Source organism: Variovorax sp. GW822-FHT04A09 (assembly GCF_058801005.1).
This window is the reverse complement of the sequence record NZ_JBXAMV010000004.1, coordinates 1-110,000: the sequence shown is the minus strand read 5'-3', so window position 1 is coordinate 110,000 and position 110,000 is coordinate 1. Positions and strand designations below refer to the sequence as shown.

General features: G+C 69.1%; 108 protein-coding genes and 1 tRNA gene (1 of these 109 running past the window's edge). 38 read left to right on the top strand and 71 right to left on the bottom strand.

Annotation, left to right across the window (positions count from 1 at the left end; genetic code table 11):
• Window positions 1-631 carry the 3' end of an SEL1-like repeat protein gene (locus AC1RLW_RS20600; RefSeq protein ID WP_493194809.1) on the top strand. Its footprint begins 2,285 nt before the window's first position, so the window shows 631 of its 2,916 coding nt (coding positions 2,286-2,916); its start codon lies off the left edge, out of view; its stop codon occupies window positions 629-631.
• 24 nt (window positions 632-655) lie between these two features.
• Here AC1RLW_RS20600 and minE read toward each other — a convergent pair whose 3' ends face one another.
• The 5 genes from minE to AC1RLW_RS20575 all read right to left on the bottom strand — a co-directional run bounded on the left by minE (window position 656) and on the right by AC1RLW_RS20575 (window position 4,591).
• The gene (gene minE, locus AC1RLW_RS20595; protein ID WP_056574726.1) at window positions 656-928 is read right to left on the bottom strand and encodes a cell division topological specificity factor MinE; all 273 of its coding nucleotides are present in this window, start codon (window positions 926-928) and stop codon (window positions 656-658) included.
• A gap of 2 nt (window positions 929-930) precedes the next feature.
• Entirely contained in the window at window positions 931-1,746 is an 816-nt protein-coding gene (gene minD, locus AC1RLW_RS20590; protein ID WP_062481817.1) for a septum site-determining protein MinD, read from the bottom strand.
• Window positions 1,747-1,814: 68 nt separating this feature from the next.
• Entirely contained in the window at window positions 1,815-2,591 is a 777-nt protein-coding gene (minC, locus tag AC1RLW_RS20585; RefSeq protein WP_070061420.1) for a septum site-determining protein MinC, read from the bottom strand.
• A gap of 131 nt (window positions 2,592-2,722) precedes the next feature.
• The gene (locus AC1RLW_RS20580) at window positions 2,723-4,009 is read right to left on the bottom strand and encodes a solute carrier family 23 protein (protein ID WP_070061419.1); all 1,287 of its coding nucleotides are present in this window, start codon (window positions 4,007-4,009) and stop codon (window positions 2,723-2,725) included.
• A gap of 159 nt (window positions 4,010-4,168) precedes the next feature.
• On the bottom strand, window positions 4,169-4,591 hold the full coding sequence (locus AC1RLW_RS20575; protein ID WP_095948453.1) for a hotdog fold thioesterase: 423 nt from the start codon (window positions 4,589-4,591) through the stop codon (window positions 4,169-4,171).
• Between the two features lie 87 nt (window positions 4,592-4,678).
• On the opposite strand from AC1RLW_RS20575, the gene AC1RLW_RS20570 reads away from it, so the two are divergent.
• Window positions 4,679-6,013: an AsmA family protein gene (locus tag AC1RLW_RS20570; RefSeq protein ID WP_493194805.1), complete on the top strand. Its 1,335-nt coding sequence runs from the start codon at window positions 4,679-4,681 to the stop codon at window positions 6,011-6,013.
• A gap of 150 nt (window positions 6,014-6,163) precedes the next feature.
• Here the strand turns inward: AC1RLW_RS20570 and AC1RLW_RS20565 are convergent, their stop codons facing one another.
• From AC1RLW_RS20565 to AC1RLW_RS20555, 3 genes are all read right to left on the bottom strand, one after another.
• Window positions 6,164-7,507, bottom strand: a complete 1,344-nt coding sequence (locus AC1RLW_RS20565; protein WP_493195329.1) for a tripartite tricarboxylate transporter permease — start codon at window positions 7,505-7,507, stop codon at window positions 6,164-6,166.
• 41 nt (window positions 7,508-7,548) lie between these two features.
• The gene (locus tag AC1RLW_RS20560; RefSeq protein ID WP_493194804.1) at window positions 7,549-8,004 is read right to left on the bottom strand and encodes a hypothetical protein; all 456 of its coding nucleotides are present in this window, start codon (window positions 8,002-8,004) and stop codon (window positions 7,549-7,551) included.
• Between the two features lie 93 nt (window positions 8,005-8,097).
• Window positions 8,098-9,384: a hydroxymethylglutaryl-CoA reductase, degradative gene (locus AC1RLW_RS20555; RefSeq protein ID WP_487850385.1), complete on the bottom strand. Its 1,287-nt coding sequence runs from the start codon at window positions 9,382-9,384 to the stop codon at window positions 8,098-8,100.
• 137 nt (window positions 9,385-9,521) lie between these two features.
• Here AC1RLW_RS20555 and AC1RLW_RS20550 point away from each other — a divergent pair, with 137 nt between their 5' ends.
• Complete coding sequence (locus AC1RLW_RS20550; protein WP_062481803.1) at window positions 9,522-10,910, top strand: aminotransferase-like domain-containing protein; 1,389 nt, start codon at window positions 9,522-9,524, stop codon at window positions 10,908-10,910.
• Between the two features lies 1 nt (window position 10,911).
• Here AC1RLW_RS20550 and AC1RLW_RS20545 read toward each other — a convergent pair whose 3' ends face one another.
• The 5 genes from AC1RLW_RS20545 to AC1RLW_RS20525 form a co-directional block, all read right to left on the bottom strand.
• Complete coding sequence (locus tag AC1RLW_RS20545) at window positions 10,912-11,697, bottom strand: crotonase/enoyl-CoA hydratase family protein (RefSeq protein WP_493194802.1); 786 nt, start codon at window positions 11,695-11,697, stop codon at window positions 10,912-10,914.
• 82 nt (window positions 11,698-11,779) lie between these two features.
• Complete coding sequence (locus AC1RLW_RS20540) at window positions 11,780-13,588, bottom strand: feruloyl-CoA synthase (RefSeq protein WP_493194800.1); 1,809 nt, start codon at window positions 13,586-13,588, stop codon at window positions 11,780-11,782.
• A 1-nt stretch (window position 13,589) separates the two neighbouring features.
• On the bottom strand, window positions 13,590-14,537 hold the full coding sequence (locus AC1RLW_RS20535) for a 3-hydroxyacyl-CoA dehydrogenase NAD-binding domain-containing protein (RefSeq protein ID WP_493194798.1): 948 nt from the start codon (window positions 14,535-14,537) through the stop codon (window positions 13,590-13,592).
• Complete coding sequence (locus AC1RLW_RS20530) at window positions 14,534-15,742, bottom strand: ABC transporter substrate-binding protein (RefSeq protein WP_493194796.1); 1,209 nt, start codon at window positions 15,740-15,742, stop codon at window positions 14,534-14,536. Before AC1RLW_RS20530 ends, AC1RLW_RS20535 begins: the two co-directional genes overlap by 4 nt.
• A 37-nt stretch (window positions 15,743-15,779) precedes the next feature.
• Window positions 15,780-16,700, bottom strand: coding sequence for a beta-keto acid cleavage family enzyme (locus AC1RLW_RS20525; protein ID WP_493194794.1), 921 nt, complete (start codon window positions 16,698-16,700; stop codon window positions 15,780-15,782).
• 169 nt (window positions 16,701-16,869) lie between these two features.
• Between AC1RLW_RS20525 and AC1RLW_RS20520 the strand changes: the two genes are divergently transcribed.
• Window positions 16,870-17,250 (top strand): DUF1090 domain-containing protein, encoded by a 381-nt coding sequence (locus tag AC1RLW_RS20520; RefSeq protein ID WP_493194792.1) that lies wholly within the window; start codon window positions 16,870-16,872, stop codon window positions 17,248-17,250.
• Window positions 17,251-17,264: 14 nt separating this feature from the next.
• Window positions 17,265-17,975 (top strand): Crp/Fnr family transcriptional regulator, encoded by a 711-nt coding sequence (locus tag AC1RLW_RS20515; RefSeq protein WP_070061409.1) that lies wholly within the window; start codon window positions 17,265-17,267, stop codon window positions 17,973-17,975.
• A gap of 43 nt (window positions 17,976-18,018) precedes the next feature.
• Here AC1RLW_RS20515 and AC1RLW_RS20510 read toward each other — a convergent pair whose 3' ends face one another.
• Entirely contained in the window at window positions 18,019-19,821 is a 1,803-nt protein-coding gene (locus AC1RLW_RS20510; protein WP_493194791.1) for an NAD(P)-binding domain-containing protein, read from the bottom strand.
• A gap of 231 nt (window positions 19,822-20,052) precedes the next feature.
• On the opposite strand from AC1RLW_RS20510, the gene AC1RLW_RS20505 reads away from it, so the two are divergent.
• Together AC1RLW_RS20505 and AC1RLW_RS20500 are read left to right on the top strand one after the other, a co-directional pair.
• The gene (locus tag AC1RLW_RS20505; RefSeq protein WP_493194789.1) at window positions 20,053-20,697 is read left to right on the top strand and encodes a TetR/AcrR family transcriptional regulator; all 645 of its coding nucleotides are present in this window, start codon (window positions 20,053-20,055) and stop codon (window positions 20,695-20,697) included.
• On the top strand, window positions 20,694-21,908 hold the full coding sequence (locus AC1RLW_RS20500; protein WP_493194787.1) for a glycosyltransferase: 1,215 nt from the start codon (window positions 20,694-20,696) through the stop codon (window positions 21,906-21,908). The genes AC1RLW_RS20505 and AC1RLW_RS20500 overlap by 4 nt, the downstream gene beginning before the upstream one ends.
• Here AC1RLW_RS20500 and AC1RLW_RS20495 read toward each other — a convergent pair.
• The 3 genes from AC1RLW_RS20495 to AC1RLW_RS20485 all read right to left on the bottom strand — a co-directional run bounded on the left by AC1RLW_RS20495 (window position 21,905) and on the right by AC1RLW_RS20485 (window position 25,016).
• Window positions 21,905-23,857, bottom strand: a complete 1,953-nt coding sequence (locus AC1RLW_RS20495) for a sigma-54-dependent Fis family transcriptional regulator (protein ID WP_493194786.1) — start codon at window positions 23,855-23,857, stop codon at window positions 21,905-21,907. The genes AC1RLW_RS20500 and AC1RLW_RS20495 overlap by 4 nt on opposite strands.
• Before the next feature lie 162 nt (window positions 23,858-24,019).
• A complete protein-coding gene (locus AC1RLW_RS20490; RefSeq protein ID WP_070061404.1) occupies window positions 24,020-24,244 on the bottom strand; it encodes a tautomerase family protein in 225 nt (74 codons plus the stop codon).
• Window positions 24,245-24,275: 31 nt separating this feature from the next.
• Window positions 24,276-25,016, bottom strand: a complete 741-nt coding sequence (locus tag AC1RLW_RS20485) for an SDR family NAD(P)-dependent oxidoreductase (RefSeq protein WP_493194785.1) — start codon at window positions 25,014-25,016, stop codon at window positions 24,276-24,278.
• A 107-nt stretch (window positions 25,017-25,123) separates the two neighbouring features.
• Here AC1RLW_RS20485 and AC1RLW_RS20480 point away from each other — a divergent pair, with 107 nt between their 5' ends.
• Window positions 25,124-26,035, top strand: a complete 912-nt coding sequence (locus tag AC1RLW_RS20480; protein WP_493194783.1) for a LysR family transcriptional regulator — start codon at window positions 25,124-25,126, stop codon at window positions 26,033-26,035.
• A gap of 16 nt (window positions 26,036-26,051) precedes the next feature.
• Here the strand turns inward: AC1RLW_RS20480 and AC1RLW_RS20475 are convergent, their stop codons facing one another.
• The 9 genes from AC1RLW_RS20475 to AC1RLW_RS20435 all read right to left on the bottom strand — a co-directional run bounded on the left by AC1RLW_RS20475 (window position 26,052) and on the right by AC1RLW_RS20435 (window position 35,082).
• Entirely contained in the window at window positions 26,052-26,753 is a 702-nt protein-coding gene (locus AC1RLW_RS20475; protein ID WP_493194782.1) for an ABC transporter ATP-binding protein, read from the bottom strand.
• Complete coding sequence (locus AC1RLW_RS20470; protein ID WP_493194781.1) at window positions 26,753-27,505, bottom strand: ABC transporter ATP-binding protein; 753 nt, start codon at window positions 27,503-27,505, stop codon at window positions 26,753-26,755. The genes AC1RLW_RS20475 and AC1RLW_RS20470 overlap by 1 nt, the downstream gene beginning before the upstream one ends.
• The gene (locus AC1RLW_RS20465) at window positions 27,502-28,485 is read right to left on the bottom strand and encodes a branched-chain amino acid ABC transporter permease (RefSeq protein ID WP_493194779.1); all 984 of its coding nucleotides are present in this window, start codon (window positions 28,483-28,485) and stop codon (window positions 27,502-27,504) included. Before AC1RLW_RS20465 ends, AC1RLW_RS20470 begins: the two co-directional genes overlap by 4 nt.
• Window positions 28,482-29,354, bottom strand: coding sequence for a branched-chain amino acid ABC transporter permease (locus AC1RLW_RS20460; RefSeq protein WP_062470301.1), 873 nt, complete (start codon window positions 29,352-29,354; stop codon window positions 28,482-28,484). Before AC1RLW_RS20460 ends, AC1RLW_RS20465 begins: the two co-directional genes overlap by 4 nt.
• A gap of 105 nt (window positions 29,355-29,459) precedes the next feature.
• The gene (locus tag AC1RLW_RS20455; RefSeq protein WP_493194777.1) at window positions 29,460-30,635 is read right to left on the bottom strand and encodes an ABC transporter substrate-binding protein; all 1,176 of its coding nucleotides are present in this window, start codon (window positions 30,633-30,635) and stop codon (window positions 29,460-29,462) included.
• Window positions 30,632-31,456: an alpha/beta fold hydrolase gene (locus AC1RLW_RS20450; RefSeq protein WP_493194776.1), complete on the bottom strand. Its 825-nt coding sequence runs from the start codon at window positions 31,454-31,456 to the stop codon at window positions 30,632-30,634. Before AC1RLW_RS20450 ends, AC1RLW_RS20455 begins: the two co-directional genes overlap by 4 nt.
• Window positions 31,453-33,006: a benzoate-CoA ligase family protein gene (locus AC1RLW_RS20445; protein ID WP_493194774.1), complete on the bottom strand. Its 1,554-nt coding sequence runs from the start codon at window positions 33,004-33,006 to the stop codon at window positions 31,453-31,455. Before AC1RLW_RS20445 ends, AC1RLW_RS20450 begins: the two co-directional genes overlap by 4 nt.
• Window positions 33,007-33,040: 34 nt before the next feature.
• Window positions 33,041-34,591 carry a 3,4-dehydroadipyl-CoA semialdehyde dehydrogenase gene (locus tag AC1RLW_RS20440; RefSeq protein ID WP_493194772.1) on the bottom strand — a complete coding sequence of 517 codons (1,551 nt, stop codon included), beginning with the start codon at window positions 34,589-34,591 and terminating at the stop codon, window positions 33,041-33,043.
• On the bottom strand, window positions 34,588-35,082 hold the full coding sequence (locus AC1RLW_RS20435; protein ID WP_493194770.1) for a 4-hydroxylaminobenzoate lyase: 495 nt from the start codon (window positions 35,080-35,082) through the stop codon (window positions 34,588-34,590). Before AC1RLW_RS20435 ends, AC1RLW_RS20440 begins: the two co-directional genes overlap by 4 nt.
• Before the next feature lie 168 nt (window positions 35,083-35,250).
• On the opposite strand from AC1RLW_RS20435, the gene AC1RLW_RS20430 reads away from it, so the two are divergent.
• The 5 genes from AC1RLW_RS20430 (at window position 35,251) to AC1RLW_RS20410 (ending at window position 41,554) form a co-directional block, all read left to right on the top strand.
• Window positions 35,251-36,198 carry a helix-turn-helix transcriptional regulator gene (locus AC1RLW_RS20430; protein WP_070061393.1) on the top strand — a complete coding sequence of 316 codons (948 nt, stop codon included), beginning with the start codon at window positions 35,251-35,253 and terminating at the stop codon, window positions 36,196-36,198.
• 432 nt (window positions 36,199-36,630) lie between these two features.
• Window positions 36,631-38,304 (top strand): 2,3-epoxybenzoyl-CoA dihydrolase, encoded by a 1,674-nt coding sequence (gene boxC, locus AC1RLW_RS20425; RefSeq protein WP_493194769.1) that lies wholly within the window; start codon window positions 36,631-36,633, stop codon window positions 38,302-38,304.
• A gap of 34 nt (window positions 38,305-38,338) precedes the next feature.
• A complete protein-coding gene (boxB, locus tag AC1RLW_RS20420) occupies window positions 38,339-39,766 on the top strand; it encodes a benzoyl-CoA 2,3-epoxidase subunit BoxB (RefSeq protein WP_062470322.1) in 1,428 nt (475 codons plus the stop codon).
• A gap of 50 nt (window positions 39,767-39,816) precedes the next feature.
• Window positions 39,817-41,097 (top strand): benzoyl-CoA 2,3-epoxidase subunit BoxA, encoded by a 1,281-nt coding sequence (boxA, locus tag AC1RLW_RS20415; RefSeq protein WP_095948536.1) that lies wholly within the window; start codon window positions 39,817-39,819, stop codon window positions 41,095-41,097.
• Window positions 41,098-41,107: 10 nt separating this feature from the next.
• Entirely contained in the window at window positions 41,108-41,554 is a 447-nt protein-coding gene (locus AC1RLW_RS20410) for a MaoC family dehydratase (protein WP_493194766.1), read from the top strand.
• A 97-nt stretch (window positions 41,555-41,651) separates the two neighbouring features.
• Here AC1RLW_RS20410 and AC1RLW_RS20405 read toward each other — a convergent pair whose 3' ends face one another.
• Window positions 41,652-42,125, bottom strand: coding sequence for an adhesin (locus AC1RLW_RS20405; RefSeq protein ID WP_307582592.1), 474 nt, complete (start codon window positions 42,123-42,125; stop codon window positions 41,652-41,654).
• A 249-nt stretch (window positions 42,126-42,374) separates the two neighbouring features.
• Here AC1RLW_RS20405 and AC1RLW_RS20400 point away from each other — a divergent pair, with 249 nt between their 5' ends.
• From AC1RLW_RS20400 to AC1RLW_RS20390, 3 genes are all read left to right on the top strand, one after another.
• Window positions 42,375-42,836, top strand: a complete 462-nt coding sequence (locus AC1RLW_RS20400) for an RrF2 family transcriptional regulator (RefSeq protein WP_493194764.1) — start codon at window positions 42,375-42,377, stop codon at window positions 42,834-42,836.
• On the top strand, window positions 42,826-43,728 hold the full coding sequence (locus tag AC1RLW_RS20395; RefSeq protein ID WP_493194763.1) for an NAD(P)/FAD-dependent oxidoreductase: 903 nt from the start codon (window positions 42,826-42,828) through the stop codon (window positions 43,726-43,728). Before AC1RLW_RS20400 ends, AC1RLW_RS20395 begins: the two co-directional genes overlap by 11 nt.
• 63 nt (window positions 43,729-43,791) lie before the next feature.
• Window positions 43,792-43,867, top strand: a tRNA-Gly gene (locus tag AC1RLW_RS20390).
• Between the two features lie 54 nt (window positions 43,868-43,921).
• Here AC1RLW_RS20390 and fahA read toward each other — a convergent pair.
• Genes fahA through AC1RLW_RS20355 form a run of 7 tightly spaced genes read right to left on the bottom strand, consistent with a single transcriptional unit; the run spans window position 43,922 to window position 50,153 of the window.
• Window positions 43,922-45,244: a fumarylacetoacetase gene (fahA, locus tag AC1RLW_RS20385; RefSeq protein ID WP_493194762.1), complete on the bottom strand. Its 1,323-nt coding sequence runs from the start codon at window positions 45,242-45,244 to the stop codon at window positions 43,922-43,924.
• 2 nt (window positions 45,245-45,246) lie between these two features.
• Window positions 45,247-46,053: a cyclase family protein gene (locus AC1RLW_RS20380; protein ID WP_095743084.1), complete on the bottom strand. Its 807-nt coding sequence runs from the start codon at window positions 46,051-46,053 to the stop codon at window positions 45,247-45,249.
• A 49-nt stretch (window positions 46,054-46,102) separates the two neighbouring features.
• Window positions 46,103-46,897 (bottom strand): ABC transporter permease, encoded by a 795-nt coding sequence (locus tag AC1RLW_RS20375; RefSeq protein ID WP_493194761.1) that lies wholly within the window; start codon window positions 46,895-46,897, stop codon window positions 46,103-46,105.
• Window positions 46,894-47,664, bottom strand: coding sequence for an ABC transporter permease (locus AC1RLW_RS20370; RefSeq protein WP_493194760.1), 771 nt, complete (start codon window positions 47,662-47,664; stop codon window positions 46,894-46,896). Before AC1RLW_RS20370 ends, AC1RLW_RS20375 begins: the two co-directional genes overlap by 4 nt.
• A complete protein-coding gene (locus AC1RLW_RS20365) occupies window positions 47,657-48,442 on the bottom strand; it encodes an ABC transporter ATP-binding protein (protein ID WP_493194758.1) in 786 nt (261 codons plus the stop codon). The genes AC1RLW_RS20370 and AC1RLW_RS20365 overlap by 8 nt, the downstream gene beginning before the upstream one ends.
• Window positions 48,439-49,386 (bottom strand): ABC transporter substrate-binding protein, encoded by a 948-nt coding sequence (locus tag AC1RLW_RS20360; protein WP_139703483.1) that lies wholly within the window; start codon window positions 49,384-49,386, stop codon window positions 48,439-48,441. The genes AC1RLW_RS20365 and AC1RLW_RS20360 overlap by 4 nt, the downstream gene beginning before the upstream one ends.
• Window positions 49,383-50,153, bottom strand: a complete 771-nt coding sequence (locus AC1RLW_RS20355) for a TetR/AcrR family transcriptional regulator (RefSeq protein ID WP_493194756.1) — start codon at window positions 50,151-50,153, stop codon at window positions 49,383-49,385. Before AC1RLW_RS20355 ends, AC1RLW_RS20360 begins: the two co-directional genes overlap by 4 nt.
• A gap of 100 nt (window positions 50,154-50,253) precedes the next feature.
• Here AC1RLW_RS20355 and AC1RLW_RS20350 point away from each other — a divergent pair, with 100 nt between their 5' ends.
• Window positions 50,254-52,248, top strand: a complete 1,995-nt coding sequence (locus AC1RLW_RS20350; RefSeq protein WP_493194754.1) for an acetoacetate--CoA ligase — start codon at window positions 50,254-50,256, stop codon at window positions 52,246-52,248.
• A gap of 31 nt (window positions 52,249-52,279) precedes the next feature.
• Window positions 52,280-52,723, top strand: coding sequence for a YbaY family lipoprotein (locus AC1RLW_RS20345; protein ID WP_095747385.1), 444 nt, complete (start codon window positions 52,280-52,282; stop codon window positions 52,721-52,723).
• Between the two features lie 31 nt (window positions 52,724-52,754).
• On the opposite strand, the gene AC1RLW_RS20340 is transcribed toward AC1RLW_RS20345, so the two are convergent.
• Window positions 52,755-54,719 (bottom strand): adenylate/guanylate cyclase domain-containing protein, encoded by a 1,965-nt coding sequence (locus tag AC1RLW_RS20340; RefSeq protein ID WP_493194752.1) that lies wholly within the window; start codon window positions 54,717-54,719, stop codon window positions 52,755-52,757.
• 226 nt (window positions 54,720-54,945) lie between these two features.
• A complete protein-coding gene (locus tag AC1RLW_RS20335) occupies window positions 54,946-55,659 on the bottom strand; it encodes a 2OG-Fe(II) oxygenase (RefSeq protein ID WP_493194750.1) in 714 nt (237 codons plus the stop codon).
• Between the two features lie 114 nt (window positions 55,660-55,773).
• Between AC1RLW_RS20335 and AC1RLW_RS20330 the strand changes: the two genes are divergently transcribed.
• Window positions 55,774-56,280, top strand: coding sequence for a GFA family protein (locus AC1RLW_RS20330; protein ID WP_493194748.1), 507 nt, complete (start codon window positions 55,774-55,776; stop codon window positions 56,278-56,280).
• A 35-nt stretch (window positions 56,281-56,315) separates the two neighbouring features.
• Here AC1RLW_RS20330 and AC1RLW_RS20325 read toward each other — a convergent pair whose 3' ends face one another.
• The gene (locus AC1RLW_RS20325) at window positions 56,316-57,248 is read right to left on the bottom strand and encodes an AraC family transcriptional regulator (protein WP_493194746.1); all 933 of its coding nucleotides are present in this window, start codon (window positions 57,246-57,248) and stop codon (window positions 56,316-56,318) included.
• Window positions 57,249-57,259: 11 nt separating this feature from the next.
• Complete coding sequence (locus AC1RLW_RS20320) at window positions 57,260-58,162, bottom strand: LysR substrate-binding domain-containing protein (protein WP_493194745.1); 903 nt, start codon at window positions 58,160-58,162, stop codon at window positions 57,260-57,262.
• A gap of 185 nt (window positions 58,163-58,347) precedes the next feature.
• Here AC1RLW_RS20320 and AC1RLW_RS20315 point away from each other — a divergent pair, with 185 nt between their 5' ends.
• From AC1RLW_RS20315 to AC1RLW_RS20300, 4 genes are all read left to right on the top strand, one after another.
• Window positions 58,348-59,547 (top strand): acyl-CoA dehydrogenase, encoded by a 1,200-nt coding sequence (locus tag AC1RLW_RS20315; RefSeq protein WP_062470370.1) that lies wholly within the window; start codon window positions 58,348-58,350, stop codon window positions 59,545-59,547.
• 8 nt (window positions 59,548-59,555) lie between these two features.
• Entirely contained in the window at window positions 59,556-60,794 is a 1,239-nt protein-coding gene (locus AC1RLW_RS20310) for a CaiB/BaiF CoA transferase family protein (protein WP_493194744.1), read from the top strand.
• Window positions 60,795-60,807: 13 nt separating this feature from the next.
• Complete coding sequence (locus AC1RLW_RS20305; protein ID WP_493194742.1) at window positions 60,808-61,263, top strand: VOC family protein; 456 nt, start codon at window positions 60,808-60,810, stop codon at window positions 61,261-61,263.
• An 87-nt stretch (window positions 61,264-61,350) separates the two neighbouring features.
• The gene (locus tag AC1RLW_RS20300; protein WP_493194740.1) at window positions 61,351-61,926 is read left to right on the top strand and encodes a hypothetical protein; all 576 of its coding nucleotides are present in this window, start codon (window positions 61,351-61,353) and stop codon (window positions 61,924-61,926) included.
• 22 nt (window positions 61,927-61,948) lie between these two features.
• On the opposite strand, the gene AC1RLW_RS20295 is transcribed toward AC1RLW_RS20300, so the two are convergent.
• On the bottom strand, window positions 61,949-62,407 hold the full coding sequence (locus AC1RLW_RS20295; RefSeq protein ID WP_492729918.1) for a CopD family protein: 459 nt from the start codon (window positions 62,405-62,407) through the stop codon (window positions 61,949-61,951).
• A 56-nt stretch (window positions 62,408-62,463) separates the two neighbouring features.
• On the bottom strand, window positions 62,464-63,441 hold the full coding sequence (locus tag AC1RLW_RS20290) for a LysR family transcriptional regulator (RefSeq protein ID WP_493194739.1): 978 nt from the start codon (window positions 63,439-63,441) through the stop codon (window positions 62,464-62,466).
• Between the two features lie 113 nt (window positions 63,442-63,554).
• On the opposite strand from AC1RLW_RS20290, the gene AC1RLW_RS20285 reads away from it, so the two are divergent.
• The 6 genes from AC1RLW_RS20285 to AC1RLW_RS20260 all read left to right on the top strand — a co-directional run bounded on the left by AC1RLW_RS20285 (window position 63,555) and on the right by AC1RLW_RS20260 (window position 70,169).
• Window positions 63,555-64,904, top strand: coding sequence for a DUF3100 domain-containing protein (locus AC1RLW_RS20285; protein WP_070061375.1), 1,350 nt, complete (start codon window positions 63,555-63,557; stop codon window positions 64,902-64,904).
• Window positions 64,905-64,929: 25 nt separating this feature from the next.
• Window positions 64,930-66,099, top strand: a complete 1,170-nt coding sequence (locus AC1RLW_RS20280) for a M20 aminoacylase family protein (RefSeq protein ID WP_493194738.1) — start codon at window positions 64,930-64,932, stop codon at window positions 66,097-66,099.
• Window positions 66,100-66,103: 4 nt separating this feature from the next.
• Window positions 66,104-67,489 carry an L-serine ammonia-lyase gene (locus AC1RLW_RS20275; protein ID WP_493195327.1) on the top strand — a complete coding sequence of 462 codons (1,386 nt, stop codon included), beginning with the start codon at window positions 66,104-66,106 and terminating at the stop codon, window positions 67,487-67,489.
• Between the two features lie 115 nt (window positions 67,490-67,604).
• Complete coding sequence (locus tag AC1RLW_RS20270; protein WP_493194736.1) at window positions 67,605-68,717, top strand: serine hydrolase domain-containing protein; 1,113 nt, start codon at window positions 67,605-67,607, stop codon at window positions 68,715-68,717.
• Between the two features lie 25 nt (window positions 68,718-68,742).
• Entirely contained in the window at window positions 68,743-69,573 is an 831-nt protein-coding gene (locus AC1RLW_RS20265) for an isocitrate lyase/PEP mutase family protein (RefSeq protein ID WP_493194735.1), read from the top strand.
• Window positions 69,574-69,584: 11 nt separating this feature from the next.
• On the top strand, window positions 69,585-70,169 hold the full coding sequence (locus tag AC1RLW_RS20260; protein ID WP_493194734.1) for a uracil-DNA glycosylase family protein: 585 nt from the start codon (window positions 69,585-69,587) through the stop codon (window positions 70,167-70,169).
• Here the strand turns inward: AC1RLW_RS20260 and AC1RLW_RS20255 are convergent.
• Window positions 70,150-71,811 carry a hypothetical protein gene (locus AC1RLW_RS20255; RefSeq protein WP_493194732.1) on the bottom strand — a complete coding sequence of 554 codons (1,662 nt, stop codon included), beginning with the start codon at window positions 71,809-71,811 and terminating at the stop codon, window positions 70,150-70,152. The genes AC1RLW_RS20260 and AC1RLW_RS20255 overlap by 20 nt on opposite strands.
• Window positions 71,812-71,875: 64 nt before the next feature.
• Complete coding sequence (locus AC1RLW_RS20250) at window positions 71,876-72,070, bottom strand: YjiS-like domain-containing protein (RefSeq protein ID WP_159278979.1); 195 nt, start codon at window positions 72,068-72,070, stop codon at window positions 71,876-71,878.
• A gap of 90 nt (window positions 72,071-72,160) precedes the next feature.
• Between AC1RLW_RS20250 and AC1RLW_RS20245 the strand changes: the two genes are divergently transcribed.
• A complete protein-coding gene (locus tag AC1RLW_RS20245; RefSeq protein WP_493194730.1) occupies window positions 72,161-73,051 on the top strand; it encodes a LysR family transcriptional regulator in 891 nt (296 codons plus the stop codon).
• 6 nt (window positions 73,052-73,057) lie between these two features.
• Here the strand turns inward: AC1RLW_RS20245 and AC1RLW_RS20240 are convergent, their stop codons facing one another.
• From AC1RLW_RS20240 to AC1RLW_RS20180, 13 genes are all read right to left on the bottom strand, one after another.
• The gene (locus AC1RLW_RS20240; RefSeq protein ID WP_095948498.1) at window positions 73,058-73,711 is read right to left on the bottom strand and encodes an ANTAR domain-containing response regulator; all 654 of its coding nucleotides are present in this window, start codon (window positions 73,709-73,711) and stop codon (window positions 73,058-73,060) included.
• 180 nt (window positions 73,712-73,891) lie between these two features.
• Window positions 73,892-75,046 (bottom strand): transporter substrate-binding domain-containing protein, encoded by a 1,155-nt coding sequence (locus AC1RLW_RS20235; RefSeq protein ID WP_493194728.1) that lies wholly within the window; start codon window positions 75,044-75,046, stop codon window positions 73,892-73,894.
• Between the two features lie 66 nt (window positions 75,047-75,112).
• On the bottom strand, window positions 75,113-76,747 hold the full coding sequence (locus AC1RLW_RS20230) for a nitric oxide reductase activation protein NorD (protein ID WP_493194726.1): 1,635 nt from the start codon (window positions 76,745-76,747) through the stop codon (window positions 75,113-75,115).
• Window positions 76,744-77,562 (bottom strand): CbbQ/NirQ/NorQ/GpvN family protein, encoded by an 819-nt coding sequence (locus tag AC1RLW_RS20225; protein WP_492686859.1) that lies wholly within the window; start codon window positions 77,560-77,562, stop codon window positions 76,744-76,746. Before AC1RLW_RS20225 ends, AC1RLW_RS20230 begins: the two co-directional genes overlap by 4 nt.
• A complete protein-coding gene (locus AC1RLW_RS20220) occupies window positions 77,559-78,569 on the bottom strand; it encodes an alpha/beta fold hydrolase (RefSeq protein WP_493194724.1) in 1,011 nt (336 codons plus the stop codon). Before AC1RLW_RS20220 ends, AC1RLW_RS20225 begins: the two co-directional genes overlap by 4 nt.
• Window positions 78,570-78,580: 11 nt before the next feature.
• Window positions 78,581-79,618 (bottom strand): aliphatic amidase, encoded by a 1,038-nt coding sequence (locus tag AC1RLW_RS20215; protein ID WP_119556141.1) that lies wholly within the window; start codon window positions 79,616-79,618, stop codon window positions 78,581-78,583.
• Window positions 79,619-79,660: 42 nt separating this feature from the next.
• Window positions 79,661-80,350, bottom strand: a complete 690-nt coding sequence (gene urtE / locus AC1RLW_RS20210) for an urea ABC transporter ATP-binding subunit UrtE (RefSeq protein ID WP_493194722.1) — start codon at window positions 80,348-80,350, stop codon at window positions 79,661-79,663.
• Window positions 80,351-80,368: 18 nt separating this feature from the next.
• A complete protein-coding gene (urtD, locus tag AC1RLW_RS20205) occupies window positions 80,369-81,151 on the bottom strand; it encodes an urea ABC transporter ATP-binding protein UrtD (protein WP_493195325.1) in 783 nt (260 codons plus the stop codon).
• 14 nt (window positions 81,152-81,165) lie between these two features.
• Complete coding sequence (gene urtC, locus AC1RLW_RS20200; RefSeq protein ID WP_493194721.1) at window positions 81,166-82,218, bottom strand: urea ABC transporter permease subunit UrtC; 1,053 nt, start codon at window positions 82,216-82,218, stop codon at window positions 81,166-81,168.
• Between the two features lie 3 nt (window positions 82,219-82,221).
• Window positions 82,222-83,124, bottom strand: a complete 903-nt coding sequence (gene urtB / locus AC1RLW_RS20195) for an urea ABC transporter permease subunit UrtB (protein WP_493194719.1) — start codon at window positions 83,122-83,124, stop codon at window positions 82,222-82,224.
• A 5-nt stretch (window positions 83,125-83,129) separates the two neighbouring features.
• Window positions 83,130-84,323: an urea ABC transporter substrate-binding protein gene (urtA, locus tag AC1RLW_RS20190; protein ID WP_493194717.1), complete on the bottom strand. Its 1,194-nt coding sequence runs from the start codon at window positions 84,321-84,323 to the stop codon at window positions 83,130-83,132.
• Between the two features lie 400 nt (window positions 84,324-84,723).
• A complete protein-coding gene (locus tag AC1RLW_RS20185) occupies window positions 84,724-85,218 on the bottom strand; it encodes a hypothetical protein (protein ID WP_095948507.1) in 495 nt (164 codons plus the stop codon).
• A complete protein-coding gene (locus tag AC1RLW_RS20180) occupies window positions 85,219-86,175 on the bottom strand; it encodes a LysR family transcriptional regulator (RefSeq protein ID WP_493194715.1) in 957 nt (318 codons plus the stop codon).
• Between the two features lie 95 nt (window positions 86,176-86,270).
• Here AC1RLW_RS20180 and AC1RLW_RS20175 point away from each other — a divergent pair, with 95 nt between their 5' ends.
• Window positions 86,271-87,260, top strand: a complete 990-nt coding sequence (locus AC1RLW_RS20175) for an NAD-dependent epimerase/dehydratase family protein (RefSeq protein ID WP_493194714.1) — start codon at window positions 86,271-86,273, stop codon at window positions 87,258-87,260.
• A 7-nt stretch (window positions 87,261-87,267) separates the two neighbouring features.
• Here AC1RLW_RS20175 and AC1RLW_RS20170 read toward each other — a convergent pair whose 3' ends face one another.
• The 5 genes from AC1RLW_RS20170 to AC1RLW_RS20150 all read right to left on the bottom strand — a co-directional run bounded on the left by AC1RLW_RS20170 (window position 87,268) and on the right by AC1RLW_RS20150 (window position 91,174).
• Window positions 87,268-88,212, bottom strand: coding sequence for a glutaminase (locus AC1RLW_RS20170; RefSeq protein WP_493194713.1), 945 nt, complete (start codon window positions 88,210-88,212; stop codon window positions 87,268-87,270).
• Window positions 88,209-89,117, bottom strand: a complete 909-nt coding sequence (locus AC1RLW_RS20165; RefSeq protein ID WP_492742529.1) for a DMT family transporter — start codon at window positions 89,115-89,117, stop codon at window positions 88,209-88,211. The genes AC1RLW_RS20170 and AC1RLW_RS20165 overlap by 4 nt, the downstream gene beginning before the upstream one ends.
• Before the next feature lie 82 nt (window positions 89,118-89,199).
• Window positions 89,200-89,703 (bottom strand): BON domain-containing protein, encoded by a 504-nt coding sequence (locus AC1RLW_RS20160; protein WP_493194712.1) that lies wholly within the window; start codon window positions 89,701-89,703, stop codon window positions 89,200-89,202.
• The gene (locus AC1RLW_RS20155) at window positions 89,700-90,209 is read right to left on the bottom strand and encodes a flavin reductase family protein (protein WP_390347454.1); all 510 of its coding nucleotides are present in this window, start codon (window positions 90,207-90,209) and stop codon (window positions 89,700-89,702) included. Before AC1RLW_RS20155 ends, AC1RLW_RS20160 begins: the two co-directional genes overlap by 4 nt.
• A 50-nt stretch (window positions 90,210-90,259) precedes the next feature.
• Window positions 90,260-91,174 carry a LysR family transcriptional regulator gene (locus tag AC1RLW_RS20150; protein WP_493194710.1) on the bottom strand — a complete coding sequence of 305 codons (915 nt, stop codon included), beginning with the start codon at window positions 91,172-91,174 and terminating at the stop codon, window positions 90,260-90,262.
• A gap of 123 nt (window positions 91,175-91,297) precedes the next feature.
• Between AC1RLW_RS20150 and AC1RLW_RS20145 the strand changes: the two genes are divergently transcribed.
• Window positions 91,298-93,301, top strand: coding sequence for an alkyl/aryl-sulfatase (locus tag AC1RLW_RS20145; RefSeq protein ID WP_493194709.1), 2,004 nt, complete (start codon window positions 91,298-91,300; stop codon window positions 93,299-93,301).
• A 6-nt stretch (window positions 93,302-93,307) separates the two neighbouring features.
• Here the strand turns inward: AC1RLW_RS20145 and AC1RLW_RS20140 are convergent, their stop codons facing one another.
• A complete protein-coding gene (locus AC1RLW_RS20140) occupies window positions 93,308-94,537 on the bottom strand; it encodes a nucleoside recognition domain-containing protein (RefSeq protein ID WP_062470462.1) in 1,230 nt (409 codons plus the stop codon).
• A gap of 96 nt (window positions 94,538-94,633) precedes the next feature.
• Between AC1RLW_RS20140 and AC1RLW_RS20135 the strand changes: the two genes are divergently transcribed.
• The 3 genes from AC1RLW_RS20135 to AC1RLW_RS20125 all read left to right on the top strand — a co-directional run bounded on the left by AC1RLW_RS20135 (window position 94,634) and on the right by AC1RLW_RS20125 (window position 97,933).
• Entirely contained in the window at window positions 94,634-96,226 is a 1,593-nt protein-coding gene (locus AC1RLW_RS20135; RefSeq protein WP_062470465.1) for a phospholipase D family protein, read from the top strand.
• Window positions 96,227-96,311: 85 nt separating this feature from the next.
• Entirely contained in the window at window positions 96,312-97,481 is a 1,170-nt protein-coding gene (locus AC1RLW_RS20130; RefSeq protein ID WP_493194707.1) for an ABC transporter substrate-binding protein, read from the top strand.
• 101 nt (window positions 97,482-97,582) lie between these two features.
• On the top strand, window positions 97,583-97,933 hold the full coding sequence (locus AC1RLW_RS20125) for a hypothetical protein (protein WP_492742533.1): 351 nt from the start codon (window positions 97,583-97,585) through the stop codon (window positions 97,931-97,933).
• A gap of 4 nt (window positions 97,934-97,937) precedes the next feature.
• Here the strand turns inward: AC1RLW_RS20125 and AC1RLW_RS20120 are convergent, their stop codons facing one another.
• The 8 genes from AC1RLW_RS20120 to AC1RLW_RS20085 all read right to left on the bottom strand — a co-directional run bounded on the left by AC1RLW_RS20120 (window position 97,938) and on the right by AC1RLW_RS20085 (window position 105,712).
• Window positions 97,938-98,666: an ABC transporter ATP-binding protein gene (locus tag AC1RLW_RS20120; RefSeq protein WP_062470470.1), complete on the bottom strand. Its 729-nt coding sequence runs from the start codon at window positions 98,664-98,666 to the stop codon at window positions 97,938-97,940.
• Window positions 98,659-99,426, bottom strand: a complete 768-nt coding sequence (locus tag AC1RLW_RS20115; RefSeq protein WP_493194705.1) for an ABC transporter ATP-binding protein — start codon at window positions 99,424-99,426, stop codon at window positions 98,659-98,661. Before AC1RLW_RS20115 ends, AC1RLW_RS20120 begins: the two co-directional genes overlap by 8 nt.
• Window positions 99,423-100,385 carry a branched-chain amino acid ABC transporter permease gene (locus AC1RLW_RS20110; protein ID WP_493194704.1) on the bottom strand — a complete coding sequence of 321 codons (963 nt, stop codon included), beginning with the start codon at window positions 100,383-100,385 and terminating at the stop codon, window positions 99,423-99,425. The genes AC1RLW_RS20115 and AC1RLW_RS20110 overlap by 4 nt, the downstream gene beginning before the upstream one ends.
• The gene (locus AC1RLW_RS20105; protein ID WP_192194390.1) at window positions 100,382-101,242 is read right to left on the bottom strand and encodes a branched-chain amino acid ABC transporter permease; all 861 of its coding nucleotides are present in this window, start codon (window positions 101,240-101,242) and stop codon (window positions 100,382-100,384) included. Before AC1RLW_RS20105 ends, AC1RLW_RS20110 begins: the two co-directional genes overlap by 4 nt.
• Window positions 101,243-101,278: 36 nt before the next feature.
• Window positions 101,279-102,478 (bottom strand): ABC transporter substrate-binding protein, encoded by a 1,200-nt coding sequence (locus AC1RLW_RS20100; protein ID WP_493194701.1) that lies wholly within the window; start codon window positions 102,476-102,478, stop codon window positions 101,279-101,281.
• Window positions 102,479-102,575: 97 nt separating this feature from the next.
• Window positions 102,576-102,899, bottom strand: a complete 324-nt coding sequence (locus AC1RLW_RS20095; protein WP_062470484.1) for a 2Fe-2S iron-sulfur cluster-binding protein — start codon at window positions 102,897-102,899, stop codon at window positions 102,576-102,578.
• A gap of 11 nt (window positions 102,900-102,910) precedes the next feature.
• Window positions 102,911-104,356, bottom strand: coding sequence for a glutamine synthetase family protein (locus AC1RLW_RS20090; protein ID WP_493194700.1), 1,446 nt, complete (start codon window positions 104,354-104,356; stop codon window positions 102,911-102,913).
• 9 nt (window positions 104,357-104,365) lie between these two features.
• Complete coding sequence (locus AC1RLW_RS20085) at window positions 104,366-105,712, bottom strand: aromatic ring-hydroxylating dioxygenase subunit alpha (RefSeq protein ID WP_493194698.1); 1,347 nt, start codon at window positions 105,710-105,712, stop codon at window positions 104,366-104,368.
• Between the two features lie 297 nt (window positions 105,713-106,009).
• Between AC1RLW_RS20085 and AC1RLW_RS20080 the strand changes: the two genes are divergently transcribed.
• A complete protein-coding gene (locus tag AC1RLW_RS20080; protein ID WP_062470492.1) occupies window positions 106,010-106,744 on the top strand; it encodes a GntR family transcriptional regulator in 735 nt (244 codons plus the stop codon).
• A gap of 16 nt (window positions 106,745-106,760) precedes the next feature.
• Here the strand turns inward: AC1RLW_RS20080 and AC1RLW_RS20075 are convergent, their stop codons facing one another.
• Window positions 106,761-107,567 (bottom strand): metallophosphoesterase, encoded by an 807-nt coding sequence (locus AC1RLW_RS20075; RefSeq protein ID WP_492699867.1) that lies wholly within the window; start codon window positions 107,565-107,567, stop codon window positions 106,761-106,763.
• 129 nt (window positions 107,568-107,696) lie between these two features.
• Here AC1RLW_RS20075 and AC1RLW_RS20070 point away from each other — a divergent pair, with 129 nt between their 5' ends.
• Complete coding sequence (locus AC1RLW_RS20070; RefSeq protein WP_167394953.1) at window positions 107,697-107,870, top strand: hypothetical protein; 174 nt, start codon at window positions 107,697-107,699, stop codon at window positions 107,868-107,870.
• Between the two features lie 50 nt (window positions 107,871-107,920).
• Here AC1RLW_RS20070 and AC1RLW_RS20065 read toward each other — a convergent pair whose 3' ends face one another.
• Complete coding sequence (locus AC1RLW_RS20065) at window positions 107,921-108,892, bottom strand: LysR family transcriptional regulator (protein ID WP_062470498.1); 972 nt, start codon at window positions 108,890-108,892, stop codon at window positions 107,921-107,923.
• Window positions 108,893-109,015: 123 nt separating this feature from the next.
• Here AC1RLW_RS20065 and AC1RLW_RS20060 point away from each other — a divergent pair, with 123 nt between their 5' ends.
• Window positions 109,016-109,558, top strand: coding sequence for a hypothetical protein (locus AC1RLW_RS20060; protein ID WP_307638443.1), 543 nt, complete (start codon window positions 109,016-109,018; stop codon window positions 109,556-109,558).
• The last annotated feature ends 442 nt before the right edge of the window (window positions 109,559-110,000 follow it).

Sequence of the window (110,000 nt, the reverse complement as noted above, 5' to 3'; positions counted from 1 at the left end):
CACGCACGCCCATCTCGGCTACATGCTGAGCGAAGGCGAGGGGGGCGAGCGCGACCTGGAAGGCGGCGTGCGGCACTACGAACGGGCCGCCGAGCACAACAACACGATGGCGCTCTACAACCTCGGCCTGGCGCACAAGCTCGGCGAACCCGGGGAGCCCGACCTGGCGCGGGCGATCGGCTACTTCCGCCGCGGCCACGAAGCCGGCGACGTCAGCGCCACGATGCAGCTCGGTCGCACGCTGTGCCTGCACGCAGGGGCGCTGGCTGAACAGGGTCAGGGAGAAGCGGAAGTGAACGTGCTGTACGCCGAAGCCCTCTATGCGCTGCAGAAGGTGGCGGAAGACAGCACAAAACGCCAGCAGGGCTGGGCCTGCTACGAGCTGGGCTGGATGCGCATGCAGGGTCAGGGCGCGTCGGAAGATGCTGCGGCCGCAGAGCGCTGGCTGCTCACCGGCGCCGCGCTCGATGACTGCGAAGAGAACCTGGAGAGCCAGCGCGCCTGCGTGGAATCTCTGGCGGCGCAGTTCTACGGCGACCGCGAAAGTCCGCTCTTCGACGAGGACAAGGCCCGCGCGTGGACGCAGCGGCTGGAGGCGCTGCCCGCTGCGGCCCCGGACCAACCGGCGTGAGCCGGTTGATCGGGGCTCTGGCGCTCAGCGCGCCGGAACCGGATCGGGCAGTTCGATCTTGATGTCCAGCACTTCGAGGTTGTCCTGGGTTTCCAGGTGCACCTTGATGTCGTCGGCGTTGATCGACACGTACTTGGAAATCACCGCCACCAGCTCGCGCTGGAGCTCGGGCAGGTAATCGGGGCGCTTCTTGCCGCTGAGGCTGGAGCGCTCGTGAGCGAGGATGATCTGCAGGCGCTCCTTGGCGACGCTCGCAGTCTTCTTCTTCTCACCAAGCAGGAACGAAAGAAACGACATGCCTACTTGCTCCCGAAAATCCGTTTGAAGAAGCCCGGCTTCTCGGCTTCGACGAAGCGCATCGGCTTGTCTTCGCCAAGGAAGCGCGCGACCACGTCGCTGTACGCCTGGGCCACGTCGGTGTCCTTGTCGTGGATGGCGGGCACGCCCTGGTTGGAGGCGTGCAGCACGCTTTCCGACTCGGGGATCACGCCGATCAGCTTGATGCGCAGGATGTCCTGGATGTCTTCCAGCGAGAGCATCTGGCCGCCGGCCACGCGGTTCGGGTTGTAGCGGGTGATCAGCAGGTGCTCCTTGATCGGCTCGCCGCCGTCCTTGGCGCGCTTGGTCTTGCTGCTGAGCATGCCCAGGATGCGGTCCGAGTCGCGCACCGAAGAGACTTCGGGGTTGGTGACGATCAGCGCCTCGTCGGCGAAGTGCATCGCCATCATGGCGCCGGTCTCGATGCCCGCGGGGGAGTCGCAGACGATGTAGTCGAAGTCCATGGCGGCCAGGTCGGTCAGCACCTTCTCCACGCCGTCCTGCGACAGGGCTTCCTTGTCGCGCGTCTGCGAGGCGGCCAGCACGAACAGGTTGTCGCACTGCTTGTCCTTGATGAGCGCCTGGCTCAGGTTGGCCTCGCCCTGGATCACGTTGATCAGGTCGTACACCACGCGGCGTTCGCAGCCCATGATCAGGTCGAGATTGCGCAGGCCCACGTCGAAGTCGATCACGGCCGTCTTCTTGCCGGCGAGCGCAAGGCCCGACGCGAAGCTGGCGCTCGTGGTCGTCTTGCCGACGCCGCCCTTGCCCGAGGTCACCACCACAATTTTGGCCATCGCCATTCCTTCTTGTTTCGATTCAGTTGTCGATTGATGCTCAGCGCTGCCGCGTTCCTGGTTTTTCATCAGGGAATCGCGTCGATCGCTATTTTTTTGCCGTCCAGGCGCACCTGGGCGGGCTTGCCCAGCACGGGCTCGGGCAGCGGCACTTCGTTCGTGCGGTAGATGCCCGCAATGGCCACCAGCTGCGCTTCCATGCAGGTCGAGAAGATCCGCGCCTCGGTGTTTCCGCGCGCGCCGGCAATGGCCTTGCCGCGCAGCGGCGCGTACACATGCACGTTGCCGTCGGCGATGACTTCGGCACCGAAGCTCACGATGGCCGTCACCACCACGTCGCCGCCACGCGCGTAGATCTGCTGGCCCGAGCGCAGCGGCTTGTCGATCAGCAGCGTGCCGTTGGCCGGCACCGGCAGCTCGCGCACGATCTGCGGGGCTTCCGACGGCGCGGGCGCCTCGGCGGGCGGGGCCGGTGGGCGGGGCGCGGGGGCCGAGGGCATGGCGGCCACCGACAGGCCGGCTTCACGTGCCGCGGCATGCTGCTCGGGGCTGCCGCCGCGCACGGCGATCGGCTGGGTCTGGTGGCGCGCCAGCAGGCTGCGCAGGGCGGCAAAGTCGATTTCGGGGGCGTCGGTGCCGCCCTCGGCCGCCTGTTCCTGCAGCAGCGAGAGGTCGATCACCACCGGCTCCTGCTCGAAGAAGTCGGGCGAATCCGCCAACTGGGCGTCGAGCGCCTCGGCCAGCACGTCGAGGTCGGCTGTCTTGAGGATCACTGCGATCAGCGGCAGTGTGGCGCTCTTGAATTCGAAAACCGCCTTGGTACGAGCGGCGGAAACATCGGCCATTGGAAAACGTGTGTGAACGTCGGTGCGAAAAGCGTTGGAGTCTAACGGGCGCCGGCCAAAGCCCGGTGACCGGCGCCGCGTTCACTGACCCCGCACAACAGTTATTGCACGAGGTTTCACTTTGTCTGCGCTCAGGCGTTGCGCGAACGGCCCAGCAGGGCGTAGAGGATGATGGCCCCGAAAGTGGCGGTTCCGATGCCGCCGAGCGCGAAGTCGCCGAACTTCAGCGTGAAGTCGCCGGTGCCGATGATCAGCGTGATGGCGGCCACGATCAGGTTCTTGTTCTGCGAGAAATCGACCTTGTTGTCGACCCAGATCTTGGCGCCGGCAATGGCGATCAGGCCGAACACCACGATGCTCACGCCGCCCATCACCGGCAGCGGAATGGCCTGGATCAGCGCGCCGAACTTGGGGCTGAAGCCCAGGATGAGCGCAATGAAGGCCGCCACCACGAACACCGCCGTCGAGTAGATGCGCGTGGCTGCCATCACGCCGATGTTCTCGGCGTAGGTGGTCACGCCCGTGCCGCCCGCGGCGCCGCTCACCACCGTGGCAATGCCGTCGCCGATGAAGGCGCGGCCCATGTACGGGTCGAGGTTGCGCCCGGTCATGGCCGTCACGGCCTTCAGGTGGCCGAGGTTTTCCGCCACCAGGATGATCGCCACGGGCGCGATCAGCAGCATCGCGTTGGCCGTGAACACCGGCGCCGTGAAGGTCGGCAGGCCGAACCAGGCCGCGTTGGCGATGCCGCTGAGGTCGACCGGCTTGCCCAGGCCCATGCCGTTGGTGAGCGCGGCATACACCAGCGTGGCCAGGATCAGGCCGATGAGGATCAGCAGGCGCTGCACCATGCCGCGCGTGAACACCGCCACCAGGCCCACGCACAGGAAGGTCACGGCCTGCATCCACGAATCGAAGTTGCTGGCCGCCATGTTCTTGATGGGAATGCCCGCCAGGTTCAGCCCGATCACCGCCACCACGGCGCCCGTGACCACGGGTGGCATGAAGCGTTCGATCCAGCCCGTGCCCACGGCCTGCACGATGGCCCCGATCAGGATGTAGACCACCCCGCAGGCCACGATGCCGCCCAGGGCCACCGCGATGTTGGCGTTGGCCCCCTTGCCCGCGTAGCCGCTGGCCGCGATCACCACGCCGATGAAGGCGAAGCTCGAGCCCAGGTAGCTGGGCACCTTGCCGCCCGTCACGAGATAGAAGATGAGCGTGCCGATGCCGCTCATCAGGATCGCGATGTTGGGGTTGAAGCCCATCAGGATCGGCGCCAGCACCGTGGCGCCGAACATGGCGATCACGTGCTGGATGCCCATCGCGCCGGTCTGCAGCCAGGGCAGCCGCTCGTCGGGCGCGATGACCGCGCCGTTGGCCAGTGTGGACACCGGCTTTTCAGTCCAGTTGAACATGTGTTTTCTTCTCCTCGGTTGGTGTGTGTTTGGGGGGTCGACGCGCTCCCTGGGGCGAGATTGTGGTCGATCCACCCCGTGCTGAACACGGGTGCCACCCGCAAGAGGCGTACCAGCGGGAGAAGAAAGAAAAGAAGCGCCCGGAAGGCGCGCCCGCGCTCAGCGCGGCTGCAGCACCGCCATGGTGATGCGCGAGACGCAGGTCAGCTCGCCGGCCTCGTTCGTCAGGTCGATCTGCCAGACCTGCGTGGTGCGCCCGCGGTGCACCGGCCGCGCCGTGCCGATGACCCAGCCGCTGGTGGCCGAGCGGATGTGGTTGGCGTTGATGTCCAGGCCCACGGCGCGGTCGCCCTCGGGGGCCGAGTAGTGCGCGCCGCAGGAGCCCAGCGTCTCGGCCAGCACCACCGACACGCCGCCGTGCAGGATGCCGTAGGGCTGGCGGGTGCGTTCGTCCACCGGCACGCGGGCGCGGATGAAGTCGTCGCCCACCTCCAGGAATTCGATGCCCAGGGCGGCCACGGCCGTGCCCACGTGGTTGGCGGTCAGCGATTCGACCGAGATCTCTTTCTTCCAGATACGCATGCAGGGGTCTCCGATACAGGGGGTGCGAGGGCACTATAGCGACGACGGCTGACAACCGCAGTCGCCTTTGCGTGCTACCTTGGCCCGATGACCTTCCCTTCGGTGCGGCGGTGGCTCCTGGGCTCGGTGGCGGTGCTGCTGCTGGGCTTCGGCGCGCTGGCGCTCGTGGTGGCCGCGCGCCTGCCCGACGACGAGGAGGTGGCGGCCCGCATCGCCGCGGGCTTCTCGCAGCGCTACGGCGTCGAGCTGACCGTGGGCGGCGCCCACTGGTCGCTGTGGCCGGTGCCCGTGCTGGCGCTGTCCGAGCTGGCGACCGACCAGCCCCAGCCCATCACCCTGCGCCGCGTGAGCGTGCGGCTGCACCTGTGGCCGTTGCTGCTGCGCCGCGAGGTGGCGATCGACGAGATCGCGCTCGAGAGCCTGGTGCTGCCGCGCGCCTCGGTGCGCGCCTTCCGGGACAAAGGCCCCGAGCCGCAGGAAAGCGAGCGCATCGTGCCGCTGCCCGCGCCCTGGACCCTGGCGGCCGTGCCGGTGGAGCGCGTGCGCTGGCGCGACGTGGTCTGGATCGACCGCCGCGACATCGCGCTGGCCTACGACGGCGAGGTGACGTTCGACGACAACTGGCGCCCTCGCAACCTGCGTCTGGAGCGCGCCGGCGCCGCATCGCCCGTGCGCCTGCGGCTGGACCGCGAGGGCACGGAAGACCGCTGGCGCACCCGCATCGACGCCGGGGGCGGCACGTGGAACGGTGAATCGCGGCTCGAGGTGCTGCCTGAAGGGCGGGGCTTGCGCGTGTCGGCCGAGCTCGACCCGCGGCAGGTCGACATCGAAGCACTGGTGCAGGCCTTCGGGCGCCGCTCGGCGGTGGCGGGCAAGGTCTCGGGCCACACCTCGCTGGTGGCCGAGGCCCGCGAGGTGGGCGCGCTGATCCGCGGCCTGCACACCCGCACCACCTTCTCGGTGCAACCCGCCACGCTGACCCGGCTCGACCTGGCCAAGGCCGTGACCACCGCCGGCATCAGCCGCGGCGGCACCACGGCGCTGGACGAGCTCACGGGCACGCTCGACACCCAGGGCACCGAAGACGGCATCGTGATGCGCTACACGAACCTCAAGGCGCGCTCGGGCGTGCTCACCGCCAGCGGCAACCTGCGCCTCTTCAACCGGCAGATGTCGGGCGAGATGGCGGTGGACCTGGTCGATGGCGTGGTCGGCGTGCCGCTGAAGATCGGCGGCAGCGTGGCCGAGCCCGAGGTGTCGATGACCGGCGGCGCGCTCGCGGGGGCGGCCGTTGGCAGCGCGGTGCTGCCGGGGGTGGGCACGGCGATCGGGGCGCGGGTGGGGCAGCAGCTGGAGAAGCTGTTCGGTGGGGATGAACCGGCGAAGAAGACGCCGCCGAAACCCTCTGCATCGCAGCGCTGACTCGCTGGTTGCCGTCGCGTTCAGGGCGCGTGCCCAGGCCACCGGGTACTTCCCTCCGCGAATGTCCCCCGGCCTGCGGCCTCCTCCTTGATTTCGCTGCGGGAAGCACCCGGTGTCCTGGGCACGGGACACGCTGTGGGTGCTCGCCGATCAGGAGAACGCCTTGATCACCGCCGGCACCGTCAGCACCGCCGTGTAGTAGCCCATGAACTGCACGTCGGTGTTGAAGCCGATGGCACGCGACAGCAGGCCGCCGAGCAGGCCCATCGTGAGGATCACCAGGAGGCCGAGCAGCTGGCCTTCCCACACGCTGATCACCACGATCAACCCGACGAAGGTCGCGATGATTGCCTCGTGGCTCACCTTGCGCGAGACGAACAGCGCCGCGCGGCGCGCGAAGTTCATCGTGAAGGGGTAGGCCACCAGCGCCGCGAGCACCACGGCGAGCATGCCGTAGCCCAGGAACTCCCAGTGGTTCAGCAGGTTGTGCAGGTTGTGGGTCTGGCCCGTGGCCGAATCGATGGTGAACACCGGCGGCGCATTGAAGAGCGGCGCGGCGGGGCCGGCCGCCACCGGGCTCAGCGGCAGGCCGATGGCGATCAGCGGGATCAGCGCCTCGGCGATGTAGGTGGCCTCGGTCACGCCGTTGCGCGCGGCCAGCGTGGTCGTGAGGCGGTGGTACGCATGCTTGATGCGCGAGCCGACCAGCTCGCCCAGCACCACCGTCATCGCGACCGGGCTGAACACGAAGGTGGCGCTGGAGATCGCGGCGGTCGCGAAGGTCCATTTCACCTGCGCGCGGTCGAGCACCTTGAACGGGTTCGGGAAGTAGCCCGACCAGCCCTTCACGTCGGGTGCGAGCGAGAAGGTGCGGACCTTGTCGCGCTTCATGCGCGCACGCGCCGCGGGCGAGATCACCGAGAACAAATCGGCCACCAGCGGCCCGATGGCGATGCCCAGGAAGTAGCTGATGCTGAGCTTCACGCCGTACTTGCCGGTGAGTGCCTGCAGCGCCACGATGACCATCACGAACGGCACCAGCGTGGCCACCGAGGCCCAGCGCCCGCTCGAGAAGTACGCAATGGCTACGGCCGCCACCACGAAGATCCACGGCGCCGCCTTGGTGATGGCCGCGCCGTACGGCGCCAGCAGCACCGCGAACAGCACGGCCAGCGGCACCGCCAGGAAGGCCGCGATGATCGCGCCCGACACCATCTTGCGCAGCGCGATGTGCGGCACGCCCAGGTTGCGCAACACGTTGGCGTCCTGCAGCAGCGGCGTGGCCATGGTGTCGCCCGGAATGCCCAGCAGCGCGGTGGGCACCGCGTGCGTCATGTGCTTGGCCACGGCCGCCGCCAGGAAGAAGGTGAACACGCCTTCGGGCGGCACGCCCAGCAGCACCACCAGCAGGGTGAGCGGTGCGAGCGTGGTGGTTTCGTCGGTGCCCGAGACGAGGCCGATGGCCGCGAACACGATGGCGCCCACGAGGCCCATGCCGGTGGCGACGAGGATCTGGTTGAACAGGGCGGCGTCGATCACGAGGCGGCTCCTTCGGCGGCCTTGGCGGCCTGGGGCTTGTACGACGCGAACAGCTCGTAGATCTCGAGCTCCTTCATCTCGCGCACCACCACCGGCGGCAGGTCGTTCACCGAGCCCAGGTCGCCGTGCTCGGCGGCCAGCTCGGCCAGCACCTCCTCGCGCCAGCGCGGATCGGCGGCGGTGCCTTCGACCACTTCGCGCTTGGGCGTGAAGAGCTTCGCACAGATCACGCCCGAGACCACGCAGCCGCCCAGGCCCGCGAGCATCGCGTAGGCGCGCGCCAATTCGGGCGTGCTCACCACGCTCGCGAGCACGCGGCTCGCCACGAGGTAGCCCGTGAGGCTCACCGCGACGCCGATCGCGATCGACCACGCGAGGTGGCCCAGGTCGGCCGTGTCGCCCCATATCTCCACCAGTCGCCAGCGGGCGGGCGTTGCACTGTCTGCGTTCATTCGAGTTGTCTCCGTCTGTGGTTGTGTGACGGCCGCGTGCGCGACCGCCGCGGTGTCGGCCGCGGACCGTGGTGCGGGAGGCTCCCGCGTTGCTTACTTCTTGCGCAGCGCGTCGAGCAGCGCCACGGCGCGGTCGGTGCGCACGTCGTGCTCGGCGGCCATCTGTCTGGCGATGGCGTCGATCTCGTCGCCGGTGGCGCCCGCGACGAGCGCGATGTTGCGGGCGTGCAGCGCCATGTGGCCGCGCTGGATGCCTTCGGTGGCAAGCGCGCGCAACGCGCCGAGGTTCTGCGCGAGGCCGACGGCCACGGCGACTTCGCCAAGCTCTTGCGCCGACTTCACGTCGAGGATCTTCAGCGCGAGCCGCGCGAGCGGGTGCGTTTTCGTGGCGCCGCCGACCAGGCCCACCGGCATCGGCATCTCGATGGTGCCGACCAGCGCGCCGCCCGCGTCCTTCTCCCACGTGGTGAGCGAGGTGTAGCGCCCGCTGCGGCAGGCGTACGCATGCGCGCCGGCTTCCACCGCGCGCCAGTCGTTGCCGGTCGCGACGATCACCGGGTCGATGCCGTTCATGATCCCCTTGTTGTGCGTCGCCGCGCGGTACGGGTCGATGGCCGCGAAGGTGTAGGCGTCGATCACGCCCTCGACCACCTCTTCGCCGCTGCGTTCGCGCGTGGCCAGCACCGAGGGCGCGAGCCGCACGCGGGCACGCGCCAGCCGCAGGTCGGCCAGGTTCGACAGGATGCGCAGGCGCACCGTGCCGCCCGTGAGCTTCTCGACCAGCGGCGACACCGCCTCGGCCATCGTGTTGACCGTGTTCGCGCCCATCGCGTCGCGCACGTCGACGATCAGGTGCATCACCACCATCGCGCCGCGCGGCGTGTCGCCGAACACATGCACCTCGATGTCGCGGCAGCCGCCGCCCAAGCCGATCAGCACCTTGTCGCGGCTGTTCGCCACGGCCAGGATCTCGTCGCGCGCACGCAGCAGCGCCAGCCGCGCACCGTACGGGTCGGTGATGCCGATCACCTGCACCTGCGCGCGCATCAACGGGCCGGTGCTCGAGGCCTCGAAGCCGCCGCCTTCGCGCGCGAGCTTGGCCATGAAGGAGGCGGCGGCGACCACCGAGGGTTCTTCCACCGCCATCGGCACGAGGTAGTCGCGCCCGTTCACGGTGAAGTTGCCGGCCACGCCCAGCGGCAGCTCGAAGGTGCCGATCACGTTCTCGACCATGCCGTTGGCGCGCTCCACGCCCAGCGCGCCGGGTTGGGCGAGCAGCGCCACCTCGTCGTCGGTGAGCGCGGCGGCCTGTGCGATGTGGGCCAGGCGTTGGGCGGGCGTGAGTGCGCGGAAATTGGGAATGCGGGAATCGGCGGCCATCGGTGCGTGTCTCTTCGGAAGGTGAATTCGGGAGCAGGCAATTTAGGCCGGCTGTACCGCCCGCGGAAGGCACAGTTTGGCGGGACAGTGCGGACAGTGGTGCGCCGCCACGCCTCGCTGTGTCACAGTCCAAACCCATGACCACGATCGCCGATTCGCTCGCCGACACCCTCGCGCGCCAGATCGCGAGCGGCGCCTACAAGGCCGGCGACAAGCTGCCCTCGCTGCGCGAACTCGCACAGCTGCATGGCTACGCCAAGAACACCGTGGTGGCCGCCTTCGAGCTGCTGGTGTCGCGCGGCCTCGTCGAGCCGCGGCGCGGTTCGGGCTACTACGTGCTGGCGCAGGCCACGGCCACGCCCAAGCCCGCCGAGGACGACGCGGGCAGCCTCGGCCGCGCGATGGACATCGTGTGGCTCATGCGCGAGCAGCTCAAGACGCAGCCCGATGCGGTGGCCGTGGGCGATGGCTTTCCGCCCGTCGAATGGCTGGCCGATGTGCGGCTGGACAAGTACCACCCGAAGGTCGTGCGCACGGGGCTCGGCGCGCTGTTCCGCTACGGCAGCCGCTTCGGCTATGCGCCGCTGCGCGACCACCTCGTGCGCAAGCTGGCGGACTTCGGCATCGGCGCCGAGCCGCGGCAGATCGTGCTCACGCACGGCGCCAACGAGGCGATGGACATCGTCATCCGCTACTTCGTGCCGCCCGGCGGCAAGGTGCTGGTCGACGACCCGGGCTACTACCCGCTGTTCGGCAAGCTCAAGCTCGCGGGCGCGCAGATGCTGGCGGTGCCGCGCCTGGCCGACGGGCCCGACCTCGAGGTGCTGGAGCAGCTGCTCATCGCCGAACGGCCGCGCCTGTTCTTCACGCAGTCGCTCGCGCACAACCCCACGGGCTCCGACATCTCGCCGGCCAAGGCGTTCCGCGTGCTGCAGCTGGCGCAGAAGTACGACCTGCTGATCGTGGAGAACGACCCGCTGGCCGACTTCAAGCCGACCGCGTTGCCGCGCCTCTCCGCGCTCGACCAGCTCGAACGCACCATCTACATCGGCAGCTTCTCGAAGTCGTTCTCGGCCGCGCTGCGCGTGGGCTTCATCGCCTGCGGGGCCGACCTGGCGAGCGACCTCGCCGACCTGAAGGCGCTGATCCACGTGAGCAGCTCGGAGTACAGCGAGCGCACGGTCGACGTCATCCTGAGCGAGGGCCACTACCAGCGGCACCTCAAGCGGCTGCAGCAGCGGCTGGGCGAGGCCACGCGCGACGCGCTGAAGCTGTTCGACGCCGTGGACGCCGAGGTCTTCGCGCGCAGCCCGCAGTCGCTCTACATCTGGGCTGCGCTGCCCGGCGTGGACGACTCGCTGGCCTTCGCGAAAGAGCTGCTGCCGCGCAAGATCGTGATGGCGCCGGGGCGCATCTTCAGCGTCGACTCGACGCAGGTCTCGCGCTGGTCGCGCTTCAATGTGGGCGCCATGGCCGACCCGCGCTTTGCGAAGGCGCTGCGCACCGCGTTGCGGCGGCGCGCTTGAATCAGCCGGTGAAGGTGCCGTGCCGGCCCGCACCGCCGGCAAAGCGCGCGGCGCCGGCTTCGCCTTCGGCCGCGACGATCGGCACGCCCTGCGCGCCTTCGCGGCGCAGCGCCTCGGCCAGCGGCAGGTCCCACTGTTCGAAAGCGGAGCGGCGGTCGGCCAGCATGCATTGCTGCGGGAAGGCGGCGATCTGCTGTGCCAGTTCCTGCGCGGCGGCGAGTGCGCCGCCCGGCGGCGTGGTGCGGTTCACCAGGCCCATCGCCAGCGCCTCGGCCGCCCCGACCGGCCGACCCGTGAGGATCAGGTCGAGCGCGCGCCCCATGCCCACGAGGCGCGGCAGCCGCACCGTGCCGCCGTCGATCAGCGGCACGCCCCAGCGGCGGCAGAACACGCCGAACACCGCGTCGTCGTCGGCCACGCGCAGGTCGGCCAGCAGCGCGAGCTCGAGCCCGCCCGCCACCGCGTAGCCGTTCACCGCCGCGATCAGCGGCTTGGACAGCGCCATGCGCGTCGGGCCCATCGGGCCGGCGCCGCCGCCGTCGGGGTCGAGCTCGTTGCGGCGCGCCGGGTCGCCGACCGCGCCCAGGTCGGCACCCGCGCAGAAATGGCCGCCCGCGCCCGTCAGCACGGCCACGCGCAGCGCGTCGTCGGCCTCGAAGTGTTCGAAGGCCGCGCGCAACGCGGCGGCCACCACGCCGTCCACGGCGTTGCGTTTGTCGGGACGGTTCAGCGTGAGCGTGCAGACGGGGCCGTCCGCTTCGAAGGTCACGCAGGGTGGGGTGGACATGGGCGGCGTCTCCGGGAAGTTGAAATGGCGGGTGGCCCGGCCATCGTAGAAAACATTCCCGGGTTCTCCAACCCCGCCGCGTTCAGGTGGCGCGGATCACGTCCGCATCGCCCGCCGCCGGCGCATGCAGTCGCGCCACCTCGGCCGCACGCCGCGTGAGCACCGCGCGCTGGTTGATGTAGCCCTTGTCGGTGATCTCGCCCGCATCGAGGCTGGGTGGTTCGGCCAGCACCAGCGCGCAGGCCGGGCACTGCGACGAGCCCGCGCCTTCGTCGCGCAGGGCGCGCAGCACTTCGGCGATGCGCGCGGCCAGCGCCTCGGGCGCGAGGGCGGCGCCTTGCGGGCTGGCGAACACCAGCATGCCGATCGCGTCGCGGTCGTGGCCCGTGAGCACGATGTCCTGCACATGCGGTGCCAGCAGCGACACCAGCTTCACGCGCAGCGTGCCCACCGACACCCAGGTGCCGGTCGAGAGCTTGAAGTCTTCCGCCACGCGGCCGTTGAAGATCACGCCCTGCGTCGGGTCGCCGGGGTTCGCGAGGTAGCCCGCGTCGCCGATGCGGTAGTAGCCCTCGGCGTCGAAGGCACTGGCGGTCTCGCGTGGCGCGTCGCGGTAGCCGGGGAACACCGAGACGCCCTTGACGCGCATCTCCAGCTTCTCGCCGTTGGGCACGAACTTCAGCTCCAGCCCCGGCAGTGGCGCGCCGATGCAGCCGGCGCCGTCGAGCTGCCAGTGCGCCGAGGTGATGGCGGGCGAGGTCTCGGTGGCGCCCCACGAGGTCGTGAGCCACAGCGGGCGCGCGGGCCGCACGCGCCGCGCCACGGCTTCGAGCCGCTGCCAGGTCGAAGGTGCGAGCGCCGCCGCCGCGTAGAAGGCCAGGCGCAGCCGCGAGAACACTTCGGCGGCGAGTGCGTCGTCGGCTTCGAGAAAAGGCAGCAGCATGTCGAAGCCGCGCGGCACGTTGAACAGCAGCGTGGGTTTCACCTCGCGCAGGTTGCGCACCGTCTTCTCGATCAGGCCCGGCGCGGGCCGACCCTCGTCGATGTAGAGCGCGCCGCCGTGGCACAGCACCATGTGCAGGTTGTGGTTCGCGCCGAAGGTGTGGCTCCATGGCAGCCAGTCGACGAGCACCGGCTTCTCCTGCGCGAGGAAGCGCCAGGTCTGCGCCATCATCTGCTGGTTGGCGCACAGCATGCGGTGCGTGTTGATCACCACCTTGGGCTGGCCGGTGGAGCCGGAGGTCAGCAGGTACTTGGCGTGCGTGTCGGGGCCCACGGCGGCGAAGGCCTGCATGACGGCGGGCGTTTCCTTCGTCGCGCGCAACCGGTCGAAGGCCATCGCGCCGGGATGCGCCTCGGCGTTGCGGCTGAACACCGTCACGGCCTCGACGCCGCAGCCGGTGAGCGATGCGCCATACACCTTCGCGTCGGAGGCGTAGATCAGCCCGGGCTGCAGCGCCTTCAACATGCTGTGCAGCCGTGACGGGTCTTTCGCCATGCGCGAGTAGGCGCTCGACAGCGAGCAGGCCGTGCGGCCGATGTGCATCGTCGCGAGCATCAGCACGGCGTGGTCGATGGCGTTGTCCGAGAGGATCACGACCGGGCGGCCGGCGGGCAGGTCCAGGTCGAGCAGGCCCTGCGCGACGGCACCGACGGCTGAGCGCAGCGCACGGTAGTCGAGCGTGCGCCAGCCTTCGCCGCTGTCATCGCGTTCGGCAAACGCCAGCGCATCGGGCGTCTCGCGCGCCCAGCGCTCGATCCATTCGCCGATGCAGCGCGCATACGGCTGCAACGCCGTCGGCGAGCGCAGCACGAACGAGCCGTCGTCGAAGTCGATGCGCACCGTGCGGGGCGGCGCGACCAGGATGTCGTCGAGAAGGAAGTCGGTCATGTCAATCCAGCGTACCCGTCTCGGCCTTGGCGCGAATCAGGTTCAACAGCAGGGTGTCGCGCGCGGCTTCGAGGTCGGCGGTGTGGCGCGTGCCCAGGGCCTCGTCCACGCCTTGCACCACCTGCTGCTTCAACGCGTCCGTCATCGACGGCGCGCCCAGGTCCTTCCACCAGTCTTCGATCGGCCCGCCCAGGTGCGCGAGCAAATGCTCGATGCCGCCCGCACCACCCGAGAGGTGCAGGTTCATGAACGGCCCCATCACGGCCCAGCGCAGGCCGGGGCCGTGCGCGATGGCGGTGTCGATGTCGGCCACGCTCGCCACGCCTTCGTTGACGAGGTGGAACGCTTCGCGCCACAGCGCGGCCTGCAGCCGGTTCGCGATGTGGCCCTTGACCTCGCGCTTCACGTGGATCGGCCGCTTGCCGATGGCGGCATAGAAGGCCATCGTGCGGGCGATGGTGTCGGCCGAAGTTTGTTCGCCGCCGATCACCTCGACCAGCGGAATCAGGTGCGGTGGGTTGAACGGATGCCCCAGCACCACGCGCTGCGGGTGCACGCAGCCCGACTGCACGCCGCTGATCGCCAGGCCCGACGAACTCGACGCAAGGATCGTTTCGGGCGGTGCCGCCGCGTCCATGCGGCGGAACAGATCGATCTTGAAATCCATGCGCTCGGGGCCGTTCTCCTGCACGAAGTCGGCCACGGCCACCGCGTCTTCCAGGCTGTCGTGAAAGCGCAGGCGGTCGACCGAGGCGCCCTCGGCCAGGCCGAAGCGTTCCAGCGTCGGCCAGTGCTGCGCCACGGCGGCGCGCAGCCGGTCTTCGGCGCCGGGCGAGGGGTCGGTCGCGTTCACGTCGAGCCCGTGCGCGAGGAAGTGCGCGGCCCAGCTCGCGCCGATCACGCCGGTGCCGACGACGGCGACGCGCTTCACGTCGGTGGTGAGGTTCATGCTGATTTCCACCGCGCGCAGCGGCTCTCCGTCTTGGTGGTCCACGCGGCTTCGCCGGGGATGTTCTCGATCACCTTGTAATAGTCCCACGGCTCCTTCGACTCGGCCGGCGCCTTCACCTGCATGAGGTGCATGTCGTGCACCATGAGGCCGTCGTCGCGCAGCCAGCCGCCCTTGACGAACATGTCGTTGAACTTCGTCTTGCGCAGCTGCGCCATCACCTTGTCGGCGTCGTCGCTGCCCGCGGCCTTCACGGCCTGCAGGTACTGCAGCGCGGCCGAGTAGTCGCCGGCATGAAAGGAGGAGGGCATGCGCTTGTGCTTGTCGAAGAAGCGCCGCGCCCAGGCGCGCGACTCGGGGCTCTGGTTCCAGTACCAGCTGTCGGTGAGGTACATGCCCTGCGAAGCCTTCAGGCCCAGCGCGTGCACGTCGTTGATGGTGATGATCATGCCGGCGAGTTTCATGTTATTGCTGATGCCGAACTCCGCCGCCGACTTGATGGCGTTCACCGTGTCGCCGCCCGCGTTGGCCAGGGCCAGCACCTGGGCCTTCGAGCTCTGCGCCTGCAGCATGAACGAGGAGAAGTCGCTCGCGCCCAGCGGGTGCTTGACCGAACCCGCCACCGTGCCGCCGCTGGCCTGCACGGTCTTGGTGGCGTCGCCTTGCAGCGCGGCGCCGAAGGCGTAGTCGGCCGCCACGAAGTACCAGCTCTTGCCGCCGGCCTTGACCACCGCGCTCGCGGTGCCGCGCGCCATGGCCACGGTGTCGTAGGCGTAGTGCACGGTGTAGGGCGAGCAGTACTCGTTGGTGAGGCTCGACGCGCCCGAGCCCACCACGAAGTACGGCTTCTTCTTGTCGGCCGCCACGCCGGCCATGGCAATGGCCGCGCCCGAGTTCACGCCGCCGATCAGCATGTCGACCTTGTTCACGTCGAACCACTCGCGTGCCTTGGCGGCGGCGATGTCGGGCTTGTTCTGGTGGTCGGCCGTGACCAGCTCGATCTTCTTGCCGTCGATGGCGCCTCCCATGTCGGCGATGGCCATGCGGATCGCCTCGGCGCCGGCCGGGCCGTCGTAGTCGCGGTACAGGCCCGACATGTCGCTGATGAAGCCGATGCGGATGGTGTCGTCGGACACCTGGGCCGATGCGCCCGATGCGAATGCGGCGGCGAGTGCGAGAGCCAGGGCGGTGCGGGGAATGTTCATGTGCGGTGTCTCCGTTCGTTGTCGTTGTTGTCTGTCTTCAACCGAGCGCGAACTCGGGCCGCGGGCCGCCCACGCGCGGCAGGCCCATGATCTGGCGCGCCTCGGACGGCGTCGCCACTTCCATGTCGAGCTCGCGGATCACGCGCACGATGCGCTCGGTGAGCTGCACGTTGGTGGCCAGCTCGCCGTGACGGAAGTAGAGGTTGTCTTCCAGGCCCACGCGCGCGTGGCCGCCCAGCAGCAGCGCCGCCACGTTGGCTTCGAGCTGCGACATGCCGATGCCGCTCACGCCGAAGATGGCGCCCTGGGGCAGCGTGTCGACCATCATCTGCAGGTTGCGCGGCGAGTACGGCATCGCGTTCTGGAAGTTGCGGTGCACGTTCATCACCAGGTTGACGAAGTAGGGCTCGTCGTCATGGCCTTCCTCGATCAGCGTGGTCGTGTCCTGCAGGATGTGCGTGGGGCTGAACACCTCCCACTCGGGCTTGATGCCGCGCGCCTTCATGCCGGCGGCGAGCTCGCGCCCGCGCGTGATCGGCGTGTCCATCAGGATCTGCTTGCCTTCGAAGCTCAGGTTGAGCGTGGTGGCGTCCAGCGTGCACATCTCGGCGCCGGCGTCCATGCCCTTGATGCGCTCTTCCCACGCGATCTCCCAGCGATCACCGGCCAGCGGCTTCACCATGTCGCCGTGCACGCCGCCGCCGGTGGAGTTGTTCAGCACGATGTCGCTGCCGAGCGCACGGATGCGGCTGTTGATGTCGCGGTACACCTCGGCGTTGCAGGTGGCGCCGTCGTCGGGGCGGCGCGCGTGGATGGCGACCACGCTGGCGCCGGCGTTCCAGCAGCGCAGCACATCGGCGGCGATCTCGGCGGGCTGGGTGGGGAGGTGGGGGTTCTGCGACTTGTGCGCCATGCCGCCGGTGGGGGCGATGGTCACGATCACTTTGCGCTTCGACATGCTCGGGGCTCCTGGGGTCGGTCGGTCAGTCAGTCAGTCAGGGGGGCGCGCCATTATTTTTTGTGATGCGTTCGTACTCAGTCATCGCGACGACATTCCGGGGCAGGGTTTACGCGGCGCCAGCCGCTAAAGTCGCCCCTGCGCCGTTGCGCACACAAGGAACCTCTCCATGAAATTTCTGCCCATCGTGCTGGCCGCCGCGGCCGCGTTCACCGCCCTCGGCGCCGCCGCGCAACCCGCCGGCCCCGCCACCTGCGACGCCAAGCGCGAGGCCATCGGCCGCGACATCGAGATGGCCAAGTCCAAGGGCCAGAAGCAGCGCGTGCGCGGGCTCGAGACGGCGCTGGCCGAAGTGAACCGCAATTGCACCGACGCCAAGCTGGCGGCCGAGCACCAGAAGCGCATCCGCGCCCAGGAGCGCAAGGTGGCCGAGCGCGAGCGCGACCTGCGCGCGGCGCAGGAGAAGGGCCGTGCCAGCAAGATCGCGGACCGCGAGAAGAAGCTGCACGAGGCGCAGGCCGAGCTGCAGCAGCTCAAGGGCGCGCAGTAAACAAAAAAGACGACATGCCCCCGACCAAGCCGGCGATCCCCGCGGCCTCCCTGACCATTCCCCAGCTGCTGCAGGGCTCGGCCTGGTTCCCGCTGCTCGACGTGGGCGCGGGCGAGCGCGTGCTTGACGAGATGCGCGAGGTCGAGGTGGCCGCCGGCGCCGCGCTGTGCCGGCGCGGCGACACGCCGCTGCACTGGTACGGCACGCTCGAAGGGCTGCTCAAGTGGTCGATCACCTCCAGCGACGGCCGCTCGGTCACGCTGGGCGGGCTGTCGGTGGGCAGCTGGTTCGGCGAGGGCACGTTGCTGCGCGCCGTGCCGCGCTCGGCCGACATCATCGCGCTGCGGCCCAGCCGCGTGGCGCAACTGCCGCTGGAGACCTTCGAGTGGTTGCACCGCACGCAGCGCGGCTTCGATCACTTCCTGCTGCAGCAGATCAACGAGCGGCTGCACTGGTTCATGGGCAGCTACGCCGCGCACCGGCTGCTCGACGCCGACAGCCAGGTGGCGCGCGCGCTGGCCGGCCTGTTCCACCCCTGGCTGCACCCGGGCAGCGAGCCGCACCTGCAGACCTCGCAGGAAGAGATCGCCAACCTGTCGGGCGTGTCGCGCCAGCGCTGCAACGCGGCGCTCAACCGGCTGAAGGAGGCCGGGTTCCTGCACATCGAGTACGGCGGCATCACCGTGACCGACCTCGAAGGCTTGCGCCGCTTCATCCAGGAATGAACGCGCCGTTTCCTCTCCCCGAGGGGAGAGGAAACCGGGCCGCTCAGCGCTTGTGGTGCGACGCCGCCAGCTCGTACACCGGCGTGTCGATTCCTTCCATGCGCGCCTTCAGCTGCAGCGCCAGGAACTGCGAGTAGTGGCGCGACTGGTGCAGGTTGCCGCCGTGGAACCACAGCTGGGGCACCTGCGTCGGCTTCCACATGTTGCGCAGCTCGCCCTCCCACGGACCCGGGTCCTTCGGCGTGTCGGAGCCCAGGCCCCAGCACTTGCCGACCTTGTCGGCGGTCTCGGGCGAGATCAGGTCGGCCAGCCAGCCGTTCATCGAGCCGTAGCCCGTGGCGTACACCAGCAGGTCGGCCGGCAGTTCGGTGCCGTCGGTGAGCGTGACCGAGCGTGCGTTCACGCGCTCGATGTTCACGCCGCTCTTGAGGTGGATGCTGCCGTTGGCCACCAGCTCCGAGGCGCCCACGTCGATGTAGTAGCCCGAGCCGCGCCGCAGGTACTTCATGAACAGGCCCGAGCCGTCCACGCCGAAGTCGAGCAGGAAGCCCGCCTTCTCCAGCCGCGCGTACAGGTCGGCGTCGCGCTTCTTCATCTCCTCGTACACCGGGATGTGGAAGGTGTGCATGATCTTGTAGGGCACCGAGGCGAAGATCAGGTCGCCCTTGTGGTGGTCGATGCCGCTCTTTACCGCCTGCTCGGAATACAGCCCGCCCAGCGCCAGCTCCATGAGCGACTGCGAGGGCGCGATGTGCGTGGACGAGCGCTGGACCATCGTCACGTCGGCGCCGTGCTCCCACAGCGCCGCGCAGATGTCGTGCGCCGAGTTGTTCGAGCCCAGCACCACGCACTTCTTGCCAGCATAGGCCTCGGGCCCCGGGTGCTGGCTGGAGTGGTGCTGGTCGCCCAGGAAGTTCTCGGCGCCCGCCACCTTCGGCACGTTCGGGTAGCCCGACACGCCGAGCGCGAACACCAGCTGCTTCGGGCGCAGCGTCACGGGCTTGCCTTCGCGCTCCACCTGCACCTCCCAGCGCTGCGTGGCCTCGTCGAAGCGCGCCTTGGTGGCGTTCGTGGAGCTCCAGTAGTTGAGCTCCATGATCTTGGTGTACATCTCGAGCCAGTCGCCGATCTTGTCCTTGGGCGCGAACACCGGCCAGTCGTCGGGGAAGGGCATGTAGGGCAGGTGGTCGTACCAGACCGGGTCGTGCAGGCACAGCGACTTGTAGCGCTTGCGCCAGGAGTCGCCGGCCTTGGCGTTGCGCTCCACGATGATCGTCGGCACGCCCAGCCGCCGCAGCCGCGCCCCCAGCGCGATGCCGCCCTGGCCGCCGCCGATGATCACCACCTCGGGCTGCTCGGTGTAGCCCAGCGCGGCCTCTTCGTCGCGGCGTTTCTCGAGCCAGTTCTTGCGGCCCTTGTGCACGCCGTGCTCCGCGCCCTTGATGCGGTTGTCGCCGGTCTTTTCCTCGAAGCCCTTCAGCTCGGTCATGGTGGTGAGCAGCGTCCAGGCCTTGCCATCGCGCAAGCGCAGGTGGCCGCGCCCGCGCGCCACGCGCGTCTCGAAGGTGAACCATGCATCGACCACTCCCTCGGCCTCGGTCGCTTCGCCTTCGAGCGCAAAGGCCGTGGGCTGCGTGTCGGCCAGGCGCGCCTGCAGCATCGCGCGGATGGCACCCGCGCCTTCCTGCGTGCGGATGTTCCAGGTGAAGGCGACGAGGTCGCGCCAGTAGCTGTCGGCCTCGAACAGCGAGACGGCCGCATCGGTGTCGCCGCGTGCGAGCGCGGCGGCGAAGTCGGCCAGCCATTGGGCGGCGGCCCGGGTGGGGCCGGTGGTCGGGTCTGTCATTGCATGTCTCCGTTGTGTCGTTGAACGAATCGAATCGAATCGCGGCGCGGCAAGGCGCACGCGGGGTTCGTGGCGCAGCTTTCGTGCCGTGCGGAGGGCGACGAAGAATCAAGGGGTTGGCGGTGGTTTTGTCGCAGGCGGCTGTGGCTGTCTCACCGAGACTGAGACGATGCGTGAGAATTTGAACGACGTATAAAATTGGACGACGTTCAAATTCAAGGGCCCAAAACCGTGACCGAACCAGAACCGCCAGGCCGCCGCGAGCGCCGCCGCACCCAGACGCTCGACCACGTCGCGTCCACTGCCATGCGCCTGTTCGAAGCCCAGGGCTACGACGCGACGACCATGGAGCAGATCGCGCAGCAGTCCGACGTGGCCAAGGGCACGCTCTACAACCACTTCCCGACCAAGGAAGCGATCCTGGCGCACTGGGTGCACCTCGAGCTCGTGGTCGATGCGCAGCGCCTGCACGAGGCCATCGACCCGAAGGCGGGCTTCACGGCGCAGCTCACCGGCCTGCTCGAGGCCTCGGCCGACTGGTCCGAGCGCTACCGGGCCTACCTGCTCGACTACTTCCGCTTTCGCTTCCTCAACATCGAGAGCGAACTCGGCGGCGGCGACCGCAGCACGCCGCGCGACCTCTCGGGGCTGTTCGAGGCGCTCATCGCCGCCGCCCAGCAGGCCGGCACGCTGCGCACCGACGTCTCGGCCGCGCACCTCGCGAGCCTGCTGCACCACCTGTACTTCGGCGCGCTGATGCGCTGGCTCACGCTGCCCGGCCTCGTGCTGCGCGACGAGTTCGCGGTGATCGTCGAGCTCTTCGTCGGCGGCGCGCGCGCGACCCCCAAACCCACTGCAAGGAGACGCGTCCCATGAAGATCGCCGTGCTCACCTACGGCACCGAGGGCGACGCGCGCCCGCTCGCCGCGCTGTGCCGCGCGCTGGACGACGGGGGCCATGCATCGGTGCTGCTGGCGGACGCGACCACGCTCGGCGCGGCCGAACGGCTCGGCGTGCGCTCGCAGGCGCTGGCCGGCGACATCCGGCAGGCGCTCGGCGGCGTCATCGCGCAGGGCGACAAGCCGGCAGCGGCCGCGAAGGCGCTCGCAGACATCGCCAATGCCAACGCCACGCCCTGGCTGCGCCAGACCGTCGAGACCGCGCAAGGCTGCGACGCCATCGTCTGCGCGGGGCTCGCGGCCTTCGTGGGCCTGTCGGCGGCCGAGGCGCTGGGCGTGCCCGCCATCGGCGCGGGCATGTTCCCGCTCACGCCGACGGCCGCGTTCGCCTCGCCCTTCCTGCCGCCCGCCCGCGTGCCGCGCTTCTTGAACCGCGCGAGCCACCACCTCGTCAATGGATTGCTCTGGCGCGCCTTCCGGCCGGCCGTGAATGCCGCGCGCGCCGAGGTCTGCGGCTTGCCGCCGCGCCGCCGCCTGTGGACCACGCACCCCGCGCTCTACGGCTACTCGCCGAGCCTGCTGCCGCGCCCCGCCGACTGGCCCGCCAATGCCGCCGTGTGCGGGCAGTGGCTCGCGCCCGCGCCCGACTGGCAGCCGCCGCCGGCGCTGCGCGACTTCCTCGCGGCCGGCGAGGCGCCCGTCTACATCGGCTTCGGCAGCATGACGGGCTTCGACAAGGCGCGGCTGCTCGCGGCCCTCGTCGATGGCATGGCCGGCCGGCGTGCGGTGCTGCACCCCGGATGGAGCGGCCTCGATGTGCAGCAGTTGCCGCCGAACTTCCACGTGATCGGCGACACGCCACACGACTGGCTGTTTCCGCGGATGGCGCTGGTGGTGCACCACGGCGGCTCGGGCACCAGCCACTCGGCCGCGCGCGCGGGCGTGCCCTCGGTGGTCGTGCCCTTCGCGGGCGACCAGGCGTTCTGGGCGCACCACCTCGCGCAGGCGGGCGTGGCACCGCCTGCGGTGGCGGGTGCCCGGTTCGGCGCCGACGACCTGGCGCGCGGCATCGCCTTCGCGCACGACCCGCAGGTGCGCGCGCGGGCCCGGGCGCTGGGCGAACGCATGCGCGCGGAAGACGGCCTGGGCACGGCCGTGCGCGCGATCGAGCGAATCCTGAGGCGTTAGCCGCGCTGCGGCGCCACGATGCCGAAGCGCTTCATGTGCCGGTACGCGGTGGCGCGGCTGATGCCGAGCGCTTGCGCGGCCCGCGCCACATGCCAGCGGTGGCGCTGCAGCGCGTCGAGCAGGCGCGTGGCGTCGGCGGCGCTGTCTTCAGCGTCGACTGTGGAAGGCATGGCGTCGCGGTGGTCGAGCGACGGACGATGCGGCGCCAGGCGCAGCTCCTCGGGCGTGATGCTGGCGCCCGTACACAGCGCCAGCGCCAGCCGCAGCACATTGCGCAACTCGCGCAGGTTGCCCGGCCAGTCGTGCGCCATCAACCGCAGCATCGCCGCCTCCGACAGCCGCGCCGTCGAGCCCATCGCCGCGGCCTCTTCATGGAACATCGCCTCGATCAGGTAGCGCCGGTCGCGCCGCGCGCGCAGCGGCGGCAGCTTCAGCACCGCGCCGCACAGGCGGTAGTACAGGTCCTCGCGAAAGCGCCCGGCCGCGACCAGCGCCGACAGGTCGCGGTGCGTGGCCGCCACCACCGCAAGGTCAACGCGCTGCGGCGACTCCGCGCCCAGCGGCAGCACCTCGCCTTCGGACAGCACGCGCAGCAGCCGTGTCTGCAGCGCCATCGGCATGTCGCCGATCTCGTCGAGAAACAGCGTGCCGCGGTCGGCCTGTGCGATCAGCCCCTTCATGCCCTTGGCGCGGCCGCCCGTGAAGCTGCCGGGCGTGTAGCCGAAGAGCTCGCTCTCGATCAGCGAATCGGGAATGGCCGCGCAGTTCACCGCCACGAAGGGCAGCGCCGCGCGCCGGCTCGCGCCGTGCAGCGCGCGCGCCAGCACCTCCTTGCCGCTGCCGGTCTCGCCCTCGACCAGCACATGGATGCCGCGGTCCACCAGGCGGCGCGCCTGCGCGATCAGCTGCTGCATCGCGGGGTCGTCGTCGCCCGCGATGCGCTCGAGCGGCGGCAGGCGGTCCGAAGGTTGGGGCGCAGGTGACGAGGGCGCGGTGACCGGCGAGCGCCGCAGGCGCGGTGCGATCAGCGAGGCGTGGTATTCGCCGCCGCCGGGTAGCAGCACCGTGTGGGCGAAGGGCAGGGCCGCCGCGCCGCCGTTGCCGAGGCGCCAGATCGCGTCCATCGGCAGGTGCAGAAGCTCCGACACCGCGCCGCCCAGCAGCGGTGGCTGGCGCCCCGAGAAGACCTCGCGCGCGCCCCCGTTGGCGCCCACCACCGTGCCGCCCTCGTCAAAGGCCAGCATGACTTCGCCCGCCACGTCGACCAGCCCGAAGGCGCTGCCCAGCCGCAGGATCCAGTGGCCGCGAAAGTGCCGCAGAAAGTCGGCGTCCTCGATCATCCGCGCGTAGATCGACACCAGGTGACGCACCAGGTGCTGGCTCTCGCGCGCCTCGGGCGAGCGCAGCGCCGACACGTCGAGGATCGCCGTGAGCTTGCCGCTGTGGTCGAACAGCGGCGCCGTCGTGCAGGTGAGGGCGATGTGCGTGGCGTCGAAGTGCTCGGTCTGGTGGCAGGTCATCGGCTGACGCTCGATGAGGCAGGTGCCCACGCCGCAGGTGCCGGCGTGCGCCTCGTTCCAGTCGGCGCCCAGGTACAGGCCGGCGCGGCGCAGCTGGTCGTCCCAGGCCGGGTTGCCGATGTAGTCGACCGTGATGCCCTCGGCGTCGGTCAGCAGCACCATGTAGCCCAGCTCGGCCACGCGGCGGTAGATGTCTTCCATGCCCGCACGCGCGGCGCGCAGGAAGTGCTCGAGCTGCTGCTGGTGCGCGCGCACCTCCTGCGCCGGCAGGATGCGCGCGGGTGTCGGCCGCGACGGATCGAGCCCGTGGTCGCGCACGCAGCGCGCCCACGACTTGTGCACCAGGCTCGCCGCCGGATCGGCCCGCAGCGCCGTGCCGGTGGCGATCGAATAGACGTTGTCGATGTGGCGCGATTGCAGGGACGTCATGCGCAGCCTCGTGCGTGGAGTGGGCGCGGCACGGGGAGGGGCTGCGCAGCCGGACATGATTCGGCTGTCGCGCTGTCGCAGGACAGAGGTGAAACCCGGTGGAACGGACGTGTTACTCCCCCTCACACCGAGGGCAATGCGGCCCGGTCCGGCGCCATTCCTTCACTGCGGCGGCTTCGCACGCTCGGCCAGCCGCTTGCGGTACTCGGTGGTCGTCAGGCCCGCGAAGCCCCAGTCGTCGGTGTCGATCTCCTCGATCACGATGTGCGTCCATTCCGGCGGCTTCTTCAGCACGCGTTCGAGCGTTTCCGTGAACTCGGCAATGACCTGGGTTTTCTGTTCGCGCGTGACGCCGTCACGGGTGATCTTCAGGTTGATGAACGGCATGGTGTGTTCCTTGGATGAATGAGTGAGGTGATTACCACTTGCCGGTGCTCATGCCGCCATCCACGGGCAGCACGACGCCGGTCGTGAAATCGGCGCTCGTGAGGTAGAGCACCGCATCGGCGATCTCCTGCACGGTCGCGATGCGGCCGGCGGGTGCCAGGCCGTTGAGGAAGCCGTGCTGCTCGGGCGTGTACAGCGGCGTGTCCACGATGCCGGGGGCCACCGCATTCACCTTGACGTTGTGCGGTGCGAGTTCGAGTGCCAGCGCGCGCGTCGCGGCATTGATGCCGCCCTTGATCAGCACCGGCAACACGGCCGGCACCTGCTGGTTCGGCTGCAGCGCGATGCTCGCCGTGATGTTGACGATGTGTCCCTGGCGGCGCGCGACCATGTGCTTTGCCGCGGCCTGCGAGGCGTAGACGAAGCCCTTGAGGTTGGTGGCCACCATGTGCTCGAGGTCGTCTTCGGTGTAGTCGACGAAAGGCTTCGCGTTGAAGATGCCCGCGTTGTTGACGAGCACGTCGACCTGGCCGAAGCGCGCCACGGCGCGGTCGACGAGCTGCTGCGCCGTGTCGCGGTGGCCGATGTCGCCCGCGACGCCGAGAAGGCGCGCCGGGTTGCCGAGCTGCTTCGCGGCGGCTGCGAGCCGCTCTTCGGTGCGCGCATTCGCGACCACGTTGAAGCCGCGCGCGAGGTACGCCTGCGCAAGGCCCAGGCCGATGCCGCTCGAGGCACCGGTGATGACCACGGTGAGGGAAGAGTTGTCCTGCATGTCGGTTCTCCAGGGAAGTTGATGACGTGGGGAGAACTGTATTGATGACAGCGAAACAGATAAATCACTAGACTCGCACTTCACTTGATACACAAAGTAATCAATCCATGCAGCGGCAGTTCGGCGACATCCTTCTGGGCAGCATCGAGTTGTTCTGCCTCGCGGCGGAGAGCGGCGGCTTCACCTCGGCGGCACTCGCTGCCGGTGTGACGCCGGCGGCCGTGAGCCGATCGATCTCCCGGCTCGAGAAGCGGCTGGGATTGCGGCTTTTCGTGCGCACCACGCGCAGCGTGCGGCTCACCGACGCGGGCCGTGTCTACTTTGCGCAGTGCCGACAGGCGCTGGCGCAGCTCGCCGAGGCCGAGCGCGAGGTGATGGGCCAGCAGGCGCTGCCTTCGGGCACGCTGCGCATCAGCGTGCCGACCACCTACGGCCACCACCGCATCCTGCCCTTGCTGCCGGCGTTTCGCGAACGCTTTCCCGACATCCGGCTGCACGTGCACCTGAGCAACCGCAACATCGATTTCGTGGAAGAGGGCTACGACATGGCTGTGCGCGTGCGGGCCCAGCCCGACTCCACGCTGATCGCGCGGCACCTCGAGGATGCGGACCTGGTCGTGGTCGCCACGCGCAAGTACCTGCGGAAGGCCGGCACGCCGCGCACGCTGGACGATCTCGCCGCGCACGAGTGCATCCAGTTCGAGCTGCCCAGCAGTGGCCGCCGCATTTCGTGGCTCTTCAAGGAGAACGGCAAGGACCGCGAAGTCTTCGCGGACAGCGCCTACAGCTGTTCCGACGACGTGCTTGGCGGCGTCACGCTCGCGAAAAGCGGCGCCGGGTTGTTCCAGACCTACCGCTTCGTCGTGGAGAAGGAATTGGCGGACGGCTCGCTCGTCGAGGTGCTGAAGCCCTTCGCGGGCCGTTCGCGGCCCTACACGCTGCTGTACCCCGACGGGCGCCATGTGCCGCTGCGCATGCGGGTGTTCATCGATTTCCTGATGGCGCAGCGGACCGGGTGATGCCCGCCACGCGTGCTCACACGCCCAGCAGTTCCTCCAGCACCTTTGGCTCTGCCAGCAGATCGGCCGACGCCCCATGCCGCACGATCTGCCCCTTCTCCATCACCACCGCCAGGTCGGTGTGCGCGAGCACCTTGCGGTAGTCGCGGTCGACGATCAGCGTGGCGATGCCCGTCGCGCGGATCTCGCTGATCACGCGCCAGATCTCGGCCACGATCAGCGGCGCAAGGCCTTCGGTCGCTTCGTCGAGGATCAAGAGGCGCGGGTTGGTCATGAGCGCGCGGCCGATGGAGAGCATCTGCTGCTCGCCGCCCGACAGCTGCTGGCCGCCGTGCGAGAGCCGTTCCGACAGGCGCGGGAAGGTGGCCATCACGCGGTCGAAGGTCCAGGCGCGCTGGCCGTCGATGCCGGCGCGTTCGCTCATCACGAGGTTCTCGCGCACCGACAGGTTCGGGAAGATGCTGCGCCCCTCGGGCACGTAGCCGATGCCCAGGCGCGCCATCTTCTCGGGCGGCAGGCCGGTGACGGTACGGCCGTCGACCTGCACTTCGCCGGAGGCCGGGCGCACGTAGCCCATGATGGTGCGGATCAGCGTGGTCTTGCCCATGCCGTTGCGCCCGAGCAGGCCGACGGAGGTCGCCGCGGGAATGCCGGCGTGCACGCCGCGCAGGATGTGGCTGTTGCCGTAGTAGGTGTTGAGGTCGCGAACGATCAGCATCAGTGTTGCTCCTCGCCGAGGTACGCCGTGCGCACTTCGGGGTTCTCGCGAATTTCCTGGGGGTTGCCGGTCGCGATGACGGTGCCGTTCACCATCACCGTGATGCGGTCGGCGATGCGGAACACGGCGTCCATGTCGTGCTCCACCAGCAGGATGGCGTGCGTGGCCTTCAGCCGCGCGAGCAGCGTGAGCATGCGGTCGGTTTCCTCGGCGCCCATGCCGGCGAGCGGTTCGTCGAGCAGCAGCACACGCGGGTGGGTGGCCAGGCACATGGCCACTTCGAGCTGGCGCTGCGCGCCGTGGCTCAGCGTGCCGGCGACGCGCCGGGCTTCGGCCGTGAGGCCCGCCGCTTCGAGCGCGGCGTCGGCCGACGCGTTGCTGGTGGTGCAGCGCTGCGACGACTGCCAGATCGCCCAGGGCTTCGCCGTGGCGGCCTGCGCGGCGAGGCGGCAGTTCTCGTGCACCGTGAACTCCGGGAAGATGGTGGTGCGCTGGTAGCTGCGGCCCACGCCGTCGCGGGCGCGGCGCGACTGGGCGCGCGCGGTGATGTCCACGCCGTCCAGGGCGATGCGGCCTTCGGAGGCCTCGATCTCGCCCGAGAGCATGTTGATGAGCGTCGACTTGCCGGCGCCGTTGGTGCCGATCACCGCATGCACCTCGCCGATGTGCAGGTCGAGCGTGACGGCGTTGACGGCCGTGAGGCCGCCGAAGCGGCGCGTGAGCTTGTCCACGGACAGCAGTGCGGTGGTCATGCGCCTCCCTTCGGCGACAGGCGCTGCACCAGGCCGATCAGGCCCTTGGGCAGCAGCGCCACGAACACGATGATGGCAATGCCCAGCGTGAGTTGCCAGTGGTCGGCCAGCGGGCCCATCACGGCGTGGGTGGAGAAGATTTCCTTCAGCAGCGTGAAGGCCACGGCGCCGATCACCGCGCCGCGCAGGTGACCGAGGCCGCCCAGGATCACCATCAGCAGCACCTCGCCCGAGTTGTGCCAGGCCATCAGCTCGGGGTTGACCACGCCGTCGCGCGAGGCCAGCAGGAAGCCCGCGAGCCCGGCCAGCGCGCCCGCGAGCACGAAGGCCGCGAGCTTGTAGCCGTACACCGCGAAGCCCGCCGCGCGCATGCGCTGCTCGTTCACGCGGATGCCCGCGAGCGCCGCGCCGAAGCGCGAGCGGCGGATGAGCGCCAGCAGGCCGTAGGTGAACACCAGCGCCGCCAGCACCACGTAGAACAGCACCGTGCGGTTCTCCATGTCGAGCGCGCCGAGGGCCGGGCGCACGTACAGGTAGATGCCGTCGCTGCCGCCGCCGACCTTGGTGTCGTGGAACACGAAGAACGCCATCTGCGCAAAGGCCAGCGTGACCATGATGAAGTACACGCCGCGCGTGCGCAGGCTCAGTGCGCCCACGAAGAGCGCATACAGCGCCGCCGCGCCCATCGACAGCACGAGCAGCACTGCGAAGTTGCCGCCCTCGTTGCCCGAGGCCAGCACGGTGACGTACGCGCCGATGCCGTAGAAGGCCGCGTGGCCCAGGCTCACGAGCCCGGTCATGCCCACCAGCAGCTCCAGGCTGAGCGCGAAGATCGACAGGATCATCACCTTGACGATGAAGTCCGACGCATAGTTGCCCAGCAGCGGGCCCGCCACGGCGAGCGCGATGGCGCACAGCACGGGCACGACGAAGGCGCCGCGACGCGGTGCGGCAGGAGCAGTTGCAACCACCGGGCTCATGGCCGCCTCCCCATCAAACCTTCAGGCTTCCAGATCAGCACGATGGCCATCAAGAGGTAGATGCCGATGCCCGCCAGGTCGGCGAAGAACACCTTGCCGAAGGTGTCGACGAAGCCCACCAGCAGCGAGGCCACGAGCGCCCCGGTGATCGAGCCGATGCCGCCGATCACCACCAGCACGAAGCAGATGATGAGCACGCTCGCGCCCATGTTGGGGTACACCGAGGACATCGGCGCGGCGATCATGCCGGCCAGCGCCGCCAGCGCCACGCCGGCCGCGAACACGATGCGGTACAGCCGCTTCACGTCGATGCCCAGGCCGCGCACCATGTCGCGGTTGCTGGCGCCGGCGCGGATCATCATGCCCAGGCGCGTGCGGTTCACCACGTAGTACAGGCCCACGGCCAGCACGATGCACGCGGCCGAGGCAAACAGGCGATACCACGGGTAGCTCATGACGTTGCCCAGCGCGAAGCTGCCGTCCAGCCACGCGGGCACCTTCACGCCGTGCACGTCGTTGCCCACGAAGATGGAGCGCAGTTCCTCGAACACCAGGATGAGTCCGTAGGTCATGAGCACCTGCTGCAGGTGGTCGCGCTGGTAGAGGTAGCTGAAGAAGGCCCACTCCAGCACGTAGCCGAAGATCGCGGCCAGCACCACGCCGGCCACCAGCATCAGCAAAAACTGGTCGCCGAACAGCGGCGCCAGCGAGAACGCCATGTAGGCGCCGATCATGTAGAAGCTCCCGTGGGCGAGGTTGATGACGCCCATGATCCCGAAGATCAGCGTCAGCCCCGAGGCCACGAGAAAGAGCAGCAGGCCGTACTGAACGGAGTTCAGGCACTGCACGAGAAAGGTTCCGAAATCCACCGTGAGATCCCAGTTGGTTGTGGTTGCCGCAAGGCGGCTCGCAGCCCCGTGAAATGGATCGGGGCCGCGAGGGAACGAGAGAGAACCGAAGGCCCGTGGCCTTGCTTACATCCGGCAGCCGCGTGCCGGATCGGACAGGCCCTTGATGGCCGTGCTGACCAGCTTGTTTTCCTTGCCTTCCACCTTGCGCAGGTAGATGTCCTGCACCGGGTTGTGCGACTTGCTCACCGTGAAGGTGCCGCGCGGGCTGTCGATCTTCGCCTTCTCGATCGCACCCGTGAACTCGGCCTTCTTCGAGATGTCGCCCTTGGTGGCGGCCAGGCCCACGCCCAGCATCTGCGCGGCGTCGTAGCCCTGCACCGCGTACACGTCGGGCTGCAGCTTGAACGACTTGGCGTACGCCACGCGGAAGGCGTTGTCGCGCGGGGTGTTCAGGCCGTCGGCGTAGTGCAGCGTGGTGAGCATGCCTTGCGCCGATTCGCCCTGCGCGTCGAGCGTGCCGTCGGTCAGGAAGCCGGGGCCGTACAGCGGGATGGTCTTGTTCAGGCCGGCGGCCTGGTAGTCCTTGACGAACTTCACCGCGCCGCCGCCCGCGAAGAAGGCGTACACCGCATCGGGCTTGGCCGCCGCGATCTCGGTCAGCAGGGCCTGGAACTCCACGTTGGGGAAGGGCAGCGTGAGCTGCTTGTCGACCTTGCCGCCATTCTTCTCGAAGCCTTCCTTGAAGCCGTTGACCGACTCTTCGCCGGCCGCGTACTTCCAGGTGATGGTCATGACCTTCTTCTTGCCCTGCTGCTTGGCCGCCACTTCGCCCATGGCGTAGGCCGGCTGCCAGTTGCTGAACGAGCTGCGGAAGATGTTGGGCGCGCACATGGGGCCCGTCACCGCGTCGGCGCCGGCGTTGGGCACGATGAGCACGGTGCCGCTTTCCTTGGCGGCCTTGGCCATGGCCATCGCCACGCCCGAGTGCACGGTGCCCACGATCACGTCGACGTTGTCGCGCTTGATGAGCTTGTTGACGTTGTCGGTGGCCTTGGCCGGGTCGGACTCGTCGTCGACCTTGAAGTATTCGATCTCGCGGCCGGCCAGCTTGCCGCCCTGCTGTTCCACGTAGAGCTTGAAGCCGTTTTCAATGGCCACGCCCAGGGCGGTGTAGGTACCGCTGTAGGGCAGCATGAGGCCGACCTTGAGCTTTGCCGTGCCCTGTGCGCCGGCCGCGGAGGCCAGGGCGGCGAAGGCGATGGCCGTGAGCGCCAGGCGCGCGGTGCGAAGGTTCGTCATGGTGTCTGTCTCCTGTTGTTGGTGATGAAAGAAGCGGTCGCGACGATGACACGATCCGGCTGATCGCGATGCGGGGAATGCCCGCATTCAGGGATTTCGAGCAGCTCGCAAACTCCACCGACACGCGGGGCGATGTCGCGGATCTGCGCGAGCGTGCCGTACGCGTCGTCGATGCCCTGCACCGCGAGCACGGGGCAGCGGATGGTGGCCAGCTCGGCCTCGATGTTCCAGTCGCGAAAGGGCGGGTGCAGCCAGATGCGGTTCCAGCCCCAGAAGGCCGAGTCGGCGCTGTCGTGGTAGCGGCCGAGCTTGCTGGGCAGGTCGCTCGTGCGGTAGGCGGTGCGCGCAATCTCGATGTTCGCGACGGTCTTGTCCTCCACGAAGATGTGCGGCGCGAGCACCACGAGGCCCGCGACCTTGTCGGAGAAGCGCGAGGCGTACAGCAGCGAGATCGAGCCGCCGTCGCTGTGGCCGAAGAGCCAGGGCTTCTCGTCGCCGAGCTTCAGCGCGGCGAACAGCGCGGGCAGCACCTCGTGCGCCTGGCGGTGCATGAAGTCGACGTCCCAGATCTCGTCCTCGGCGCGCGGCGTGGAGCGGCCGTAGCCGGGGCGCGAGAACACGAGTCCGCGCGCGCCGGCGGCTTCGCAGACCTGGGCGGGGAAGTCCTTCCACATCGCGACGGAGCCCAGGCCCTCGTGCAGGAACACGATGAGCGGGGTGTCGGCGCCGCGTTCGGGGGCGATCCACTGGCACTCGATGCGCACGGTGCGCCCGCGCCAGTCGATGGTGGCGAAGTCGGTGGCGACCGTCGGCGCGCTCATGCCTGCTTCTCGCGTTCGCGCAGCCGGAAGCGCTGGATCTTGCCGGTGGCCGTCTTCGGCAGCTCGCTCACGAACTCCAGGAAGCGCGGGTACTTGTAGGGCGCCAGGCGTTCCTTCACGAAGGCCTTGAGCTCGTCCTCGGTGGCGGCGGCGCCGTCTTTCAGCACCACGAAGGCCTTGGTCTTCGTGAGCCCGTCGGCGTCGTCCTTGCCGATGACGGCGGCCTCGAGCACGGCGGGGTGCTGCATCAGCGTGGCCTCGACCTCGAAGGGCGAGACGTAGATGCCGCTGACCTTGAGCATGTCGTCGCTGCGCCCGGCGTACGTGAAGTAGCCGTCGGCGTCGCGCGTGTACTTGTCGCCGCTCTTGGTCCAGCCGCCCTGGAAGGTGTCGCGCGACTTCTCGCGGTTGCACCAGTACATGAGCGCCGAGCTCGGGCCGCGGATGTACAGGTCGCCCACCTCGCCGTCGGGCACGGGGCGGCCGTCCTCGCCGCGCAGCTCGACCTCGTAGCCGTCCACCGGCTTGCCGGTGGTGCCGTAGCGCACGTCGCCGGGCCGGTTGGAGATGAAGATGTGCAGCATCTCGGTGGAGCCGATGCCGTCGATGATTTCGCAGCCGAAGTGCGCCTTGAAGCGCTGCGCGATCTCGCCAGGCAGCGCCTCGCCGGCCGACGAGCACATGCGCAGCGCCACGGCCTCGCGCGCAGGCAGCTTCGGCGACGCGAGCATGCCGGCGAAGCCGGTGGGCGCGCCGAAGAACACCGTCGGCTTGTGCTCCGTCCAGCGGCGGAAGGTGGCGTCGGGCGTGGGGCGCTCGGCCATCAGCACGACGGTGGCGCCCACCGACAACGGGAAGGTCAGCGCATTGCCCAGGCCGTACGCGAAGTACATCTTGGCGGCCGAGAAGCACACGTCGCCTTCGGTGAGGCCGAGCACGGGCTTGCCGTAGAGCTCGGCGGTCCACCACAGGTTGGCGTGCGTGTGCACCGTGCCCTTGGGCTTGCCGGTGGAGCCGGAGGAATAGAGCCAGAAGCCCGGGTCGTCCGACGCGGTGGGCGCGGGTGCGGCCAAGGGCTCGACGGCGGCGAGCGCGGCTTCGAATTCCTGCGCGCCCTCGGGCAATGTGCCCGTCGGTTGCGACACGAACAGCGTCTGCACTTCATGGCCGCCGCGCGCCATCGCATCTTGCAGGGTCGGCAGCAGCGCACCCGACACCAGCACCGCCTGCGCGCGGCTGTGGTCGAGCATGTAGGCGTAGTCGTCGGGCGTGAGCAGCGTGTTCACGGCCACCGGCACGATGCCCGCGTAGAGGCAGCCCAGGAAACTCACGGGCCAGTCGTTGCCGTCGAGCATGAGCAGCAGCACGCGCTCTTCGCGGCGGATGCCCGCGGCCTTCAGCGCGGCGGCCAGGCGGCGCGCGCGGTCTTCGAGCTGGCCGTAGCCCAGCGTGCCGCGGTCGTCGATGTAGGCGGTGCGTTCGGCGCGGCCGCGGTTGAGGGCGAACAGGTGTTCGGCAAAGTTGAATCGTGCGGGCAGGCTGCTGTTCATCGTGTGTCTCCTTGGGGCCTGTGCGTGGCTGGCTCTAGAGGCCGAGGGCGGCGAGCACGCCGGGGCTCGCCTGCACCGCGCTCCTGCGGTGATAGAAATCGAGTGCGCGCAGGCCGCCCAGCTCGGCGCCGCCGCCCGCGCGGCCGGGGCCGCCGTGCAGCGACATCGGCATCACGTTGCCGTGGCCGGTGTGGGCTTGCGCCACCTCGGGCGTGATCACATGCACGCGGCCATGGCTCGGCGCGACCGACAGCGCGGCCTGGGCCAGCGCGGCATCGTCGCTGCCGTACAGCGAGGTCACGAGCGAACCCTGCCCACGGTGCGCGAGCGCGATGCCGTGCGCCAGGTCGTTGTAGGGCAGCAGCGTGGCGACCGGGCCGAACACTTCCACGTCGTGCACGCGCTGCGCCGCGTCGGCGTCGCGCGCGCCCAGCAGCACGGGGCCGATGCAGGCGGCCACGGCGGGGTCGGCGTCGATGAGGGGCTTGTTGCGGCTGTCGTGCAGCACGGTGGTCTGCGCGGCGAGCGCGTCGAGGCCGTCGCGCACCGCGTTCAGCTGTGCGCGGCTCACGAGCGAGCCCATGCGCACGTTCTCGTTGCGCGGGTTGCCGACGGTCACGCCCGCAAGCTTGGCGCCGATGGCTTCGGCGGCGGCGTCGTACACCTCGGCCGGCACCAGGATGCGGCGGATGGCGGTGCACTTCTGGCCCGACTTGACCGTCATCTCGCGCACCACTTCGCGCACGAGCAGGTTGAAGGCCTCGCTGCCGGGCGCGGCGCCGGGCAGCAGCAGGGCGCTGTTGAGGCTGTCGGCCTCGATGTTCACGCGCACCGAACGCTCGGCCACGGCCGGGTGCGACCGGATCACGGCGGCCGTCTCGGCCGAGCCGGTGAACGAGACCACGTCGAAGGGCTGCAGCTGGTCCATCAGCCCGGCCGAGCTGCCGCAGATGACCGACAGCGCGCCGGCCGGCAGCACGCCCGCATCGACCACGTCTTTCACCATGCGCTGCGTGAGCCAGGCGGTGGCCGTGGCGGGCTTCACGATCACGGGCACGCCCGACAGCAGCGCGGGCGCGGCCTTTTCCCACAGGCCCCACGAGGGGAAGTTGAAGGCGTTGATGAACAGCGCCACGCCGTGCGTCGGCACCTGCAGGTGCTGCGACTGGAACACGGGCTCCTTGCCGAGCTTCACGGCCTCGCCGTCGCGCAGCGCGCGCACGTCGCCGAGCGCGTCGCCCCACTTGGCGTACTGGCCGAGCGTGAAGATCGCGCCGTCGATGTCGACGGCCGAGTCGTTCTTCACCGTGCCGCAGTTCGCGGTGGCGATCTCGTAGTACGCGTCGCGGTTCGCCTGCAGCACCTTCACGAGGGCGGCGAGCAGGCCGGCGCGTTGGCGGTAGGTGAGGGCGCGCAGCGCGCGGCCGCCTTGCTCACGCGCAAAGGCGAAGGCTTCGGGCAGGTCGAGGCCGGTGGCGTCGACGCGCGCGAGTTCGGTGCCGAGCACCGGGTCGAGCAGGGGCGTGCCGGCGCCCGTGCCGCTTTGCCAGCGGCCGGCGACGTGGTTGGCGAGAAGGTCGGTCATGAAGTGAACTTGATCTGCCCTTCGGGCAGGAGGTACAGGACGAGCGCGCGGCCCTGGGCCACGGTCGGGCGGTGTGCGGTGCCGGGCCCGTAGACGCACCAGCCCGCGGGCCGTCCGTCGAAGGTGGCGGCGGGGGTGTCGTCCAGCGGCATGATCAGGTCGATCTCGCCGTTGGGGTGCGTGTGGTGCGGGCCAGCGAGGTCCTGCATGTCGACCACGTCGACCGAGAAGCGATGCAGCGCGCCCTCGGCCTTGAAGACGCGGCCGTACTTGATGCCGCCGCCTTCGCGGTCGCACAGCCAGCCTTCGGCGACGCCGCCGATGCAGGCCTGGCGCAGTTGCGCAAAACGGGCGCTGCCGGCGCCGTGGGTGGCGTTGAGCCACTGGTCGAGCGTGGCGTCCAGCGGCTGGCCGGCGATCTCGGCGGTCAGGTCGGCGATCAGCTGGTGAAATGCCGCCTTGCCGGTGGCGGGCGTGGGGGTGTCGGACATCGTGGGCCTCGAACGGATGAACTATCGTCTTCTTGCAGGAAGTCTGCGTGTGCAGTATCTTGCGTGTGATCGAACAATAAGCAGCGAGACAACAGGTGTCAAGCAATATAGTGCATCTATGGTGTTTACCCTGAGCGCGCACAATCCCGGCGAAGAACGAGGAATGGCATGAACGAGCATGTAGACGCGGTGCTGGCCACCGCGCCCGAGGGCGGCACCGGCAACAACCACGGCGCCGCCGTGGCCGGGGAGGCCAAGAACCCATTGCTGGTGGCACTGGGCGACCGCGTGCGCAACCTGCGCGCGCAGCGCGGCCTCACGCGCAAGGCGGTGGCCCTGGCGGCCGACGTGTCGGAGCGCCACCTGGCGAACCTGGAATACGGCATCGGCAACGCATCGATCCTGGTGCTGCAGCAGGTGGCCGGGGCGCTGCACTGCTCGCTGGCCGAGCTGGTGGGCGACGTGACGACCAGCTCGCCCGAGTGGCTGCTGATCCGCGAACTGCTCGAGCACCGCAGCGAGGCCGACCTGCGCCGCGTGCGCGTGGCGCTGGGCGAGATGCTGGGCACGGCCTCGGTCGACCCGGCGCGGCACCGGCGCATCGCGCTGGTGGGGCTGCGCGGCGCGGGCAAATCGACGCTGGGCCAGATGCTGGCCGAAGACCTCGAAATTCCGTTCATCGAGTTGAGCCGCGAGATCGAGAAGCTCGCGGGCTGCAGCGTGCGCGAAATCCACGACCTGTACGGCACCAACGCCTACCGCCGCTACGAGCGCCGCGCGCTGGAAGAGGCGGTGCAGATCTACAGCGAGGTGGTCATCGCCACGCCCGGCGGCATCGTGTCCGACCCGGCCACGTTCAACGAGCTGCTCGCCCACTGCACCACCGTGTGGCTGCAGGCCGCGCCCGAGGAGCACATGGGCCGCGTGGCCGCGCAGGGCGACACCCGCCCGATGGCCGCCAGCAAGGAAGCCATGGAAGACCTGCGGCGCATCCTGAATGGCCGCGCTGCCTTCTATTCGAAGGCCGATCTGTCGGTCGATACCAGTGGGAAGACGTTGCCGCAGAGCTTTCAGGCCTTGCGCGCGGTCGCTCGGCAGTCGATGGGGTTGGCCTGAGTTTCCGCTTGCTGGCGTTGGCGGCGTCGTTCAGGGCGACGCTCCCGCCGACGGGGTACCTTGCTCCGCGAATGTCCTCCGGCCTGCGGCCTCCCCCTTAATTTCGCTGCGCAAGGCACCCCATCGGCGTGAGCGTTTCAGAGCAGTTGTTGATCGGCCGTGACCCGACAGCGTGCCCCGTGCGCAGGGCACTGGGTGCTTCCCGCAGCGAAATTAAGGGGGAGGCCGCAGGCCGGAGGACATTCGCGGAGGGAAGTACCCGGTGTCCTGTGCACGCCCCCTGATCTCTCATCTGCCTGAAATCTGAAAAAAAGCACAACAGGCATTGACTTGCCTGTTTGCATGCAGCATGATGCATGTCATCGGAACAAGGAAGTGCATTATTATTCCTGTTCACGGTTTTCTGAACACAGCCCCACAGGAGACTTCCGCATGACCGACATCACGCTCCAGGCGCCCCAGCGCGTCGACTACCGCATCGAACCCGCCCAGTACCGCCACTGGTCGCTGAGCTTCGACGGCGCCATTGCGCGCCTCACGCTCGACATCGCGGAAGACGGCGGCATCCGCCCCGGCTACAAGCTCAAGCTCAACAGCTACGACCTGGGCGTGGACATCGAGCTGAACGACGCGCTCAACCGCATCCGCTTCGAGCACCCCGAAGTGCGCAGCGTGATCGTCACCAGCGGCAAGGACCGCATCTTCTGCTCCGGCGCCAACATCTTCATGCTCGGCGTTTCCAGCCACGCCTGGAAGGTGAACTTCTGCAAGTTCACCAACGAGACGCGCAACGGCATGGAAGACACGTCCAAGCACTCGGGCCTGAAGTTCCTCGCGGCCGTGAACGGCGCCTGCGCCGGCGGCGGCTACGAACTGGCACTGGCCTGCGACGAGATCCTGCTGGTCGACGACCGCTCCTCGTCCGTCTCGCTGCCCGAAGTGCCGCTGCTCGGCGTGCTGCCCGGCACCGGCGGCCTGACCCGCGTGACCGACAAGCGCCACGTGCGCCACGACCTCGCCGACATCTTCTGCACCAGCGTCGAAGGCGTGCGCGGCCAGCGCGCGGTCGACTGGCGCCTGGTCGATGCCGTGGCCAAGCCCGCGCAGTTCCCCGCTGCCGTGCAGGAACGCGCCACGCAACTCGCCGCCGGCAGCGACCGCCCCGCCGGCGCCAAGGGCGTGGCCCTGACCCGCGTCGAGCGCACCGACAGCGCCGACGGCATCGCGTATGCCAACGTCAATGTGCAGATCGACCGCAGCAAGCGCACCGCGACGATCACCGTGAAGGCGCCCACCGGCGCGCAGCCGGCCGACATCGCCGCCATCGAAGCCGCGGGCGCCGCCTGGTGGCCGCTGGCCGTGTGCCGCGAGCTCGACGACGCCATCCTCAACCTGCGCACCAACGAACTCGACGTCGGTACCTGGCTGCTCAAGACCGAAGGCGACGCCGCCGCCGTGCTCGCATCGGATGCCGTGATGTTCGCGAACAAGGACCACTGGCTGGTGCGCGAAACCATCGGCGGCCTGCGCCGCACGCTGGCGCGCCTCGATGTGTCGTCGCGCAGCCTGTTCGCGCTGGTCGAGGCCGGCTCGTGCTTCGCCGGCACGCTGGCCGAGCTGGCCTTCGCGGCCGACCGCACCTACATGCTCGCGCTGCCCGACGACGCCGCGCGCGCGCCGAAGCTCACGCTCAACGAATTCAACTTCGGCTTCTTCCCGATGGTGAACGACCAGAGCCGCCTGCAGCGCCGCTTCTACGAAGAGGCCGCACCGCTCGAAGCCGCGCGCGCTGCTGCCGGCCAGGCGCTCGACGCCGACGAAGCCGTGAAGCTCGGCCTCGTCACCGCCGCGCCCGACGACATCGACTGGGACGACGAGATCCGCATCGCCATCGAAGAGCGCGCCGCCATGTCGCCCGACGCACTCACCGGCCTCGAAGCCAACCTGCGCTTCGCGAGCAAGGAGAACATGGCCACCCGCATCTTCGGCCGCCTCACGGCCTGGCAGAACTGGATCTTCAACCGCCCCAACGCCGTCGGCGAGAAGGGCGCGCTGAAGGTCTACGGCACCGGCCAGAAAGCCGGCTTCGACCTGAACCGCGTTTGAGCACCCAGCAGTCCGCACAACCCAAGGAACAACGATGAGCACGATCAACTACAGCGAGAAGATCCCCAACAACGTCAACCTCGGCGAAGACCGCACGCTGCAGCGCGCGCTCGAAGGCTGGCAGCCCAACTTCATCAACTGGTGGGACGACGTGGGCCCCGAAGGCTCGACCAACCACGAGGTGTATCTGCGCACCGCCGTGAGCGTCGATCCGCAGGGCTGGGCGCAGTTCGGCCACGTGAAGATGCGCGACTACCGCTGGGGCATCTTCCTGAACCCGGGCGACGCCAACCGCGAAGTGCACTTCGGTGACCACAAGGGCGAGAAGGTCTGGCAGGACGTGCCCGGCGAACACCGCGCCAACCTGCGCCGCATCATCGTCACGCAGGGCGACACCGAGCCCGCGTCGGTCGAGCAGCAGCGCCACCTGGGCCTCACGGCGCCGTCGATGTACGACCTGCGCAACCTGTTCCAGATCAACGTCGAGGAAGGCCGCCACCTGTGGGCCATGGTCTACCTGCTGCAGAAGCACTTCGGCCGCGACGGCCGCGAAGAGGCCGACGCGCTGCTGCAGCGCACCTCGGGTGACGCCAACAACCCGCGCATCCTGGGCGCCTTCAACGAGAAGACGCCCGACTGGCTCGCGTTCTTCATGTTCACGTACTTCACCGACCGCGACGGCAAGTTCCAGCTGGCCGCGCTGGCCGAGAGCGCGTTCGACCCGCTGGCGCGCACCACGAAGTTCATGCTGACCGAAGAGGCGCACCACATGTTCGTGGGCGAGAGCGGCGTGTCGCGCGTCATCGCGCGCACCGCGCAGGTGATGAACGAGCTCAAGACCGACGACGCGCAGAAGATCCGCGCCGCCGGCTGCATCGACCTGGGCACCATCCAGCGCTACCTGAACTTCCACTACTCGGTGACCATCGACCTGTTTGGCGCCGACCAGTCGAGCAACGCCGCCATCTTCTACAGCTCGGGCCTGAAGGGCCGCTACGAAGAAGGCAAGCGCGACGACGATCACGTGCTCAAGGGCCAGACCTACAAGGTGCTCGAAGTGAAGGACGGCCAGCTCGTCGAGAAGGACGTGCCGATGCTCAACGCCCTGAACGAAGTGCTGCGCGATGACTTCATCAAGGACTCGGTGGCCGGCGTCGGCCGCTGGAACAAGGTGCTCGAGAAGGCCGGCATCCCCACCCGCCTGGTCGTGCCGCACAAGGCCTTCAACCGCCAGATCGGCGCCCTCGCCGGCATCAAGATGTCGCCCGAAGGCCGCGTGGTGAACGACATCGAATGGGCCGCCAAGCGCGACGAATGGCTGCCGAGTTCCGAAGACTTCGCTTTCGTGGCATCGTTGATGGGCCGCGTGATCGAGCCGGGCAAATTCGCAGGCTGGATCTCGCCGCCGGTGATGGGCATCAATCGCCAGCCGGTGGATTTCGAGTACGTGCGTTTCGGCTGAGCGTCTGGATATGAAGCCCTCGTCCCCACGGCGAGGGCATGGAGAACAACATGGACATGGTCGTTGAAGCCGGGGTCATCAAGCAGCACCTGATCGACCCCGAGATCTGCATCCGCTGCAACACCTGCGAGGCGACCTGCCCCGTGAACGCGATCACGCACGACGACAACAACTATGTCGTGCGTGCGGACGTCTGCAATGGCTGCATGGCCTGCATCTCGCCGTGCCCCACGGGCTCGATCGACAACTGGCGCACCATGCCGCTGGTGCGTGCGTACACCATCGAAGAGCAGCTCACGTGGGAAGAACTTCCCGCCGAGCTCTCGCCCGAAGAACTCGAGGCGGCGGGCGTGTCCGGCGCCGCCGCCGACGCCGCGGAAGTGCCCGCCCAGACGCAGGCCCAGGCCGCCGTGCAGGGCACCGAGCCCGCCTTCAATTCCGCGCAGTACGGCGCCAGCGTGCCGCCCTGGTCGGCCGCGCACGCCTACACCAACCTCTTTCCGCCGAAGACGCCGACCACCGCCACCGTGGTGGGCAACTTCAACTGCACCGAGGCCGGCTTCGACAGCGAGACCCACCACATCGTGCTCGACTTCGGCGTGGTGCCGTTCCCGGTGCTCGAAGGCCAGTCGATCGGCATCGTGCCGCCGGGCGTCGATGCCATCGGCAAGCGCCACCATGCGCGCCAGTACTCGGTGGCCAGCCCGCGCAACGGCGAGCGGCCCGGCTACAACAACGTCTCGCTCACCGTGAAACGCGTCACCGAGGACCACGAGGGCGACCCGGTGCGCGGCGTGTGCTCCAACTACGTGTGCGACCTCAAGGTGGGCGACACCGTGCAGGTGGTGGGGCCCTTCGGCGCCTCGTTCCTGATGCCGAACCACCCCAAGTCGCACATCGTGATGATCTGCACCGGCACCGGCAGCGCGCCCATGCGCGCCATGACCGAATGGCGCCGGCGCCTGCGCAAGAGCGGCAAGTTCGAAGGCGGCAAGCTCATGCTGTTCTTCGGCGCGCGCACGCAGCAGGAGCTGCCGTACTTCGGCCCGCTGCAGTCGCTGCCGAAAGACTTCATCGACATCAACTTCGCGTTCTCGCGCACGCCGGGCCAACCCAAGCGCTACGTGCAGGACCTGATGCGCGAACGCGCCGCCGACCTGGCCGCGCTGCTGAAAGACGGCGCCAGCCACTTCTACGTGTGCGGCCTCAAGAGCATGGAAGAGGGCGTGGTGCTCGCACTGCGCGACGTGGCGAAGGAAGCGGGGCTCGACTGGGACACTGTGGGTGCGCAACTCAAGCGCGAAGGCCGGCTCCACCTCGAAACGTACTAAGCTGCGGCGGATGCAGTTCGCCGACTTCCACGCAGGCCAGGTCATCGAGGCCGGGCCGTATGTGCTCACCCAAGCCGAACTCGTGCAGTTCGCGCGAGCCTACGACCCGCAGTGGTTCCACACCGACGCCGAGGCGGCGGCAGGCAGCCCCTTCGGCGGGCTCATCGCGAGCGGCTGGCACACCTGCTCGATCGCGATGCGGCTGGTGGTCGAGGCGGCGCTGGCCGGTTCCGAATCGTTCGCGTCGCCCGGGCTCGAGCACGTGCGCTGGCCGAACCCGGTGCGACCCGGCGATGCGCTGCGGCTCGTGGCCGATGTGATCGAGGTGCGCCGTTCCGAGAAGCGCCCCACGCTGGGCATCCTGCGCTGGCGCTGGCGGCTGTTCAACCAGCGCGCGCTGGTGGTGCTCGACACCGAAGTCACCAGTCTCTTCAAGCTGCCCGCCCCCGACCTTTGAACGACACAAGCCCGCAACGCTTTGGCGCTGCGGGCTTGATTACTTGCGGAGCGATGCGCTGCAACAGCCGCGTCCGGCCGCTGCAGCTTGGACCTGCTTACTTCTTGTGCAGGTCGACCGCGCCCGAGCCCTGAGCCTTGCCGCTCGCCTTGGCGCCGGCCGTGGCCGGTTTCACGGCGCCGCCCACGGCGCCCGCGGCACCGGTCGCGCTGTTCACGGTGCTGCCCACGGTGTTGGTCACACCGCCGACGGCTTGCGTCGCGCCGCCCACGGCGCCGGTGGCACCGCCGACCGCACCCGTGGCCGTGCCGAGCACGCCACCGACGGCATTGCCCACGCCGCCGGTCGCGCCGGAGGTGGAGGTGTCCGCGTTGGCATCGGCCGACGCACCGGTCTGCGTGCGTGCGCCTGCTGCGCCGCCTTGCGTCGCGCCGGTGCTGCCCGAGGCCTTCACATCGGCGTTGACCCCCACGCCGACCCCGACGCCTTGCGCCTGGGCCGTCCCGCCGAGGGCCAGCAGGCCCGCCAGCATGGCGCCGATGAAGATGCGGTTGGTTGCATGTGTAGTCATGAGTGACAGTTCCTTTCGTTGCTGAGTCACGGTTTGCAGAACCGACCGGGGTTCGATCGATTCGGGGGCAACCATGACGGGCCGGCAGGTTGTCGCCATGTGCGGCGCGTTCGCTCGACGCTGTGGGAATCGGCCGTCGGCGGAATGGGGGGCTCGTGCGTTAGGGCGGCGTTTGCAAATCCCCGCCCGATCCGGGGTTTCTTGGCGCGATGCGCCACGTCATCGAAAACATGCAACTCATAATGTTGCATGAAACGAGACAACAAGCTTTCCGGCGTGCTCCACGTGCTGCTGCACATGGCCGAGCTGGACGCCCCCATCACCTCCGAGGCGCTCGCCGCGGCGATGCAGACCAACCCCGTGGTCGTGCGACGGCTCATGGCGGGGCTGCGGCAGGCCGGCTTCGTCAGCTCGGCCAAGGGGCATGGCGGCGGCTGGGTGCTGTCGTGTTCGTTGAATTCGGTGACGCTGGGCGACATCCACAACGCCGTCGGCGCGCCTGCGCTGCTGGCCATGGGCAACCGCACCGAGAGCCCGGGCTGCATCGTCGAGCAGGCGGTGAACGCGGCGCTCGACGGGGCGTGCCAGGAGGCCGAGGCGCTGCTACTGCGGCGGCTCAACGGGATCACGCTGGCCGATCTCTCCAGGGACTTTCATCGCCGCATGACGGGCGGCGGCTTCACCGCGAAGGACATTGCACATGCGTCATGACGCACTCATCGTGGGCGGCAGCTTTGCCGGCCTCTCCGCCGCCATGCAACTGGCGCGCGCACGCAGGAAGGTCTGCGTCGTTGACGCGGGCGCCCCGCGCAACCGCTTCGCCGCGGCCTCGCACGGCTTCTTCGGGCAGGACGGCATGCCACCGCTGCAGATGATCGCCGACGCACGCGACAAGTTGCTCGCCTATCCGTCCGTCACCTTCGTCGAAGGCACGGTGACTGCGGCGACGGCCGATGGCGCGGAGGGCTTCACGGTCTCATTGAACAGCGGGGAACAGCTGTCGACGCGCAAGCTGCTGCTGGCTTTCGGCGTGCAGGACGGCCTGCCGGACATCGCGGGCCTCGGCGAGCGCTGGGGCAAGAGCGTGCTGCACTGTCCTTACTGCCACGGCTATGAGTTCGGCGACCGTCCGCTGGGCGTGCTCTTTCACAGCGCGCACCCGCCGGACCACGCGCTGCTGATCGCCGAGTGGGGCCCGACCACGCTCTTCCTGAATGGTGAGGAAGGGCCAGATGCCGAGGCACGCGTCCGGCTGCAATCACGCGGCGTGGCCGTGGAGCCCGGGCGCATCGCCGGCCTCGAAGGGCAGGGGACGGACCTCGCGACCGTGCGCCTGGACGACGGCCGGCACGTGCCGATCGAGGCGCTGTTCGTGGCGCCGCACACGCGGCCGACCAGTCCGCTGGCCGAGCAACTGGGCTGCGCGTTCGACGACGGCCCCACGGGCCCGGTGCTGCGCGTCGATGCGATGAAGACGACCACGGTGCCCGGTGTGTACGCGGCGGGCGATGTGGCGATGGCTTTTTCCAACGCCACGCTGGCCTCGGCCGACGGGCTGTTCGCCGGGGTGTCGATGCACCGCGCGCTGGTGTTCGGCGCCTGATTTCAAATTTTTTCGGGGGAGGGTGGCAAACCGCCTCAAACCACCCTATAATCTGAGGCTCACGCGGGAATAGCTCAGTTGGTAGAGCGCAACCTTGCCAAGGTTGAGGTCGAGAGTTCGAGACTCTTTTCCCGCTCCAAATCGCATGAAAAGGCCACCTCACCAGGTGGCCTTTTTCATTGGCGCGTCGCTCTCAACCTCGCGCCGGCAGCACGGTCCCCCGGCTTTCGCCGAAACCGATGCGCGCATGGCCGGGCTTCTCGCACCAGCCGCGCAGCAGCACCGCATCCCCGTCTTCCAGGAAACCGCGCGTCTCGCCGTTGGCCAGCGTCACCGGGGTTTGCGCCGCGCGGGTCAGCTCGATGATCGCGCCGGCCTCGCCCTCGCCGGGGCCCGAGATGGTGCCGCTGCCGAACAGGTCGCCCGGGTTCAGGCTGCAGCCGCCCACCGTGTGGTGCGCCACCATCTGCGCCACGCTCCAGTACTGGTGCTTGAAGCTCGTGGCCGACAGGCGCGATGGCCCTGTCTTCTGCGCGCGCGCCTTTTCGCTTTCGAGCCAGACCTCGAGCCGGATGTCGAGCGCGCCGCCTTCGCGGTTCGCGGGGCTCTCCAGGTAGGCCAACGGTTGCGGCTCGTTCGCGGGCCGCGTCCACGCCTGACGGTAGGGCGCCAGCGCTTCCATCGTCACGATCCACGGCGAGATCGTGGTGGCGAAGTTCTTCGCGAGGAAGGGCCCGAGCGGCGCCATCTCCCAGAACTGGATGTCGCGCGCCGACCAGTCGTTGAGCAGGCAGAGGCCGAAGATGTGGTCTTCCGCGCGCGCGAGCGGAATCGCCTCGCCCTGCGCATTGCCCTGGCCGATCCACACGCCCAGCTCCAGCTCGTAGTCGAGCCGCGCGCAGGCCTGGTAGGTCGGCGCCTTCGCGCCGGGCGCCATGGCCTGGCCCATCGGCCGGTGAAAGCGCTGGCCGCTCACGCCGATGGTCGACACGCGCCCGTGGTACGCGGTCGGCACCCAGCGGAAGTTGGGTGTGACGTCGCCGTCGGGGTTCATCAGGCGGCTGATGTTCAGCGCGTGGTCGATCGAGGTGTAGAAGTCGGTGTAGTCGCCGATGCGCGCGGGCACGGTGTATTCGACCTCGGCCTGCGGCACGAGGCAGCCGCGCAGGTCGTCCGCCGTCGCGGCCGGCGCATCGCTGTGCAGCAACGCGAAGACCGCATGGCGCAGCGCCTGCCAGGCGGGCGGGCCGAGCGCGAAGAAATCGTTCAGCGCGGGCAGGGCGGCGGCGCGCGCCGCATCGAGCGCCAGGCCGTCGACGTGCGAGCCCGCGGCCAGCGCCGCGAGGTCGAGCACCTGGTCGCCGATGGCCACGCCACCGCGAAACGGCTCGGGACTGCCGGTGCGGCGGAACATCGCGTACGGCAGGTTCTGGATCGGAAAGTCGCTGCCCGCGACGTTGGCCGAGGCGACCCAGCTGCGGGCGCCAACGTCGTGCGTGTGGTTGAGTTCGATCATGTTCACACCGACGCCATCAGCGCGTCATCGAAGATCGCCACCGCGCGCGTCCAGCCCGCCGAGGCGCCGCGGATCTTGTGTGGGAAGCAGCTGATGAAAAAGCCCGTGGGCGGCAGCACCTCGAGGTTGTGCAGCTTCTCGATGTGGCAGTAGCCGATGTCGCGCCCGGCCTTGTGGCCTTCCCAGATGAGCGAGGCATCGTGCGTCTCGCCGTACTTCTTGGCGGTGTGCACGAAGGGCGCGTCCCAGCTCCAGGCGTCGGTGCCCGTGAGGCGCACGCCGCGCTCCAGCAGATACATGGTGGCTTCGTAGCCCATGCCCGCGCCGGCCGACACGTAGTCGGGGTTGCCGTAGCGCGAGCCGGCGCGCGTGTTGACCACCACGATCTCCAGCGGGCTCAGCGTGTGATTGATGCGCTTCAGCTCGGCCTCGACATCGGCGGCCGTGACCACATAGCCGTCGGCGAAGTGGCGAAAGTCGAGCTTCACGCCGGGCTGGAAGCACCACTCGAGCGGCACGTCGTGGATGGCGATGGCGGGCTTCTTCTCGCCCAGCGCCTTGTCCATCGTCGAGTGGAAGTGATACGGCGCATCGAGGTGCGTGCCGTTGTGCGTGGACAGCTGCACCAGCTCCACGGCCCAGCCTTCGCCGTCGGGCAGGTCTTCTTTCTTCAGGCCGGGAAAGAAGGGCTCGATCTGCTCGAAGGTGTGCTCGTGCGTGAAGTACTGGATCTTCGGCGCGAAGGCCGGCGGATCGGACAGCACGTCGTTTTCGAGAAAGATCGACAGGTCGACGAACTTGCGTGGCATGGCGAGGCTCCTTGTGGGGTGTAGGTTTTGAAGGAATCGATCGAATCAATCAGGGCTGCTGCCAGCGCAGCAGGCGCTTCTCGGCCAAGGCCAGCAGCGCGTTGCTCACGAAGCCGATGAGCCCGAGCAGCACGATGCCGGCGAACAGATCGCTGGCGCGGAAGGCGCGCGCCGCCAGCAGGATGGCCTGGCCCAGGCCGCTTTGCGAGGCGATCATTTCGCCCACCACCGCGACGATGAGCGCGATGGTCAGCGCCAGCCGCATGCCGGCCAGGATGTCGGGCATGGCGTTGGGCAGGCCCATCTTCCAGATGTACGCGGTGCGCGACATCTGCAGGCAGCGTGCCACTTCCGACAGGCGCGGCTCCACGGCCGCGAAGCCGTGCACCGTGGCCAGCAGCACCGGCCACATCGCGCCGAAGGCGACCACGAACAGCACCATGCCGGGGTTCAGACCGAAGATCGAAATGGCCAGCGGCAGCAGCGCCGAGGCGGGCAGCGGGCGGATGAACTCCAGCGTCGGCTGCACCCACGCGCGCACCGCGGGCGACACGCCGATGGCCGCGCCCAGCAGCACGCCGAAGAGCGACGCCAGCAGCCAGCCTTCGACCATGCGGCCGACCGTGGCCTGCGTGAAGGCGAGCAGTTCGCCGTTGCTTGAATTGCCCGAAGAGAGATTGAGCCCTTCGAGCAGGCTCGCGAACGTGGCCTGCGGCGTCGGCAAAAACACGCGGCTGACCCAGCCCGCGTTGCTCGCCACCCACCACAGCGCGACCAGCGCGAGCAGCACGCCCACCGAGCCCAGCCACCCCAGGCCCAGTCGGCCGTTGCGGTTGTTGTTCATGGCTGCACCCCCATGCGTCGCGCGACCAGGGATTGCAGGCGCACCATGCCCGCGTTGACCGCGAAGCCCACCACGCCGATCCAGCCCAGCCACGCGAGCATCAGCGCGGGGTCGAAGCTCTGCTGCGCGATCATCATCGCGTAGCCCATGCCGTGCGGATTGGCGGCGATCTCGACCGTCACCGCCACCACCAGTGCCACGGCCACACCGAGGCGCAGCGCGACGAACAGGCGTGGCACGATGGCCGGCAGCACGATCTTGAAGGCACGCTCGCGCGCCGACAGCCCGAGCACGCGGCTCACCTCGAGCAGCCGGGGCTCGATCTGCTGCACCGCCGACTGCACCAGCACCAGCAGCGGCCAGAAGGTGGCGAAGGCGACGATCGCCACTTCCATGCGCACGCCGAAACCGAAGCCCAGCATCGCAAGCGGGATCAGCGCGACCGAAGGCACGGGGCGCAGCACCTCGATGGAGACGGCACCCAGTTGCGCCGCGCGGCGCGAGAGCCCGAGCACCAGCCCCAGCGCAATGCCGAGCACCGCGCCCAGCAGCAGGCCCAACGCCGCCGTGCCGAGCGTGAAGCCCGTGGCCTGCCAGAGCGAGCCGTCCATGGCCGCGCCGACGAAGGCCTTGGCCGCCGCGCTCGGCGGTGCGAGCGCATCGCTGCCCAAGGCCGCCGCACGCCGCGCGTACCACTCGAAGGCGCCGACCAGCAGCGCGGGAAACACCCACGGCCGCAGCCAGCGAAAGAGACGGCCTTCAGTCATGGCCCTGCTCGATGAAGGCGAACAGCTCACGCCGCAACTGCAGGTAGTCCGGATGCTCCTTGGTCGTCAGTTGGTCGCGCGGGCGCGGAATCTTCACGTCGATCATCCGCGCCAGGCTCGGCCGTCCCGGCCCGGGGTTGGCCTGCAGCGCGATCACGCGGTCGCCGAGGTAGATGGCCTCTTCCAGGTCGTGCGTGACGAACAGCACCGTGAGCCCGTCGTCGCGCACCAATCGCGCGAGCTCGTCCTGCAGGCTCTGGCGCGTGAGCGCGTCCAGCGCGCCGAAGGGCTCGTCCATCATCATCAGCTCGGGCTTCTGCGCGAGGCAGCGGGCAATCTGCGCGCGCTGCTGCATGCCGCCCGACAGCTGCACCGGAAACTTGTGCGCGTGCTTCGCGAGCCCGACCTTGCCGAGCACGTCGGCAATGCGCGGCGCGCGCTCGGCGGCAGGCACGCCGGCCGCTTCGAGCGCCAGGCTCACGTTGCCTTCGACCGTGCGCCACGGCAGCAGCGCGCGGCCGTAGTCCTGGAACACGAAGGCCACCTCGCGCGAGGGCGCCGTCATCGGCACGCCCTTGCGCCGCACCTCGCCGGCACTGGCCGTGACAAGACCGCTGGCCGCGCGCAGCAGCGTGGTCTTGCCGCAGCCGCTCGGGCCGACGATGCACACGAACTCGCCGCGCGCCACGTCGAACGAGGTGGGCGACAGGATCTCGCGCCCGCCGAGGCGGATGGTGACGCCGTCGAAGCGCAGGAAGGAATCGGCGGCCGCGCTCACTTGGCGATCAGCTTCGCAACGTCGATGTTCGTCTTGAGCATGTCCTGCTCCTTCATGAGCCCGGTCCAGTAGCCCAGCTGCTTGTCGGTGACGACCGGGCCGGGCGGCGAGACCTGCACCTTGGCCAGCACCTCGGGCGGCAGCTTGATGTACTTGCCGATCGCCGTGCGCACCTTGGCGTCGTTCTTCGGCTGCTGGATGAAGGCGCCGGCCTCGACCAGCGCCTCGCGGAAGGCGCGTGCCGTGGCGGGGTTCTTTGCCACCCACTCGCGCTTGGCCGCGTGCACGATGGTCTGGTTGTTCTCGGGCAGGAAGGTCGAGTAGTAGGAGGCCACGTAGCCCGCGCCGCTCTCGGTGATGCGGCTCATGAACGGGTCGGCCGACACCACCGCGTCGACCGAGCCGCCGCGCAGCAGGTCGGCATGCTGCGGGAACGCGGCCTCGATGAAGTTCACCTTGCGGTAGTCGACGCCGCTGTCCTTCAGCCACGCCCGGAAGGTCACGTGCAGGAAGGCACCGAGCCCCGGCACGCCGATCTTCTTGCCCACGCAGTCCTGCGCGCTCTTGATGCCCGAGCCCGCGCGCGCCACGAGGCCGAAGCCCGTGATCGTCTTCGAGGTGAGGCCGCCGCCGGCCACCAGCACCAGGTCGAGCCCGCCATCCACCGCCTGCAAAAACACCGAGGGCGTGGGCCCGCCGATCTGCAGCGAGTCGGACTGCAGCGCGGCCGGGATGGTGGAGTTCAGCGGAATGAACTTCAGCTCCACGTCGAGGCTGCGCTTCTTGAAGTAGCCCTCTTCGGCCGCCACGAAGACCGAGGCGAAGTCGGTCACCGCGGTGTAGCCGAACACGATCTTCGGGTGCGCCTGCTGGGCGCGCGAAGGCAACGAGGCGGTGGCCGATGCGGCCGCGAGCGCCGACAGCAGGGTGCGTCTTTTCATCATGGCTGGGGTCTCCTGGGGATGGTCTTTTTCGTGCGTGAGGACTTGGCGGCGGGGGCCTTCGACGTCGCCTTCGGTTTCGGCAGCGCGGCGCGCAGACCGCCGGCGATGAAGTTCACGAGCATCGGCGCCACGGCCGGGTCGGCGCGTGTGTTCTCGCCGCGCGAGAGCCGTTCGATGCGGCTGTCGGTCAGGTGGTGTAGCAGCGCGCCCAGCGCGAACTGGTAGCCCCATGCGACCTGGCTGCGCGTGGCGTGCGGCAGCGCCACGTGCAGTGCGTCGATGTAGGCCTCGGCCAGCGGGTCGAAGTAGCCGCGCAGCACGCGGTCGGCTTCCTCGGTGGCGTGGTACAGCTCGCGCGCCACCAGCAGTGCGTAGTACTCGCCCTCGGTGCTCGCGCGCAGCGCCAGCACGGGCGCGGTGAAGGCTTCGATGATGCGCGGCAGCGTGCGCGCGTCGTCGGGGTCGATGGTCACGGCCGCAAGGCGCGCGAGCCGCTCCTCGATGCTGTGGCTCCAGTGTTCGAAGATCGCGTGGAACAGCTCGTGCTTCGGGCCGAAGTAGTAGCCCACCAGCGCGAGCGGCACGCCGGCTTCTTCGGCGATCTGGCGGATCGTCACGGCGTGGTAGCCGTGCTGCGCGAAGAGCTTCTCGGCCGCCAGCAGGATCGCCTGGCGGCGGTCGGGCCGCGCGGGCTCGGGCGCGACGGTCGAGGCGCGTGATGCAGGCGAGGCGCTGCGTTTTCGGGCCGGCGGTGTGCGAGCGTTCATGGGGGCGTATTGAACGGCTGTACAAAAATGTTGAACACACGTACAAACCCTGAGGTCAACCCTCATTGAGCACGGCCGTTCGCGGCGCTACGCTCGTGGCATGCCCGCTCCCAACATCCCCCAGATCCGCCTTTATCAGAACTGGCTGCGCGACACGCGCGGCCTGGCCTTCGACAGCTACGACGCGCTGTGGCGCTGGTCCGTCACCGACCTCGATGCCTTCTGGCAGAGCATCTGGGACTACGCCGGCCTGCGCTCGCCCACGCCGCACACCGCGGTGCTCGCCGAACGCCGCATGCCCGGCGCGCGCTGGTTTCCCGGTGCGCAGGTCAACTACACGCGCGAGGTGCTGCGCCACGCCGACGCGGCCCATGCGGCCGGCCTGCCCGCCATCGTGAGCGACAACGAACGCGGCGAGGTGCGCGAGCTGTCGTGGCCCGAACTGCGCCGGCAGGTGGCCTCGGTGGCGCTCACGCTGAAGTCGCTCGGCGTGCGCCGCGGCGACCGCGTGGCCGCCTACATGCCGAACGTGCCCGAGACCATGGTGGCGTTTCTCGCGTGCTCCAGCATCGGCGCGGTGTGGAGCGTGTGCGCGCCCGACATGGGCACGGCCGCCGTGGCCGACCGCTTCCGCCAGATCGAACCCACGCTGCTGATCGCGGTCGACGGCGTGCACTACGGCGGCAAGCCGCTGGACCGCAGCACCGTGCTGCAGGAGCTTCGCGGCCAGCTGCCGAGCGTGCAGAAGCTGTTGCTCGTGCAGTCGCCCTTCGCCGCGAACGCGGTGGCGCACGACGTCGAATGGCAGCAGGCCATCGCGCGCGACGATGCCGAAGTCGCAGCGTTCGAACCCGAATGGCTGCCCTTCGACCACCCGATCTGGATCGTCTATTCGAGCGGAACCACCGGCCTGCCCAAGCCCATCGTGCACGGGCAGGGCGGCATCCTGCTGACCATGCACGCCTGCGGCCTGCACAACGACGTGGGCGCGAGCTACGGCGCCAACAACTTCGGCGAGCGCTACCACTGGTACAGCTCCACGGGCTGGGTGATGTGGAACTCGCAGCTCTCGGGCCTGGCCTTCGGCGCCACCATCTGCATCTACGACGGCAACCCGGCCGGCAGCAAGGACAAGCCCGACTGGGGCGTGCTGTGGCGCTTCGTGGCGAAGCACCGCGTCACCTTCTTCGGCGCGGGCGCGGCCTACTTCACCAACTGCATGAAGGCCGGCCTCGTCGCGAAAGACTGCGGCGACCTGTCGCGCGTGCGCGCGCTCGGCAGCACCGGCTCGCCGCTGCCCGACGAGGTGCAGCGCTGGGGCTCGCAGCAGATCCTCGACGCGGGCTCGACGGCGGTGTGGTGGTGCAACATCTCCGGCGGCACCGACTTCTGCGGTGCCTTCGTCGGCGGCAACCGCGAGCTGCCCGAAGTGCCGGGCCAGATGCAGTGCCGCGAACTCGGCCATGCGGTCGAGGCCTGGAACGAGCAGGGTCAACCGGTCGTCGGCGAGGTCGGCGAGCTGGTGTGCACGCAGCCCATTCCGTCGATGCCGCTGTACTTCTGGGGCGACGAGGGCAACGCGCGCTACGTGTCGAGCTACTTCGACACCTACCCGGGCGTGTGGCGCCACGGCGACTGGATCAAGGTCGGCAGCGACGGCGGCTGCATCATCTACGGCCGCAGCGACGCCACCATCAACCGCCAGGGCCTGCGCATGGGCACCAGCGAGATCTACAGCGCGGTCGAAGGCCTGCCCGAGGTGCTCGACTCGATGGTGGTCGACCTCGAATACCTGGGCCGCGACAGCTACATGCCGCTGTTCGTGGTGCTGCGCCCCGGCGTGGCGCTCGACGAGGCCATGCGCGCGCGCATCAACAACGCGATCAAGACCTCGCTGTCGCCGCGCTTCGTGCCCAACGACATCTTCCAGGTGGCCGAGATTCCGCGCACGCTGTCGGGCAAGAAGCAGGAGCTGCCGATCAAGAAGCTGCTGCTGGGCCAGCCCATCGAGAAGGTCGTGAACCGCGAGGCGATGGCAAACCCCGGCAGCCTGGATTGGTATGTGGCTTTCGCCGCACAGCGGGCCTCCGCATAATGGGGCGATGAAAAGACGCACCAGCCTCCTCATGCTCTCCGCCGTTGCCGGCGCCTCCGTCCTGAGCGCTTGCGCGGGCGGCTCGCCGGGCACGCCGGCCCAACCCGCCGCCGCACCGCTGCGCGTGACGGGCACCGTGGCCTACCGCGAGCGCATCGCGCTCGACCCCGCGGCCGAAGTGCGTGTGCAACTGCTCGACGTGTCGCGCATGGATGCGCCCTCGGTCGTGCTCGCCGAGCAGCGCATTCCCGCCAACGGCAAGCAGCCGCCCTTCGCCTTCGAGCTCAGCGTCGATGCCGCGCGCATCGACCCGCGCATGCGCTACGCCGTGGCGGCGCGCATCACGCGCGGCGAGCAGCTGCTGTTCATCAACGACACGCAGTATTCGGTGCTCACGCAGGGCAACGGCACCAGCGCCAACCTGATGTTGGTGCGCGTGGCCACGCCACCGCCGCCGCCGCGCCCCTCGCGCTGATCGACCGACCCGCGCGACAGGCTCGCGCGGATCAGGTCAGCAGTTCGTGGAGCACCATGCGCGTCTGTCGGCCGCGCAGCTCCACCAACTCTTCGATGCGCCGCGTGGCCAGCCGGCCATTCAGGGCCGCGTAGGTGACTTCCGAGATCAGCATGCGCGTGCCCAGCTGGCGGTTCGCGCCTTCGATGCGGCTGGCCACATTCACCACGTCGCCGAACGCCGTGTACGACAGCCGGTCGTTCGAGCCCAGCACCCCCGCCACCACCACGCCCGTGTGAATGCCGATGTGCGTGCGGAACTCGGGCAGGCCCTGTTCGGCCCACTGCCGGTTGAGCTGATGCATCTCGGCGTGCAGCTCGAGTGCGGCGCAGCAGGCCTTGTACTCGGCGTCTTCCAGGTCGGCCGGCGCGCCCCACAGCACCATGATGCCGTCGCCGATGAACTTGTCGATCACGCCGCCGTGGCGCGCGAACACCGCGGCCGCGAGGTTGAAGTACTCGGTCAGCTGGCGCACCAGCACATCGGCCGCGATCGATTCGGAGATCGACGTGAAGCCTTCCACATCGGTGAACATCACCGTCACCTGGCGCGGCGAGCCGTTGGGCGCGAGCGCGTGGCCCTGCGCCACCAGCTGGTTGATCACGTCCACCGGCACGAACTTGCTGAAGGCCTTGAGGCTGCGCGCCGAGTCGTCGAGCGCCTGGTCCAGGTGCTGGATTTCGAGCACGCGGCTGGGCTCGCGCGGCAGGTCGTCGAGCTCGAGGCGGCCGATGCGGTGCGCGATGCGCGAGAGGTTCTCGACCGGCGCCGTCACCAGCTTCGAGAGCTTCAGCGACATGTACAGCGCCAGTCCCAGGAACACCAGCGCCAGCAGCAGCGACCACGCCACCGCGCGGCGCAGGCCACCCAGCAGCACGTCTTCGGGCACCCAGCTGACCAGCTGCCAGCCGGTGGCGGGAATGCGCGAGGCCTGCACCAGGTAGCGCCGCCCCTCGTGGCTGAAGGCGAAGGCCTTGTCGCTGCCGCTGCCGGAGATGCCGTCGGCCACCATCTGTGCGTTCAATGCGCCGAGCGCGCCCGTGGGCGCTTCCAGCGTGTGCAGCACGCCCGGCATGTCGCTGCGCGCGAGCACCTTGTGGTCGGCGCTCAGCAGCGCGCTGTTGCCGTTGCCGTTGCGGCTGAACAGGCGCACGAACTCCGACAGCCGGCCCAGCGACACGTCGCCCGCCACCACCATCGCCTGTGGGCTGCCCTCGGCCTGGCGGCGCTGGCTGGGCAGCGCGTAGGTCACGCCCAGTTCCTGCGCGGCGGCGAATACATAGGGGACGGTCCAGACCGGACCCTGCGTCTTGCGCGCCTGCACGAACCAGCTGCGCTGCGTCGGGTTGTAGTTGCTGCGGTAAGCCTCCACGCGCTGTGTGGCAAAGCGCTGCTGCACGTCGGCCTCGGAGCCCAGCGGCAGCTTGTACTGCCAGGTCTCGGTGGTGAAGCCGTCGCCGCGCGCGATGTGCCGGATCGCCGGCACGGGGTAGCGCAGCGCCATCAGCATCTTGCCCTCGACGTTCGCCACGTAGACGCTGTCGAGCTCGGGCGATTGCTGCAGCAGCGTCCACAGGAGCTCGGCCGTGCGGTCCACGTTCTCGCCCGCGGGCGTGAGGCTGGGCGAGCTGCCGATCGCGCCGACCGCCGACTCGGCCTTGGCCAGGAAGGCCAGCACCTTGTCTTCAGTGCGGTCGTGGTTCGACTTGTGCGCCGAGGTGCCGATCGTCGTCACCAGCCGCTGCGAGCCCCAGTAGCCCAGCGTGACCAGCAGCAGCGACTGCGCGAGCGCCACGGCACTGACGATGGAGCCGACATCGACCCGGAAGCGACGCGGGCGTCGGGGCGGCGGACTCTCGGCAGTGGAAGGGGACGGGGATGGTGGCACCGGCGTGGTGACGTGCGCGAAAGACGGGCGACCCGTCCCATCCGGTGGCCCGGACGATTCCTTGTACATACAGCTCCCTGACGACAACTCGGAACGGACCCCGGCTCCTCCTCACGAGGTCGTGGTCCGGCGTCCGGAGGGTGTTGCGGGGCCGATCGTGTGCGCCGGCCATCCTGGCAATCCCCCGGATGCGCGCGGGATTTTCGCCTGTATTTGGTACATGTGTGCAACTTTGCACGCTTGGTGCGATGTTGCTGCGCCCGAGGGCTTGCTTGCGAACGGACGTTCGTTCTATTCAGCGCGCGTCGTGAAAGATCAGGCCCAGCGTGTGGCGCTGTCCGCTGCGCACGCGGCTCACGCCGTGGCGCATCGTCACGCGGTAGCTGCCGCGCGTGCCCGCCACGGGCCGCTGGTTCACCGCGAAGATCACCGCCTCGCCCTGCGCGAGCGACACCACCTCGGCGCGCGACTGCATGCGCGGGCGCTGCTCGGTCAGCACGAACTCGCCGCCCGTGAAGTCTTCGCCGGGCCGGCTCAACAGCACCGTGAGCTGCAGCGGAAACTGCAGGTCGCCGTACAGGTCCTGGTGCAGGCAGTTGTAGTCGCCCTCGCCGTAGCGCAGCAGCAGCGGGGTGGGGCGCAGCTGGCCCGCCGCGTGGCAGCAATCGAGGTAGGACGCGTGGTCCGGCGGGTAGTTGGCCGGCTGGCCCATGGCCGCAGCCCAGGCATTGGCCAGCGGCGCGAGGCGTTCGTACAGCGCGCTGCGAAACACCACGAGTTTGGAAGGCAGCGGGTTCGCGAAGTACTGGTACTCGCCCTGGCCGAAGCCGTGGCGCTGCATGACCACGCGGCTGCGAAAGCGCTGGCCTTCGTCGTACATGGCCGTGAGCGCGGCACATTCCGCGGGCGTGAACAACGCCCCGGTGACGGCACAGCCGCGCGCGGCGAGGTCGGCATCGATGCGGGGCCAGTCGAGGGCGTGGATGCGGGCGGCGACGGAAGAACTCATGCGGGCAGTGTCGCGCGGTGGCGGGATGCGGGCTCGCCGTTTTCGGACGCGGGTTTCGGTGAAGCGGGGTCCGGCTTGAGCGATCATCCTGAAGACCCAGCCCGAAAGCATTCCATGAGCACTCAGAACCACACCCCTCAAGACACCGCCAGCGACTGGCAACTCCCCTGGACCGGCGGCTGCCGCTGCGGCCAGGTGCGCCTGCGCATCACCGCACCGCCGCTGCTGGCCATGGCCTGCCACTGCATCGGCTGCCAGCGCATGAGCGCCAGTGCGTTCTCGCTGTCGTTGGCCATCCCCGCGCCGGGCTTCGAAGTGGTGTCGGGCGAGCCCGTCATCGGCGGCCTGCACGGCGAGGAGTCGCACCACTTCTTCTGCCCGCACTGCATGAGCTGGATGTTCACGCGCACCGAAGGCATGGACTATTTCGTCAACCTGCGCGCCACCATGCTCGACCGGCACGAATGGGTCGCGCCCTTTGCGGAAACCTGGACCGACGAGAAGCTGCCGTGGGCCACGACGCCCGCGAAGCACAGCTTCGGCACCTTGCCTGCGATGGACGCCTTTCCGGCGATGATCGAAGCCTATGCGCGGGAAGGCGCCCGGCCTGCGAAGGGCTGATCGCGCTGCGCTGGCCAGTTGCCGGCCCGCGCCTTTCAGAGCGGCGCGATCGGAATGCAGATGTCGCATTCGAACGCGTTCGTCTTCTCGTCGAAGGCCATGTCGGGGGCGTAGTACTCGAACGCGGGCCGGCTGTCGAACTGGAAGCCGCTCGCGGGCAGCCAGTCGCGCATGAGGCGCGTCCATGCGTCGTTGATCTCTTCGGGCAGGCCCTGGAACCGCAGCGCGGCATAGCGTCCGCCCGGCAGCACCGTTTTCTGGAAGCTGCCATCGGGCACGAAATCGTCGGGCACTTCCACGCAGGCGTCGTAGCGCGAGTGCTCGGGCGCGGTGATGCTCGGGTCGTCGTGGCTGATGCCGTAGCGCGCACGCGACCACAGCTTGTGCGCGCCGATCCAGGGCGCGGCCTTCTCGGCCCAGAACGCGCCCACCGGCGCGCCGAACGGGCCGGTGTAGCGCAGGCAGGCGATGGTGACGGGAGAGCGGGTGATCAGTTGGACATTCACGGGTGGCTCCTGATGATGCGCGGCGTTGCGCGGTGGAGATCCATTCTTCGTGAAGCCGTGCAGGGCGATCTGATCAGGATTGCTATGGCGGGAGGGGGCGTCGCAGGGCAAAGACCAGTCGTGCGATGCACGCCACGCGCTGGGCGCGCTGCCGAAACGCGCGCGGAACGCGCGGGTGAACGCCTCGCCCGAACCGAAGCCCACCGACACCGCCGCGTCGAGCACCGACAGGCGCGGCTGCGTCGCGAGCCGCAGCGCGGCCACCTCCACGCGGCGGCGCCGGATGTAGTCGCCCAGCGTCTCGCCGGCCCAGGCCGCGAAGAGGCGATGGAAGTGGTACGCCGAGAAATGCGCCACGTCGGCCAGCGCCGCGAGATCGAGTGCCTCGTCCAGGTGGTCGTCGATGTGCGTCAGCACCTTGTGCATGCGCCATTCGTACTCGGAGCGGCTGTCGCGCGGCATGGCGCGCATTCTCAACCTTGGCGGGCCTGCGCGAGCAACCAATCACTGAACAGCTTCAGCAACGGCCGCTGATCCGCCCGCTCCGGCGTCACCAGGTAGTAATTGCGCTCGCCCGATAAGGGCCGCGGGCAGGCCACCACCAGCTCGCCGCGCGCCAGCTCGTCGGCCACCAGCATGGTCGGCATCAGCGCCACGCCCAGGCCGTGCGAGGCAGCCGCGGCGAGGATCGAGAACAGCTCGTAGCGCGGGCCGCCACGCGCGGTGGGCGCGTCGACTTGCTGCGCGTCGAACCACTGGCGCCAGCCGTCGGGGCGTGTGCTCTGCTGCAGCAGCGGCATCCGCGCGATGGCTTCGGGCGACACGGCCTTGCCGTCGGGCAAGAGAGAAGGGCTGCACACGGGCACCACGTCTTCATGCATGAGCAGCAACGCGCGCGTGCCGGCCCAGTTCTCGACCTGCGCGGGTGTGCCGGCGTACAGCGCGGCGTCGAATTCCGCGTCGGCAAAGAGGAAGGGGCGGGTGCGCGTCTCGATGTGCACCACCACGTCGGGCTGCAGCGCCGCAAAACCGCGCAGGCGCGGCACCAGCCAACGCGTGGCGAAGGTGGGCACCGCGGCCAGCGACAGCGACCCGCCTTCGCCCTGGTGCGCCATGGCGTCGAGCGTGTCGCGCTCCATGGCCTCCAGGCGGCGGGCGATCTGGCGCGCGTAGGCGGCGCCGCTGGCCGTGAGCGCCACGCCGTGCCGCGTGCGGCGAAACAGCGCCACGCCCAGGAAGGCCTCGAGCGCCCCGACCTGGCGCGACACCGCGCTCTGCGTAAGCGCCAGTTCCTGCGCGGCGCGGGTGTAGCTCTCGTGGCGCGCGGCGGCGTCGAAGCACACGAGGGTCTGCAGGGGCGGGATCTTGCGGCGCATGTATGCCGGGAGTGTATGACTGGCGGATTGGTTTCACCAGTAAATCAACAGGATGTATCTCTCAAGATGTGCGTCAGACGCATATCTGGGTGAGGATTCATCGTTTGCGCCGGGCCCCCTGCGTGGCTACGATCGACCGCATTCCCCCTTCTTTTGTTTCTTCTTCCTTTTCCGGAGACATCCACATGGCCGCCAAAGCGCAATTCCACTGGGACGACCCCCTTCTTCTCGACCAGCAACTGACCGACGAAGAACGCATGATCCGCGACGCGGCCAACGCCTACTGCCAGGAGCGCTTGGCGCCCCGCGTCATCGAAGGTTTCCGCACCGGCGAAACCGACCCCGCGATCTTTCGCGAAATGGGCGCGCTCGGCCTGCTCGGCCCGACGATCCCCGAGCAGTACGGCGGCCCCGGCCTGAACTACGTGGCCTACGGCCTGATCGCCCGCGAAGTCGAGCGCGTCGATTCGGGCTACCGCTCGATGGCCAGCGTGCAAAGCTCGCTGGTGATGGTGCCGATCTTCGAATTCGGCACCGAAGCACAGAAGCAGAAGTTCCTGCCCAAGCTCGCCACCGGCGAATGGATCGGCTGCTTCGGCCTGACCGAACCCGACCACGGCTCCGACCCCGGCAGCATGGCCACGCGCGCCAAGAAGGTGCCGGGCGGCTACTCGCTGAGCGGCTCGAAGATGTGGATCAGCAACTCGCCCATCGCCGACGTGTTCGTCGTGTGGGCCAAGGAAGTCAGCGAAAGCGGCACGGTCGGCCCGATCCGCGGCTTCGTGCTCGAAAAGGGCATGAAGGGCCTGACCGCCCCCGCCATCCACGGCAAGGTCGGCCTGCGCGCCAGCATCACCGGCGAGATCGTCATGGACGGCGTGTTCTGCCCCGAAGAAAACGCGTTCCCTGAAGTGCAAGGCCTCAAGGGCCCGTTCACCTGCCTGAACAGCGCCCGCTACGGCATCTCGTGGGGCGCCATCGGTGCCGCCGAAGACTGCTGGCACCGCGCCCGCCAGTACACGCTGGACCGCAAGCAGTTCGGCCGCCCGCTCGCCGCCAACCAGCTCATCCAGAAGAAGCTGGCCGACATGCAGACCGAGATCACGCTGGGCCTGCAAGGCAGCCTGCGCCTGGGCCGCATGAAGGACGAAGGCATTGCGGCGGTCGAGATCACCTCGATCATGAAGCGCAACAACTGCGGCAAGTCGCTGGACATCGCCCGCATGGCGCGCGACATGATGGGCGGCAACGGCATCAGCGACGAGTTCGGCGTGGCCCGCCACCTGGTGAACCTGGAAGTGGTCAACACCTACGAAGGCACGCACGACATCCACGCGCTCATCCTGGGCCGCGCCATCACCGGCATCGCAGCTTTCGCCAACTGAACGAACGCATGAGCACCAAGCCCGCAGCACTCGACGGCATCAAGGTCCTCGATCTGTCCCGCGTGCTCGCGGGCCCGTGGTGCACGCAGATCCTTGCGGACCTGGGCGCCGACGTCGTCAAGATCGAACGCCCCGGCGTCGGCGACGACACGCGCACCTGGGGTCCGCCCTTCGTGAAGGACGCGAACGGCCACGACACCGATCAGGCCAGCTACTTCACCTCCTGCAACCGCAACAAGCGTTCGGTCACCATCGACATGGCCACGCCCGAAGGGCAGGCGCTGCTGCAGCAGATGGCGGCGCAGGCCGACATCGTGGTCGAGAACTTCAAGACCGGCGGCCTCAAGCAGTACGGCCTCGACCAGGAAAGCCTGCGCGCGGCCAACCCGCGCCTCATCTACTGCAGCGTGACCGGCTTCGGCCACGACGGCCCCTACGCCGAGCGCGCGGGCTACGACCTGATGATCCAGGCCATGACCGGCATGATGAGCATCACCGGCCGTCCCGACGGCGAGCCCGGCGGTGGTCCGCTGCGCGTGGGCGTGGCGCTCACCGACCTGTTCACGGGCGTCTACGCCAGCACCGCCATCCTCGCGGCGCTGCAGGTGCGCGACCGCACCGGCGAAGGCCAGCACATCGACATGGCGCTGCTCGACGTGGGCATGGCCATCCTCGCCAACCAGGCGAGCGCTTTTCTCAACACCGGCAAGGCGCCGGGCCGCCAGGGCAACACGCACCCGAGCCTCGCGCCCTATCAAGACTTTCCGACGCAAGACGGTTCGATGCTGCTGGCCATCGGCAACAACGGCCAGTTCGCGCGCTTCTGCGAAGCCGCCGGCCACGCCGAATGGGCCGCCGACGAACGCTTTGCGACCAACACGCTGCGCGTGAAACACCGCGGCGTGCTGATCCCGATGATGGAAGAACTCACGCGCACCCGCACCACCGCCGACTGGGTCGCGCTGCTCGAAGACAAGGCCGTGCCCTGCGGCCCCATCAACGACATCGCGCAGGCCTTCGACGACGCGCAGGTCCAGGCACGCGGTCTGGCCGTCACGCTGCCGCGCGACGCGGGCGACGGCATCGCCAGCATCACCGGCGTGGCGAGCCCGCTGCGCCTCACGGCCACGCCGCCGGTGCTGCGCCGCGCACCGCCCGCGCTCGGGCAGCACACGCAGGAGGTGCTGGCCGAGATGGGCGTCGACGCCACGCATTTCGAGGCATTGCGCGCGGCCGGGGTGGTCTGACACACTGGCGGGCATGACGCGCCCGCCCGCTCCGTCCCCTGATGCTTCGGTCGATGCAGCTCCGTTCGCGGTGCTGCGCATCGACCACGTCGTGCTGCGCGTGCGCGACGCCGCGCGGTCCATGGCCTTCTACTGCGACGTGCTCGGCTGCACGCTCGAGAAACGCCGCGACGACCTCGGCCTCGTGCACCTGCGCGCCGGCAGCAGCCTCATCGACCTCGTCACGCACGACGGCAAGCTGGGCCGCCAGGGCGGCGCGCCGGCCGGGCGCGAGGGGCGCAACGTCGATCACCTGTGCCTGCGCATCGAGCCTTTCGACGAGGCTGCGATCCGCGCGCGCATGGCGCGGCACGGCGTGCCGGTGCAGGGCGAGGTGCAGAACAACTTCGGGGCCGAGGGCAGTGGTCCTTCGATCTACATCGAAGACCCCGATGGCAACGGCGTCGAGCTGAAGGGCCCCGCGGCCTAGACTCTGCGGCGCCTTGCGCAAGCCGCGGCTGACGCAGAATCGGCGCGCGCCACCTGGCGCGGAACAAATCATTCAGGGGGATTCCACATGACCGAACATCCGTTCGCCGCGCGCGTTGCCGCGCGGCTTCTTGCACTCGCGGGCGCCGCCTCGCTGCTCGCCGCCTGCGGCACGCGCCAGCCTGCGGCCCCCGAACCCCCGCCGCCCGAAGCCACGGCGCGCAACAGCGTGCTCATGGCGCCCGTGGCCTACGGCACCACCGCCAAGGGCGTCACGCTGTCGAAGGCGGATGATTCGTGCGACGTGCCCGCCTCGCTGCGCCAGGCCGTGCAAGACCAGCTGCTCGCGCCCTACGAGTTCCTGCTCGCACCGCCCCTGCCCGCCCATGCGCAGGGCGCGCCCGTGCTGAAGCTGGAGATCACCGACCTGCTCGCGAACGCGGGCGGCCTCTACGGCGGCCCCAAGATCGTCCAGCTGCGCGGCACGCTGGAGCGCGACGGCGCGGCGCCCGCCAAGTTCACGGCGCAGCGCCAGATGTTCATCTACTTCGGCATGCCGCGCAGCACCTGCAGCATGGTCGGTGTCGTCACCTACAAGCTGGGCGAGGACATCGCGCAGTGGCTGCAGAAGCCGGTGGACGGCGCGGTGCTGGGCGAACGCTGAAGACGCGTCGGGCGCGTGGCGTTCAGCCGCCGCGCCCCATCACCGCCACCCCGAACACCACCACGCCCAGCGCGAGGTTCAGCGTCACCAGCTGGCGCACGGTATTGAGCCGCGCGGCTGCCACGGGCCAGGCGCTGTCGTCCACCGCACGGCGCAGCGCGCGGAACACCGAGGCGCGGATGTAGACGTAGATCGCCGCCATCACGAGCGCGATGCCCATCATGGCCTCGACGCGCCAGTGCACCGCACGAAAGCCGCCGGTCGCGAGGATCATCGCGAAGCCGCTCACGAACAGCAGCGTGACCGACGCGTCCACCCCGATGAAGAAACGCCGCAGCGTCGCGGCCATCATGCGCAGGCGCAGCGGCGGCTCCAGCGTGGCGACGGCGGCGGGGCGCACCGCGAAGTGCATGACGGCCATGCCGCCGACCCAGAAGGCGGCGCACAGCAGGTGAATGAAGAGGGGAGCGAGGTAGGACATGGGCTCCGATCAGAACACCGAACCGTGCGCGCACGCAACGCAAGCCCCCATGCCCTTCAACCCGTCGCGCCGCGCCCGCGCGTGCTCGCACGGGGCTTGCCGATGCCCGTGCCCGCGATCGAATCGGCATAGCGCTTCATGTCCGCCACCACCTGGCGCAGCAGCGCCGCCGCGGCTGGCGGCAGCAGGCGGCCGTGGCGCGACACGATGTGCGAGCGCCCCTGCGACAGCAGCGGGTTCTTCATCGGCAGCTCGACCAGCGACGGGTGGTCGGCGTTGGGCGTGAGCGAGATGCGCGTGCCCAGCGTGTAGCCCAGGCCGGCCGACACGAAGTGGCCCAGCGCGCTGAACGAGGTGGTGGTCAGCAGCGCGGGCAGCCGCACGCCCTCGCTGATCTCGGCCGCCTCGATGTGCTGGCGCACGCCGAAATTGCGGTGCAGCGTGGCGCCGGGGTAGGGCAGCAGGTCGGCCAGCTTCAGCGGGCGATCGAGCTGCGCGAGCGGGTGCGAGCCCAGCACCATGGCCTGGATCGGCTGCGCGTGCGACTGGTGCGAGGTGAGCCGCTCGTCCTTCGGCGGCTGGAACAGCATGCCGATGTGGGCGCGCTCCTCGATCACGCGGCGCACGATCTCGTCGGTGCTGGCGACGTCGAGGTTCACCGTGATCTTCGGGTGGCTGGCCATGAAGATGCGCAGGCTGTGCCGCATGAGCCAGTCGACATAGCCTTCGCCGGCCACGATGTCGATGTGGCCGCTCTCGATCTTGCGGATGCTGTCCATCTGCGCCAGCAGGTGCTGCTTCTGCCCCTGCTGCCGGCGCACGTAGCCGGCCAGCAGCTGGCCCGCGTCGGTGGGCACCACGCCGCGTCCGTGGCGCTCCAGCAGCGGCAGGCCGCACTCGGTCTCCAGGATGCCGATGGCGCGGCTCACGGCCGACGGGTCCATGTCGAGCACGTCGGCCGCGCCGCGCACCGAGCCGCTGTCGAGCACCTGCATGAAGTAGCGCACCCGGCGGGTGTCGAGCTTGTCGTCCATGGCGGTCGTCTCCGAGTGTTGCATTCAATGCAACGAATATCCTTATTTGCGGTCATTGATGCAAGAGGCTCGCCGCCCGAAACTCGCCGGCACCCCTCGAACACCCTCCACCCATGACCTCCGCCGCCTCCACGATTGCAGCCGTCGCGCCGTCCACCGCCGCCGGCAAATTCAAGCTCCTCGTCGTCACCCTGGTCCTCGTGGCCGTGGCCGAACTCATCGGCCCGACGCAGTTCAGCGTCGGCCCCGGCAAGGTGGTGCTGCTGCCGATGCTGTGGGCGCTGCTCATGGCCGCCGCCTGGGGCATCGCGCACCGGCGCGTGCCGGGCGTGGTGCGCGTGGCCACGGCGCAGCAGTCGCTGGCCGGCGGCCTGCTCAACGCGGGCCTGCTGCTGTTCGTGGTGAAGCTGGGCCTCACGGTCGGCGCCGCGCTGCCGCAGGTCAAGCAGGCCGGCTGGGCGCTGCTGTTCCAGGAGTTCGGCCATGCGCTGGGCACCCTGGCGCTGGGCCTGCCGCTGGCGCTGCTGCTGGGCATCAAGCGCGAGGCCGTGGGCGCCACCTTCTCGGTGGGCCGCGAGGGCAACCTCGTGATCATCGGCGAGAAGTACGGCATGGCCTCGCCCGAAGGCCGCGGCGTGCTGGCCGAGTACATCACCGGCACCGTGCTGGGCGCGCTCTTCATCGCGGTGCTGGCGGGCTTCATCGCCAGCCTGCACATCTTCGACCCGCGCTCGCTGGCCATGGGCGCCGGCGTGGGCTCGGGCAGCCTGATGGCGGCGGCGCTGGGCGCCATCGCCGCGCAGAGCCCGCCCGAGATGCTGCCGCAACTCACGGCGATTGCCGCCGCGTCGAACCTGCTGACCACCGTGGCCGGCTTCTACTTCACGCTGTTCCTGTCGCTGCCGTTGTGCTCGTGGCTCTACGGCAAGCTGGAGCCGGTGCTGGGCCGCTTCTCGAAGCATGGCGCACAACAGGGTGCCGCCGTGGATGCGGGCGCGAACGTCTCGAGCGCCGACGTGGCCCACGCCGCGCCGACCTCGCTGCGCGACACGCTGCTGGCCTGGCTGGTGGTGGGCGGCGGTGTGCTCATCGGCAATGCCGTGACCTACAAGGTGCCGGTGCTGGTGTCGCTCGAAGGCGTGCTCGCCGTGGTGGCGATTGCCGGCGCCGTCGAAGCCATCAAGCGCTTCGTGCCGCGCCTGCCGATGGTGCTGGTGCTCTCGGTGGTGGCCACCGTGGTCGGCATCCCGGGCCTGTTCCCCTTCTCCGACGCGCTGATCGCGATCACCGCCAAGCTCAACTTCCTGGCCTTCACCACGCCGGTGCTGGCGCTGGCCGGCTTCTCGGTCGCGAAAGACCTGCCCGTGTTCCGCCGCCTCGGCTGGCGCATCGTGGTGGTGTCGCTCACCGCGACGGCCGGCACCTTCCTCGGCGCCACGTTCATCGCCGAGTTCTTCCACTGATTTCATCCCACGAGAGATACACGCCATGTACCGCGACCCCGAGATTGCCGAAGACACCCGCGCCCGCATGCTCAGCTGGCGCCGCGACATCCACGCCAACCCCGAGACCGCCTTCGAGGAACACCGCACCGCCAACGTGGTGGCCAACGCGCTGATGCTCATGGGCCTGCCCGTGCACCGCGGCCTGGCCGGCACCGGCGTGGTCGGCACGCTGAAGAGCGGCGACGGCCCGAGCATCGCGCTGCGCGCCGACCTCGACGCGCTCAACATGCAGGAGCTCGGCACGCAGGCGCACGCCTCGAAGTGCGTCGGCAAGATGCACGCCTGCGGCCACGACGGCCACACCGCCATGTTGCTGGGCGCGGCCGAGCACCTGTCGCGCCACAAGCCGTTCCAGGGCACGGTGCACTTCGTGTTCCAGCCCGCCGAAGAAAACGAAGGCGGCGGTCGCGTGATGGTGGAAGAGGGCCTGTTCGAGCAGTTCCCGGCCGACGCCGTCTACGGCATGCACAACTTCCCGAGCCTGCCGCGCGGGCGCTTCGCGATCCGCAAGGGCACCATGACGGCCTTTCTCGACACCTTCGAGATCGTCATCACCGGCAAGGGCGCCCACGGCGCCATGCCCGAGACCGGCATCGACTCGGTGGTGATCTCGGCCCAGCTCATCAACGCGCTGCAGACCATCGTGAGCCGCCGCACCGGCGCCACCGACGCGGCCGTGGTCAGCGTCACGCAGATCCACGGCGGCGACACCTGGAACGTCATTCCCGAGACCGTGGTGCTGCGCGGCACCGTGCGCACGCTCGACGCCGCCATCCAGGACAAGACCCAGGCGGCGATGCAGCAGATCTGCGACGGCGTGGCCGCCACGCACGGCGCCAAGGTGGCGCTGGAGTACCGCCGCGGCTACCCCGGCGTGGTCAACACGCCGGCCGAGACCGACGCGGCCATCGCGGCGGCGGCCAGCCTGGTCGACATCGAACAGGTGCACACCGACATCCCGCCCGCCATGGGCTCGGAAGACTTCGCCTTCATGCTGCAAAAGCGCCCCGGCGCCTACATCGGCATCGGCGCGGGCGAGGGCCCGAACGACCCGAACGTGCACAACCCGTACTACGACTTCAACGACAACATCCTGCCGCTGGGTGCGGCCTACTGGGTGGCGCTGGTCAAACAGCAGCTTCCGGTCGCATGATGCGCTGATGCTCTCCGCCTTCGACATCTTCAAGATCGGCATCGGGCCGTCCAGTTCGCACACCGTCGGGCCGATGCGCGCCGCGCTGCTGTTCGCGCAATCGCTCGAACGGCGCGGCCTGCTCGCGCAGGTGGCGCGGCTGCACGTCGACCTGTTCGGCTCGCTCGGCGCCACCGGCCACGGCCACGCGACCGACCAGGGCGTGATCCTCGGGCTCTTCGGCGACGCGCCCGACACCGTGCAGCCCGAGACCGTGCAGCCGCGCCTCGACGCGCTGCGCCGCACCGGCCAGCTCGCGCTGCTGGGCACCACGCCCATCGCCTTCGACCGCGTGCGCGACATCGCCTTTCGCGGCGAAGAGTCGCTGCCCGAGCACCCCAACGCGATGCGCTTCACCGCCTTCGCGGCCGACGGCGCCGTGCTGGCCGAAGGCACTTACTTCTCGGTCGGCGGCGGCTTCGTCGTCGAGGGCGGGCAGGCGGTGGCGCAAACGGCAGCGGCGGCAGCGGCCGTGCCGCATCCCTTCACGACCGGCGACGAACTCATGGCGCAGTGCCGCGCGCACGGCATCTCCGTGGCCACGCTGGTGCTGCGCAACGAATGCGTGTGGCGGCCCGAGGCCGAGGTGCGCGCGGGCCTGCTGCGCATCTGGGGCGTGATGCAGCAGTGCGTGCAGCGCGGCTTCGGCATCGACAACCCGCTGGCCGCGCAGGCGCTGCCCGGCCCGCTGCGCATGCGCCGCCGCGCGCCCGAGCTGCACCGCGAGCTGCTGGCACAGGCCGGCGCCGCCGATCCGCTCGCGGCCATGGACTGGGTCAATGCCTTCGCGATGGCGGTGAACGAGGAGAACGCGGCCGGCGGCCGTGTCGTCACCGCGCCCACCAACGGCGCAGCCGGCGTGGTGCCCGCCGTGATGCACTACTACCAGCGCTTCGTGCCGCAGGCCAGCGACGATGGCATCGTCGACTTCCTGCTCACCGCCGCGGCCATCGGCATGCTCTACAAGACCAACGCCTCGATCTCGGGCGCCGAGGTCGGCTGCCAGGGCGAGGTCGGCGTGGCCTGCTCGATGGCGGCGGGCGCGCTCGCCGCCGTGCTCGGCGCCACGCCCGCGCAGGTCGAGAACGCGGCCGAGATCGGCATGGAGCACAACCTGGGCCTCACCTGCGACCCGGTCGGCGGCATGGTGCAGATCCCCTGCGTGGAGCGCAACGCGATGGGCGCCGTGAAGGCCATCAACGCCTCGCGCATGGCGCTGCGCGGCGACGGCAGCCACTACGTCTCGCTCGACGCCGTGATCCGCACCATGAAGCAGACCGGCGAGGACATGAAGTCCACGTACAAGGAGACCTCGCTGGGGGGGCTTGCGGTGAACGTCGTGGAGTGTTGAGGCAGCAAGGCTGGCGTCGCTGCGTCAGAATGCGAAGCTCGTCGCGCCGGGCCCCGCAGCCCCCAGGTTCTCACGTCGTTTCCAAGGCGCACGACTTTCAGGAGTCGAGATGCCCATGGCCGGTCTTCCGCGCAGTCTCTTGCCCGGCGTGTTGCGCACCGCGCTGTCTGCCGTGCTGCTGCTGCTGTGCGCCGCGCACGCCGTGCCCGCGGCCGGTGTGTTCCCCGCCGCGCAGTGGGCCACCCCGAGCGTGGCTGAACCGAGCCACTGGTCCGAAGCGAAGCTCAAGGTGGCCGATGCGTTTGCCGCATCGATCAAGTCCGACGCCTACCTCGTGATCGACAAGGGCGTGCTCGTGCATGCCTACGGCGACATCGACAAGCCGATGAACCTGGCCTCGGTGCGCAAGAGCGTGCAGAGCGTGCTCTACGGCATTCACGTCGGCCGCGGCGAGATCGACCTGGACCAGACGCTGGGCCAGCTCGGCATCGGCGACAAGGACGGGCTCAGCGACACCGAACGCACGGCCACCGTGCGGCAGCTGCTGCAGCTGCGCTCGGGTGTCTACCATCCGGCCGCCTACGAGACCCCCCAGGCCAAGGCCGAGCGACCGGCCCGGGGCAGCCATGCGCCGGGCGAGTTCTGGTACTACAACAACTGGGACGCCAACGTGCTGGGCACCATCTTCGAACGCCGCACCGGACGCAGCGTCTTCGAGGCGCTGAAGACCGACCTGGCCGAACCGCTGCAGTTCCAGGATTTCCGCTACCCGCAGGACACCGAGTCCCGGCTCGAACGCAGCTCCGAGCATCCGGCCCAGGTGATGCATCTGTCGGCGCGCGACCTGGCCCGCATCGGCCTGCTGATGGCGCGCGACGGCATGTGGCAGGACAAGCGCATCGTCCCGGCCGGCTGGGTGACTGAAAGCACCACCTCGTACACGACCGTCGGACCCGGCTGGAGCGGCTATGGCTACCTGTGGTGGGTGCCGCTCAAGGGCTTTCCGTTCTGGCAGCGCGGGCCCAATCAGCTGCTTCTGGCCGTGGGTGCCGGCGGCCAGTTCATGATGGTCGATCGCAAGCGCGACCTCGTCGTGGTGCACCGTGTCGACAACAGCAAGGGCTGGTTCCAACGCAGCGAGGTCCGCACCGACCAGTTCGCGGTGCTCGCGGCACACATCCTCGCGGCTGCACCGGTGGCCGCACCTGTGGCCGCCACCCCTCCCTGAACCCCGAAGGAAAGATGAGGCTTCCATGACCCGTTCCATCGCGCAGAAGCGCGCAGACTTTCGCGCGCTCCACACCCAAGGCTGCTTCGTCATTCCCAACCCCTGGGACACCGGCAGCGCGCGCTACCTCGAAGGCCTGGGCTACCAGGCGCTGGCCACCACCAGCTCGGGCTTCGCGTGGTCGCGCGGCCATGCCGACGGGGCGCTGTCGCGCGACCAGATCCTCGCGCACCTGCGTGAACTCGTGGCCGCCACCGACCTGCCGGTGAACGCCGACTTCGAGAACGGCTTCGCCGCCGACGCGCAGGGCGTGGCCGAGAGCGTGCGCCTCGCGGTCGAGACCGGCGTGGCGGGCCTGTCGATCGAGGACTCGACCGGCAACCCCGACGATCCGCTGTTCCCCATCGACGTCGCGGTCGAGCGCCTGCGCGCCGCGCGCCGGGCCATCGACGCGGCAGGCGGCGACACGCTGCTCGTGGGCCGCGCCGAGAACTTCTTTGCCAACCGCCCCGACCTCGAGGACACCATCGCGCGCCTGCGTGCGTACGCCGAGGCCGGCGCCGACTGCCTCTACGCGCCCGGCATCAAGACGCGCGCGCAGATCGCGGCCGTGGTGGCCGCCGTCGCGCCCAAGCCGGTCAACCTGCTGGTCGGCGCGACCAGCGAGCTCACGATGGCGGACATCGCTGCGCTCGGCGTGCGCCGCGTGAGCGTGGGCGGCGGCATGGCGCGCGCGGCCTGGGGCGGCTTCATCCGCGCCGCGCGCACGCTGGCCGAAGAGGGCCGCTTCGACGGCTTTGCCGATGCCACGCCGGGCACCGAGCTGAACGCCTTCTTCCGTCCGTTCGCCGACTAGTTTTCAGCACCGTGGATGCGCTGCTCGCCGACATCCGCGCCTGCCGTGCGTGCGAGGCGCATTTGCCGCTCGGGCCGCGCCCGATCGTGCAGGCCAGTGCGAGCGCACGGCTGCTGATCGTCGGCCAGGCGCCCAGCCTCACGGTGCACCAGACCGGCGTGCCGTGGAACGACAAGAGCGGCGATCAGCTGCGCCGCTGGCTCGGCATCGACCGCGAGCTGTTCTACGACGCTGCGCGCATCGCGATCGTGCCCATGGGTTACTGCTACCCGGGCCGAGGCACCAGCGGCGACCTGCCGCCGCGCAAGGAATGCGCGCCGCTGTGGCACGACCGCCTGCTGGCGCAGATGCCGCACGTCGCGCTGACCTTGCTCATCGGCCAGTACGCGCAGCACCACTTCCTCGGCAAGACCGCGCGCGGCGGCGTGACGGAAACCGTCGAGGCCTTTGCCGACTACGCGCCGCGCTTCATTCCGCTGCCACATCCGTCGCCGCGCAACACCGCGTGGTTCCAGCACCACCCGTGGTTCGAGAACGACGTGTTGCCAGTGCTGCGTGAACGTGTCCAGCAGGCGCTCAGCGCGCCTTCTTCCTAGGGGCCGACGGCCGCCGCGGTGGTTTCGCTTCGAGCACCAGCTCGGCCGGCAGCGCATCGTTCCACGACTCGGTGAAGTACGCGCGGTCGCTCGGCACCAGCTGCGGCAGCACTTCGCGCAGCTGGGCCAGCGAGTGCTCGGCCGCCTTCAGGTCGCCCGCATGCGCCGCGTACCACGCGTGCTCGAACAGCAGGCTGCCCTGCTGCAACCCGGGGTAGCGGCGTCGCCCGGCCTGGTGGTCGGCCAGCCGCGCCTGCGCCACGTCGACCCAGCGTGCGGGCCAGTTCGCGGTGTCGAAGGCGTCGGCGAGCGGGCCCGCGAGCTTCGACATGGCGGCCGGGTCGAGCGGCTTCTGCGCGCGGAACTGCGCGAGCGTGGGTTGCGCGTCGGGCCGGCAGTGGCCGCGCGCGATGCGCATCAGGTAGATCGCGTTCCAGGCCGAGCGGCCCTGGCCGTCGGTGTGGCCGCACAGCCATTCGCTGAAGGCGATCCACTGCACCGCGCGGCGCGTGGTGTCGGCCCGGTGGCCGTCGTGCGCGAGCGCCGGCAGGTCGCCCAGGCCCACGCGGTCGAACAGCCACGCGGCCATGCCCATGTTGGCCGCCACGTGCTGCGCGGCGTCGAAGGAGTGCGACTCGAAGGCCGCGGCCAGCGCTTCGCCGAAGCGCTGCAGCGACTCTTCGGCCAGCGCCGCCGCGGCCGGGCGGTCGTCGGCGGCCAGCGCGAGGGCGCGCGAACGGCAGGCCAGCGCCCACAGGTTGCACCACTCGAAGCGCACGTCGGGGTGGTGGCGCAGCACCAGTGCGCGCGCCGGGTCTTGCGCCATGCCGCCCAGCAGCGACTGCGCCAGCGGCAGGTCGCGCGCGGTGTAGGCGCACCAGGCCGAGACGATGCACTCCATCGCGCCGAGGTAGTCGTTGCCCGCCACGTGGTGCGCGAGCCGTTGTTTCTTGAGCGCCTGCAGCCGGCGGCGCGCCTGTTCGTTGTCGCCGAGCCGGCGCCACAGCATGGCCTCGTTGAGCGTGACCAGCGCGCGCTGGAAGTCGCTCGCGGCCAGCGTGCCGGCCAGGCGGATGGCTTCGAGCGCGCTGCCGTTGCCGTTTCCGCCCGCCACCGGCGACATCAGTCGGCCTTGCCGCGCGGCCTGCTGCGAGGCGACCAGCTGCTTCCAGAAGGCGGCGTCCTGCAGGTGCACGGCGTCGGGCGGCGTGATCGTGCCGACGGCCTGCGCCTTGCGGGCGCGCAGGCCGAGGAACGACGCCACCTCGGCGGCGGTGGCCGGTCGGTTGTCCACGAGCAGGCGGAGGCGCTTCGCTTCAGAAGCCGGCAACCAGAACGGCCCCTGGCTGCGCCGCTCGGCGTTGAGAAAGCGCGGCTCGCGCTGCAGGTCTTCGCCCCAGCCGACCTCCAGGCCCCAGGCCTTGAAGTCGCGGAACGCGCGGCTCACGACCATGCGCAGCGTGCTGGCGTCGGACACCTCGCCGCGCAGGTCGGCCAGCCGCACGACACCGCCGCCGTGCGCGTGGGCGTGCTGCATGCGCACCAGCAGCCACAGCGACTGGAAGGCCGCGCGCCGTCCGTCGACGGACTGCGGCGAGGTAAGTTCGATGGAAAGAAGGGCAGGGGAGGCGGTGGAGGGCACGCCCCGGATTGAACCTCAAATTGCCTGCGGCTTCCTGAAGAAACCGCAGGCGAGGTCCAGCGGGTCAGTAGCGGCTGCGGTCGACCAGCTCGGGCACTTCGCTGCGGCCGATGCCCAGGTCGCGCAGGTCGTGGTCGCTCATGCCGGCCAGCAGCTGCACGTCGTCGCGGGCGCGGCGGCGTGTCACGGCGCGGCGGCGCCAGTCGTGCAGGGCATGCAGCAGGCGTTGATGAAAAGACGGTGGCTTCGGCGCGGTCACGGTGGGCTCCTGGTAGGGGAGCGCTCATCTTCCGGCGGCGCGTGCTATTGTGGAAGTTGAGATTTCTGACACCTTCAATCAGCATTCCTGATGCGACAGCTCAACCTCGACCAACTGCGCACCCTCATCGCCATCGCCGACCTGGGCACCTTCTCTGCGGCGGCGCAGGCGCTGCACCTGGCGCAGCCCACCGTGAGCCTGCACATCAGCGAGCTCGAATCGCGCCTGGGCGCGCAACTGGTGGTGCGCGGCAACCGCCGCGTCACGCCCACCGCGGCCGGCGCGGCGCTGGTGGAGCGCGGGCGCAAGCTGCTGCGCGACACCGACGAGGCGGTGGAGGCCGTCAAGCGCCAGGCCGAGGGCCGCACGGGCCGCGTGCGGCTGGGCACCTCCACCGGCGTGGTGGTCGATCTGCTGCCGCAGGTGCTCGAGGCGCTGGGCGTGGGCCATGCGGGCATCGACGTCGAGGTGAGCATCCTCGGCTCGGCCGAGGCGATGGCGCGGCTGGCGGCGGGCACGCTCGACATCGGCCTGGTGGCGATGCCGCAGCCGCTGCAGCGCGAGCTGGTGGTCACGCCGTGGCGCACCCAGCCCATGATGGCCTTCGTGCCGCCGCGCTGGAAGGCGCCCAAGCGCGTCACGCCGGCCTGGCTGGCGACGCAGCCGCTGATCTTCAACGACGCGACCACGCACATGTACCGGCTGTCGATGGAGTGGTTTGCCGCGGCCGGCTTTGCGCCGCGCGCGCGCATCGAGCTCAACTACGACGCGGCGATCCGCAGCCTGGTGGCGGCGGGCTACGGCGCGGCACTGTTGCCGCTGCAGCAGACCACCGACGCGGCGCTCAACGAGCGCATGCAGATCGTGCCAGTCACGCCCAAGCTCACGCGCCGCCTGGGCATCGCGCACCGCCCGCACGCCACGCTCGACGGCGCCACGCAGAGCGTGCTGAAGGTGCTGACGGCGTTCCGCCAGCTCTGAGGGCCGTCAGCCCGGCCCGGGCTTGGGGCCGCGCGTGCCCAGCGAGAGGATCTCGTTGGCGTTGACGATGGCCGCGGCGATGTCTTCCATGGTGGTGCGCTTGCTCATGGCCTGTTCGCGGATCAGGTCGTGGGCCTGGCCTTCGGACACGTCGTGCGTCTTCATGAGGATGCTCTTGGCCTCGGCCAGCTGGCGCACGCCGAGCAGCTTGGCTTCGGTCTTGCGCAGGCGCCGCGCGAGCGAGCGGCTTTCCTTGTGGGCTTCGCGCGCGACCACCAGCGCCGACAGCAGGCCGAACGAGCGCACCGGCGACGGCAGCACGGCCTTGGCGCGGATCTCGAGCACGGCCTCGACGATGGTCGGGTTCTCGTAGGTCACGACGGCGATAACGGCGGGAGCATCTTCGCTCTGGGTCCATTCGAAGCGCAGGTTGATGAAGTCGGGCTGCACGGCCATGAAGGCCACGTCGATGCCCTCGGGCAGGTGCTGCACGGGCGGCCAGAAGGCCTGCACCTGGCAGCCGATGCGCTGCAGTTGCTGGGTGAGCTGCCGGCCGTCTGCGTCGTCGGGGTGGATCACCGCGATCTTCAGCAGCCGCAGCTCCTTGAGCTGCGGTGGCGTCACCCGCAGGGTGTGTCGCTTGGGGGCTGTGCTGTCCACGGTCAGGGCTTTCTCTCGGCGCTGCTGTCCGGGGCGTGTGCACAGGCCACCGGGTACTTCCCTCCGCGAATGTCCCCCGCCTTCGGCTCCTCCTTGATTTCGCTGCGGGAAGCACCCGGTGCCCTGCGCACGGGGACACGCTGCAGGGGCTCGCCGATGAACAACCGCTGCTGGTTCATCCTAGAGCTCCAGCGCATCGAGCCGCGCCGTCCAGTCGCCCAGCGAGTGCGTGACGAGGTACGGGTCCGGATACACCGGGCGCGTCGCCTGGCGCACGATGGTGAACTGCCCGTGCGCGTCGACGCGGCCGATGCGCGGGTACAGGCAGGTGTGGTGGTTGGTCGGGTCGATCTTCACGCGGCCCTGCGGCGCATCGAACTCGCTGCCCAGGATGTGCGGCAGGATCTCCGCGATGCCGTCCGTGCCCGCCTGCCGGAAGGCGTTGGCGAAGATGTGCATCTGGAAGTACGAAGCCTCCCAGCACAGGTTGGGCACGCAGCCGTCGCCGAAGCGCGCGCGCAGCCGCGCCAGGCAGCGCTGGTTGGCGGGTGAATCGATCGACTGGAAATACGGCGCCGCCGTGAAATGGCCCGTGGCCACGCCGGGGCCCATCTGCGAGATCTCGGCTTCCGAGGTGGTGAGGCTTGAGATGGGCATCGTCTTCGGGTCGAAGCCGGCCTCGGCATAGGCGCGGTACAGGCTCGCGGTGGAATCACCCACCACCGTCGAGAAGATGAAGTCGGGCCGCTTGTCGCGGATGTCGTCCATGATCGCGCGGTAGTCCTTCTCGGTGGCATCAAGTGCCACGTAGCGCTCGCCGAGCTTTTCGCTGCCGGGGCGCTGCATCACCAGCTCGCCCATGATGCGGTTCGACTCGTAGGGGTAGATGTAGTCGGAGCCGATCAGGTACACGCGCGCGCCGAAGTTCGTGGTCATGAACTCGGCCAGCTGCACGCTATTCTGGTTGGGCGCCGCGCCGGTGTAGATCACGTTGCCCGAGTACTCGAAGCCTTCGTACAGCGTGGGGTAGAACAGCAGCTTGTTCCACTTCTCGATCACCGGGATCACGGCCTTGCGGCTGCTCGACATGTAGCAGCCGAAGAGCACGTTCACGCGGTCCTGCACGATCAGCCGCTCGGCCAGCTGGGCGTAGCGCACGGGGTTCGATTGCGGGTCGTAGCGCACGCCCACGAGTTCGCGGCCGTCGACGCCGCCGGCCGCGTTGATCTCCTCGATGGCCAGCAGCGCGCCCTGCAGCTGCGACAGGCCGATGGTCGAGGTGACGCCGGTCTCGGAATACAGAATGCCGACGCGAAGAGGGTCCCTGTCAGCCACTGGGGTGTCTCCTGGATGTGTGGGCCCTCATTGTGTGCTCCTCCCTGGCTTTCTTCATTCCGTCGGTCAATGGGCGGCGGCCAGCCGCGTGCTCATGCGGGCCAGCCGCGCGGGCAGGCTGCGCGCGTCGTCGGCGATGCAATAGTTGCGCCAGCCGAAGATGCGCCGCACGTACGCGTCGGCCGCACCGTCCACCGCGATGCAGGCGCTGCGCACGCCGGCTTTGCGCGCCTCGGCCACGGCCTGGCGGGCGTCTTCGATCAGGTACTTCGGGTCGTGCACGTCGATGTCCGAGGGCGCGCCGTCGGTCACCAGCAGGATCGCGCGCGGCCCGGCCGGCTCGGCCTGCAGGTGCGAGGCCGCATGGCGCAGCGCGGCGCCCATGCGCGTCGAATAGCGCCCGCGCACCGCGCCGATCATCGCGCGCGAGGGCGCAGCCAGCGGCTGGCCGAACTCGAGCAGGCGGTAGTAGTACACCTCGGCGCGCGTGTTCGACGAGAAGCCGTGGATGGCGAGCCGGTCGATGCCGCGCGCGTTCGAGGCGGCGAGCAGCAGCGCGGCCTGCTTCTCCAGGTCGAGCAGCGAAACGGCGCCGTCGCCGTGGCCCGCGTCGTTGGCCGACTCGGAGAGGTCGAGCAGCACCAGCACGCTCGACGGACGCGGGCCCTTGCCCGGGCGCATGAACAGCCGCGCATCGGGCCGCAGGCGCAGGCGGCGATCGACCAGCACCTCGATGGCCGCGTTCAGGTCGATGTCGTCGCCTTCCCACTGCCGGCGCAGGCGGTGCGTGCGGTCGAGGTGGCGTGCGCGGGGCAGGGCGAGCGGCACGATGCGCTCGTTGGCCGCCGCTCCCAGAGTGCCCGCCGCACCCAGGCCCTGCCACGCGGGCAGCTTCTCGATCACCGTGCACCAGTCGGGGCGCAGGCGCTCCTGCGTGCGGTCCCACTCGGGGTAGGTGTAGCGGCCGAGTTCCATGTCGGCGCCGCCTTCGGGTGGCGCTTCGTTGCCTTCGCGCGGGGCATCCGAAGGTGGCGGTGGCCGCACGCCCGTCTGCTGCAGCGCGATGGCGTCGTCGGGCGGTGTCTCGGCCTCGCCGAAATCCCACAGGTAGCTGTTGTCGTCGCGCCAGGGCGCGGGCACGGCGTAGTCCTGCGGCTCGAAGCGCACGCGCATCTGGCCGAGGTCGTTGGCGAGGATCGAGGCGACGGCGCGGAAGGCGTCGTAGTCTTCCAGCCCCGCGCGCGAGACGGTCTCGTCGAACAGGCGGCGTGCCTTGTTCACCCAGTGGTTGTCGTCCTGCGCGTCGGCGCGCAGAAGCACGCGGTCCATGCGCGCGATCAGCGCGGCAAAGCGCAGGTCGAGCGGATCGGGCGCGGGCGGCAGCGCGGCGACGAACCAGCCGTGCAGGCCGGGAAAGTCGCGCCACAGCAGCCGCTCGACGCGCGCATCTTCCAGGGCCGAGACCACCGCGATGCCCATGGGCTTGAGCGTGCGCGCCGGCCGCGCAGGCGTCGAGTGGCGCAGGTGCGCGACCGCATGCGCCACCATCGCGCGGTGCAGCCGCACGGCTTCGTCCCCCTCGGGCAACAGCAGCCGACGGCCCGTGAGCACGGCGCGTGCGCCGGCCAGCGGCTGCACGTCGACATCGACGCCGGCCAGCCCGCGGGCCAGCAGCGAGAGGGCGCCGTGCCCGTCGTTCATCCGAACTGCGCCTCGACAAAGCCCTGCAGCGCGCTCGCCATGTCGGGGTCGTCGGTGAGGGCGCGCGTCATCGTCATGTCGCAGCTGTCGCGCGGCGACACGCCGTCGCGGATCAGCACGCCCGCGTAGATCAGCATGCGCGTCGACACACCCTCGTCGAGCCCGCGATGCTTGAGCTCGCGCGAGCAGTGCGCAATGGCGACCAGCTTCGCGGCGAGCGCGGGGTCGACGCCGGCCTCGTGCGCGACGATCTCCGCTTCGAGCGCGCCGTCGGGGTAGTCGAACTCCAGTGCCGCGAAGCGCTGGCGCGTCGAAGGCTTCATGTCCTTGGCACTGCTCTGGTAGCCGGGGTTGTACGACACCACCAGCTGGAAGTCGGGGTGCGCGTGCACCAGCTCGCCCTTCTTGTCCAGCGGCAGGATGCGGCGCGCGTCGGTCAGCGGGTGGATCACCACGGTGGTGTCCTGCCGCGCCTCCACCACCTCGTCGAGGTAGCAGATGCCGCCGTGGCGCACCGCGAGCGTCAGCGGCCCGTCGTGCCAGGCCGTGCCGTTCGCGTCGAGCAGGTAGCGGCCCACGAGGTCCGAGGCCGTCATGTCCTCGTTGCACGCCAGCGTGACCAGCGGCCGCCCGAGCGACCACGCCATGTGCTCCACGAAGCGCGTCTTGCCGCAGCCCGTCGGCCCTTTCAGGATCAGCGGCATGCGGTGGCGGTACGCGTGCCGGTACAGCGCCACCTCGTGGCCCGCGGGCCGGTAGAAGGGCTCGGTCTCGATGCGGTAGGCGGCGAGCGGATCGTGCACGGGAGCGTTCATGGCGTGGCGAGCAGTTCCTTGAGGGCGTTGTCGATGAAGCGGGTGTCGACCGGGCTGCTGCCGCCGCCCGCGAAGTGGCCCCACACGCCGGGGATCGGGCGGCACTCGGCGTTCGGCATGTGCGACACCTCCCATGCGTTGTCGGCCACGGGAAAGTACAGGTCGCGCTCGGCCGGCATCACGATCGCGCGCGCCTTGATGGCGCCCAGCGCCTTCTTGAAGTCGCCCTGGAACACCGGGTTGTCGCTGATGTCGCCGTGCTGCCAGGACCACAGCATCGCGAGCAGGTTGTTGGCGTCCTTCTTCAGGAAGAAGCCTTCCCAGTAGCCGACCAGGAAATCTTCGAGCGAGCTGAAGCCCAGCTCGCGCCACAGCTGCTGCATGTAGAAGGGCTGCGACAGGCCCCAGCCCGCGTACACGCGGCCCACCGCGCGCAAGCCCTTGCTCGGCGGCGTGGTGTACCAGCCGCCGTTCCACGCCACGTCGGCCGTGAGCGCGGCCTTCACGCCTTCGAGGAACACGATGTTGTGCGGCGCCGTCTTCGCCGAACCGCAGAAGGGCGCGATGCGCTTCACCATCTCGGGGTACAGGCACCCCCACTGGTTGGTCTGCTGCGCGCCCATCGACCAGCCCACCACCAGCGCGAGCTGCTCGATGCCGAACTGCTCGGTCACCAGCCGGTGCTGCAGCGTCACGTTGTCGTAGAGCGTGACGTTCGGAAAGCGCGCCAGGTTGTAGGGCTCGGGCGTGTTGCTCGGCGAGGACGAGAGGCCATTGCCCAGCATGTTGGGCACGATGATGAAGTACTTCGCCGGGTCTAGCGCCATGCCGGGGCCGATGAGCCATTCGTTGTCGGTGTGCTGGCCCGAGTACCAGGTCGGATAGACGATGGCGTTGCTCTTCTGTGCGTTGAGCGTGCCGTAGGTCTTGTAGGCGAGCTTCGCGCCGCGCAGGGTGGCCCCCCGCTGCAGCGCGACATCGCCGAGTTCGAAGATGTCGTGGTCCATGGGGCGGTGCTTCAGCGGTGCTTGGCCGGTTCGTTCGGAATGCCCTCGATCGGGCACTCGGGCGTGCCGACGGTGCTGCGCGTGAACGACTCCACCATCTCGCGCGTGCCCTCGGGGTCGTTGATCCACTGCGTGTAGAAGTTGTAGGGGCAGGCCGCCACGCCTTTGTCGCCGTCGCCCGAGTTGATGGTGCCGGTGTAGCCGCGGTGCACGAGCTTGAACAGGTGGTTCTGCGACTGGCCGTTCTTGCGCGCGTCGCGGATCAGGCCCATCGACAGCTCGGCGTAGTTGATGCCCATCTCTTCCTCGCCGCATTCGCCGAGCGTGCGGCCGTCGAAGCCGATGAGCGCCGAGTGGCCGAAGTACGAGTACACGCCGTCGAAGCCGGCCGCGTTGGCCACCGCCACGTAGGTGTTGTTCATGAAGGCCATGGCCTTGGAGACCATGATCTGCTGCTCCTTGGCCGGGTACATGTAGCCCTGGCAGCGGATGATGAGCTCGGCGCCGCGCATCGCGCAGTCGCGCCAGATCTCGGGGTAGTTGCCGTCGTCGCAGATGATCAGGCTCATCTTCATGCCCTTGGGGCCTTCGCTCACGTAGGTGCAGTCGCCCGGGTACCAGCCCTCGATGGGCACCCACGGCATGATCTTGCGGTACTTCTGGACGATCTCGCCCTGGTTGTTCATGAGGATCAGCGTGTTGTAGGGCGCCTTGTTCGGGTGCTCCTCGTGGCGCTCGCCGGTGAGCGAGAACACGCCCCACACGTTGGCGCGGCGGCACGCGTCCGCGAAGATCGCGGTCTCCTCGCCGGGGATGGCCGAGGCGGTGTCGTACATCTCCTTGGCGTCGTACATGATCCCGTGCGTGGAGTACTCGGGAAAGATCACCAGGTCCATGCCCGGCAGGCCTTTCTTCATGCCGACCAGCATCTCGCCGATCTTGCGTGCGTTGTCCAGCACCTCGGCCTTGGTGTGCAGGCGGGGCATCTTGTAGTTGACGACCGCGACGCCAACGCAATCGTTGCTGCTCGAAATATCACCATGTCTCATGACGCTGCTCCTGAAGGGTGGTTGAAGAAAAAGAGGGAAGGGCTACACGGTCAGAAAGGATCGGACCTTGTCTTGATCTAGCGTGGCCCGCGCCTCGTCGTGCACGATGCGGCCGCGGTCGATGACGAGAAAGCGGTCGGCCAGGTCGAGCGCGAAGCTCAGCACCTGCTCCGACACCACGACGGCAAAGCCGCGTTCGGCGCGCAGCACGTTCAGCGTCTGCGCGATCTCCTTGATGATCGAAGGCTGGATGCCCTCGGTGGGTTCGTCGAGGATCAGCACCTTCGGCTCCGAGATGAGCGCGCGCGCAATCGCCAGCATCTGCTGCTGGCCGCCCGAGAGGTTGCCGGCCTTGCGCTGCTTCATGTCCTTGAGCACGGGGAAGAAGGTGTAGAGGTACTCGGGCACCGTGCGGTGGCCCGACCTCGCGGCGCCCGACAGGATGTTCTGCTCCACCGTGAGGAACGGGAACACCATGCGCCCCTGCGGCACGAAGGCCAGGCCCTGCGCCACGCGCTGGTAGCTGGGCAGCGTCGTGAGCTCGGCGCCGCCCAGGCGGATGTGGCCGCCGCGCGCAGGCAGCAAGCCGATGAGCGACTTCAGCAAGGTGGTCTTGCCCATGCCGTTGCGGCCCATGATGGCGACCGCTTCGTCGGGCGCGACGCGCAGCGACACATCGCGGATGACGTGCGATTCGCCATACGCCACGTTGAGATCGGAGACTTCGAGCATGTAGGTTTCTCCTTCTTCTCAATGGCCGAGGTACACGTCGATCACGCGCGGGTCGGTCTGCACTTCGGCCGCCGTGCCTTCGCTCAGCAACTTGCCCTGGTGCAGCACCGTGACGCGGTGCGCGATGCGCTTGACGAAGTCCATGTCGTGCTCGATCACGACCACCGACTTGCCGGCCGAGATGCGCCGCAGCAGGTCGCCGGTCTGTTCGCGCTCGCGCGGGCTCATGCCGGCCACGGGCTCGTCGAGCAGCAGCAGTTCGGGCTCCTGCATGAGCAGCATCCCGATCTCGAGCCACTGCTTCTGCCCGTGGCTGAGCTGCCCGGCGCGGTGGCCCAGGCGATCGGCCAGGAAGACCTGCTCGGCCATCGCGTCGATGCGCGCACGCACGGCGGGCGTGCGGCGAAAGGTCAGCGACTGCAGCAGGCCGTGCATGCGCGGCAGCGAGATCTCGAAGTTCTCCAGCACGGTGAGGTCTTCGTAGACCGAGGGCGTCTGGAACTTGCGGCCCACGCCGGCGCGCACGATCTCGTACTCGTTCAGGCGACCGAGGTCCTGGCCGTTGAACAGCACGCGGCCCGCGCTGGGCTTGGTCTTGCCGCAGACCATGTCGAGCAGCGTGGTCTTGCCGGCGCCGTTGGGGCCGATGATCACGCGCAGCTCGTTGCGCTCGACCGAGAGGCTGAGCCCGTCCACGGCCTTGAAGCCGTCGAAGGACACGGTGAGGTCTTCGATGCGCAGGATCTGCTCGCTCGACGGCGGCACCGCCGAAGCGGCCTGCGGCAGCCCGCCGTTGGGCATCGTCATCGTGGCATTCATGGCGCCACCTCCGAGGTACGGCGGCGCACGAGCTTTTCGCCCAGGCCCGCGAGCCCGTTCGGCATCGCCCACACCACGAGGATGAACACCGCGCCCAGCACGTACAGCCAGCCTTCGGGAAAGGTCTCCGACAGGTACGACTTGAGGAAGCCGATGAGCAGCGCGCCGATCACCGCGCCCGGAATCGACAACCGCCCGCCGACCGCCGCGTAGATCACCATCTCGACCGAGGCCACGACGCCGATCACGCCCGGCGCGATGAGCCCCACCTGCAGGCTGTAGAACGCCCCGCCGATGGCCGAGAGCACGGCGGCCACCGCGAACACGAAGGCCTTCATGTGCGCCGTGTTGTAGCCGCTGAAGCGCACGCGGTCTTCCTTGTCGCGGATGGCGATCAGCAGCTTGCCGAAGCGGCTGCGCACGATGGCGAGCGACACCATCATCACGAGCGCAATGGCCGCGACTTCGACGAAGTACATCGTGCGCCTGGCCTCGTCGGTGGCGATGTCCCAGCCCAGCAGCGTGCGGAAATCGGTGATGCCGTTGGCGCCGCCGGTGTCGCCCTGCTGGCCGACCACCACCACCGTGAGCGTGAGCGCCAGCGACAGCGTGACGATCGCGAAGTACACGCCGCTCACGCGCCGCTTGAAGATCGCGTACGAGAACACGTAGGCCAGCACGGCAGGAATCACGAGGATGCCCACCACCGTCCAGCCCAGCGAGTGGAAGGGCTGCCACCACGCGGGCAGCTGCTCGACGCTGCTCCACACCATGAAGTCCGGCAGCTCGGGCGCGGACGCTTCGAGCTTGAGGAACATGGCCATCATGTAGCCGCCCAGCCCGAAGAACATGCCCTGGCCCAGGCTCAGCACGCCGCCGTAGCCCCAGGTGAGCACCACGCCCACCGCGACGAACGCGAAGGCCAGGTACTTGCTCACGAGGTTCAGGCGGAACGGATCGAGCGTGAGCGGCAGCACCACCGCCAGCAGCACCAGCACCGCGAGCAGCGCGCCGAGGTCGCGCTTGCGTTGAGGAGAAAGACCGTGCATGCGTCAGCTCCTCGAGCGCGTGGCGAACAGGCCGTTCGGCCTGAAGTACAGCACCGCGATCACCAGCAGCAGGATCGTGGCCTTGGCCATCGAGCCGCTCATGAGGTACTCGAGCCAGGTCTGCGACTGCGCGATGGCAAAGCCCGAGAGCGCGGTGCCGATGAGGCTCTGCACGCCGCCGAACACCACCACGATGAACGAGTCGACGATGTACAGCTGGCCCGTGCCGGGGTTGGTCGAGCCGATCATGGTGAACACCGCGCCCGCGATGCCCGCCAGGCCCGAGCCCAGCGCGAAGGTCATCGCGTCGACGCGGTGCGTGTCGATGCCCACCGCGCCGGCGATGGCGCGGTTCTGCGTCACCGCGCGCACCTTCAGCCCCCACGGCGTGCGGTACAGCAGCAGGTACACGCCGACCGCCACCAGGGCCGTGAGCCCGACGATGAAGATGCGGTTCAGCGGCAGCTGGATGCCCGCCGTCGGCTCCCACGCCCCCGCCAGCCACGAGGCCAGCGGCACGCTCACTTCCTGCGCGCCGAAGATCGAGCGGTAGGCCTGCTGCAGCATGAGGCTCAGGCCCCAGGTGGCCAGCAGGGTGTCCAGCGGGCGGTCGTAGAAGAAGTGGATGAAGCCCCGCTCCAGCACATAGCCGAACGCGAAGGTCACGGCGAACGCGAACGGAATCGCGGCGAACAGGTACAGGTCCATGAAGCCCGGCGCGTAGTGCGCGAAGAAGCGCGCCGCCAGGTAGGTCATGTAGGCGCCCAGCGCCATCAGCTCGCCGTGCGCCATGTTGATGACGCCCATCAGGCCGAACACGATGGCCAGCCCGATGGCCATGAGCAGCAGGATGGTGAACAGGCTCACGCCGTTGAACACCTGCATCACCGCGATGTCGAAGTTCATCGCGTTCAGACCTTCGGGAAGGGGTTGGGCTCGACCAGCTGCGGCGATTCCCACACGATGTCGAACTGCCCGTCGGGCCGCGCGCGGCCCACGCGCACCTTCTTCCACACGTGGTGGTTGGTGGCGTGGATGCGCACCGTGCCCTCGGGCGCCTCGATCTCCACGCCCGCGGCGGCGGCCGTGACCTTGTCGACGTCGAAGGACTTGGCCTTTTCCACCGCCAGCTTCCACAGGTACACGCTGTTGTAGGCCACCTCCATCGGGTCGCCGATCACGCGGTCCTGCCCGTACTTCGCCTTGAAGGCCTTCACGAACTTCTCGTTGGCCGGTGACTTGATGCTCTGGAAGTAGCCCATGCAGGCGTAGTAGCCCGCGGCGTTGTCGCGGCCGATGCCGTCGATCTCGTTCTCGGACACCACGGTGGACAGCAGCACTTGCTTGGCGCCGTCGAGGCCCGCCGCGCGCAGCTGCTTGTAGAAGGCCACGTTGGAGCCGCCCACCACGGTGCTGTAGATGCAGTCGGGCTTGGCGGCCTTGATCTTGTTGATGATCGACGAGAACTCGGTGTGGCCCAGCGGTGCGTACTCTTCGCCGAGCACCTTGCCGCCGGCCTTGGCGATGGCGGGCTTGGCGATCTTGTTGCAGGTGCGCGGGTAGATGTAGTCGGAGCCGACGAGGAAGAAGTTCTTGCCCTTCTCGCGCGCCATCCATTCCACCGCCGCGATCACCGATTGCGTGGCTTCCTGCGAGGGGTAGAACACGCGCTTGTCCTGCTCCTGGCCCTCGTAGTAGGTCGGATAGAACAGCAGGCCCTTGGCCTGGTTGAGCACCGGCAGCAGCGCCTTGCGCGAGGCCGAGGTGTAGCAGCCGATGATGGCCGCCACCTTGTCGCGCTCCAGCAGCTTGCGCGCCTTCTCGGCGAACACCGAGTTCTCGCTCGCGCCGTCTTCGACCACGGCCTCGATCTTCTTGCCCATCACGCCGCCGGCGGCGTTGATCTCCTCGATGGCCAGTTTCTCGGCATCGACCAGCGAGGCCTCGGCGATGGCGATGGTGCCCGAGAGCGAATGCAGCAGGCCGAGCTTCACGGTGGTGCCGTCCTGCGCGCGGGCCAGGCCGGCCACGCCGGAGGCGGCGCCCAGCACGATCATCGAGCCGCCGGTCTTCACGATCTGGCGGCGGTTGAAAGCGTTCGTCATGTCAAATTCCTTTGCTTTGGTTTTGTGCGAGTCATCAGGAACATCCGACCTTCGGAACCGCGTTTTGGGTGTCTCCTCCCGCCGCGCGGCCCCTGCAAACGAGCGCTGTGCTGCCAGTGCGTTTTCTTCGGGCAAAGCTGCGCCACCGGATGGCGCGCATCCGTTTGAAAAAGGCGTTGTTGCGACCGAAAAAACAAAAAAGCCCGAACCGGTGGTGAAACCGATTCGGGCTTAATTGCCCGACACCTCGCTGGCAGCACTGGCAGCGGGCGTCGTATGACTGGGAACGATTGCTCGTTGGGGCGGATTCTTCTCAACTCACCCCGGCGTGAACATACGCTTTTTCGCTAATTGGCGAAAGGGCGGCGCGTGTGCTATTCGCGCGCAGCGCCTGAACACATCAGCTGCGCGGGCGGGCGTAGTCCGACTCGATCCACGCGGTGGCGCTCGAGGTCGTGAGCCGGAACGCGGGCGACACGTTCACGCTTGCCAGCTCCGAGTCGTCGGCATCGTCATACGCCGTGAGCGTGGCCGAGGGGTTGTCCTCGTCGGGCACGATCGACAGCGCCACGCGGATGCGCTGGTCGTTGCGCGCGGTGACCGTCACGCTCTTGTTGAGCGTGGCGTGCAGCTGCTGTTCGTGGCGGCGGATCACCTCGGCGGCGGTCTTCACCAGCGTGTGGAAGGCGGGGGTGTCCAGCGGCTTGGGGTTCTTCTTGTCGCGGCCCATGGTCCAGGGGCCGACGAGCGCGGGCTCGGGGTCGCCGTGGCGGGTCATCTCGACGGCCCAGCCGTCGTCTTCCTCGTTCTTGATGATGCGGGCGGTCCAGAGGTCGTCGCGCCAGAGGCGGGGTTCCTGCAGGGGGAGGTGGTCGGGGGAATCGGTCGTCGTCATTCAGGGAGAAGCTTTGGATCTTGCGCGGGGCATTGTCGCCCGGGGCGCAGGGGCCGCCGCCGCGCCAACGTACTGTTGCAAGCCCTCGACCAGCGCATCGAAGGCCACGCGGCAGCGCGGGCTGTGGCGCAGGTCTTCGTGCATCGTGACCCAGGTGTCGAGCTTCAGCGAGAGCGCGCGCGGCAGCAGGCGCATCAGCGCGGCATCGCGCTTGGCCAGGCCCACCTGGCACACGCCGATGCCCGCGCCCGCGCGGATGAGGGCCAGCTGCGCGAGGTCGCTGTCGGTGCGCAGCGCAAAGGCGTCGCGCGTGAAGCCCGTGACCGACTTGAACGACTTGATCGCCTCGCGCACGAAGGCCGAGGGCTGGTCGTAGCCGATGAGCGCGTGCGCCGCCAGGTCGTCGGGCGTGCGCGGCGTGCCGTGGCGCGCGAGGTAGCTGGTGTGCGCATGAAAGCCCAGCTCGATGTGGCCGATGCGGCGCGCCACCAGCTGCGCCTGCCGGGGCCGCACCATGCGCACGGCGATGTCGGCCTCGCGCCGCAGCAGGTCTTGCACGCGGTTGGTCGACACCAGCTCGACCTTCAGCGCCGGGTGCGCCTCGCGCAGTCGTGCCACGACGGGCGGCAGCACCTCCACCGCGACCACCTCGCTGACCGACACCCGCACCACGCCGCGCACGCCGTCGCCCTGGCTGCTGGCCGCGCGCTGCAGCGAGGCGGCGGTGCTTTCCATGGCCTCGGCATGCGTGCGCAGTGCCAGCGCCACTTCGGTGGGCAGCAGGCCCACCTGCGAGCGGGTGAAGAGCACCACGCCGAGCGCTTCCTCGAGCGCCGCCACGTGGCGACCGACGGTGGGTTGCGTGATGCCGAGTGCGCGCGCCGCACCCGAGAGCGAACCCTCGCGCAGCACGCCGAGGAAGGAGCGGTACAGCTCCCAGCTGATGTTCCAGGTCATACGGAAATGTATGGCCGATGGTGCATGTTCGGCAATTCCATTCGAACCCCCTCCTGCCCAGAATTCACCCATCGATCACTGTTCAGGAGCATTTCATGGCACGCAACGACAACACGGTTCTGGTGCTCGGCGCCACGGGCGGCATCGGCGGCGAGGTGGCCCGCCAGCTGTGCGATGCGGGCTGGGAGGTGCGCGCCCTGAAGCGCGGCGCGGTCGAAGGAAAGCGCGAGGGCATCACCTGGCTGGCCGGCGACGCGATGGACGCGCAGGCCGTGCGGCGGGCCGCGAAGGGCTGCGCGGTCATCGTGCATGCGGTCAATCCGCCGGGCTACCGCGGCTGGTCGGAGCTGGTGCTGCCGATGCTCGACAGCACCCTCGCCGCCGCGAAGGCCGAGGGCGCGACCGTCGTGCTGCCCGGCACGGTCTACAACTTCGGCCCCGATGCCTTCCCGTTGCTGGCCGAAGACTCGCCGCAGCGCCCGCTCACCGCCAAGGGCGCGATCCGCGTCGAGATGGAAAGGCGCCTCGAAGACGCCAGCCGCGAAGGCGCGCGCGTGCTGATCGTGCGCGCCGGCGACTTCTTCGGCCCGAAGGCGGGCAACAACTGGTTCTCGCAGGGGCTGGTGAAGGCGGGCCAACCGGTCCGGGCCGTCAGCCGCCCCGGCGACCCCGGTGTCGGCCACCAGTGGTCGTACCTGCCGGACGTGGCCCGCACCATGGTCGAGCTGCTGGCGCGGCGCGACCGGCTCGCGCCCTTCGCGCGCTTTCACATGGCCGGCCATTGGGACGCCGACGGCACGCGCATGAGCGACGCGATCCGCAAGGTGGTGGCCCGGCGCACTGGCGCCCAGGTGCGTGTGTCGGCCTTCCCGTGGTGGCTGCTGGCGCTGGCCTCGCCCTTCGTCGTCACCTTTCGCGAGCTGCGCGAAATGCGCTACCTGTGGCGCACGCCCGTGGGCATGGACAACGCGAAGCTGGTGGCCTTCCTGGGCCGCGAGCCGCACACGCCGCTCGAAGAGGCCGTGGAGGCCGCGCTCGACGGCATGGGCTGCCTGCCCATGGCGCCGGTGGTCGTCGCGGCCTGAACGTGCGTCAGAACACCGACAGGCCGGTGCGCGCCACGAACAGCTCCAGCGCCTTCATGCCCAGCAGCGAGTTGCCGGTGGCATCGAGCGCCGGCGACCACACGCACAGCGTGAGCTGGTCGGGCACCACCGCGACGATGCCGCCGCCCACGCCGCTCTTGCAGGGCAGGCCGATCGAAAAGGCCACGTCGCCGGCCGCGTCGTAGGTGCCGCAGGTGAGCATCAGCGAGTTGATGCGGCGCGTCTGCCGCTCGCCAGTGACCTCGGGCTCGCCGGCGATCGGGTGCGCGCCGTCGCGACACAGGAAGGCGGCGGCGCGCGCGAGCTGGCGGCAGCTCATGCGCAGCGCGCACTGGTGGAAGTAGGTGTCGAGCACCTCGGCCACGTCGTTGTCGATCTTGCCGAAGCTCTTCATGAAGTTGGCCAGCGCGACGTTGCGAAAGCCCGTGTCGGCCTCCGACTGCGCGACCTCGCCGTCGAAGTCGATGCGCTCGCCGCACAGGCTGCTCATGAGCGCGAGGATGTCGGTCTTGGCGCTGCCGCCCTTGGCCTTGGCCTGGCTCACGAGCCGGTCGGCCACCGCGATGGCGCCGGCATTGATGAAGGGGTTGCGCGGCTTGCCCTGTTCGTTTTCGAGCTGCACCAGCGAGTTGAAGGGGTTGCCCGAGGGCTCGCGCCCGATGCGCTCCCACAGCGCGTCGCCCATGCGCTGCATGGCGAGCGTGAGCGTGAAGAGCTTCGACACGCTTTGAATGGAGAAGGGCGTTTCGAAGTCGCCCGCGCCGGCTTCCTCGCCGTCGCAGGTGCGCAGCGCGATGCCGAACTGCCGCGCATCGACGCGCGCCAGCGCCGGGATGTAGCTGGCCACGGTGCCGCCCTGGCCGAGCTGCAGGCGCAGGGTGGCGACGATCTCGTCGAGGACGGGCTGGAACCGGTGGAGTGTCTTGCTCATGCCGGGCGTTGTACCGCAGGCCGCCGGTTCACCAGCACGATGCCCAGCGCCACGCCGATCAGCGCCACCACCAGCTGCAGCGTGAGCGGCTCCTTTAGCAGCGCCACGCCGAAGATCAGCGCGAACAGCGGCGTGAGAAAGGTGAAGGACGACATCTGCGTGGCCGGGTAGTGCCGCAGCAGCCACATCCAGGTGAGGTAGCTGGCGAACGCGCCCACCACCGTCTGCAGGCCGATGGAGGTCCAGGCCCAGGCGGAGTACGAGAAGCCCCAGGTCTCGCCCAGCGCGAGCGACAGCAGGGGGCACACGGCGGCGGTCACGGCGACTTGGTAGAACAGCGTTTTTTCGGCGCTGGCCGTGGCCAGGCGCGTGGTGCGCAGCGTGAGCGTGGTCAGGCCCCAGAGCATGCCGGCCGCCAGGGCCATGCCGTCGCCGATGAGCTGCGACGAGCTCATGTGGCCGAAGCCTTCGCTGAAGGCCAGCACCACGCCCGCGAAGGCGATGAAAAGGCCCAGCCACTGGAAGCCGCGCAGCCGCTCGGCCGGCACCCAGCGCGGCAGCAGCAGCGAGACCCAGAACGGGGCCGTGTACAGGAACACCGTGAGCCGCGAGGCGCTGGTGTGCTGCAGGCCCAGGTAGATGCCGGCGAACTCGCCCGCGAACAGCAGGCCGGCCAGCAGCCCGGGCCACAGCGTGCCGTCGCGCTCGAACAGCGGTACGCGCCGCACTACGCACCACAGCCAGAGGAGCACGACCGCGCCGACCATGCGCACCGTGGCCTGCCACAGCGGCGGCACCTCGGTCACGGTGGTCTTGATGAGGATCTGCTGCAGGCCCCAGAACGCGCAGCAGACGATGAGCAGGCCGATGGCCAGGGAGTCGAGGTGGGTCTTGCGCTGGATCATTCGCGGTCAATCGGTGGCGGCACGGGCCGCGGAATTCATCCGATGATCGTATCGCGCCGGCGAAGAACCCGTGCGGCGCCGCTCAGTGCCCGGCCAGCGGGTAGGGCGGCTTGCCGCGCGTGCCCACCATCAGGTCGGGCACCACGGTCTCGACGTCGGCCACGGTGCGCGCCGCGCGTTCGAGCCTGCGGACCAGCGCCGCGTCGGGCACGCAGCCCTGCAGGTAGACCCAGCGGCGCTGCACCGTGACCCACACGCTGCTGCGGCGCACGCCCGGCACCGCGAGCAGCGCGGCACGCACCTTCGGCGCGAGCGGCTTGTCGTAGCGGTAGGCGTTGCTGTCGGTGCATTGGCCGGCGAGCCAGCAGCTGGTGCCGCGCTCCAGCCGCGAGTGGGTCTGCGCGCGGCGTTCCTCGGCGGTGTAGTAGGGGCCCTGCGGCATGGGGCAGGCCGGCAGGCCCGCGGCGACCTGGAAGAAGGGGTCGTCGAACCAGTTCTGCCGCAGCGGCGATGGCTCAGCGGTGCCCTGCGCCGTGGCGATCCGCGCGGCGAGCAGCAGGACGGCCAGCAGCGCGGGGTGTTTCACAACGGGTGCTCGGTGTAGAAGCGCCCGCCGTGGAACAGCAGCGGCGAGGCGTCGGGGTCGTGCGTGCAGCGCTCCACCTCGCCCACGAAGATCACGTGGTCGCCTTCGTCGTAGCGGCTGCGGTTGAAGCACTCGAAGCTCGCTGCCGCGCCCTGCAGCACCGGCGCGCCGCCCAGGCCTTCGGTGTAGGCCACGTCGGCCCAGCGGTCGATGTTCTTGGTGGCGAAGCGCTCCGCCAGCGCCTTCTGGTTGGCGGCCAGGATGTTGACCGCGTAGTGCGAGCCGGCGCGCAGCGCCGACATCGACGCGGCCGCGCGCGCCAGGCTCCACAGCACCAGCGGCGGCGCGAGCGACACCGAGTTGAACGAGTTGGCCGTGAGGCCGACCAGGCTGCCATCGGCCGCGCGCGCGGTGACGATGGTCACGCCGGTGGCGAACATGCCGAGTGCCTTGCGGAATTCGCCGGGCGAGAAGGTGGGGGGCTGGGCCCGGCGGGAAGTGGTCACGGGAGAACGGACGGCAAGGCGGTGAGCGGCAAAGGAGGGGCCATTTTGGCTCAGGCCCCGGCGACCTGCTTGGCGGGGCCGAGCAACTCGGTCACCAGCCGGGTATAGACCGTGGCGGCGGCCGAGGGCGTGCGGCCCGCCAGCGTCACCAGGCTGTAGTGGGTGCGCATGCGCGACAGGCCCGCCACCGCCAGCGGCGCGAGCGCGGCGGTCTCGGGCGTGAGGCCGGGTGCGTGGGGCGCGAGGATCACCGCGTGGGCCGTGAGCGCGAGGTGCCGCAGCGTGTCGGCGTCGTCGCAGGTCACGTTGAACACGCCGCGGTCGGTGCGGCGGATCTGCCGGTCGAAATGCGCGGCCACCTCGGCCGGCAGGTTGGGGCCGGCCACCGGGTAGTCCATGAGCTGCTCGAGCGTGACCGGCGCCGGCTGCCTGAGCAGCGGATGCCGGGGCCGCACGAAGAAGGACACCGGCACGTTGGGCAGCCGCGCCAGCTTCAGGCCGGGCTGCTTCTTCAGGTCGCGGGTGTCGGCGATGAACAGGTCGATCTGGCGCCGGTGCAGGCGCTCGCTGAGGGTGGGGGTGTCGGCCACTTCCATGCGCATCAGCAGCTGCGGGTGGCGCTGTGTCATGAGCGACAGCGCCGCGCGCCCCAGCAGGCCGGCCGCGAAGGGGCCCAGGCCGACGTTGAGGCTGCCGAGCGTGAGGCCTTCGAGCTGCTGCACCTCGCGCTGGATCTGCCGCGCGTCGGCGACCAGCTCGCGGGCCCGCGCCAGCACCAGCTCGCCGGCCTGCGTGAAGCGCACGGTGCCGTAGGCGCGGTCGACCAGGCGGGCCTTCAGCGCCTGCTCCAGCGCGTCGATGCTGCGCGAGAGCGCGGGCTGCGACAGGTGCACGGCCTGCGCGGCACGCCCGAAGCTGCCTTGCTCGGCGAGGGCGATCAGGTGCTGGAGGTGGCGCAGCTGCATTTTGCGTTTCGGTTCAAAAGCAAGCGCACATTTTGCATTTGCCAAGGGGTTGAGTGGTTCCGAAAATCGGCCGCTGCCTTCCCGTGCCCCCGTCGTCCGACAGACCCCAACTCCGAGACATCGATGACCCGCATTGCTTCTGCTGCTCCCTTCGCGCCTACCCGTTTCTCCCTGGCCCTTGTCGTCTGGGCCTGCGCCTTCACCGCCACCGCGCAGCCGGTGGTGGTCGCGCCCAAGGCGGCCGAGCCCGTCACGCTGAAGGCCAACGCCGACATGGCGAAGGCGCTGCCGTTTGCCAACAAGCAGGATTTCGAGGACGCGATGCGCGGCTTCATCGGCACCGTGCCCGACGCGCTGGTGACGGGCACCGGCCCGCGCCCGGTCTGGAACATGAAGCCCTACGACTTCCTGAAGGCGAACGAGGCGGCCGACACGGTCAACCCGAGCCTGTGGCGGCAGGCGCAGCTCAATGCGATCCACGGCCTGTTCAAGGTGACCGACCGCGTCTACCAGGTGCGCGGCTTCGACCTGGCGAACGTCACCATCGTCGAAGGCGACACCTCGCTGATCGTGATCGACCCGCTGCTGGCCGCCGAGACCGCGCGCGCCGCGCTCGAGCTGTACTACCAGCACCGCCCGAAGAAGCCGGTCGGCACGGTGATCTACACGCACGGCCACGCCGACCACTTCGGCGGCGTGAAGGGCGTGGTCAACGAGGCCGACGTGGCCGCGGGCAAGGTGCAGGTGATCGCGCCTTCGGGCTTCATGGAATCGGCGGTGGCCGAGAACATCCTGGCGGGCAACGCGATGAACCGCCGCTCGCAGTACCAGTTCGGCACGCTGCTGCCACCGGGCGCGCGCGGGCAGGTCGACACGGGCCTGGGCAAGGCGCTGGCGCGCGGCAGCGTGACGCTGATCGCGCCCACCTCGACCGTCGAGAAGACCACCGAGGAGCGCACCATCGACGGCGTGCAGATCGTGTTCCAGCTGGTGCCGGGCTCGGAGGCGCCGTCCGAGATGCTCATGTACCTGCCGCAGTTTCGCGTGCTCAACATGGCCGAGGACGTGACGCACAACATGCACAACCTGTACACGATCCGCGGCGCCGAGGTGCGCGACGGCAACCTGTGGGCCAAGTACATCGACGAGGCCCGCGTGGCCTTCGGCGACAGGACCGACGTGCTCATCGCGCAGCACCACTGGCCCACCACGGGGCGCGAACGCATCGTCGACCTGCTGAAGAAGCAGCGCGACATGTACAAGTTCATCAACGACCAGTCGCTGCGCCTGCTGAACCACGGCTACACGGCGTCCGAGATCGCCGAGACGCTGCGCATGCCCGCGAGCCTGGAGCAGGAGTGGTCCACGCGCGGCTACTACGGCACGCTGCGCCACAACGCGAAGGCGGTCTACCAGAAGTACCTGGGCTGGTACGACGCGAACCCGGCCAACCTGAACCCGCTCCCGCCGGTGGCGCAAGCGAAGAAGACGGTCGAGTACATGGGCGGGGCCGACGCGGTGGTGGCGCGCGCCCGCGACGATTTCAAGAAGGGCGAGTACCGCTGGGTGGCCAGCGCGATGAGCCAGGTGGTGTACGCCGACCCGGCCAACCGCGCGGCACGCGAACTCGGCGCCGACGCGCTCGAACAGCTGGGCTACCAGTCGGAGGCGGGCACCTGGCGCAGCGCCTACCTGGTGGGCGCGATGGAACTGCGCAACGGCGTGCCGAAGATCCCGGGCGGCAGCAGCGCGAACGGCGACACGCTCAAGGCGGTGAGCAACGAGCTCTTCTTCGATTTCCTCGGCGTGCGGCTCGATGCGGCCAAGGCCGAAGGCAAGAGGATGGTGGTCAACTGGAACTTCACCGATTCGAACCAGAAGTTCGTGCTGACGCTGGAGAACTCGGCGCTCACGCATGTGAAGAACCAGCAGGCTGCCGGCGCGGATGCCACGGTCACATTGAGCCGGGCGACGCTCGATGCGATCACGCTGAAGCAGACGACCTTTCCGGAAGCGGTGCAGTCGGGGCTCGTGAAGATCGACGGCAACCGGGCGAAGCTGGGCGAGCTGTTCGGGATGCTCGACAACTTCGACCTGATGTTTCCGGTGGTCGAGCCCCGCAAGTAAGCGGGCTCAGCCGAAGAACCAGTAGCAGACCGCGATCGCAGCCACCACCCCCGCCAGCTCCGCCAGCAAGGCACAGGCTACGGTGTGCCGGGCGCGCTGGATGCCCACCGCGCCGAAGTACACCGCCAGCACGTAGAACGTGGTCTCGGTGCTGCCCTGGATGGTGGCGGCCACCAGCGCGGGGAAGCTGTCGACGCCCTGGGTCTTCATGGTCTCGATGAGCATCGCGCGGGCCGCGCTGCCCGAGAAGGGTTTGACGAGCGCCGTCGGCATCGCGTCGACAAAACGTGCGTCCCAGCCGCCCGCCTGCACCAGCCAGCGCAGGCCGTCGAGCGCGAAGTCGAGGGCACCCGAGGCGCGCAGCACGCCCACCGCGCACAGCATCGCGACGAGGTAGGGCAGCAGGTGCTTCGCGATGTCGAAGCCTTCCTTCGCGCCTTCGACGAAAGCCTCGTAGACCTTGACGCGCCGGATCGCGCCGGCCGCCAGGAACACGATGATCACGCCGAACAGCGTGAGGTTGCCCAGCAGCGACGACAGCGAGGCGATGGCCGCCGCCGACAGTGTGCCCAAAAGCGCCATGAAGCCGCCCAGCAGCAGCGCGCCGGGCACCAGGTAGGCCAGCACCACCGGGTCCCACAGCCGCAGGCGCTGCACCACCGCGACCGACAGCAGGCCCACCAGCGTCGAGGCGCTCGTGGCCAGCAGGATCGGCAGGAACACCAGCGTCGGGTCGCTCGCGCCCTGTTGTGCCCGGTACATGAAGATGGTGACCGGAAGCAAGGTCAGTGACGAGGCGTTGAGCACCAGGAACAGGATCTGCGCGTTGGTGGCCGTCACGGGGTCGGGGTTCAGACGCTGCAGCTCGCGCATGGCCTTCAGGCCGATGGGGGTGGCGGCGTTGTCCAGCCCCAGCGCGTTGGCCGCGAAGTTCATCGTGATGAGCCCGAGTGCGGGGTGCCCGGCCGGCACGCCCGGCATCAGCCGCCGGAACAGCGGCCCGAGCAGGCGCGCCAGCCAGCCGACGAGGCCGGCGGTTTCCGCGATGCGCAGGAAGCCCAGCCACAGCGTGAGCGTGCCGAACAGCAGCACCATCACCTCGACGGCCAGCCGCGCCATCGCGAACAGGCTTTCGACCAGCGCCGCGAACACGGTCGGGTCGCCGCCGACGAGCCACCGTCCCAGCGCTGCCAGCGCCGCCATCCCGAAGAACCCCAGCCACAACCCATTGAGCACGCGTTTTTTCCTTCTTTTCGTTGGCTGCCGTGTGTGCCGTTGATCATAGGGCGGCATGCCGCCCCGGCCGGGCTCTGCGGCGCTACAGTGCGACCCATGGCCGCCGCCCTGTTCCGCCTTCGTCGCTTTGTCGCCCTGGTGTCGAGCGGGCTGGCCATTGCCTGGCTCGCGGGCTGCGCCAGCCTGCCGCCGCCGCAGCCGCACCCGGTGCTCACGAACGCGATCACCGACGTGGCCGACACCGACCTGGGCCGGCTGGCCGCCCAGGACGCGCCGCAGGGCGGGGCGGCGGGGCTGTCGGGTTTCCGGCTGCTGCCCGAGGCGGCGTTCGCGTTCGATGCGCGCATCTCGCTGGCGCGGCATGCGCAGAAGTCGCTCGACGTGCAGTACTACCTGATCAGCAACGACGACGTCGGTCTGCTGTTCCTCAAGGAGCTGCGCGAGGCCGCCGCGCGCGGCGTGCGCGTGCGGCTGCTGGTGGACGACCTGTACACGGCGGGCGAGGACGAGGTGTTCAGCAGCCTCTCGGCCTTCCCGAACATCGAGGTGCGGCTGTTCAACCCGCTGCCCTCGCGCGCCGGTTCGCTGCCCGCGCGGCTGCTGTTCTCGCTGGGCGACTTCGGGCGCATCAACCACCGCATGCACAACAAGCTGCTGGTGGCTGACAACAGCTTTGCGGTCTCGGGCGGGCGCAACATCGCCAACGAGTACTTCATGCGCAGCACGGCGGCGAACTTCATCGACATGGACGTGCTGTCCAGCGGGCCGATCGTGCGCCGCATGTCCGAGGGCTTCGACCGCTACTGGAACAGCGAGCACGCCTGGCCCATCGAGCGCATCGCGCCGCGGCGCGTGCCGGTGGAAGAAGCTCAGCGGCGCTTCGACACCCTGGCGCGCGCGGCCGTGCCCGACGTGCCCATGCGCCAGCGCGACATCCTGAACAAGTCGCCGCTCGGCGAGCAGCTCACCACCGGCCGCATCGACCGCTACTGGGCCCCGGCCACGCTGTTCGTGGACGACCCCGACAAGATCACGCGCAAGGCCGAGGCGGCCTACGGCGGCAGCGTGACCGAGGGCGCGCTCGGCGTGATCCAGGCGGCGAAGCACGAGGTCAAGATCGGCTCGCCGTACTTCATTCCGGGCGCGCGGGGCATGGCGATGATGAAGGCGACCATCGAGCGCGGCGGCCGCATCACGGTGGTCACCAATTCGCTGGGCGCCACCGACGAGCCGCTGGCCTATGCGGGCTACGAGCGCTACCGCGCCGACATGCTGAAGATCGGCGTCACCATCTACGAGATTGCGCCCACGCTCACCGGGCGTTCGGGGCGCTTCGGCGACTTCGGCAAGTCGATCAGCCGGCTGCACGCCAAGCTGGCCATCGTGGACGACGAGCGCTTCTTCGTCGGTTCGATGAACCTCGACCACCGCTCGGCCGCCGTCAACACCGAGATGGGGCTGGTGATCGACAGCCCGCGGCTGGTGCAGGACTACGACAAGCTCATGAACGGCGAGCGCGTCAACCTGGGCTACCGGCTGCGGCTCGCGCCGGGCGGGCGGCGCGTGCAGTGGCTGGAATACGACGATGCCGGCGGCGACATCGTGCACGAGGACGAACCGGGCGAATTCCTCTGGCTGCGCTTCAAGAACTGGCTGCTTTTACCCATCGTGGGCGAGGAGCTGCTCTAGGGTTTGTCATGACCGATCCAGTGAGGTGCGTTACATTTCTGTTTGAAATGTGAACTTTTGTCACCGACTATTGGAGGCTTTGATCATGACCGTCCCCGTGCCGCGCGAGTCGACCGCGCCGCTTTCCACCAGCCGCCGCCGCGCCCTTTCCGGGCTGGCCGCCACGACGGCCGCCGCGGCCGGCGTCGGGCTGGGATTTCCGGCGTTCGCGCAGAACCGTGCGATCCGCATCGGGACGACCTTCGACAACAGCAGCGTCGAAAAGGCCAACGGCCAGGGGCTGTACCAGGGTTCCACCGCGTTCTTCAACGCGCTGAACAAGGCTGGCGGTATCCACGGCAGCAAGGTCGAGCTCGTGATGGCCGACGACACCTTCAAGCCCGAGGTGGCCAAGGCCAACGCGCTGGCTTTCGAAAAGGACAGCTCGGTGCTCGCGCTGGTGCACCCGCTGGGCACGCGCCAGACCGCCGAGGTGATGGACGCGGTGCCCGGCATGGCCGTGGTCGGCCCGATCACCGGCACCATCGCGCTGCGCAAGAAGACCTCGCCCAACACCTTCTGGGTGCGCGCCAACTACGACCAGGAGGTCGACAAGCTGGTGAGCACGGCCGCCGTGCTGGGCCAGACCCGCATCGGCCTCGTGCATTCGAACGACCCACTGGGCCAGTCGGTGCTGGCGGCGTTCAAGAACGCGCTGACCAAGGCCAAGCTGGAGCCGGCGGTGATCGCCACCACGCCCAACACCACGAGCATGGAAGTGGGCCCGGCCGCCGAGGCCATCGCCAAGGCCAAGCCGCAGGTGGTGGTGGTCGGCCTGGCCGGCACGGCGCCGGTGTTTTTGAAGGCGCTGCGCGGCGCGGGCAACAGCAGCTCGGCCTACGGCCTGTCGATCACGGCCAGCGCGCTGTCGGCCATGGGCGACCTGGCACGCGGCCTGGGCTTCGTGATCGTGGTGCCGTCGCCGTACTCGACCAAGTTCGAGATCGTGCGCCGCTACCAGGCCGACATGGTGGCCAACGGCACCAAGGATTTTTCGCTCACCAGCCTGGAGGGCTACATGAACGCCGCCGTGCTGGCCGAGGGCCTGCGCCGCGCCGGCCCCGCGCCGACGCGCGCCGCCGTGCTCGGCGGCATGGCGAGCATCGAGAACTTCGACCTGGGCGGCGTGAAGATCAACTACGGCCGCTCCAACCGCGAAGGCGGCCAGTTCGTGGACGTGGCCGTGATCGGCAGCCGCGGGCAGATGCTGAGCTGATGCGGTCGAGGCGTACCGCGCGCTGCGGCGCGCGGTAGCGCCTGCCGGTACGCCGGCACACGCACGGCCCTGTCGCGGGCCGGCGTGCTTACAGTGCGGCCATGACCCTCGAACTTATCCTGGGCCTCGGCCTGCTGGCCCTGGTGCTGCTGGACCTGGCCCTGTTCTTCCTCGTGCGCTGGGCCGTGCTGCGCGAGTACCTGGGCCCGCTGGTGGCCAGCCTCGTCTACGGCCTGTGCCTGGCCGTGCTGCCGTACTTCGTGTGGTGGGGCCTGGGCACCCACGTGCTGTTCGGCAAGGACACGACCTTCCTGGCGCCCGTGGTGGACGTCGGCCTGGCCTTCATCCTGTACACCTGCGTGTGGCTGTCGTGGGGCGTGAGCCTCATCGCTGGCGGACTGGCGTCGTGGCGTTTCTTTGTCGGTGCCCGGCGGATCGGCCTGCTGGCCTGACGGTTCAGCCGGCCGGCGCCTCGGCGATGCCGACGCCCAGCAAGCCTTCGAGCAAGTCCTTGTCGGCCGCCAGCGCCGCGCTCGGGCCCGCATGCACGACGGTGCCGCGCTCCAGCACGATCGCCTGGTGCGTCATGTCCAGGGCCAGCACCGGGTGCTGCTCCACCACGATCGAGGCCAGGCCTTCGGATTCGCACAGGCGCCGGATCGCCGCGGCCAGCTCTTCCACGATGATCGGCGCGAGGCCTTCCATCGGCTCGTCGAGCAGCAGCAGCTTCGGGTTGGTCATGAGCGCGCGGCCGATGGCCAGCATCTGCTGCTCACCGCCCGAGAGCTGGTTGCCGTAGTTGCCGCGCCGCTCGCGCAGGCGCGGAAAGAATTCGTAGACGCGCTGCAAGGTCCAGCTGCCGGGGCGGGCGATCACCGTGAGGTTTTCTTCCACCGTGAGCGAGGGGAACACCTCGCGCTCCTGCGGCACCCAGCCCAGCCCCGCGCGCACGCGCTGGTGCGCGGGCCAGCGCGTGATGTCGGCGCCCTGCCAGCGGATCGCGCCCTGCATCACGCGGGTGTTGCCCATCAGCGTTTCGAGCAGCGTGGTCTTGCCCACGCCGTTGCGCCCGAGGATGGCCAGGCTTTCGCCGGGCCGCAGCGAGAAGTCGAGGCGATCGAGGACCACGGCGTTGCCGTAGCCGGCGGTGACGCGGTCGAAGGCGAGGGCGGCGGTTTCAGCCATGGTGGTGCGAGCTTCCCAGGTAGACCTCGCGCACGCGCGGGTCGGCGCCGATCTCGGCGGGCGTGCCTTCGGTGAGGATGCGTCCGCCCACCAGCACCGAGATGCGGCGCGCGAAGCGGAACACGAGCTTCATGTCGTGCTCGATGAAGAGCACGCTGATGTCGGCCGGCAGCGCCGCGATGGCTTCGAAGAGTTCGCCGCTCTCGTCCTCCGGCACGCCGGCGGCGGGCTCGTCGAGCAGCAGGATGCGGGGCTTGGCGGCGAGCGCCAGCGCAATCTCGAGCAGCCGCTGCTTGCCGTAGGCCAGCTCGGCCACGGGCACGTCGGCCAGGGCGTCGAGCTTCAGCGTGGCCAGCAGCGCATGCGCCTCGTCGAACACGGCGGTGCAGCCCTTGAGCGGCCGCCACCACGTGGCGCCCAGGCCTTCGCGCTCGCTGATGGCCAGCACCACCGACAGCAGCGGCGTGAGGCTGGGGAACAGCGTGTTGATCTGGAAGGTGCGCGCCAGCCCCATGCGGGCGCGCTTGTCGCCGGGCAGGCGCGTGATGTCGCGCTCGCCCAGGCGGATCGATCCGCTGGTGGGCTTGAACACGCCCGTGAGCAGGTTGATGAGCGTGGTCTTGCCGGCGCCGTTGGGGCCGATCAGCGCCTGCCGCGCACCGGGTTCGAGCGACAGGTTGACGTCGCTCACGGCCTGGAAGGCGCCGAAGCGGATGCCCAGGTTCTGCGTGCGCAGCGCGTGCGTGGTGGTGGACGTCATCGCGCCTTCCCCGTGCGCACCACGCGCGAGAGCGCGCCCATGATCCCGCCGCGCCCCAGCATGACGGCCGCGATCAGGAAGATGCCGAGCCAGAACATCCAGTACTGCGGGTTCATGTCGGCGAACCAGTCGTGCACCAGCATGTAGACGATGGCGCCGATGAGGCCGCCGTACAGCCGCCCGGTGCCACCGAGCACGAGGATGATCAGCACTTCGGCCGAGCGGTTGAAGCTGATCGACTCGATACCCACGAACTGCGTGGTCTGCGCCAGCAGCGCGCCCGCCACGCCGGCCACCGCGGCCGACATCGCGTAGGCCATGCGCAGGCGCGCTTCCACCGGCGAGCCGATGGCCGTCATGCGCTTGCGGCTGTCGTGGATGCCGCGCAGCGCCAGTCCGAAGGGCGAGCGCAGCACCAGCCGCACCAGCAGGAACATCGCGAGCACCACGCCGAAGGCATAGCCGAACGCGGTCTTGCCGTAGAGGTCGAAGTCGAACAGGTCCAGCACCGGCGCGATCACCACGCCCTGCAGGCCGTCGGTGCCGCCCGTGATGCCCGAGAGCCGGTTGGCCAGCTCGAACAGCAGCACGCACACGCCGATGGTGATCATCAGCCGCGTGAGGTCGGCGCCGCGCACCACGAGGTAGCTCAGCACGTAGCCCAGCAGGCCGCACACGGCGAGCGCGAACACCAGGCCGCTGAAGGGCTCGCTCCAGCCGTACTTGGCGAGCAGGCCGGCCGCGTAGGCGCCCGCGCCGAAGAAGGCCGCGTGGCCCACGGTGAGGATGCCCGCGTAGCCCAGCGCCATGTCCAGCGACACGGCGAAGAGCCCGAAGATCATGATCTGGCTCATCAGCGTGAGCTTGTCGGGCAAGAGGAAGAAGCTCGACGCGAGCGCGAGCCAGAAGGCGATTTCGGCCACGCGCAGTTGCGCGGGGGACAGGCTCAGCGGCTTCATGCGAGCCCCTTCTTGGCGACGATGCCGTTCGGGCGCACCAGCAGCATGACGATCATGAACACGTAGATGAGAAAGGCGCCCGTTTCAGGCAGGTAGTACTTGCCCGCCACGTCGACGATGCCGACCAGCAGCGCCGCGATGAAAGGCCCGGTGACGGTGCCCGCGCCGCCCACGCACACCACCATCAAAAAGTAGACGAGGTACTTGAGCGGGAACGACGGCTCCAGCCCCAGCATGCCCAGGCTCAGCGCGCCGCCCAGGCCCGCCAGGCCGCAGCCCAGCGAGAAGGTCAGGAAGAACAGGCGCTGCACGTGGATGCCCGTGCCGCCCGCCACGCGCTGGTTGTCGACCGCGGCGCGCACCATCGCGCCGTAGCGCGTCTTGCCCAGGCCCAGCAGCAGCGCGACCAGCACGGCCACGCCGCAGCCGATGAGGAACAGGCGGTAGCGGCCCACTTCGAGGCCCAGCAACGACACCTGGCCTTCGAGCGCCTTCGGCAGCGTGAAGGGCTGCATCGTCGGTCCGAAGAAGTAGGTGAAGGCGGCGATCGAGACGAACACCACGCCGATCGACAGCAGCACCTGGTCCAGCGGGTGCGCGCGGTACAGCCGCCGGTAGAACACGAACTCCAGCACCGCGCCCACCAGCGCCGCCGCCACGAAGGCCGCCGCCAGCGAGAGCCCGAAGCCCAGGCCCCACTGGTTCATGAGCACGCTGGCCGCGTAGCCGCCGACCATCGCGAAACTGCCGTGCGCGAGGTTGACGAAATTCATGAGTCCCATCGTGATGGACAGGCCCACGCCGATGAGAAACAGGAGCATGCCGTAGGCCACTCCATCGAAGATCACGATGCCCATGAATTTCCTGCTTGCTGCGTGCTGGCTGGCGTTGGCTTACTTGGGAGCGGCTTCCTTGGCCGGGTCCTTGACGCGCTCGAACTTGTCGAACTCCACGTTCACCAGCTGGCCGTTGGCGCGCTCGGTCTTGCGGATGTAGACGGTCTGCACGATGTCGCGCGTGGCGGCGTCGATTTCGATCGGGCCGCGCGGGCTCTCGAAGCTCAGGCCCTTGAGCGCGTCCATGAACTTGTCGCCGGCGGTGTCGCCCTTGGTCTTGGCCAGCGCCAGGTCGATGGCGGCCATGGTGTCGTAGGCGGTCACGGCGAAGTAGCTGGGGCGCAGCTTGGCGCCGTTGTCGGCGGCGAAGTCCTTCACGAACTTCTGGTTCTTCGGCGAGTTGTGCGCGAACGAGTAGTGGTGGCTGGTCACGAGGCCGAGGGCCACGTCGCCGGTGGCGTCCAGGTAGCTGTCGTCGGTGGCTTCGCCGGTGGCAAAGAGCTTGATGCCGGCCTGCTCCATGCCGCGCTCCTTCCACACCTTGAGGAAGGCCGGCGGCATCACGCCCGAAGGGAAGAAGAAGAACACGGCCTGGGGCTTGGCGTCCTTGATGCGCTGCACGTAGGCCGAGAAGTCGGGGTTGTTCATCGGTGTGCGCACCTCGCCCGAGACCTTGCCGCCGCCGGCGGTGAAGGCCTTCTTGAATGCGGTCTCGGCATCGACACCCGAGGCGTAGTCGGCGACCACGGTGTAGGCGTCCTTCACGCCCTGCTTGAGCATGTAGCGCGCCATCGGGTCGGTGACCTGCTGCACGGTGAACGACAGGCGCGCGACGTAGGGCGAGCTGGTGGTGATGGCCGAGGAGGCGGCGTTCATCACCAGCGTGGGGATCTTGGCCTGCGTGGCGATGGCGCCCACGGCGTAGGCGTTGGGGCTGAAGTCCAGGCCGGTGAGCACGTTCACCTTGTCGCGCACGATGAGTTCCTGCGCGATGCGCTTGGCGGCGTCGGGCGCGGGGCCGGCGGTGTCCTTCTTGATGATCTCGACGGTGCGACCGCCCACCTTGCCGCCGTGCTCCTTCAGGTACAGCGCGATGCCGGCGTCGAACTGGCGGCCGTAGTCGGCGTAGGGGCCGGAGTAGGTCGCGATGAGGCCGATGCGCAGCGGCTCGGTGGTCTGTGCCTGGGCGGCACCCGCCATGCCGAGGCCGGCGAGCAGCAGGGTCGAGAGGAGGGTTCGCTTGGTCATCGTCGTCATGAAAAAACGCCTTTCAGTGGGAGTGGAATGCGCCGCACGGGCGCCGCTGGCTTGTAACCGGATGTTTGGCAGCGGGCGATGATGCCCGACGCGTTGGTCAGACCTGTGTATCGGGCACACGCACCGTGAGGCCATCGAGGGCGGCGCTCACGCTGAGCTGGCAACTCAGGCGCGAACCGGGCCGGCGCTCGGACGCGACGGCATCGAGCAGCGCGCTTTCCATGTCGTCGGGCGGCGGCAGCAGTTCGAGGAACGCGTCGTCGACGTAGACGTGGCAGGTCGCGCACGAGCAGCAGCCGCCGCACTCGGCGTCGATGCCGCGCACGTTGCCGCGGATGGCGGTCTCCATCACGCTGGCGCCGACCTTGGCGTCGACCTCGCGCGTGGTGCCGTCCTTGAGGATGTAGTGGATCGTGGGCATGAAGGCAGGGTTCAGAACATGTCGAAGTACTCGCGGTGTTCCCACTCCGAGACTTCGAGGTTGAAGCGGGCGATTTCCGCTTCCTTGATGTGGCACAGGTAGTCGACGAAGGTCTTGCCCATCTGCGTGTTGAGCATCTCGTCTTTGCGCAGGCAGGCGAGGGCGTCGCCGAGCGAGCGCGGCAGTTGCTCCGCCGGTGTTTCGTACGGCGCATCGGCCGAGGGGCCTGGGTCGGTCTGGTGGCGGATGCCGTCCAGCCCCGAGAACAGCTGCGACGCGAGGTACAGGTACGGGTTGGCCGTCGGCTCGCCCACGCGGTTCTCGATGCGCGAGGCGTTCTGGCCCGGGCCGCCGAGCACGCGCAGCATCGCGCCGCGGTTGTCGCGGGCCCAGATCGCGCGGTCGGGCGCGAGCGAGAAGGGGCGGTAGCGGCGGTAGCCGTTGATCGTCGGGCTGGCCAGTGCCGCGGCGCCGCAGGCGTGCGCCTTCAGGCCGCCGAGGTAGTGCATGCCGATCTCGCTGAGGTCGCGCCCGCCGGGCTCGGGCATGAAGGCGTTCACGCCGTCGCTCTTGCGGCGCAGCGACTGGTGCAGGTGCCAGCCGCTGGACATCACGTTCGGGATCTTCGGGCGGCACATGAAGGTGGCGTGCAGCCCGGCGCGCTGGCAGATCTGCTTGATGGCGCTGCGCAGCAGCACCATGGTGTCGGCCGGCGTCACGCCGGCCGTGGGGCCGAAGGTGAGTTCGAACTGGCTCGGGCCGAACTCGATCTCCAGCGAGCGCAACGGCAGGCCGAGTGCCACGAGCTGCGAGCGCAGCAGTTCCATGAGGCCGTCGACGCGGTCGTAGCGCAGCTCGGTCAGGTACTGGTGGCCGTGCGACAGCAGCGACACGCGCGGCGGTTCGCCGGGCTGGCCCGAGTCGGGCAGGCCCATGCGCGCGTCTTCGAGCTTGAAGACGTGGAACTCGACCTCGAGGCCGGCGATGAAGTCCAGCCCGAGTTCGTCGAGCTGCGCCACCGCGCGCTGCAGGATCTGCCGCGTGGCGAAGGGGCAGGGCCGGCCGTCGGCCATGTAGGCGTCGCACAGGATCCAGCCGGTGCGCGGCGCCCAGGGCAGCACCTTGAAGGTGGCGGGGTCGGCCACGATGGTGAAGTCGGCGCCGCCCTGCAGGCCCTCGATGGCGAAGCCGCCGCCCTGCGTGAACACGGGGAACACGGTCTTGTGCGAGGTGTCCTTGGCCAGCAGGGTGGAGGTGAGGTTCACGCCCTCCCACAGGGCCGAGCGCGCCTCGCCCGCGACCAGGGTCTTGCCGCGCAGCAGGCCGTGCTGGTCGGGCCAGGCGAAGCGGACGGTGTCCACCTCGCCGCTGTCGATGCGGCGCACGAGTTCGCGCGCCTGCGCATGCTGGTCGGCCGACCAGAGACCGAAGCGGTCGACGAAGGTGTGGCTGTTCATGGCGCGTGCTCAGGTAGCAGCAGCGGCAGCGGCCAGGCGTGCGGACGCCCAGTCGGACTTCAGGCGGCGCGCGCGGTCGGCGTCCTGCCAGTAGGCCTCGGTGGCGGCTTCATCGACCACCTTGCCGATGCCGTCGATCGACGGCGGGCCGGTCATGGCGCTGGCCTGCGCGGCGTCGATGAGCATCGGCGCGGTCTCGCCGGCCAGCGTGGCCTCGATGGCCTTCACCAGCACGCGGCGGTAGGCAATGATCCCCTTGTCGGTGCTGCCCAGGTGCTCGCGCGTGCGGTCCTGGATGGCGCCTTGCGATTCCACCGCCCATTGGTCGTGCACGTTGATGTCGTCGCCCATGCCGGTGTAGGTCTCGGTCAGCTGCTCCTCGATGCTGTAGCCGTAGTTGTTGCGCTTGTTCTTGCGCGAGGTGTAGTCGGGCAGCTCGTACAGCTTCAGGCGCTGGTCGCGCATCTGCTGTTTGTCGACCGGGCCGGTGAAGCTGGTGAACACGGCATACCAGTAGCAGTGCGTGTCGTCCACGGGCACGTGCCACTGCGAGATGGTCATCTCGGCGCTCATCGGGATCACGAAGGCCTGCGGGAACACCACGTTGGTCACGCGCACGTGGGTGGTGTCTTCCGACAGCTTGCGCAGCGCCTTGAGGCGGAAGCCGTAGTCGGTGGGCTCTACGCTGATGTCGGGGCGGTCGTACTCGCGCAGCACCTTGGTGATGGGCATGTCGGAGTCGGCCGAGGCGCCGCGGAACTGCTTGCCGTAGCTCTCGGAGGTGTCTTCGTCCTCGAAGAAGCGGTGCAGGTACGAGGCGTGCGCGGGGTCGATGCCCACTTCGAGCGCCTGCAGCCAGTTGCATTCGAAGAGGCCCTTGAACGCGAAGGTGTGGCTGTCGGGCGCGACGAAGCAGTCGAAGTCGGGGAAGGCCGGGGGCTCGCCCTCGCCGATGTACGCGAAGACGATGTCGGCCTTCTCGACCACCGGGTAGGCCGACTGCTTGATGCGGCTGCACAGCTTGCTGGTGGCGGGCTCGGCCGGGGTCTCCAGGCAGTTGCCCTTGGCGTCGAACAGCCAGCCGTGGAAGGCGCAGCGGATGCCGCCGTTTTCCAGCCGGCCGAAGGCCAGGTCGGCACCGCGGTGCGGGCAGTCGCGGTCGAGCATGCCGAGCTGGCCGCTCTCGTCGCGGAACAGCACGAAGTCCTGGCCCATGAGCTTCACGGGCTTGACCGGGCGCGGGCCCGCCAGTTCGTCGGTCAGGGCCACCGGCTGCCAGTAGCGGCGCAGCAGCTTGCCGGCGGGGGTGCCGGGTCCGACGCGGGTGATGAAATCGTTTTGCTCGGCGCTGATCATCGTGCGGGCTCCATCGAGAGGTCTTTGTCAGAAGGCCTGCAGGCATTGCATGCAGTTGTATGCATTGTCTTGGTGATTTTTGACAAAGGTCAAACTTTCATCGGCCGATTCGCCCTGTTTTGGGGCTTGAAGCGGCCATATATAGGGTTAACTCTGAGGCGATTGTGTGTTTTTGACACACTTCTGTTTGCAGTGCATGCAACAACCGCGCCCGTTTGGCTATGCTGCGTGCAGTGGCGGGCGGGTCTCCTAGAATCCGCCCATTCATCCCTCTCCTTGTTGCCCTGGCGCCTCCCGATGGACTCCCAACAATCCCGCGTGCTCGTGCAACTGCGCGACCTGATCCTCAAGGGCGAATTCGTGCCCGGAGAGCGGCTGGCCGAGATCCCGCTGGCCGAGAAGCTCGGGGCCTCGCGCACGCCGGTGCGTCTGGCGCTGGCCAGCCTCGAGCACGAAGGGCTCATCGAGCAGTCGCCCAGCGGCGGCTACCAGATGCGCCGCTTCACCTCGCAGGAAGTGGCCGACGCCATCCGCGTGCGCGGCGTGATCGAGGGCTTTGCCGCCCGCCTGCTGGCGGAAGACGGCGTGTCGCGCCAGCTGCTGCGCGACCTGAAGGACTGCCTGGAAGACGGCGACCGCGCTGTCAACAAGCCCAGCATGGAGATCGACGACTACGCGGCCTACGTCGAGATGAACGACCGCTTCCACCGGCTGATCCTCGAAGGCTGCGGCAACCTTGCGCTCAAGCGGGTGATGGACATGCTCGGCGGCCAGCCCTTCGCCGCGCCCAGCGCGATGCTGCCCATGCAGTCGTCGATGGAGGAGGGCCAGCAGTGGATGCGCCAGGCGCACCGCACGCACCACGCGATGGTGCAGGCCATCGAGCGCGGCCAGGGCTCGCGCGCCCAGGCGCTCGGCGAGGAACACGTCGAGATTGCGCGCATGAACCTCGACTACGCGCTGGAGCGGCCCGAGCTCGCGGCCGAACTCATGCCGGGCATCCGGCTCGTGGCCAAGGGGCGCACCGCCTGAGCGGCGAAACGGCCGGTCAGCGGATCTCGATCAGCAGCTGGGGCTGGTAGCCCTCTTGCTCGCCGTTGCTGCGGTAGCCCAGCGGATTGGCGACCACGCGGCAGCCGTCCTTCACATAGTCGAACGGGCAATGCAGGTGGCCGTGCAGCCACAGCTGCGCGTGCGGCAGCAACTCGTCGAGCGAATTGCAGAAACCCGCGGTGCCGGGCGTGAGCCCATAGCGGGGATCTGCGCTCGCCAAGCTGGGCGCGAAATGGGTGATGGCCACCGTCGTGCCGTCGTAAGGCTGGGCCAGCGCATCACGCAACCAGGCCTGGCAGGTGAGCGCTTGCTCTCTCATTTCGGCAGCCATGAAGGGCTTGCCGTCGCGTGTGCCGGCCATTTTCTCGAGGTAGAAATCGGCCGCGCGCATCGCCTTGCCGCGCTTCTTGAGCGCCTCGGCGAGGCCGTCGCGGGGCTCGACCAGCGCGTCGAAATCGGCCCACAGCGTGGTGCCGATGAAGCGGATGCCTTCGATGACCAGCGTCTCGCGCTCCAGCCAGAGGATGCCGAGCTCGTCGCACAGCGCCCGCAGGCGCGCATGCGTCGCGTCGAAGTCGAGGTTGTCGTACTCGTGGTTGCCCGGCACGTAGACCACCGGCGTCGGCCAGCCCTTGCGCGGCGAGAAGCGGCCCAGGCCGAAATCGGTGTCCGTCAGGCGGGAGCCTTCCTGGTAGGAGCCGATGTCGCCCCCGAGCACCAGCAGGTCGGCGCCCGGGATGGGGTCGGCATGAAAGTTGGGGTGGGATTCCAGGTGGAGGTCGGAGAGCAGTTGCAGCTTCATCGTCGGGTCAGTCTAGGTGAATCGCACTATGCGTGAGATGCATAACCTGGGGCTTGCTTTACTAGGGATTACCCTTAATCTACATCCATCGTTAATCAACCCCGTCGCAGCCACAAGCCGCGCACCGTCATGTTCAGTCTTCTTGCCCAAGTGGCCCGTTTCTTCCGTTCGTCGCCGAGCCAGACCCCCGCCAGCCACGCTGCCGCGCTGATGGAAAGCGCCGACAGCCGTGCCGGTCGCGGTGCGCACCACGCGCAGGAGCTGCGTGCGGCGGCTTCCGCCTGGCTCAGCGTCGTCAGGTAATTCGCTGACGCGCGCCGCCCCGTGCGGCGCACCCGGGATCCAAGGGCAGGTCACGCCTGCCCGTGGACCGAGCCCGCGAACGCCGCGGCCGCCGAGCGCAACAGCGCCGTGCGCAGCCACTCGTGCGAATGCCCATGTTGGGCGCGCCGGTGCCAGATGGCATCCACGTGCACCGGCGGCTGGTCGAAGGGCAGGTCCCGCACCACCAGCTGATTCTCGATGCCCGTCACGCTCACGAAGTGACGCGGCAGCACCGCCAGCAGGTCCGAATTCGCGACCACGCGCCCGGCGGTGAAGAACTGGTTCACCGTCACCGCGATCCGCCGCTCGCGCCCCATGGCGCCCAGCGTCTGGTCGATGAAGCCGTACGGCCGCCCCGAAAAACTCACCAGCAGGTGCCGCGCTGTGCAGTAGCTGTCGAGTGTCAGCGGTGCGCTGGCCAGCGGATGGCCGCGTCGCATCACGCATACATATTGGCCCAGGTAGAGCCGCTGGGTCTCGAACGGCACCCCCACCCCCGACTGGCCGCGCGCCGCCAGGCTCGCGATCACGGCGGGAAAGTAGCCGATCGCCATGTCGACTTCTTCGTGCTCCAGCATGCGGCGCGGGTCGCGCGTGGTCAGCGGCAGCACGCGCAGCGAGATGGCCGGGGCTTCTTCTTCCGCAATCTTCACCAGGCCTGGCATGAGTTCGGCGGCCGTGGCGTCGGCCATGGCCAGCAGGAAGGTCGTGTCGGCGGTGCCGGCATCGAACTCGCCGGGCGCCAGCGTGTGCTGCAGCTGGCGCAAGGCGTCGCGCACCGTCGGCCAGAGGGCTTGCGCACGCGGCGTGGGTTCCACGCCCGCGCCGGAACGCCGCACCAGCTCGTCGCCCAGCAGCTCGCGCAGGCGGCGCAGCGAGTTGCTCACGGCTGGCTGGGTGATCGCGAGGTTGCGGGCGGCGCGCGTGAGGTTGCGCTCTGCCATCACTTCGTCGAAGACGCGCAGCAGGTTGAGGTCGAATGTGCGGAAATTGACGTCCATCAGTGATATGAATGATAAACATCAGAAAGATAAAGTGGCGGAACACTGGGGTAATCCCTAATATCAGGGCATCGGCCTTGTTCGCCACCACTGATTACCACTTATCCCCAGGAGGGATGCATCATGACCAGCTTTGTCCACGTTGACCAACCCACCGAACATCCCGGCGTCCGTCGCGCCGAAGTTCTCTTCGGCCAGATCCAGGCCGCCCGTGCTGGCGCCCATGGCGCCCGTCCGCTGATCGCCCTGTTCGTGCTGGCCCTGGCGGCCGCCGTGCTCGTGGTCGCCGACAAGATCGTCTCCAACTGGGACGAAGGCGCGCTGCTCGCCGCATGGACCGTGTTCTGTGTCGCGGCCATCGCCTTGTTCGCGCTCTTCGTCGGCTCTGTCCGCAAGAGCAGCCTGGCCACCCTGTGGCGCGAAGCTGCAGAGCGCCGTGCGCAAGCGCGTGCAGACGCCCGCTTCCTGGCGACCGCCCAGAGCGATCCGCGCATCATGCAAGAGCTGCAAGCCGCGGTGTGGCGCCAGCAGTCGGACGACGTCGTGTCGGTTCAGGCCGTCGCCAAGGTCGACGCACTGGCTCGCATGAACCGTCGTTCGCAAGAAGTGCGCATGCCCACGCTGTACGAAGCGATGCGCCGCATGAACAGCTCGCGTTATTACTAAGCAAGGCTGGGCCGGGCGCTGAGCGGCCGGCTGTAGTTGAGTTGGTTCAAAGGCCCGTCGGACGTATGTCCGACGGGCCTTCTTCATTGGGGCTGAGCTGATGCAAGTTGGTGAATGTCTCTGCTGTCATGGAGGCGCTGCGGGAGTTGCTCGATGGCGCCCTGGTTGGGGAAGCGTACGCCTCTATATATAACGGGGCGGATGGAGTCGCTCCTGGGGGCGCCGTGTGATCAAGCGGTGCCTGAAGACGCGGCAAGCTGTGGAGCGGTCTCGCTGCAAGATTCTTTTCATCTCGTGTTGGCTTCGGCACCCAAAATGACATACACTGGCAGGCTTCGCTGCTGAATACCTCTGGTGTTTGAAGTGACTGGTGCTCTCAGGAGCGTTGGTTGTGGGTGGTGAAGAAAGTCTTCGAAAGTTGACGCGGTTTGAAAAAACAGTG

Coding starts and splice junctions, on each gene's coding strand:
- minE (WP_056574726.1), bottom strand. CDS start 928: ATGTCGTTTCTTTCGTTCCTGCTTGGTGAGAAGAAGAAGACTGCGAGC.
- minD (WP_062481817.1), bottom strand. CDS start 1,746: ATGGCCAAAATTGTGGTGGTGACCTCGGGCAAGGGCGGCGTCGGCAAG.
- minC (WP_070061420.1), bottom strand. CDS start 2,591: ATGGCCGATGTTTCCGCCGCTCGTACCAAGGCGGTTTTCGAATTCAAG.
- AC1RLW_RS20580 (WP_070061419.1), bottom strand. CDS start 4,009: ATGTTCAACTGGACTGAAAAGCCGGTGTCCACACTGGCCAACGGCGCG.
- AC1RLW_RS20575 (WP_095948453.1), bottom strand. CDS start 4,591: ATGCGTATCTGGAAGAAAGAGATCTCGGTCGAATCGCTGACCGCCAAC.
- AC1RLW_RS20570 (WP_493194805.1), top strand. CDS start 4,679: ATGACCTTCCCTTCGGTGCGGCGGTGGCTCCTGGGCTCGGTGGCGGTG.
- AC1RLW_RS20565 (WP_493195329.1), bottom strand. CDS start 7,507: ATGGGCCTCGTGGGCGCCATCGTGTTCGCGGCCATCGGCCTCGTCTCG.
- AC1RLW_RS20560 (WP_493194804.1), bottom strand. CDS start 8,004: ATGAACGCAGACAGTGCAACGCCCGCCCGCTGGCGACTGGTGGAGATA.
- AC1RLW_RS20555 (WP_487850385.1), bottom strand. CDS start 9,384: ATGGCCGCCGATTCCCGCATTCCCAATTTCCGCGCACTCACGCCCGCC.
- AC1RLW_RS20550 (WP_062481803.1), top strand. CDS start 9,522: ATGACCACGATCGCCGATTCGCTCGCCGACACCCTCGCGCGCCAGATC.
- AC1RLW_RS20545 (WP_493194802.1), bottom strand. CDS start 11,697: ATGTCCACCCCACCCTGCGTGACCTTCGAAGCGGACGGCCCCGTCTGC.
- AC1RLW_RS20540 (WP_493194800.1), bottom strand. CDS start 13,588: ATGACCGACTTCCTTCTCGACGACATCCTGGTCGCGCCGCCCCGCACG.
- AC1RLW_RS20535 (WP_493194798.1), bottom strand. CDS start 14,537: ATGAACCTCACCACCGACGTGAAGCGCGTCGCCGTCGTCGGCACCGGC.
- AC1RLW_RS20530 (WP_493194796.1), bottom strand. CDS start 15,742: ATGAACATTCCCCGCACCGCCCTGGCTCTCGCACTCGCCGCCGCATTC.
- AC1RLW_RS20525 (WP_493194794.1), bottom strand. CDS start 16,700: ATGTCGAAGCGCAAAGTGATCGTGACCATCGCCCCCACCGGCGGCATG.
- AC1RLW_RS20520 (WP_493194792.1), top strand. CDS start 16,870: ATGAAATTTCTGCCCATCGTGCTGGCCGCCGCGGCCGCGTTCACCGCC.
- AC1RLW_RS20515 (WP_070061409.1), top strand. CDS start 17,265: ATGCCCCCGACCAAGCCGGCGATCCCCGCGGCCTCCCTGACCATTCCC.
- AC1RLW_RS20510 (WP_493194791.1), bottom strand. CDS start 19,821: ATGACAGACCCGACCACCGGCCCCACCCGGGCCGCCGCCCAATGGCTG.
- AC1RLW_RS20500 (WP_493194787.1), top strand. CDS start 20,694: ATGAAGATCGCCGTGCTCACCTACGGCACCGAGGGCGACGCGCGCCCG.
- AC1RLW_RS20495 (WP_493194786.1), bottom strand. CDS start 23,857: ATGACGTCCCTGCAATCGCGCCACATCGACAACGTCTATTCGATCGCC.
- AC1RLW_RS20490 (WP_070061404.1), bottom strand. CDS start 24,244: ATGCCGTTCATCAACCTGAAGATCACCCGTGACGGCGTCACGCGCGAA.
- AC1RLW_RS20485 (WP_493194785.1), bottom strand. CDS start 25,016: ATGCAGGACAACTCTTCCCTCACCGTGGTCATCACCGGTGCCTCGAGC.
- AC1RLW_RS20480 (WP_493194783.1), top strand. CDS start 25,124: ATGCAGCGGCAGTTCGGCGACATCCTTCTGGGCAGCATCGAGTTGTTC.
- AC1RLW_RS20475 (WP_493194782.1), bottom strand. CDS start 26,753: ATGCTGATCGTTCGCGACCTCAACACCTACTACGGCAACAGCCACATC.
- AC1RLW_RS20470 (WP_493194781.1), bottom strand. CDS start 27,505: ATGACCACCGCACTGCTGTCCGTGGACAAGCTCACGCGCCGCTTCGGC.
- AC1RLW_RS20465 (WP_493194779.1), bottom strand. CDS start 28,485: ATGAGCCCGGTGGTTGCAACTGCTCCTGCCGCACCGCGTCGCGGCGCC.
- AC1RLW_RS20455 (WP_493194777.1), bottom strand. CDS start 30,635: ATGACGAACCTTCGCACCGCGCGCCTGGCGCTCACGGCCATCGCCTTC.
- AC1RLW_RS20450 (WP_493194776.1), bottom strand. CDS start 31,456: ATGAGCGCGCCGACGGTCGCCACCGACTTCGCCACCATCGACTGGCGC.
- AC1RLW_RS20445 (WP_493194774.1), bottom strand. CDS start 33,006: ATGAACAGCAGCCTGCCCGCACGATTCAACTTTGCCGAACACCTGTTC.
- AC1RLW_RS20440 (WP_493194772.1), bottom strand. CDS start 34,591: ATGACCGACCTTCTCGCCAACCACGTCGCCGGCCGCTGGCAAAGCGGC.
- AC1RLW_RS20435 (WP_493194770.1), bottom strand. CDS start 35,082: ATGTCCGACACCCCCACGCCCGCCACCGGCAAGGCGGCATTTCACCAG.
- AC1RLW_RS20430 (WP_070061393.1), top strand. CDS start 35,251: ATGAACGAGCATGTAGACGCGGTGCTGGCCACCGCGCCCGAGGGCGGC.
- boxC (WP_493194769.1), top strand. CDS start 36,631: ATGACCGACATCACGCTCCAGGCGCCCCAGCGCGTCGACTACCGCATC.
- boxB (WP_062470322.1), top strand. CDS start 38,339: ATGAGCACGATCAACTACAGCGAGAAGATCCCCAACAACGTCAACCTC.
- boxA (WP_095948536.1), top strand. CDS start 39,817: ATGGACATGGTCGTTGAAGCCGGGGTCATCAAGCAGCACCTGATCGAC.
- AC1RLW_RS20410 (WP_493194766.1), top strand. CDS start 41,108: ATGCAGTTCGCCGACTTCCACGCAGGCCAGGTCATCGAGGCCGGGCCG.
- AC1RLW_RS20405 (WP_307582592.1), bottom strand. CDS start 42,125: ATGACTACACATGCAACCAACCGCATCTTCATCGGCGCCATGCTGGCG.
- AC1RLW_RS20400 (WP_493194764.1), top strand. CDS start 42,375: ATGAAACGAGACAACAAGCTTTCCGGCGTGCTCCACGTGCTGCTGCAC.
- AC1RLW_RS20395 (WP_493194763.1), top strand. CDS start 42,826: ATGCGTCATGACGCACTCATCGTGGGCGGCAGCTTTGCCGGCCTCTCC.
- fahA (WP_493194762.1), bottom strand. CDS start 45,244: ATGATCGAACTCAACCACACGCACGACGTTGGCGCCCGCAGCTGGGTC.
- AC1RLW_RS20380 (WP_095743084.1), bottom strand. CDS start 46,053: ATGCCACGCAAGTTCGTCGACCTGTCGATCTTTCTCGAAAACGACGTG.
- AC1RLW_RS20375 (WP_493194761.1), bottom strand. CDS start 46,897: ATGAACAACAACCGCAACGGCCGACTGGGCCTGGGGTGGCTGGGCTCG.
- AC1RLW_RS20370 (WP_493194760.1), bottom strand. CDS start 47,664: ATGACTGAAGGCCGTCTCTTTCGCTGGCTGCGGCCGTGGGTGTTTCCC.
- AC1RLW_RS20360 (WP_139703483.1), bottom strand. CDS start 49,386: ATGATGAAAAGACGCACCCTGCTGTCGGCGCTCGCGGCCGCATCGGCC.
- AC1RLW_RS20355 (WP_493194756.1), bottom strand. CDS start 50,153: ATGAACGCTCGCACACCGCCGGCCCGAAAACGCAGCGCCTCGCCTGCA.
- AC1RLW_RS20350 (WP_493194754.1), top strand. CDS start 50,254: ATGCCCGCTCCCAACATCCCCCAGATCCGCCTTTATCAGAACTGGCTG.
- AC1RLW_RS20345 (WP_095747385.1), top strand. CDS start 52,280: ATGCTCTCCGCCGTTGCCGGCGCCTCCGTCCTGAGCGCTTGCGCGGGC.
- AC1RLW_RS20340 (WP_493194752.1), bottom strand. CDS start 54,719: ATGTACAAGGAATCGTCCGGGCCACCGGATGGGACGGGTCGCCCGTCT.
- AC1RLW_RS20335 (WP_493194750.1), bottom strand. CDS start 55,659: ATGAGTTCTTCCGTCGCCGCCCGCATCCACGCCCTCGACTGGCCCCGC.
- AC1RLW_RS20330 (WP_493194748.1), top strand. CDS start 55,774: ATGAGCACTCAGAACCACACCCCTCAAGACACCGCCAGCGACTGGCAA.
- AC1RLW_RS20325 (WP_493194746.1), bottom strand. CDS start 57,248: ATGCCGCGCGACAGCCGCTCCGAGTACGAATGGCGCATGCACAAGGTG.
- AC1RLW_RS20320 (WP_493194745.1), bottom strand. CDS start 58,162: ATGCGCCGCAAGATCCCGCCCCTGCAGACCCTCGTGTGCTTCGACGCC.
- AC1RLW_RS20315 (WP_062470370.1), top strand. CDS start 58,348: ATGGCCGCCAAAGCGCAATTCCACTGGGACGACCCCCTTCTTCTCGAC.
- AC1RLW_RS20310 (WP_493194744.1), top strand. CDS start 59,556: ATGAGCACCAAGCCCGCAGCACTCGACGGCATCAAGGTCCTCGATCTG.
- AC1RLW_RS20305 (WP_493194742.1), top strand. CDS start 60,808: ATGACGCGCCCGCCCGCTCCGTCCCCTGATGCTTCGGTCGATGCAGCT.
- AC1RLW_RS20300 (WP_493194740.1), top strand. CDS start 61,351: ATGACCGAACATCCGTTCGCCGCGCGCGTTGCCGCGCGGCTTCTTGCA.
- AC1RLW_RS20295 (WP_492729918.1), bottom strand. CDS start 62,407: ATGTCCTACCTCGCTCCCCTCTTCATTCACCTGCTGTGCGCCGCCTTC.
- AC1RLW_RS20290 (WP_493194739.1), bottom strand. CDS start 63,441: ATGGACGACAAGCTCGACACCCGCCGGGTGCGCTACTTCATGCAGGTG.
- AC1RLW_RS20285 (WP_070061375.1), top strand. CDS start 63,555: ATGACCTCCGCCGCCTCCACGATTGCAGCCGTCGCGCCGTCCACCGCC.
- AC1RLW_RS20280 (WP_493194738.1), top strand. CDS start 64,930: ATGTACCGCGACCCCGAGATTGCCGAAGACACCCGCGCCCGCATGCTC.
- AC1RLW_RS20270 (WP_493194736.1), top strand. CDS start 67,605: ATGGCCGGTCTTCCGCGCAGTCTCTTGCCCGGCGTGTTGCGCACCGCG.
- AC1RLW_RS20265 (WP_493194735.1), top strand. CDS start 68,743: ATGACCCGTTCCATCGCGCAGAAGCGCGCAGACTTTCGCGCGCTCCAC.
- AC1RLW_RS20245 (WP_493194730.1), top strand. CDS start 72,161: ATGCGACAGCTCAACCTCGACCAACTGCGCACCCTCATCGCCATCGCC.
- AC1RLW_RS20230 (WP_493194726.1), bottom strand. CDS start 76,747: ATGAACGACGGGCACGGCGCCCTCTCGCTGCTGGCCCGCGGGCTGGCC.
- AC1RLW_RS20225 (WP_492686859.1), bottom strand. CDS start 77,562: ATGAACGCTCCCGTGCACGATCCGCTCGCCGCCTACCGCATCGAGACC.
- AC1RLW_RS20220 (WP_493194724.1), bottom strand. CDS start 78,569: ATGGACCACGACATCTTCGAACTCGGCGATGTCGCGCTGCAGCGGGGG.
- AC1RLW_RS20215 (WP_119556141.1), bottom strand. CDS start 79,618: ATGAGACATGGTGATATTTCGAGCAGCAACGATTGCGTTGGCGTCGCG.
- urtE (WP_493194722.1), bottom strand. CDS start 80,350: ATGCTCGAAGTCTCCGATCTCAACGTGGCGTATGGCGAATCGCACGTC.
- urtD (WP_493195325.1), bottom strand. CDS start 81,151: ATGCCCAACGGCGGGCTGCCGCAGGCCGCTTCGGCGGTGCCGCCGTCG.
- urtC (WP_493194721.1), bottom strand. CDS start 82,218: ATGCACGGTCTTTCTCCTCAACGCAAGCGCGACCTCGGCGCGCTGCTC.
- urtB (WP_493194719.1), bottom strand. CDS start 83,124: ATGAACTTCGACATCGCGGTGATGCAGGTGTTCAACGGCGTGAGCCTG.
- urtA (WP_493194717.1), bottom strand. CDS start 84,323: ATGACGAACGCTTTCAACCGCCGCCAGATCGTGAAGACCGGCGGCTCG.
- AC1RLW_RS20185 (WP_095948507.1), bottom strand. CDS start 85,218: ATGACGACGACCGATTCCCCCGACCACCTCCCCCTGCAGGAACCCCGC.
- AC1RLW_RS20180 (WP_493194715.1), bottom strand. CDS start 86,175: ATGACCTGGAACATCAGCTGGGAGCTGTACCGCTCCTTCCTCGGCGTG.
- AC1RLW_RS20175 (WP_493194714.1), top strand. CDS start 86,271: ATGGCACGCAACGACAACACGGTTCTGGTGCTCGGCGCCACGGGCGGC.
- AC1RLW_RS20170 (WP_493194713.1), bottom strand. CDS start 88,212: ATGAGCAAGACACTCCACCGGTTCCAGCCCGTCCTCGACGAGATCGTC.
- AC1RLW_RS20165 (WP_492742529.1), bottom strand. CDS start 89,117: ATGATCCAGCGCAAGACCCACCTCGACTCCCTGGCCATCGGCCTGCTC.
- AC1RLW_RS20150 (WP_493194710.1), bottom strand. CDS start 91,174: ATGCAGCTGCGCCACCTCCAGCACCTGATCGCCCTCGCCGAGCAAGGC.
- AC1RLW_RS20145 (WP_493194709.1), top strand. CDS start 91,298: ATGACCCGCATTGCTTCTGCTGCTCCCTTCGCGCCTACCCGTTTCTCC.
- AC1RLW_RS20135 (WP_062470465.1), top strand. CDS start 94,634: ATGGCCGCCGCCCTGTTCCGCCTTCGTCGCTTTGTCGCCCTGGTGTCG.
- AC1RLW_RS20130 (WP_493194707.1), top strand. CDS start 96,312: ATGACCGTCCCCGTGCCGCGCGAGTCGACCGCGCCGCTTTCCACCAGC.
- AC1RLW_RS20125 (WP_492742533.1), top strand. CDS start 97,583: ATGACCCTCGAACTTATCCTGGGCCTCGGCCTGCTGGCCCTGGTGCTG.
- AC1RLW_RS20120 (WP_062470470.1), bottom strand. CDS start 98,666: ATGGCTGAAACCGCCGCCCTCGCCTTCGACCGCGTCACCGCCGGCTAC.
- AC1RLW_RS20115 (WP_493194705.1), bottom strand. CDS start 99,426: ATGACGTCCACCACCACGCACGCGCTGCGCACGCAGAACCTGGGCATC.
- AC1RLW_RS20110 (WP_493194704.1), bottom strand. CDS start 100,385: ATGAAGCCGCTGAGCCTGTCCCCCGCGCAACTGCGCGTGGCCGAAATC.
- AC1RLW_RS20105 (WP_192194390.1), bottom strand. CDS start 101,242: ATGGGCATCGTGATCTTCGATGGAGTGGCCTACGGCATGCTCCTGTTT.
- AC1RLW_RS20100 (WP_493194701.1), bottom strand. CDS start 102,478: ATGACGACGATGACCAAGCGAACCCTCCTCTCGACCCTGCTGCTCGCC.
- AC1RLW_RS20095 (WP_062470484.1), bottom strand. CDS start 102,899: ATGCCCACGATCCACTACATCCTCAAGGACGGCACCACGCGCGAGGTC.
- AC1RLW_RS20090 (WP_493194700.1), bottom strand. CDS start 104,356: ATGAACAGCCACACCTTCGTCGACCGCTTCGGTCTCTGGTCGGCCGAC.
- AC1RLW_RS20085 (WP_493194698.1), bottom strand. CDS start 105,712: ATGATCAGCGCCGAGCAAAACGATTTCATCACCCGCGTCGGACCCGGC.
- AC1RLW_RS20080 (WP_062470492.1), top strand. CDS start 106,010: ATGGACTCCCAACAATCCCGCGTGCTCGTGCAACTGCGCGACCTGATC.
- AC1RLW_RS20075 (WP_492699867.1), bottom strand. CDS start 107,567: ATGAAGCTGCAACTGCTCTCCGACCTCCACCTGGAATCCCACCCCAAC.
- AC1RLW_RS20070 (WP_167394953.1), top strand. CDS start 107,697: ATGTTCAGTCTTCTTGCCCAAGTGGCCCGTTTCTTCCGTTCGTCGCCG.
- AC1RLW_RS20065 (WP_062470498.1), bottom strand. CDS start 108,892: ATGGACGTCAATTTCCGCACATTCGACCTCAACCTGCTGCGCGTCTTC.
- AC1RLW_RS20060 (WP_307638443.1), top strand. CDS start 109,016: ATGACCAGCTTTGTCCACGTTGACCAACCCACCGAACATCCCGGCGTC.